The following is a 113,687-nucleotide window of genomic DNA, read 5'->3' on the forward strand; positions in this document are numbered from 1 at the left end:
AGAGCGGTGCCAGCAGCACGATGTAGATCGCGTTGATCGACTGGAACATCGATGCGTTCACGCCCTGCGTGTCGACATGGCGATCGGTGAACAGGTTGAGCGACGAACCGGCCTGCTCGAACAGCGCCCAGAAGACGATCGAGGTCAGGATCAGGAACATCGCGGCGAAGATACGGTCACGTTCGTCGAACGCCTTGACCAGCGACTGCTGGATCAGGACCGCGACGAGGACGGCAAGACCGCCCAGCGCAACCCACACCATCCACTCGGTGCCGAGCGCCGCCAGCACGATGCCGACGATCATGGTCGCGGCCGCCAGAAGGTAGACCATGAACGGTCCCTGCGGAGCGGCCTTCCACGAGCCATAGGCCATCTTGAAGGTCACGATGGCCAGCACATAGGCGACAAGAGCGCCGCCGAATGCGCCGAGGACGGTGCCGACCAGTTCCTGGAACTGGATTGCGGCCCAGCACAGCGCGACCATGGCAAGGCCGGCGCCGTAAATGCCCCATTCCTTGCCGCCCTTGATCTTGGCCGGGTCCTTTGGCTCGCCCTTGCCGAGAAGCAGAGGCTTGCCGATGACGAAGAACACGAGGCCGAGCAGCATGCCGAAGCCGGCGAGGCCGAAGCCGTACTGCCAGCCATAGGTCTGGCCGAGATAGCCGCAGATGATGGACGCGGTTGCCGCGCCGACGTTAATGCCCATGTAGAAGATGGTGTAAGCCGGATCGCGGCGCACGTCGGTGCGCGCATAAAGCTGGCCGACGATGACCGAAATGTTCGCTTTCAGGAAGCCCGAGCCCACGATGATGAGGGCAAGCGCGAGCCAGAACACGTTGATCATAGGATCGCTTTGTCCGCCGGACCCTTCGAACGCCATGAAGAAGTGGCCGAAGGTCAGCAGGACCGCGCCGAACAGCACCGCCTTGCGCTGCCCGATGTATTGGTCGGCAAGATAGCCGCCCACCACCGGAGTGATGTATACGAGCGCGGTATAGGCACCGTAGATGATCGAGGCTTCGCTATCCGAGAACAGCCAATGCTGGACGAGGTAGAAGATCAGGAGGGCGCGCATGCCGTAGTAGGAGAAGCGCTCCCACATTTCGGCCATGAACAGCAGGAACAGCCCCTTGGGGTGCCCGATAACCTCTTCCTGGGGGCGGGTGATAAGCACCACGCCACCGATGAGAAAGGCTGCCAGTGCGACCACTGCAACCCTGAATGTCCACATTTCGAACGCTGAGTCGAATGTGAAGAACATGCCTTCGACCATAAGATCGGTGTCCCTCTTGTTATTTTGGTGGCGTCGCTTTCGCTTGGCCCCTTCCCTAGAAAGCGCGCAACCTAGCGGCCTCGCGCGCAATGTGAAGCATTAGTTACAGGCGCGACCACATTCGCGGGAACCTTGCGCGCCGCGCTGTATTATGGCACTGATGCACTATTCGCTGTCCGGGGACCCGTCATGAGCAACCAGTCCAAGCCCGTCTATCTCAAGCTGCGCGACATGATTGCCGCTGCCATCATCGACGGACGCTACAAGGAAGGCGAAATGCTGCCGTCGGTCCGCGCGCTGGCGGCCGAGCAGGGTGCCAATCCGCTTACCGTGGCCAAGGCCTACCAACAGTTCCAGAACGACGACCTCGTCGAGGTCCAGCGCGGCGTCGGCATGTATGTCGCCAAGGGCGCTGCGGCGGTCTTGCGTAAGCGCGAACGGGAAGCTTTTCTCAAGGAAGAGTGGCCCGAAATTCGCGAGCGGATGGAGCGACTGGACATTACGCCGGCCGAACTGCTCACCGACGCCTAGATGCGACACAACCCTCCGAGGACACATTTTAACATTAGATAACTTGCGGAAACGGCTGAGTTCTGCCATCGGCAAGCTTGCAAGGGGTCGTCACATGGCTGCCCGCAAGGGTCGCATTACCAGTGTTACGATCGTCGCCGGGGGCGGCGGTCCGGAGAGCGCAAGATGATCCGATCCGAACTCCTCACCGCCATTGCGGAAGACAATCCCGAACTGCGCGCCGAAGAGGTGGAGCAGGTGGTCGATATCTTCTTCGAGGAAATTTCCCAGCGCCTGGCCGAAGGCGGCCGCGTGGAATTGCGCGGTTTCGGCGCCTTCTCCACTCGTGAGCGCCAGGCTCGCCAGGGGCGCAATCCGCGCACGGGCGAAATGGTCGACGTGCCGGCCAAGAAGGTGCCCTATTTCAAGCCGGGCAAGGAAATCCGCGAGCGCCTCAACGAGAATTGAGCCGCGCGGCCTCTCGCCCAACTTGGCGCCCAACTTGGCGATTGCAGCCCATCTCCCGATTCTCTACTCAGCCGACCTGCCGGATAGCGGGTGTGGCGGAATGGTAGACGCCGGGGACTTAAAATCCCCTGTCCTTTGGGCGTGTGGGTTCGAGTCCCACCACCCGCACCGGCAGCCCACTGGGACGCGCAAGTAAATTCAAGGGCTTGCTTGCGCGACTGTCGGAATGGCTGACAGGTTAACCATTCGCCTTCCCTGAGTATTAATCCCTAGCTTCCTACTAAATGGCTCGACAGGGGCACTGGTCCAGTAAGGCTGGCGGAAGGCATCCTCCTTCCCCGGCTTTGGGGGTACGCAAGCAATGGAATATTCCGCAGGTTTCCGCGCGGACAGCAAAATCGAAGAGGTCGAGGTCGATCGGCGTTCAAAGCCGCGTTACACCTCCCTGATTCGCGCGGCCAAGCTGGTCTGCGGCCAAGGCGAATTCATCTGCGTCATCCGCGATGTTTCGGCCACCGGCATCTCGCTGCGCACCTTCCACGCCCTGCCGAACGACCGTACCATCGCGCTCGAACTGCAGAACGGCGAGACCTACGAGATCGCCGAGACGCGGCGCGAAGGTTTCGAAGCGAGCTACCAGTTCGACCGCCCGGTCACCGTCGAGCGATTGATCCATGAGACGTGGAATTTCCCCAAGCGCCAGCTGCGGCTCAACATTGCCATCCCGCTGACCCTTTCGTCGCTTTCGGCAAGCGGGGAGGCGGTTACCGTCAATCTGTCGCAGCAGGGCGCTCGTGTGGAATGCGACGCCGCTTTCGCCATCGACCAGGCGCTGCGCGTCACGGGCGACCATTTCCCCGAAACCCGCGCCAAGGTGCGCTGGCGCAAGGACGCCAATTACGGGCTGGTGTTCGACAACACGCTGTCCTTACGCGAATTTGCGCTGATGGCGGCCTCTGTGCAGTGTCCGGTGATGCTCGAGCAGACGCCCGACGCGGCCTGAGCCTCGCCTCGGCCCAATCAGGCGGGCCGGAAATCCATCGCAACGCCGTTGATGCAGTGCCGCTTGCCGGTCGGTCGTGGGCCATCGTTGAAGATATGCCCCAGATGCCCGCCGCAATCGGCGCAGTGCACTTCGGTGCGCGGATAGCCGATCTTGTAGTCGGTGCTCGTGCCCACCGCGCCCGGCAGGCTTTTCCAGAAACTCGGCCAGCCGGTGCCCGAATCGTATTTCGTCTTCGAGCTGTAGAGCGCGTTGCCGCAGCCCGCACAGGCGAAGGTGCCGGCGCGCTTCTCGTCGTTGAGGGGCGAGGAATAGGGCCGCTCGGTACCTGCGTCGCGCAGCACATAATACTCGCTCTTGGTCAGCTTCCTGCGCCATTGCGCTTCGCTCAGCGAGACGGGGTAATCGCGCGCCTGCGCCTCGCGCGAACCGCAGGCGGCCAGCGTCGTTGCAGCGACGCCGGACCCCAGTAGTCCGAGGAAGGATCGGCGGTTCGGTCGGGTGTCGGTCATGGGCATATCTTTAGGCTCCTGCCCCTGAATACGTGCCGAACGCCCGAAAGGTTACCTCAGAACTCGGTAATCTCGACTTCGAGCTTGCGGAAGCCATGCACGAAATTGGCGCGCACGCGCTCGATATCGCCCGCGACATGGACGCGCATGCGGCGCTTGTGCAGCTCTTCGAGGAGGACCCGCAACTGCAGCTCGGCGAGGCGCGCGCCCACGCAGCGGTGGATGCCGTAGCCGAAGGCAATGTGCCGCCGCGCGTTCTCGCGGGTGATGTCGAGCTTGTCGGGGTTCTCGAACACCTGTTCGTCGCGGTTGGCCGAAAGGTACCACAGCACCACCTTGTCGCCCGCCTTGATCTGCTGGCCGAAGACCTCGGTGTCCTCGGTGCAGGTCCGGCGCATATGCGCGAGCGGGGTCTGCATGCGCAGGATTTCCTGCACCGCGTTGGGGATGAGGTCGGGCTGCTGTTCGAACAGCTTGCGCTGGTCGGGGTTCTTGTCGAGCTGGTAGATGATCCCGCTCATGGAATTGCGGGTGGTGTCGTTGCCGCCCACGATGAGGAGGACGAGATTGCCCATGAATTCCTCGGGGCGCATCTGGTTCATCGCGTCCGAGTGGATCATCATAGAAATGAGATCGTCACCCGGCTCCTTGTCGTGGGTGCGTTCGATCCACAGCGACTGGAAATAGGCCGCCATCTCGTGGAGGAAGCCCCAGCGCATCTCATCGAGCGAGCGGACGGTGGCAAGCTCGGTATCGCCCGACCAGTCGGACCAGAAAGTCAGCAGGCGGCGGTCTTCCCAGGGGAAGCCGAAAAGGATGGCGAGCATTCCGGTGGTCAGCTCGATCGAGACCTTGTCGACCCAGTCGAAGACTTCGCCGCGCGGGAGCGAATCGAGCAGTTCGCCGGTGCGTGCGCGGATCTCGCCTTCCATCTCGGCCATGCCCGAGGGCGTAAACTTGGGCGCCACCGTGCGGCGCTGGCCGGTGTGCTGCGGGCGGTCCATGGCAATGAACATCGGCAGTTCGCGCCGGTCGCCGACATTGCTCTCGGCCAATTCCTCCTCGGTCAGGCGGTTGAGGATGGTGATCCCGCCATGCTCCCAGCTGGAGGAGAACACTTCGGGAAGCGCCTCGATATGCTGGATCGCCTTGTGCCCGACGACCGCCCAATAGGGGCCGAAGGGGCTTTCGGGAATGTAGTGAAGCGGCCCGGCCTCGCGCATTTCCCTGAAGATCGGGTGCCAGGTGTTGTCGGCGTAGATGTCGCTGCGGCTGACGTCCCATTTGTGCGGGTGATCCGGCCGCTCCTCCGGATGCTCTTCGAAATGCTTCTTGAGCGCTTCGTAAGCGGTGGGGGACGTGCGGCATTCGGGCCGGGTGACGGCAGCTGTGGCCATGGTTCTCTCCTCTTCGCCCCGCATCCTGCCCTAACTGACAGGCGTGTCAATAGTGCGTTGCAAAAGCGAACCTAATACGGGGCCGCCGAAGAGTCTTGCATGGGGGCGACGATCAGGCGGGATCGCCGGGCGTGGTGCTACCCACCCGGCCCTTCACGCCGCGACCGCCCTTGCCCGATTTCATCACCCGCCTGCGGAACAGCGTTGCCCCCGCTTTCACGAAGATCGCGACGCACAGCGCCTGCCAGGCGAGCGCGAGGAGATGGGGCCACAATTCGGCCGACTGCGCCGCGCGGGCCAGCATGGCGAAGGGCGAGGACAGCGGGAAGATCGCCGCGGTCAGCTCAAGCGGCGAGCCGGGGCTGGTCATCGAATAGGCGGCGAGGAAGAACACCAGCAGCTGCGCCATGGTCACCGGCATGGAGAGCGTCTGCACCTCGCGCACGGTGGTCGCCATGCCGCCGATCGTAAGGAAGAGCGAACCGAGGATGAGATAGCCCATGGCGAAATAGGCGATGCCCAAGAGGATGAAGAGCGGCCAGCCGAGCGCCGGTTCGGGCAGGGTCGGCATGGCCTCGCCCGCCAGCGCGCCGATCCCTGCGCCGAAGAGGCCCCAGACCGCAATGCCGACGAAGCTGACCCCCAGCATGGCGAAGAGCTTGCCGAAGAACACGCTGTCCATCGGGATCGCTGCGGCGAGCACCTCGATGACCTTGTTGGCCTTCTCCTCCACGAGGTTGGAAAGCACCATGCCGGCGAGCAGCATCATCAGCAGGAAAAGCAGCAATTGCCCGGCCTGCGCGGTACGGATGCGGTTGGACTTCGCCGCCGCAGCCGTGGTCTCCAGAATGTTCTCGGTCACCTTGGGATAGCTCGTCGGCGTGGCCCCCGTCGCCATGGCGGAGAGCAGCGAGACCGGCCCGTCCCAGCGGTGGATCTGCAAATGCGTACCAGTCAGCTCGGGCTGCTCCAACGTGCCGGTAACGACGACCGCGTAATTCGATGTGCGCAACAGGGCCTCAGGCGAGAAATCCGCAGCGTTGCGCACCGCCGGTTCGATAACCACCAGCTGTGGCAGCCCGTCGACCGTTTCTCGCGCGGTCTGGCGCGCGGCCAGCAGAGCTTCGTTGTCGGCATCGGCCATGGCCAGCGCGACCGAGTTGACGATCGCATCACGCTGGACCTGCCCGCCGATCCCTCCGGCCAGACCGCCGACAATAATGGGAAAAAGCGGGCCCAAGAGGAAAAAGAAGAAGGCACGGCTGAACAGGATCGCCTTGAAGTCGCGCCGCGCGACCACCCAGGCCGCCTCGAAGAAGGACAGGCGCGAGGCCTGGTTGTCGCCGCTCATGGGGTGGCCTCCGCTTCCAGTTGGCGCGCCGCCGCTGCGCCCGCGATCTCGACAAAGGCGTCATGCAGGCCGGCGCGTTCGATCGAGAGCGACAGGATACCCGCCTCGCCATCGATCAGGCGTTTGAGCAGCGCCTCGATCCCGCTTTCGGGGATCGGGAAATACCAGAAATGCCCGCCGCCTTCCTTGGCGTCGTGGCGGGCGTCGGCGGGCAGGGCGCTGCGCCAGTCGCCCTCTTCGCGCTGCGTTTCGAGGCGGACCTGCGCCGGAATGCGGTCCCGCGCGGCGTCGACCGAGCCGGCATAGGGCACGCGGCCCCCGGCGATGATCGCGACGTCGTTGCACAGGCGCTCGGCGTGGTGGATCACGTGGGTCGAGAAGATCACTGTGGTGCCGTCTTTCGCCAAGTCGCGGATCATGACCTCAAGCTTGCCTTGATTGATCGCGTCGAGACCGCTGAAGGGTTCGTCGAACACCACCAGCTTCGGTCGGTGCACCAGCGTTCCGAGCAGCTGGACCGTCTGTGCCATGCCTTTCGAGAGCTGCCGGATCTGCCGGTCGATGGCGTGACCCATCCCGTGCCCTTCGAGCAATTCGCGCCCGCGCTTGCGCCCTTCGTCCAGCGAAAGACCGCGCAGTGCGCCCATGAAAGCGATGGCCTCGTCGCATTTCATCGCCGGGTAGAGGCCGCGCTCTTCGGGGAGGTAGCCGATCCACTTGGCGATTTCGTGCGGGCGGTCGTGCCCGAAGACCCGGCGCACGCCCTCGTCCGGGTCGATGATGCCCAGCAGCATCCGCAGCGTCGTTGTCTTGCCCGCACCATTGGGGCCGAGAATGCCGTAAATCGCGCCCTTAGGGACGGAGATATCGACCCCGTCGACCGCCAGCGTATCGTCGAACCGCTTGACCAGCCCGCGCGCGTCGATGGCGAGGCTGTTCTTGTGTTGATCGTCGTTTCGCGACATCGCGTGTCCGGCTCCCCTGCTGGGAGCGAGTTAACCGCGCGATGTGAACGGGAGCAACAGCAAGTTTGGTTAAGGCCGCGTCACTGGAGGAATTGCAGGGTGCGCTTAGGGAAATGGCGCGCGAGTTGGGCTTCGTCGCCTGCGGCTTTACGGGGGCGGGCGGCGATCCCCTGCGTAGCGAGCGGTTCGAGGAGTGGCTGGGCGAAGGGCGCCATGGCTCGATGGAATGGATGGAATGCCGCAAGCTCCAGCGCGCCTCGCCGCAAGGCCTGTGGCCCGAAGCGCAGAGCGTGATCGCGCTCGGCATGAGCTACGCGCCCGATGGCGATCCGCTGGCGCTGGAAGGGGATGACGAGAAGGCCCGCATCTCCGTCTATGCGCAGGGGCGCGATTATCACGACGTGGTGAAGAAGGCGCTGAAGGCGCTCGCGCGGTGGCTCATTGAGCGGGAGCCGCAGAGCGAACTCAAGGTTTTCGTCGACACCGCGCCGGTGATGGAAAAGCCGCTGGGGCAGGCGGCGGGGATCGGCTGGCAAGGCAAGCACACCAATCTCGTCAGCCGCGAGCATGGCAGTTGGCTGTTCCTCGGCGCGATCTATTCGACGCTGCCCTTCGCGCCCGACGAGACCCATCGCGACCTGTGCGGCAACTGCCGCGCCTGCCAAGATGCCTGCCCGACCGATGCGTTCCCCACGCCCTACAAGCTCGATGCGCGGCGCTGCATTTCCTACCTCACGATCGAGCACAAGGGCCCGATCCCCGAGGAATTTCGCGAGAGCCTGGGCAACCGCATCTATGGGTGCGACGATTGCCTTGCGGTGTGCCCGTGGAACAAGTTCGCCGATGCCGCGCACCGGCACATCAAGCTGGCCCCGCGCGAAGAGCTAATCGCCCCGCGCCTCGCTGAATTCCTAGAATTCGACGATGCGGGGTTCCGGCAGTTCTTCTCCGGCTCGCCGATCAAGCGCGTCGGGCGCAACCGGTTCGTGCGCAACTGCCTCTATGCGGCGGGAAACAGCGGCAATGCGGAATTGCTCGCCCCGGTCGAGGCACTGCGAGGTGACGAGGACCCTGTCGTGGCAGAAGCCGCCGACTGGGCCGCCAGAAAGCTTGGAGCAAAACCCCAAAGCCGTTCGGGCTGAGCTTGTCGAAGCCCTGCACTTTTCTTCCGGCGCAGGTCCAGAAGTGAAGGACGGCCCTTCGACAGGCTCAGGGCGAACGGAGCTCGGTGTTAGCCCATCTCCTTGAGGGGCACTTCGGTGTCCGCCAGCAGGTCGGGATCGATCTCGGCGCGGTTCATCACCAGCTTGCGCCCTTGCGCATAGTCGCGCGTGTTGTTGACGCAATCGAGCGCGATGACACGGCCCTCCTTCAAATAGATCAGGCTGAATTTGCGCGCCTCGTGGTCGCCGCGCAGCACCGACTGGTCGTAACCGTTCGAAATGCCGACGGTCTGGAGACGGAGGTCGTACTGGTTCGACCAGAACCACGGAACCGCGTCGTAATCCTGCTTGTCGCCCATGATCGCCTTGGCCGCGACGCTCGCCATGTCGTTGGCGTTCTGGACCGATTCGAGCCGGATAACCGCGTTGTCGGCATAGGGGTTGGCGTGGGCGGCGCAGTCGCCGATGGCGTAGATATCGTCGAGTGAGGTGCGGCAGAAGCTGTCCACGTCCACGCCATTGGTGCCCGCGGCGCCCGCAGCAATCAGCGGTCCGACCGAGGGCACGATGCCGATGCCCACGATCACCACTTCGCAGGCCAGAGTCTCGCCGCTCGACAGGGTGACGCCCGTGACTTTCTCGCCGTCGCCTTCGATCCGTTCGACGCCCGCTTCGAGGCGAATGTCCACGCCCTGCTTGCGATGTTCGGCGGCGTAAAAATCGGAAATCTCGGGGCCAGCCACGCGGGCGAGCACCCGATCCTGCATCTCGACCACGGTCACGTCGAGGTCGAGCTTGCGCAGCACCGCCGCCGCTTCCAGTCCGATATAGCCGCCGCCCACCACGACCGCACGGCGCGCGCCGGCGGCGAGTTCGTCCTTCAGGCTGTCGGTATCGCGGCGGCTGCGGATGGTGTGGATGCCGGCCAGTTCCGCGCCCGGGCAGCCGAGCCGCCGCGGATCCCCGCCGCCCGCCCAGATGAGCTTGCGATAGCTGACCGAGCTCTCGTCCGAGAGCGACAGGACGCGGCGCATCCAGTCGACCTCGTTGACATTTGCGCCGAGCCGCAGGGTCACGTTGCGCTCCGCCCAGAACGCTTCAGGACGGATGAGGATTTTCTCGAAGGGTTTGTCGCCTGCGAGATATTCCTTCGACAGCGGCGGGCGTTCGTAGGGCGGGTTGCGATCGCGGCTGACCATGAGGATCGAATCCTCATGGCCGGCCTGGCGCAGGGCTATCGCCGCCTGCGCGCCGCCGTGCCCGGACCCCACGATGACGACGTCATAATGCTCCATGGGCGCGGTGGCTGGCCGCAAACGCGCTTCTGGTCAAGCCTTGCGCGGCCAATCACCGCGCCAGGAGGTTGCGCGCCATGCTGGCGATCTGGGCAAGCATGGCGGGCGCGACCGGGGTCTGGCCCTGCGCGCGTTCGACCATCGACTTGAACTGACGCACGGCGACTTCGTGGTCGGCCAGCCAGTTCTCGACCACCTGCGGCATGTCCTTCTTCGCATCCTTGCGGCGAGAGAGGCGGCGCAGCAATTCGAGCCGCATCTGCTGGAAATCGCGCGCGAGGCCGGAGACGAGCAGGCGCTCCCACACGTCCGAAGGGACCATGGTCGCCGCGACGCTCTGCGCCCAGTCGATGCCGAGCTTGGCACCGATGTCGGTGAAGCCCTCGGTAATCATCCGCGCGCCGATTTCTGTATCGCTCGCCAGCTGGGCGAGGCCAACCGACCCGTCGAGGTCGAACATATGCGTGACCCGCGCGGCCATGGCATCGCTCGCACCGGCGGTCGTGAACTTCTCGTGCAGCTTGGAAGACTGGGCCTTCAACTCGCTGCCGAGCAGCTGGTCGGTGTCCTTGACCAGCATGGTCACGCCCTTGCCGAGTTCGGCGACCATGTCCGCCGGCTTCACGCGGCCAGCGCCGGTGCGCAGCACGTCGGACATGAGGTTGGCCGTGGCTGCCGCAAGCCGGTCGAACATGAGCAGGCGCGCGCCTTCTTCCATCTTCGCCGTATCGAGTTCGGCCCACAGGGTGCGCAGGTCGAAGAGGTGGGCGACCGCGACGAAGCTGGCTGCGACCTGCGAAAGCTCGACGCCTTCCTCTTCCGCCAGTTCGAAGGGGTGGATGATGCCGAGGCGGTTGACCATGGCGTTCGCCAGCTTGGTCGCGATGATTTCGCGGCGCAGGCGATGGTTGTCGATCTGCGCCTTGAACTTCTTGCGCATCGGCTCGGGGAAGCTGCGCAGGAGCAGGTCTTCGAGGATCGGATCGTCGGGCAGGTCGCTCGATTCGATCGCGTCCTGCAGCACCAGCTTGGTCGAGGAGAGCAGCACGGCGAGTTCGGGCCGGGTCAGGCCCATGCCGTCCGCCGCGCGGCGCTGTAGCGTCTGGTTGTCCGCCAGCCCTTCGGTCCGGCGGTCGAGATTGCCGCCCGCCTCGAGCGTTTCGATAAGATGGAGCTGCGAGTTCATCGCGCGGTCGCCGCCGATTTCGGCAATCGAGAGCGCGAGCGCCTGCAGGCGATTGTCTTCCAGCACCAGCGCGCTGACCTCGTCGGTCATCTCTTCGAGCAGCTTCACGCGCTTGGGCTCGGTCAGCTTGCCGTTGCGCTTGGCCGCAGCCAGCGCGATCTTGATGTTGACCTCGTTGTCCGAGCAATCGACGCCGGCCGAATTGTCGATGAAGTCGGTGTTGCAGCGCCCGCCATTGTGCGAGAATTCGATGCGTCCGGCCTGGGTCGCGCCGAGATTGGCGCCTTCGCCGATGACACGGGCGCGGACTTCCTTCGCATCGACGCGCAGCACGTCGTTGGCCGGGTCGCCGACCTGCACGTTGTTCTCGGCCGAAGCCTTGATGTAGGTGCCGATGCCGCCGAACCAGATGAGGTCGACCGGGGCCTTGAGTATGCCCGAAATCAGCGCCTCGGGCTCGATCTCCGACACGTCGAGTGCGAGCACCTTCTGCATTGCCTTGGACAGCTTGATGGTCTTCGCATCGCGCGGATAGATGCCGCCGCCGCGCGAGATGAGGTCGGAATTGTAATCCTCCCAGCTCGAACGCGGCAGGTCGAACATGCGCGCGCGTTCCTTCCAGCTCTTGGCCGGATCGGGATCGGGGTCGAGGAAGATGTGGCGATGGTCGAAGGCCGCGACCAGCTTGATTGCTTTCGAGAGCAGCATGCCGTTGCCGAACACGTCGCCCGACATATCGCCGCAGCCGACGACCTGGATCGGGTCCGACTGAACGTCGATGCCCATTTCGAGGAAGTGGCGCTGGACGCTGACCCACGCGCCCTTGGCGGTGATGCCCATGGCCTTGTGGTCGTAACCCTTCGAGCCGCCGGACGCGAAGGCGTCGTCGAGCCAGAAGTCCTTCGATTCCGCAATAGCGTTGGCCACGTCGGAGAAGCGCGCGGTGCCCTTGTCGGCGGCGACCACGAAATAGGGGTCTTCGCCATCGGTGATGACGACATTTTCGGGGTGCACGACCTTGTCGTCGACGATGTTGTCGGTGACCGACAGCAGAGTGCGGATGAAGACCTCGTAAGCTCCCTGTCCCTCGGCCGCCCAGCCTTCGCGGTCGAGCGCGGGATCGGGCAACTGCTTGGGATAGAAGCCGCCCTTTGCGCCGGTCGGCACGATCACGGCGTTCTTGACGCGCTGCGCCTTCATGAGCCCCAAGATTTCGGTACGGAAGTCGTCGCGCCGGTCGGACCAGCGAAGCCCGCCGCGCGCTACCGGGCCGGAGCGCAAATGGATGCCTTCGACACGGCGCGAATAGACGAAGATTTCGCGCCAGGGCAGCGGCTTGGGCAGGTTGGGGACCTTGGCGCTGTCGATCTTGAACGCCAAGGCCTCGCTCGCCGCCGGGGCGAAGGAATTGGTGCGCAAGATCGCGTCGATCAGCGCGTTGTAGAGGCGCAGCAAGCGGTCGTCGTTGATCGCCTTCACCTTCGAGAGGCCGCGCTTGATCGTGGCGCGCGCGTCCTCGATAGCCTCCTCGCGGCTGCCCTTGAATTCAGGGTCGTGGCGCGCGGTGAAGAGGTCGATCAGCGCCGCGGTGATGTCGGCGTTCTTCGCCAGCGCATCGACCACGGTGTAGATGGTGAAGCCCATGCCGGTCTGGCGCAGGTAGCGATAGAAGGCGCGCAGCCAGTCGGTCTGCGCCGCGCCGAGGCCGGCTTCGGCAACGAGGCGGTTGAAGACATCGTTTTCCGCATGGCCGTTGAGCACGGAAGCGACCGCGTCTTCGATCTCAGCCGCGCGTTCGACGAGATCGTCTGCTTCCACGCCGGTAGCCAGCGTCAGCTTGAAATCGTGGATCGTGCCGAGGTCGGCGTCCTTAAGCACGGTCGGCATTTCCGATTGCACGTGGAAGCCGAAATTCTCCAGCACCGGCACGGCGTCGGACAGCGGCAGGCTGCCTTCGGCCTGGTAGAGCTTGAGGCGCAGGCAGGCCGGATCGTCGCGTTCGCACAGGTAGAGTCGCGCGCCGCGATGGGGCGGGTCGGGATGCTCTTCCTCGTCCGCGTGGATGCCCAGCGCGCGCAGGCGGGCGATGTCCTCGGCCGCCTCGCGCGGGCCGAAGCGGGCGCGGTAGGCGGTGGGGAAATGCTCGGCAAAGCGCATGGTGAGCGCGGCCGCACGGCCCTTGTCGACGAGATTGACCAGCTCGTTCTCGACCGCCTCGCTCCAGCCGCGCAAAAGGGTTTGCAGCTGTTCTTCGAGCACGGCTTCGTCGGGCGCCCGCGCGCCGTCGCGAATATCGAGCACGAAGCGGAGCATGGCGAGATTGCCCCCTTCCACTTCGAGGCTCCAGTCGAGCAGGCGCGCGGCGGCGTTTTCTTCGAGCAGCGACTTGATCTGCAGGCGCACCTGCGTCGCCAGCATGTCGCGCGGCAGCCAGACGAAGGCGAAGAGGTGGCGGGCCAGCGGCGCCTCGACCAGCGCAAGGCGCGGGCGCGGGCGGTCGACCAGCGCCATCATGGTGGTGGCGACGCGCTCGGTGTCTTCTTCGCTGAAGCCGATCAGGAGATCGTGCGGCAGAGCGGTCATCGCGTGGACCAGCGCCTTGCCGGCGTGGCCACCCTCGTCGAAATTCAGCCGCTCGCGGATTCCGTCGAGGCGCTGGCGCAGGATCGGCACGGCGCGCGGCGGTGCGGCGAGCGCGGCGCTCGTCCAGACGCCGGCATGGACCGACAGCGCGACGATTTTCTTGCCCTCGCGGCGCGGCACGATGAAGAGGTCGAGCGGCACGTGGCGATGCACGCGGCTGATGTGGTTGGCCTTGATGATCAGCGGCGTGCGCTGTTCGCCCTTGCCCTCGAACCATTTGAAGGCCCGTTCGTAGCTTGCGTCGACCAGCAGTTCGGGCTCGCCTGCGCGGCAGATGCCGAGGGGGCTTTCGAAGCTGCCGTCGCGCAGGCGCACGACATGGCCCAATTGCGTGAGCATGCCGCTGTCCAGCCATTCGAGCAGGGCGCGGCCTTCCTCGTCTTCCAGACCCGCGGCGTCGGCCTGCATCTGCTCTTGAAGCTTGGGCCAGTCGGCCACGGCAGCGCGGACATCGGCGAGGGTGGCGGCGAGTCTTTCCTCGAGCGCGCGACGCTGCTTGGCGTCGACCCGCGCGGTCTCGAGATAGATCATCGATTCCCAATAGGCATCCTCGGGCTCGCCCTCGCGGATGCGGTCGAGCGTGCAGTCGGCGGTGCGCTCGACCGGGACGACGGGGTGGACGAGCCGGTCGATCGAGATGCCCAGCGCGGCGATCGCGTTGGCGGTCGAATCGACCAGGAACGGCATGTCGTCGTTGATGATCGCGATGCGTGTGTAGCGATGGCCGTCGGTGACCGATTCCACGGCCATGGCAACGTCGCCATATTCGCGGTTCTGTGCCGCTTCGACGACGAATTCCGCCGCCTCCTTCATCCGCGCACCGTCGAACGGCGTGTCGCCCGGCAGCAGCGAATCGCGCATGTGCTGCATGAGCGCCTTGGCCTGAGTTGCGGTGGTGGTGGCGGGCTTGGAACCGGTCTTGGAACCCATGTGGGGCCTCTCGCTTTTCTGGCGCGCGAATATTGCCGCGCCGTGAAATATCCGAGTCGTTGCCCGGATTGGTCAGGGGCGGCGATTAGGCCTGTTGGGAGGCGAGAGCAAGGCGGTGGGCGTGCATTTTTGCAAACCTATGCATGCCTCGTCGCCGTAGCGTCAGGAGAGCGCCTTCATGGCGCGCCCAAGGCTGTCGATCCGCCTCTGGGGATCGAAGGTGGGACCTGCGAAGATGATCTCGTCGGCCTCTGTCCGCGCGACGAACTCGCGCACGGCAACAGCGCATTGGTCGGGCGTTCCGATGGCGCTCGCCTGCCCGATATGCGCCAGCATCGCCTGCGCGGTGGGCGGCAGCTGTTCGCGATAGCCTTCGACCGGCGGCTTCAGCTTGGATGGCTTGCCGGTGCGAAGCGCGACGAAGGCCTGCATCTGCGAGGTGGCGAGCAGTTCGGCATCGGCTTCGGTTTCGGCGCAGAAGAGGTTCATGGCCGCCATGACATGCGGTTTTTCGCACGCCTCGGACGGTTCGAAATTGCGGCGGTAAAGCTCGAGCGCCGCGTCGAGATGGTCGGGCGCGAAATGGCTCGCGAAAGCATAGGGAATGCCGAGCCGTGCAGCGAGGCTCGCGCCAAAGAGGCTCGATCCCAGCATCCAAAATTCCGGTTTCGCGCCAAGGCCGGGGGTTGGCGAAATCTCGCTCGTCCCGTCCATATGCGCCATCAGTTCGACGACGTCCTGCGGGAACATCTCGGCGGCGCGGTGGAGGTCTTTCCTGAGCGCACGCTGGAGTTCGGGCCCTGCACCCGGAGCCCGGCCAAGGCCGAGGTCCACACGGCCGGGAAAGAGCGCGTCGAGCGTGCCGAACTGCTCGGCGATCTGGAATGGTGTGTGGTTGGGCAGCATGATCCCGCCCGAGCCGATGCGGATGGTGCTGGTGGCGTTGCCGACATGGGCCAGCACGACCGAGGTCGCGCCGCCGGCGATCCCTTCCATCGCGTGGTGTTCTGCCACCCAGTAGCGTTTGCAGCCGGCTTCCTCGGCAGCCACGGCAAGCGCACTCGCGGCCTCGAACGCCTCGCCAAGGGTCCCGCCCTCACGAACAGGAACGAGATCGAGGACGCTGTAAGCGGTCATTCGTCTTCCGGTTCCTCGTCCGCCGGGCCAAGCTGGTCGAGATAGGTCTGCGCGCGGCTGGCCAGCGGCGTGCCGGGCGCAACCTCGATCACCGAGGCGAAACTGGCGCGTGCGTCTTCGGCGCGGCCCGACATGGCGGCGATCACGCCCGCTTCGAGGCCGACCTGCGGATCGCGCGGGGTGAGCATGGCGGCGCGCTCGATCTGCGCCTGCGCTTCGCCGAGCCGCTCCATCCGACGCGACAGCGTGGCGGACAGCAACCAGGCCTCGCCGTTGAGCGCGTTGGCTTCGCGCGCTTCGGCGAGGGCCAGCGCGGCGTCGTCGGCCCGGCCGTGGCGAACCATAACCCGGGCAAGGTCGACACGCAGCTCGCTAGCCAGCTCTCCGTCGGGCGCGGCCAGCGCCATGCCGCCTGCCCGGTCGAGCAGCGCGATGGCGCCTTCGAGGTCGCCCGAGGACACGGCCGCATTGCCGGCCATGGCCGCCAGCCTTGCGGCATAGGCGAGATTGTCCGCCGGTGCCTCGCCGCTGGCGAGTTCGAAGGCCTCGCGCGCTTCACCCATGCGTCCGAGCTGGACCAGCGCCAGCCCGAGGCAATGCGCGCTTTGCGCAAAATCGAGATCGGTCTGGGCCACTTCGCGCCAGCTCTGCGCGAAATCGAGCGCCGATTGCGGATCGCTCGACGCCTTGGTCAGGCAGCGTTGCAGATAGTTGGCCTGGGGCTGGGTCACGATGCGCGGCTCTTCACGCGGAGGGCGGTCGCGCAGTTCTTCGGGAATACCCGGCATGCCGCCCGCAGTAGGGTCCGGCCCGACTTGTGTGGCGAGGAGAGCGAAGGTGGCGAGGAGTGCGGTCACGCGGTTTCCCTGTCTTGCAAGAGGCCGTCCACCGTGCGCAGCAGCAGGGCGATATCCTGCGGCCGCGAGAGGCGGTGATCGCCGTCCTTGACGAAACTCACTTGAACCGCGTCCGAACGCAAGGCGTCGGCGAGGCGCTGGCTGATTTCCCACGGCACATCCGCGTCGCGCTGGCCGTGGAGGAGACGCACGGGCGCATCGATCGCTATGTCGGCGCCAAGCAGGCGCTGCGCTTGCCCGTCGACGAAAAAGCCGGCGTGGGTCGGCGTGGGCTCGGGGCCGTAGGGATTGTCCTCGAAAACGGTCTCGCCCGCCTCCATCTGCGCCTTCTGGCCTGCGTCATAGCCCCAGTCGGTGAAATCGGGCGCAGCGGCGATGCCGATCAGGCCCGCCAAGCGCTCGCCCAGAGACAAGCCGACCAGCAGCATGAGCCATCCGCCCATGGATGAGCCGATCACGACGACATCGCCGTCCACCTGAGCCTCGATAAGCGCCAGCACTTCCTCGCGCCATTTCGACAGCGTGCCGTCGGCAAATCCGCCGTCGCTCCGTCCGCAGCCCGAATAATCGAGCAGCAGGCAGGCACGTCCGTGGCGCTTCGCCCAGTCGAACAGCGCGGTGGCCTTGCCGCCGTCCATGTCGGACATATAGCCGGGCAGGAATACGAGCGTCGGGCCCGCGCCCTCATGGTGGCGGAAAGCGATGCGCCGCCCGCCGGGCATTTCGTGAAAACGGATATCGGTCATGCCGCCAGGATGTCGGCCCGAAGCACTGCGATTGCAAGCCTGAGGGAGGCTTCCGCTTAGAAGAAGCCGAAGTCGAACTCCTCGACGTCGGGATCCTCTTCGCACATGGTCTTGATCGCTTGGAATTCGGCTTCGGTCAGGACGGGCGCGAAGGTCTTGCCCTTGGCCGCTGCGCGATAGGCCTTGGCGCGTTCGCGCGGGTCGGGGTGGCTCGAGACCCAGCCGATCACGGCGTTGGCATCGCCGCCTTCTTCCTCTTCCGCATCGCCGCCGATGCGTTCGAAGAAGCTGGCCGCGCCCAGCGGGGAGACGTTGCTTTCTGCCATCCGCTCGCGCGCAAACTCGTCCGCCTCGCGCTCGGCGTCGCGCGAATAGCCCATGGCGGCGAGGCCGAAGAGCGTCTCGCTCATGCCCGAATTGGCGCCCGACAGCAGGATCGACAGGCCGAACTGGCGCAGCAGCGCGGTCATCACATGGCGTTCGCGCACATGGCCGACCTCGTGGCCGAGCACGCCGGCCAGTTCCTCGGGTGTTTCGGCATCCTGCACCAGCCCGTCGAACAGCATGACCTGTCCGCCCGGCAGCGCGACCGCGTTGACCATGCCGATATTGGCGACGCCTGCGCGGACCTTTTCCTCGGCCGGATCGACCGCTGCGAGCAGCTTGGCCATGGCCGCATCGCCTTCGGGCGTGTGGCAGAGGCGGCCGCCCATATCGCCGACCATGGCGTTGCCGAGATTGCGCTCCCAGCTTTCGGGCACGCGCGGGCCGAGCCATTCGGGCGCGGTCAGGAACAGCGCCACGGCGGCGACGCTCACCGTGCCGAAGATCACCGCCGCCTTGCCGAGGCCGAGCCGGTCGATCCAAGCGCCATAAGTGGTTTTGGCGGGTAGCTTCGCAGCAAGGCCTGCGGGCAGGTCGGACGACAGGATCAGCCGGAAATCGGGCAGGCTTTCGCGGCGATAGACATGCTCCCCGCCGCGCTCCTCGCCCCAAGTGAGATCGGCGAAGGGCACGTCCATGTCGCCGTTGAAGCCGCGCAGGTGCAAAGTGTCTCCACCGTCCCAACGCGCCTCGCCTTCGTGGCGGACGGCGGTGCTGCCATCGTACCAGATGGCCGGCTGGTTGAAGCTTTCTTCCATCGCGGGTGTCCTAGAAGGCGCCGATGTCGAAGGCGTCGAGCAGGCCCTCGCCATGGCGCGATGTCGCGGTGGTCGACTGGGTCAGCTCGTCGAGCAGGATGTCGCCGCCCGCTTCCAGATGCGTCACCATGAACTTCCAGTGGCGATAGGACAGGAAAATGAAGCCGAGGCCCAGCGTCAGCACCACGATCAGCGCATCGACGACGATGAGCTTGATCCAGTCCATGGTCGACGCCTCGAAGCCGAAATGGAGGTCCTTCCAATGGGTCGAACCGACCGCTTCGCGGTAGAACTTGGCGTAGTAGGCGACGGCGATGATGCCGAGGCCGATGTAGAAGAACAGCACCAGCGCAACGCCGATGGCCACCGCGCCCCACTGGGCGAATTGCTCCGAACCGAACCCGAATCCCGCCAGCGCACCCGTGACGCCGGCGATGATTGCGCCGATGAAGAACACGAAGGGCGACAGGTAGAAGAGCAGGAAGCGAGCGAAGACATTGCCCGAATCCGCGTCGGCGTCGAAGCGGTGGGGGCCGAAGCTCATCTTGCTCCAGCGCTCGTTCCACAGGCTGGTCATGGACCAGGGAATGGCGAGACCAAGCGGCAGGTAGCCGACAATGGTCTTCCACATATAGGAGACGCCGTAGCCCAGACCCTGATCGTCGCTGCCGCCGCGGATGCCGCGCCAGCGCGTGCGCGACAGGCGATAGCGCAGCGCGCGGAAGCGGGCGACCCCGGTGAGGTAGAAGATCGCAAGAATGGGCAGGATGCCGAGCACGGCTCCGGCCAGTTCGTATCCGCGCAGGATCAGCGCTTGCGACACGAACTGGATGCCGAAGACGGGAATGGCGAAGAGCAGCATGACAAGCAGGAAGCCGACGAACAGCTCCTTGCCGGTGCCGGTCCATTCCAGCCGTTCGTCGACGAAGCGCGTGTGCGACCAGAGATACTGGCGTTCGCGCGTTGTCGCCCAGAAGCGGTAGATGCCGAGCGTGACGATGGTCAGCAGCAGGTTCGGGACCGCAATCCGTGCGAAGTCCTTCCAATTGCCGTCGAAGCCGAAGGCGCTCTCGGCCTGAATATCTTCCTGGTACATAGTAATGGGCGACCCCCCAGTCGAATGTCGTGTAAAAATTCCCGTCCGGGTTCGACAATCGATAGGCGGGCCGCCCAAGTCAAGCGCTGCTGCACTCAGTCGCGCTGGAATATGTCCTCGATGGGCATTTCGAACACATCGGCGATGCGAAAGGCGAGCGGGAGCGAGGGATCGTAGCGCCCGGTCTCGATCGCGTTGACGCTCTGGCGCGAAACCTCGAGCCGGTCGGCCAGCTCCTGCTGGCTCCAATTGCGCTCCGCGCGCAGGACCTTGAGCCGGTTCTTCACAGCGAGCCCCATGTGCCGTGGGTGAGGCGGTTGGAAATCGCGCCGAGGAACTGGCCGCCGAAGAAAGCGACCGCGAACCAGTAGGCCGGGATATGCGGCACGACATCGCCTGTTTCCAGGAAGCCCCAGATGGTGGCGAAGCCGAGCGCAAAGCCGGTTGCGATCAGCGTCTGGCGCACGATGAGCATGCGCAGGAATTCGTCCTTCTCGTCGAGGATCAGGCGTCCGATGGCCCAGAACACGCCGCAGATGGCGAGGCCCGGCAGGACCGAGAGGCCGGCGCGCACGGCGAGCGAACGGTCCTCCCCGTCGAGCAGGCTGACCTGCAGCGCGATCACCACGAGATAGAGCGAGGAAAAGATCGCGACCCGCTTGATATAGAGCCGCTGCGCCTCCCCGCGCCCGCTGCAGGTGCTCTTGCGGCTGGCGGCGCGCATGGTCTGGAAGAACAGCGCGGCCGGCACGATCATGAGGATGAGCGTGGTCGTGGCGTTGATCGCGTCCGACAGGGCGAGCCCCATGACCATGCCGAAACTGGCGAAGGTCAGCCCGGCCCAGAGCGGCACGGATTGGCGGAACGTGCCGCCCTCCTGAGTGCTCATGCCTTGCTCTGCTTCAGTAGATTGCAGGACTTGCGATCACGCAGCCAGGCGCCGGGGAACAGGGCGAGAAGGAGAAAGGGCGAATAGTGCGCCACCTCCTCGGGCACGATTTCGAAAACGGCAAGCAGCGCGATTCCGATCATGGCTGAGGCGAGGAGGAGGGCTTTCGTGGTCTGAGTCATGGCAAGTGTCCTTTTCTTGATGTAAAGGGTATTTGTCATGAGTCGCTGGTTATGGCAAGCACGCTTTCCAAAACGGAGCGTGTCCTTGTCATTCGTCACATTCGTGCTTGTCACGGGACTGCCATCGGGCGCAGGCATGGCAGCCAAGAGGAGACCCGCATCCCATGTCCCAGACCGAACCGCCCGCATCCCCACGCCTGCCTGCCCTCGATCGCCGCAGCCTGCTCAGGGGCGGGCTTCTCGGCGGCGGTCTGTTCGCTGCGCCGCTGGCTGCGCAATTCGATCCGGGAGCGGCAGGCTTCACCCATGGCGTGGCGAGCGGCGAGCCGGGGCACGAGCGGGTGCTACTCTGGACGCGTTACAGGGCCGCGCAGGACGTGACGCTCACCTGGCAGGTGCTCAGCGCCGACGCCAACCGCCGCGTGGTGGCCGAAGGCGAGGTGGTGGCGTCGCCCGTCAACGACTGGTGCTGCAAGCCCTGGGCAGAAGGCCTTGCGCCGGGGCGGTGGTACTACTTCCGCTTCATCGCGCCCGATGGCACGACCTCCGATCTCGGTCGCACGCGCACGCTCCCTCGCGAGAATGTCTCGCGCTGGAAGATGGCGGTCTTCTCCTGTTCGAACCTCGGCTTCGGCTGGTTCAACGCCTATGCCCGCGCCGCTGAAACCAACCAGTTCGACTGTGTGCTGCATCTCGGCGACTATCTCTACGAATACCCGCAAGGCACCTATCCGGGCGAGCGGCAGACAGTCCGCAGCCGCGCCCCGCTCGACCCGCAATCCGAGGTCGTCGCGCTCGCCGATTACCGTGCGCGCTATGCGCAGTACCGCAGCGATCCGGACCTTCGCCGCATCCACCAGCTCTACCCGATGATCGCCGGCTGGGACGATCACGAAAGCAGCAACGACAGCTGGGAAGGCGGCGCGCAAAACCACCAGCCCGAGACCGAAGGTCCGTGGTCCGTCCGCAAGGCCGCGGCGATGAAAGCCTACCGCGAATGGATGCCCGTTTCCGACGAGCCCTGGGCCGAATACCAGGTTGGCGACCTTGCAACATTGTTCCGCTTGGAGACGCGTCTCTCGGATCGGTCGAAACAGTTTGATTACAACACTTTGCTGCGCAGCAATTTGCCTCCCGAAGAAGCCATCGCGCGGCTCGAAGCTTTCCGTGACGGCGATTATATCGACCCCTCGCGCGAGGTCTTGGGGATGCAGCAGCAGGCATGGCTTGCCGATGGGTTCAAGCGCTCGAAGGCAAGCGGCACCAAGTGGCAGGTGCTGGTGCAGCAGGTGCTCATGGGCAAGCTTGCCTCGGCCACTTCGATTACCGACACGCTGCCCGACAACACGCCGGACTACATCCGCGAGCGCGTCGTCGCGGGCGCGCTTGCGAGCCGGGCGGAGCTGCCCCTCAACATGGACGCATGGGACGGCTATCCCGCCGCCCGTGCCCGGCTGTTCGAAGCGGCGCTGGCGGCCGATGCCAACCTCGTCAGCCTTGCCGGAGACACGCACAACGCCTGGGCGTTCGACCTTGCGCACGAAGGCGCGAAGGTCGGGGTCGAATTCGGCGGACACTCGGTCACCTCGCCTGGGCTGGAAGGATATTTGCCCCATATTCCGCCCGAAACGGTCGCGGGTGCGCTCGTCGCACGCAATCCGGAACTGAAATGGATGAACGCTTCCAAGCGCGGCTACATGGCCATCGAGCTGACGCCGGGCGTTGTCCATTGCGACTACCATTTCATGCACGACGTGCGCAGCCGCAATGATGCGGTAAATCCCTCGCACCGCGTAACCGCCGTGCTCGACGCGCGCGAACTCACCGAACCTTGCACTTCGGACTGCGACGTCATATTCTGACCCGCATGACGCACGCGCGCATCACGACCACTACTACCACCACCCCGGTCCTCCGGGGGCGGATGCGCGCGGCCTAAGCGACGCACCGCCACCCGGTTTCGGGTGGCAGGCGTTTCCTCCCGAAATCGCGATTTTCTCCCAAACGCCGCTTCAAGCGCGTGGCTAGCTGTGCCATGGGCCTCGCAACGAAACGGATGAGACGATGACGGAACTTTTGAAGATCAGCCTGCCCGATGGTTCGGTGCGCGAAATGGAACCCGGCAGCACGCCCGCCGATGTCGCCGCCGCGATCGGCCCGGGTCTCGCCAAGGCCGCCATCGCCGCGCGCGTCGATGGTGAATTGCGCGATATCAATCGCCCCTTTGAAGGCGACGCCGAACTTGCTCTTGTCACCTCCCGCGACGAGGAAGACGCGCTCGAACTGGCGCGCCACGATTTCGCGCATGTGCTGGCCGAAGCGGTCCAGTCGCTCTTCCCCGGCACGCAGATCACCTTCGGCCCGGCGACGGACGACGGCTTCTACTACGACGTGAAGGCGCCCGACACGCGCGAGCCGTTCAGCATGGACGACCTCCCCGCGATCGAGGAGGAAATGCGCCGCATCATCAAGGCCGACAAGCCGCTGACGCGCGAGGTCTGGAGCCGCCAGCAGCTGATCGACAAGTGGGAGGCCGAAGGCGAGGTCTTCAAGGCCGAATGGGCCAAGGAACTTCCCGAAGGCGAGGAACTGACCGTCTATCGCAGCGGCGAAGACTGGCTCGACATGTGCCGCGGGCCGCACCTTGCCTCGACCGGCAAGCTCGATCCGCAGGCCTTCAAGCTGATGCGCGTCGCCGGGGCCTACTGGCGCGGCGACCAGAAGAATGCGCAGCTCACGCGCATCTACGGCACAGGCTGGCTCAACAAGAAGCAGCTCAATGCGCACCTGACGCGCCTCGAAGAGGCCGCCAAGCGCGACCATCGCAAGCTGGGCCGCGAGATGGACCTCTTCCACCTGCAGGAAGAGGCGCATGGCAGCGTCTTCTGGCATCCCAACGGCTACCGGATCTGGCGCGAGCTCGAAGCCTATATGCGCCGCAAGATGGACGGTGCGGGCTATCGCGAGATCAAGACGCCGCAACTGATGGACGTGCGCCAGTGGACCGCTTCGGGGCACTGGGGCAAATACGCAGAGAACATGTTCGCCGTCCCCGATATCGTGCCCGATGTGGACGATAGCGGCGCGGCCTCGGCCCATCCTAAGGTGGCGGACGATGCCGACTGGATGGCGATCAAGCCGATGAACTGCCCGGCGCATGTGCTGGTCTTCAAGCAGGGCATTACCTCCTATCGCGACCTCCCCATCCGCCTCGGCGAAATGGGTTGCTGCCACCGCAACGAACCGCATGGCGCGCTTCACGGGCTGATGCGCGTGCGCCAGTTCACGCAGGACGATGCGCATATCTTCTGCACCGAAAGCCAGGTGGTCGAAGAGGTCCGCGCCTTCTGCGAACTCGCCGACAGCATCTACAAGGATTTCGGCTTCACCTATCACGTCAAGCTCGCCCTGCGCCCCGAGAAGCGGTTCGGGAGCGAGGCGGACTGGGACAAAGCCGAACAGGAACTGCGCGACGCCGTGGCCGAAGCCGGCATGGCGAATGCAGACTATGGCTGGGAGGAACTGCCCGGCGAAGGCGCCTTCTACGCGCCCAAGCTCGAATGGCATCTCACCGACGCGATCGGCCGTACGTGGCAGGTCGGCACGATCCAGGGCGACCGCGTGCTGCCCGAACGTCTCGATGCGAGCTATGTCGGCGAAGACGGCGAGAAGCACCGCCCGGTCATGCTGCACCGTGCGATCTTCGGCAGCTACGAACGCTTCATCGGCATCCTGATCGAGCATTACGCCGGCCGTATGCCCGTGTGGCTCGCCCCGACGCAGGCGGTGGTCGCGACCATCGTCTCCGACGCCGACGATTACGCGAAGGAAGCGGTCGCGAAGCTCGAAGCGGCGGGCATTCGCGTGGCAAGCGATCTTCGCAACGAGAAGATCAACTACAAGGTGCGCGAACACAGCCACGCCAAGGTCCCGCACCTGCTGGTGGTCGGCAACCGCGAGGCCGAGGAAGGCACCGTCGCGGTGCGCACTCTGGGCCAGCAGCACCAGAAGGTGATGCCGCTCGAAGAAGCGATTGCGATGCTGAAGGCCGAGGCGACCCCGCCGGATTTGCGCGAAGGCTGAGAGCAGGACGGTGGCCCTGCTTGCGGGCTATTCCGTGGCGGCGATCGTCGCCGCCTTGCTCGCCGCCTTCGGCTCGGCCTTTGTGCGCGGGCTTACGGGGTTCGGGATGGCGATCCTGCTTGTGCCGGTGCTGGCGCTGGCGCTGACACCGGTCGATGCGGTGCTGTTGACGAACTTTCTGTCGGTTTTCATCGGGGTTTCGGAAATCCGGCGGTTGCTGCGCGGGGCGGAGAAATCGGCCTGGGCCATCATCGCGCTGGTGGCGGTGACGACGCCAGTCGGGCTTTACCTGCTCAGTCTTACCTCGCCAGCCATCGCGCGGGTGGTGATTGCGCTCATCGCCCTTTCGGCCTTCCTCGCCATCCTCCTGCCGCGCCTTAAGGCACTCGAGCATCATCCGGCAACGACCGGCGGGGTCGGCGTGCTCTCGGGCCTGATGACCGGCTATGCCGGAATGCCCGGCCCGCCGGTCGTGCCTTATTACGTCGGGCGCGATATCCCGCGCGAGACTGCCAAGGCCTCGATGCTGCTGATCTTCACCTGCGCTTCGACCACAGGCCTTGCCAGCGGGACGATACTCGGCCTGCTCGATTGGAGGCTGGCCTTGCTGGCGCTCCTGCTCTTCCCCGCCGTGCTGCTCGGCAATTGGCTGGGGAACAAGGCCTCGGGAAGCATCGAGGATCGCACCTGGCGGATCTGTGTTGGCGTAGTGCTCGGCGGGGCGGCGCTCGCAGCGCTATGGAAGGCGTTCGGTTAGATGCTGGGGTTGACCTATGAGGCGATCGGGATTGCGCTCCTAACCGCGCTTGCGGCAGGCTTCGTGCGCGGGCTTGCCGGCTTCGGCCTCTCCGTCGTCATCGTCCCCGTACTCGCGCTGACCATCGCGCCGAAGGAAGCGGTGCTGGTGGGCAATATCTCGCTCTTCCTCATCGGCCTGACCGACATCGGCCGCATTCGCCGCGAGGCCGATAGGTCGGCGATCCCGATCCTGCTGCTGGCCATTGCCTGCATGCCGCTCGGCCTGTGGGCGCTGGTGACGCTCAGCGCCGATTGGGCGCGGCTGCTGATCGCTCTGGTCTCGCTCGGTGCCTTTGTGCTGGTGGTTGTGCCGCTGGGCAAGATCGCCATGCCCCGCAAGCCCGCGATGGGGTTGTCGGGCTTCTTCACCGGCTTCTTCGGCGGCTTTGCCGGGATGCCGGGTCCGGGCATGGCGCCCTTCTACCTGCGCGGACGGCTGGAGCCGCGGGTAGCGCGCGCCTCGATGATGGCGATCTTTTTGGTCCTGACCCCGCTCAGCGCGATGCTCTTCGTGGCGCTCGGCGTGGGCGGAATGCGCGAGGTTCTGCTCGCGCTATTGCTCTTCCCCGCCGTGCTGGTGGGCGACCTCTTCGGCCACGCCGCCTTCGGCAAGGTGAGCGCGCGCCAATGGCAGGTCAGCGTGGCGCTGGTGTTGGGCAGTGCGGCGGCCGGAGCTGTGTGGAAGCTCCTGCAAGGGTAGGGTTTTCGCAAGGCAATCCCGCTATACTCCGTCCGGTAACGAGGGGTACGGGGTCGATGGACAGCACCATGGATATCGCGGCGCAGCGCCGGGACGAGGAAGACGCACGGCTGGTAACCGGCGCGGCGGACATCCTTGCCGGGATCGCCAGCCTGCTCGCGCTGATGACGCTGGGCGCCTTGCTCGGGGCGACCGGTCCCTTTGCCGGAGCCTTGATTGCCGCAGCCGCGACCGGTCTCGCTATCCCGCTGGTGAAGCAACGCAATTTCGCCTTCAGCGCGATCGTCCTCGCCGTGAGCGCAGCCTTCGGCGTGCTTATCGCCACGATTTTCCTCGAATTCGGGGCAGGCTTCGTGGTGGCGGGCTTCATGGCGTGGTTCTGGAAGACCTACCGCGTGCCCATCGCAGGCGCGCTTGTCGTGGCCGCGCCGGTGGCGACAATCCTCGGCCTGCGCAACGTGTTCGAAACCGCCTGGGGCGGCGGCGGACCGTGGGAGAGCCTTGTCGCGGGCATCGTGATGTTCGGCTTCGCCATGGCGGCCGACATGTCCGATCCCGAGCGCACCACCCGCCGGTCGGGCATCGGCTTCTGGCTCCACATCTTCGCCGCACCCTGCATCGTCCACGGCATCTTCCTCATCGGCGGTTTCCAGCCCGGTTTCGACCAGCCGGTGCAGGCCTTCCCGGTGCTCACCATTGTCGGCCTGCTGGCGCTGGTCGCGCTGGTGATCGACCGGCGTCCGCTGCTCGCGTCCAGCCTCGGCTATGTCGCCTTTGCGCTGGCCTCGCTGGGCGAGGGGCTGGCGATCGAGACGCGGCTGATCGCGGTGAGCCTGACGCTGGGCTTGGGCATCCTCGCACTGGCCGCGCTGTGGTCGCCTTTGCGGCGTGCTGCGCTGGTGCTGGTACCCGCCTCGCTCAAGGACAAGCTGCCCAGCGCCGGGGCAGTCATACCGCCGCCCAAGCCGGTGGCGAAGGAGACCCCGGCGGAAGAAGAGCCCGTCCGGCTCGTCTCCGGCTTTAACGACATTTTCGTGGTGATGGGCACGCTGCCGCTGTGCTTCGGCGCGTGGATACTTGCCGGTGTGTGGCTCTACAGTTCGGGCATCATTGTGCAGGGCGGGCTGGCCGCCGACTGGCTGCCCAAGTCGCTCGCCGCGCTGCTCATTCCAGGCGCGGTCGTCTGGGCGGTGTCCGAATTTTTCGTGCGTATCCGCCGCATGGCCTTTCCCGCCATCGTGCTGGCCGGACAATTCGCGACCGTCGCCTTCACCGCGGGCGTGCTGCTCGGCTATCTCGCCATCAATCCCGAAGGCCGCGACATGTCGGGCTTTCGCGACGGGATCGACCCCCTGGGCACGATCATCGCCTGCTGCGTCGCGGCGCTTCTCAACGTGCTCTTCGCGTGGCGCCACCGCGTGCCCTATGCGCTGGCGATGGCAGCGGCATCGCTGCTGCCGCTGTTCTTCATCGACTATCTGGCGAACACCGATCCGGCGAGCGCGCTTCCCGGACCGACCGAGACCGGCATCCGCATCCGCCTGCTGCTGGCCGGGGCCTGCGCCGCGGCGGTGGGCGTGTGGCTCGACCTGTCGGACCGCGAGCGGCGCACGCAAAGCTCGGACACGGCCTTCTGGCTCCATATGCTCGGCAGCCTGCTGCTGGTGCCGAACCTCTTCCACTTTGCGGCCAGTGGCGAGTTCGCTCTGGCCGGCGCGCTGGTGATCTTCCTCGGCATCGCGATGTTCGCGCTCGCGGTGGACCGGCGCGCGGGGCTGATCGTCGGCCTGCCCTTCCTTGCCTGGACGCTGGGCGACGTGTTCGACGGTTTCGGAGAGAGTGGCCTTGCGCTGCTGGCCTTCAGCGCGCTCGTGCTCTGGGCGGCGTTGAAGTGGCAGGAACTGCGCGCGAGCGTGTTCGCCTGGGTGAACCAGGACAGCGCGAGCGAAATCTAGAGAAGGGCGTCCTTTAAAAAGGAAGCGCAGGGCCGGCGAGGATCAGCGCGAAGCCGCAGCCCGTCACCACGGCGACGCGCAGCATCTCGCCCAGCGGAAGCGCTGGAGCGTGACTGCGTGCGAGAGCGATAGCCTTTGCCATGCCCCTATTCTCCGCTCCAATCCCTAACGAATCGTTAAATGCGCGCGCGGGCGGCGGGCATCTGCTGGCTGGCACAATGGAATCCGCCGCCCCCGGCAAGCACCGCATCGCCGCGAATCCCGATAGTGGCGCGGTCGGGGAAGAGATCGGCGATGGCCGCTACGCCTTCCTCGTCATAGGGGCTGCCGAAGGTCGGTACGACCACGAGATGGCTGGTGATGGCGAAGTTGGCGTAGCTTGCCGGTTCGATCCGGTCGCCGCTGGTGATGAGGCCGGGCGAGGGGATGCTTTGCACCACCACCCCTGCCTCTTCGGCGCGGGCCTTGGCGTCCTCGTAGATCGCGGCGTTCGGATCATCCGTGCCGGTCGCGCGCGGCAAGGCCAGCGTGTTCGCCCCGACGAAGCGCGCGAGATTGTCGACATGGCCGTCGGTGTGGTCGTTGATAAGGCCGTCGCCCAGCCACAGCACGCGGGTGAAGCCGAGGTTGGATTTCAGCCGCTCCTCAATTTCCTCGCGGGAAAGCTGCGGGTTGCGATTGGGATTGAGCAGGCATTGCTCGGTCGTGGCGACAAGGCCCGTGCCATCGCCGTCGATCGCCCCGCCTTCGAGTATCCAGTCGGCGACCTCCAGCGGAAGGCCGGCATCCTCGGACAGTTCAGCGCCGATGGTCTGGTCGCCCTCCATCAGATACTTGCCGCCCCAGCCGTTGAAGCCGAAGCGGTGCGCCATGCGGTGGCCGGTCGCATCGGTAAGCACCAGTGGACCGGTGTCGCGCAACCATACGTCGCCATATGCGCGCCGCTCAAGCTTCACAGAGCCACTGACGAGATCGCGCGCGCGCTGTTCGTTGGCGGCGTCGCGGACCAGCAGGCGGACCTCCTGCCCGCTCTCGGCCACGGCGTTGGCGAAGGCGGCGATCTGCTCCTGCGCGCGCGGCAGGACTTCGGGCCATTCGTCCGCATCGTGCGGGAAGCCGATCCACAGCCAGTCCTGGGGGGCCCATTCGGGCGGCATGGTCCATCGGGGCGCGTCGTTCATTGGGTGCGGTTAGGCCGGGGAGCGGAGGCTAGGCAACAAAAAAGGGGACACCGAAGTGCCCCCTTTCCGTGTGCGGTTGGCCGTTATCAGGCGTCGGCGCTCTCGCCCCGATCCTTCTCCGCGCCCTTGGACTTGGCACTGGCCGGAAGGGCTTTGGGCTCCTCCGTGGCTTCGGCCTTGTCCTCGACCTCGAACCCGCCGGTCTGCTCGGCCGGGCCCTTCACGAGGCTGTTCAGGCTCGAGCCGTCGAGGCCCAGTTCCTTCATCAGCCCGTCGAGCACCGGAGCCTGCGCACGGTAGGCAAGCGCTGCGCTGACCGCATCGGTCGCGAGATTGCCCGATCCGCCGACACTGGCTGCTCCGCCGGAGCCTCCCTTGCCGCCGCCATTGGTAAGGCCGTCGACCTGGACGATCTTGATGCTCTCGATTGCTTCCATCGGTTTGGCGCTTTCGCGCACCAGGTCCGGAAGCACCTTGAGCAGGGCCATCTTGGTCTGCAGGCTGATCTGGTCCGAGGACAGGATGTTCGCTGCCTCGTTGATCGCCTTCTGACCCGCTGCCTCGACTTCGAAGCGGACGCGTGCCGCTTCGGCCCGCAGCTTCTCGGCCTCGGCCTCACCCTGAGCTTCGAGGCGCAGCGCTTCGGCGCGGTTGGTGGCAGCGTCCTTCTCGGCCTCGGCTTCCACGCGGACGCTGATCGCGTCGCGCTCTGCCTGCTTCGAAGCCTCGATCAGCTCGATGCGCTTCTGACGCTCGGCGATCTCGGTTTCGCGGCTGGTCGAAACCTGCTCCTCGGCGGCGACCGCCTTGGCGCGGGCTTCGTCGGCTTCGGCCTTGGCCTGGCTTTCCTCGCGGCTCTTGTTCTGGACCGCGATCTGCTGCTCCTGCCGAGCGATTTCGAGCGCACGCTGCTGGTCGATCCGCGCCTCTTCGACGAGACGGTCGGCTTCGATCTGCTGTGCATCGACCTGCTTCTTCGCCTCGATCCGGGCCGCGTCGGCCTCGCGGCTGCGCTCTGCCTGTTCGCGGGCGATTTCAGAGGCCTGCGCGGCGCGGCGGATTTCCACCTCGCGCTCCTGCTGGAGGCGGGCGTATTCCTTGTCGCGCCCGATCTCGAAACTCTTGGCGTCCGCCTCGAGGTTCTTCGTCTCCATCTGCACGCGCGTGTCCTGCTCGATGTCGTTGCGCAGTTTCTTGCGCGCCTCGATCTGCTCGGTCAGCTTGGTGAGACCTTCGGCGTCGAAGGCGTTGTTGGCGTTGAAGTGCTCGATGCTCGTCTGGTCGAGTCCGGTCAGCGAGACCGATTCCAGTTCCAGGCCGTTCATGGCGAGGTCGTTCGACGACACCTGCTGCACCTTCTGGACGAAGTCGGCACGCTGTTCGTGCAGCTCGTTCATCGTCATGCCGGCCGCCACGCTGCGCAGCGCATCGACGAACTTGCCTTCGACGAGGTCCTTCAGCATTTCCGGCTGCATCGTGCGCTGGCCCAGCGTCTGCGCGGCCATGGCGATGGCCTCGCTATCGGGCTTAACGCGGACGTAGAATTCCGCCTTCACGTCGATCCGCAAGCGGTCGAGCGTGATGAGCGCTTCGCCATCGCGGCGGATGACCGAAAGCACCAGCGTGTTCATGTTTACCGGCATGGTTTCGTGGAAGATCGGAAACACGAGTGCGCCCCCGTTCATCACGACCTTTTCGCCGCCCACGCCGGTCCGCACGAAGGCGGTTTCCTTCGAGGCCCGTCGGTACATTTTGAGGAAAAACGTGATGATGATGAGCCCGATCAGGACCAGGCCACCGAACATCACGATCGACATATCTAAAAACCCTTCCATTGCTCCTCCTTATTGGTTGACTTGTGTTGGCGACAGGCGGCGCTCGGCCAGCGCGGTCGCGTAGAATTGATTGCCCTCGCGGCGGACGAGAAGGACCTCGTCGCCTTCGTGGAGTTCGGATGCGGCCTCGTGCGGTTCGACCATGACCCGGTGGGTCTGGCCGTGCACGTCCTTCACCCTTGCTCGGGCCGGCGATCCTGTGCGGGCCACCCCGATGCTGATCGTTGCCCGGCGGCCGACGAGGCTTTCGGTGCTGACAGCGGTCGTGTGGTCCTTGGGCAGGACGCGCCCCAGCGGACGGGCGAAGATGCCGGTCACGGGTAGCGCCGCGACCCCGGCGATCAGCGCGGCAAGCCAGCTGTATAGCGGACCTCCCGTCAGGCTCTGAGCAAGCTCCTGGATCGACAGGCCGATGCCCGCGAACAGGAACAGGAACAGCGCCAGCCAGATCGTCAGCGGGATGCGTCCGATGCCGAGCAGCGTGAGCAGCCCGTCGAACATCCCTGCATCGGGCAATCCGTCGCCGTCGGCGTCCAGGTCCACATCAGCGTCACCGAAATCGGCGATACCGATGAGCTGTATGACGGCGAGGACCAGCATTATGACGAGCGCGGCCGCAAACGGCATGTTGTGCGGCTCCAGCAATGTCATGATTTCCCCCTTTCTTGTGCGCAGGAAGACTCACTCCCGACTGTTGCCGAAAGCGGATCGTCCTACTGTTTTACTCATGTGGTTCACCTAGCAGAAATCCACGATGAGCCGTAGGAATATGCGACGAACCGAGTTCGATTTTCCCCGCAATTGCGCGGGTTTGACTTGGATCAGGGGAATTTCGACTTCAGGCGGGTGTGATGCGCAGCGGCAGCGTCTTGAGCCCGCCGACAAAGGTCGATTTGGCGCGCTTCGGCTCGCCCGCAAGTTCGACCGTCTCGATCCGGTCGAGCAGCGCTTCGAACAGGATACGCATCTCCAGCCGCGCGAGATGGAGGCCCAGGCACTGGTGTGCGCCCGCCCCGAAGGCGAGGTGGCGGTTGGGGCTGCGGCTGGCGTCGAAGGTGCGGGGGCTGTCGAATTGCGCGGGGTCGTGGTTGGCCGCGACGTAGTTGATCATCAGCCAGTCGCCCTTCGCGATTTGCTGGCCGCCGACCTCTGTGTCTTCGGCTGCGGTCCGCATGAAGTGCTGCACCGGGCTGGTCCAGCGGATCGCTTCCTCGACGATGCCGGGCAGGAGCGAGCGGTCCTCGCGCACCCGCGCCCATTGCTCGGGATCGCGCGCCAGTGCCAGCATCGCTCCCGCCGTGCTCGCGCTGGTGGTGTCATGCCCCGCAGCGGCGACGATGATGTAATAGCCCATCATGTCGCGATCATTGAGCGGCTCGCCGTCGACGGTGGCGTTGGCGATGGTGCTGGCGACATCGTCGGTCGGGTTCGCGCGCTTTTCTGCCGTGAGCCCCGCAAAATAAGCCTCGAAGTCCTTCACCGCGCCCGCGACCAGCTTGGTGATAGCCTCGGGCGGCAAATCCTTCATGCCCGACTGGTTGAGGTCTTCGTCCTGCCCACCGAACATCTGCTGGGTCAGCATGAGCATCCGCGGCTCGTCCTCCTCGGGCACGCCGAGAATCTGCATCACGACGTGGAGCGGATAGGGCTGCGAGACGAGCTTGCAGAAGTCGGCCGTGTCCCCGGCCTCGATCAGCCGGTCGACCGTCCTGACGGCGAGCGCCCGGATTTCATCCTCGAGCCGCCGCAGGTTCTTGGGCATGAACCATTCTTGCGTCAGCTTGCGATACTTCATGTGGATTGGCGCGTCGAAGGTGACGAGGCTGGCCACCATGTGCGGGCTGCCGCCGGTCAGGTTCTTGGCGAACTCGATCCCCTCGGTGAGGCTGAAGACGACCGTCTGCGGGTTGTTGAGGAAGGTCGCGTTGTCCTTCGAGATGCGCATGACATCGTCATAGCGCGTGACCAGCCAGAATGGCGGGTGACGGCCCTCGGGGTCCTCCACCCACGCGACGGGAGTATCCTCCCGCAGGCGATCGAATGTGTCGAGCAGCGGGTCCCAGCCGGCGTAGCTTTCGGGCGAGATCACTTCGTAAGCGGTCTCCGGATCCAGACGCGGCTTCGCTGCGCTCGCCATCACGCCTGCTCCGTCTCTTCTTCCGCCTTGCGTTGGTATTCGTCGCGCAATTCGCGCTTGTAGAGCTTGCCGTTAGCCTCGCGCGGGAGTGCGGGGCGGAAGTCGAACAGCTTGGGCATTTTCACCTTGGAGAGGTTCGGCGCGAGGAAGTCGCGCAGCTCCGCCTCCAGCGCCTCGCCCGCTTCTCCCATGTCCATCGGCTGGACCACGGCGACGACCTTCTCGCCGAAGTCGGGACAGGGCGCGCCGATTACCGCGGCGTCCATCACCTTGTCGTGGGTGACGAGGAGGTTCTCGATCTCCTGCGGGTAGATGTTGACCCCGCCCGAGATGATCATGTGGCTCTTGCGGTCGGTGAGGTAGAGATAGCCGTCCTCATCGACATGTCCGATGTCGCCCAGCGTCATCCAGCCCTTCTCATGCATGGCGTCGGCGGTTTTTTCGGGATCGTTGTGATAGGTCGGGATGGTCTCGTTCTCGAAGAACAGGAGGCCGTCCTGCCCCGCCTCCAGTTCTTCGCCCTCGGGGCCGCAGACGTGGATCGTGCCGTGGATCGCCTTGCCGACGCTGCCGGGATGCTCCAGCCAGTCCGCCGCCTTGATCAGCGTCATGCCGATGCCCTCGGACCCGGCGTAATATTCGTTGATGATCGGGCCCCACCATTCGATCATTTCGCGCTTGATCGGGACGGGGCAGGGCGCGGCGGCGTGGAGCGCGCGCTGGTGGCTGGAAAGATCGTGGCCTTCGCGCTCTTCGGGTTCGAGCTTGAGCATGCGCACGTAATGGGTCGGCACCCACTGGCTGTCGGTCACGCGGTATTTCTCGATCGTTTCGAGCGCGTGGACGGGGTCGAACTTTTCCATCACGACTACGGTTCCGCCCAGGCGGTGCGCCGTCGTGCACCAGCCCAGCGGCGCGGCGTGATAGAGCGGCGCGGGCGAGAGATAGACCATGCTGCCATCGGCGGGCATGCCGGCGCCCATCACGGCGAGTCCGACGAGCGGGTTCACCGCAAGAATGTCGTCGCTGTCGGGCGGTGCGGGCCGCACGCCCTTGGGCGCGCCGGTCGTGCCGGAAGAGTAGAGCATATACTGGCCCGGCGCCTGGTCGGCGATCGGCTCGGAGGGCTGCGCGTTCAGAGCCGCTTCGTAATCACTCTCGCCGTTGCCGCCGATGACCAGCGTATCGATACCGGCACAGGCGGAACGGATGTCGTCCAGCCGGTCATCGAAATAGGTGCTGGTAATCAGCAGCTTCACCCCGGCATCCTTGAGGATGTAGCAGATCTCCGGCGCGGTGAGGCGGGTGGAGACGGGGACCATCATCGTGCCCGCACGCTGCGAACCCCAGACGATGGGGAGATAGTGGATCGAGTTTTCCAAGAGGACACCGAAATGGTCACCGTGCTTCAGCCCTCGCGCACGCAGCAATTGGGCGAAGCGGTTGGCGTAGGCGTCCATCTCTCCATAGGTCAGCGTCTCGCCGCTGCCGGACATGATAATGGCGGGATGGTCGGGGCGCGCCTCGGCGTGCGTAATCGGATGCATTGCAGCTCCTCTCTCCTCCCGGCGGTCCTCGCTTGTGGGACTCGTCCGGTTGCAGGGAGAAACCTACCTGTCAGGACCGCATGGGCAAGGGAAAAGGAGAAGCGGCCAACCAGCGCGCACGAAAAAAGGCGGCCGGGTCAGACCCGCCGCCTCTTTCTCGATCCCGAAAGGCCAGTGGCCCGTTTTTGCTTATTCCTCGTCGTGACCGCCCTGGCCACCGTCACCCATGGCGAGAGCGAAGGCGCGCTGCGCTTCCGATTCGACCATGTAGGGAACCGGGTTCACGGCCTGGCCGTCGATGCGGACTTCGTAGTGCAGGTGCGGACCGGTCGAACGGCCGGTCGAACCGACGTAACCGATGAGATCGCCCTTTTCGACCCAGGTGCCGTCAGCCACAGCGATGCGCGACATGTGGGCGTAGCGCGTCTGGATGCGGGCGCCATGTTCGATCGAGACGAAGTTGCCGTAGCTGGAGAAGCGTTCGGCCTTCGACACGAAACCGTCGGCGGTGGCGTAGATCGGCGTGCCGGTCGGCGCGGCGAGATCAACGCCCTTGTGGCCGAGGCGACGCTTGAGAACGGGGTGGGTGCGCATACCGTAATCGCTGGTCATGCGGGCGTCTTCGAGCGGCATGCGAGAAGGCACCGAAACCTGCGGGCGGGCCACAGCTGCGGCGGGCTGGCTGGGGTTTTCCCAACGGGCGAACAGTTCGGTGAACTGCGTGTCATCGCCTTCCGCAGCGGGGCTGGCGACCTTCGACATGTCGATTGCGCCCACGGCAGGTACGGCGTTGGTTTCCGCCTGCGCCGGAGCGGCAGCGATGCTCATGCCGGCGATAGCCATGGTGAAGGCAAGCGTTGCGCGCTTGATGATCATGTCGAACCCGTCCATCCGACCCGGTAACCCGGGCCTCTTGTCCCAGACCGAAGAGGCGTCCCGGCCTGCTTCGGTCTTTATTTCGTCTCCGCCGGAACCCCCCGGCATTTCGTGAGTATGGGTTATGACCGAAAAGGTTAATCACGCAATACCAGCGTAGAAGTCCCGCGACAGACCGGCTGCCGAACGCGCCGAGTCGTTGAACGGCGGCTTCAGAGTCCCGGAAAAGTACAGTTTCACCAAATTCTGCCATGATTCCGGCGGGTTCTCGCCGCGGCCGGCGCAAACTGCGCGAAAATGCTTGGCTCCGAAGGCGACATGCCGGATTTCGTCGTCAAGGATTCGTTGCAGGATTCTCGCCCCGTTTTCATCGCCTTGCGAACGAATCCGCTCGAGCGTCGCGGGCGTGACGTCGAGGCCTCTTGCTTCCAGCACCATGGGAACGATCGCAAGCCGCGCGGCGACGTCGTGAGCGGTGTCTTGCGCCGCGCTCCACAGCCCGTCGTGTGCAGGCAACGCTCCGTAGTACGAGCCCAGCGAATCGAGTTTTCGCTCCAGCAAGGCGAAGTGCATCGCTTCGTCTGCGGCGACGGAAAGGAAATCGGAAACAAAGGCTTGGCCCATCGATTCGCCGAATCGCCCGGCCATGTCGAGCGCGAGATCGATGGCGACAAACTCGATATGGGCGAGCGCGTGCCACAGGGCGATACGTCCCTTCTCGCTGCCGCCCTTCCCGCGCCGCGGCATGTCGCGCGGCAGCCGCAGATCGAGGTCCTCGGGCCAGGCGGGACGATCCGGCATGGTGCAGTCGAAGGCGGAATCGAGTTTTCCCATGCGCCAGTCGCGCGCAAGCTTGCGGGTGGCGAAGACCTTGGCGGTCTTGTCACCGGTCAGCAGGCACTCGCGAATGGCGCAGGAGACAGACTTCACGCGCCGCGCGCCGCCTCGAGCACCTCCTCGGCATGGCCCTTCACGCGCACCTTGGGCCAGACGCGCAGGATCGTGCCGTCCTCGCCGAGCAAATAGGTCGAGCGGATCATGCCCATATAGGTGCGCCCGTAGTTCTTTTTTTCGCCCCACACGCCGAGCGTATCCGATAGACCGTTCTCTTCGGCATCGGTGGCAAGTTCGACAGTGAGGTCGTGCTTGGCGATGAAGTTCTGGTGCTTCTTCGCCGAATCCTTGCTTACCCCAATCAGGCGCGTGCCCGCCTTCTCGAACTCCTGCTTTAGCGCGGTGAAGTCCTTCGCCTCGGTGGTGCAACCGGGCGTGTTGTCCTTGGGGTAGAAGAAGATTACCGCCTTGCGGCCCGCGAGGTCGGCCTTGGTCAGCGTACCGCCATCGGGGGTTTCCATGGTGAAATCGGGGAAGGCGTCGCCTTCGGAATAGGTCGTCATCAGTCCAGCTCCAGTGTTTCGCCGAATAGGGCCTGCCAGCGTTGTGCCACCTGCCGCTGCGCATCGGAGAAGCGGCCTAGCAGCGATGCGAAGTCCGCTTCCTCGCACAGCCGCGCAAGGATCGCCTGCGGGGCCTCGCCCGGAATCGCAAGATCGGGGGCAAGGAGGCGCGTACCCACCAGCAGGCGGGTCATCAAGTCGTGCGCTTCGGCAAGGCCTTCGAGGTCGGGAAGTTCCTTCAAAGCTTCTTCGATACGCGGGGCCAGCCCCTTGCGATCGCGCAGCTGCAGGAAGTGCACGAGGAATTCGAGATCGACCAGCCCGCCGCGCAGGAGCTTGGCGTCGAGCGGACCCTTGGCCGGTTTGTGCGCCGCCATTTCGCCGCGCATTTTGAGCAGGGCCGCACGCAGTTCAACCTGATCGCGCGGGCGGCTCAGCACCTTGGCGAGCACCGCGTCGATCGCCCGCCGCGCGTCCTCGCTTCCCGTGAGTGCGCGCGCGCGGGTCAACGCCATGTGCTCCCAGGTCCAGGCGTCTTCCAGCTGATAGCGCTCGAAGCTCTCGAGGCTCACCGCGAGCGGCCCCTGCGCGCCCTGCGGCCTCAACCGCGTGTCGACCTCGTAAAGCGCGCCTTCGGCCGTCGGCACCGAGAGCGCGGCGCTGACCCGCTGGGCAAGGCGATTGAAGTAAAGCGTCGCGCCGAGCGGGCGTTCGCCGTCGCTGGTTGCCTCGTGGCTTCCGGTGAAGAGATAGACGATGTCGAGATCGGAGGCGTAGGTCAGCATCCCTCCACCCAGTCGCCCGAGGCCGAGCACGACCAGCTCGGATCCCGCTATCCGCCCGTGCCGCGACGCGAACTCCTCCTCGGCGGCCGCTTGCGCCGTTTCCAGCGCCGCCTCGGCCACGCGCGACAAGGCAGCGGCGATATCGAGCGGGTCCTGCGCCGCCTCGATCACCTGCACACCCAGCGCGAAACGCGTCTCGCCGGTCACGATACGGATGCGGTCGAGCCGGTCCTCATATGTGTCGCCGCGCTCGCCCCGGCGCATGGCTGCGGCAAGGTCCTGACGACTGCCCGGCAAGTCGAGCGCACTGCGGTCGATCAGCGTGTCGAGCAGGTCGGGTCGCCGGGCGATGGCGTCGGCGAGCGGGGGCGCAAGTGTGAGGCAGTCGGCCACCAATTGCAGCAAGCCGGGCCGCGCCTCGAGCAGGCGGAAGAGATTGATCGCGCTCGTCATACGCTCGAGCAGGCTTTCCCACCGTGCCACCGCGCGAGCCGGTTCGGGCGAAGCGGCGAGCGAGCGCTGCAGCTTGGGGCGGATGGCCTCGAAGGCGGAGAGCGCGGCGGTGCTGCGCAAGGGCGAATAGCGCCCGTCGGTCCACTGGCTCACGCGCTCGGCCAAATCGGGCGCAAGCTGCGCCTTCTTCGACGCGGACGCGAGATGCGGAGTGTCGGCGGGGACGGATATCTTGTCCTCCGCCAGCAGCGCGTCGTAACGTGACGCCACTGGCGCGGTCAGCTTGGTGATGTGATCGAGCCATGCCGCGCCATCGGCAAAACCGTCGAGCCGTGCGGCATTGTCGAGCGCTTCGCCCGAAGGCAGCGTATGCGTCTGCTGGTCGGCGACCATCTGCAAGCGGTGCTCGATCCGCCGCAATCCTTCGTAGCTCGCGCCCAGTACCGCCGCGTCGTCGGCCCCGATGCGCCCCGTCGCGGCCAGCGCGTCGAGCGCGGCACGGGTGCGCTTGTTGCGCAGCGAGGGATCGCGGCCGCCGTGGATCAACTGGTGCGTCTGGGCGAAGAACTCCATCTCGCGAATGCCGCCGCGCCCCAGCTTCACATTGTAACCGGGAGCCGGTTCGCGCGGCCCACTCTGCTTTTCGCGGATCCGGCGGGTGAGGCGGCGGACTTCGTCGATCGCCCCGAAGTCGAGGCTGCGGCGCCATACGAAGGGGCGGATGTGGTCGAGGAAGGCCTCGCCCACCGCGATGTCGCCGGCGCAGGCGCGCGCGCGGATGAAAGCGGCCCGCTCCCAGGCGAGGGCGGAGCTTTCGTAATGGGTGATCGCCGCGTCGAGCGGGATGGCGAGCGGGCTGACCTCGCTGGCCGGACGCAGCCGCAGGTCGACGCGGAAAACGTAGCCCTCGCTGGTGACTTCGGACAGCAGGCGCACGATCTCGCGGGCATAACGCTGCGCGGCTTCCCCCGGCTCATCGCGCTCGCGGCGGGGAAGCGTTTCGGGATTGTAGAGCAGGATCGGGTCGATGTCGGAGGAATAGTTGAGTTCGCCCGCCCCGTGCTTGCCGAGCGCAAGGCCGATCATCCCGTCGGGCGAAGCGCCCTCCACCCGCCGCGAGATGGCCGCCGCTATCGCCAGGTGCAGCGCCCGGTCGGCGAAGAGCGAGAGTTCGCGCATTACCTTGTCGAGCTCGAAGGCTCCGGCAAGATCGCCGATCGCCAGCACGAGACCGAGAGCGCGCTTCTCTCGCCGCAGGGCCAAGCCGGTGTCCTCGATACTCTCGCCCGCCGCCTTGGCGAGCGCCAGAGCGGCCTCGCCATCGCCCGCCTCCAGCAGGGCGGTGATCTCGCCCAGCCGCTCCAGCCCCCGTTTGAGGAAGGGCGCGTGGTCGCGCGCGCGGCTCAGGGCGTGGGTCCAGTCGGCCTCCATAACGGAGGCTGTGCCGAAGGCCGCCAGCCCGCGCAAGCTTGCGTGTTGGCCGTGAGGGGTGCAACAAGCGCCGCCACGGACTTACAGCAAACGAGAGGTTGCCCCCCACATGATCCGCACCACACTGCTTGCCGCGACGGCCCTGATGCTCGCCGGCTGCAACACGCAAGTCGAGGAGACGAGCTCGCAGGCCGGTCTCGACATTCCCGATGTCGCCAGCGGCGATATCTCCGAAGAAACGATGAAGTCGGTCACTGAACGCCTGTCCTCGGACGAGTTCGAAGGCCGCATGCCCGGCACCAAGGGCGAGGAACTGACCGTCGCGCTCCTCACCGAGCGCTTCAAGGCCGCCGGTCTCGAACCGGGCAACAATGGCAGCTGGACCCAGCGCGTCCCCCTGGTCGAAATCACCGGCAAGGACTTCGCCCCGCTGACCATTTCGGGCGGCGATGAGGACATGAGCTTCGATTATGCCAGCGAATGGGTTGGCGTGACCTATCGCGAAGACGCGAAGACCAGCCTCGAAGATAGCGAACTTGTGTTCGTGGGCTACGGCATTAACGCCCCCGAGCGCGGCTGGAACGATTACGAAGGGATCGACATGGCGGGCAAGACCGCTGTCATCCTCGTCAACGATGCCGATTTCGGCACCGAAAGCCTCGAAGGCCCGTTCAACGGCAAGGCCATGACCTATTACGGCCGCTGGACCTACAAATACGAAGAGGCCGCCGCACAGGGCGCTGCCGGCGCGCTGATCATCCACGATACCGAGCCGGCCTCCTATGGCTGGAACGTCGTCGAAAGCAGCTGGTCGGGCCCGCAGGCCTATGCCCAGCGCGGCGAAAACGCGGTGCCTCTGACACAGGTCAACGGCTGGGTGCAGAACGAGGTCGGTCGCCAGATCCTCGAAGCGGCCGGCAAGGATGCGGACAAGCTGATGGCCGATGCCAAGAAGAAGGGCTTCAAGCCGGTGCCGCTCGGCCTCACGGCGTCGACCAGCTTTTCTAACGATATCCGTACATTCGAATCGCAGAACGTGATTGGCGTGCTGCCCGGTAGCGAGGCACCGGAGGAATACGTCCTCCACACAGCCCATTGGGACCATCTCGGGCGCTGCACTCCGGCACCCGACGGCGACGATATCTGCAACGGCGCGGTCGACAACGCGACCGGGACCGCCGCCCTCGTTGCTCTGGCCGAAGCGCATGCCAAGGCCGGGCCGACCCGCCGCAGCCAGGTCTTCCTTGCCGTGACGGCCGAGGAATCGGGCCTGCTGGGCGCAGACTACTACGCCGCCAACCCGGTCTTCCCGCTCGACAAGACGGTCGGTGGCATCAACATGGACGCCTTCCTGATCGCCGGGCCGAGCAAGGACGTGACCGTGGTGGGGCCCGGCAAGTCGCAGCTCGACCAATTCCTCGAAGCCGCGCTCGAGGCCGATGGCCGTGTCTCGACGCCCAACCCCAACCCGGAAGCGGGCTATTACTATCGCAGCGATCACTTCGCCTTCGCCAAGCGCGGCGTGCCGATGCTTTATGTCGACGGCGGCGAAGACCTCGTCGAAGGCGGCACCGAAGCGGGCGCCAAGGTCGCCAAGGACTATCGCGACAACCGCTATCACGGGCCCAAGGACGAATACGATCCGAATTGGGATTGGTCGGGTGTGATGGCCGATCTGCAGTTGTTCTACCGTCTCGGCCGCATGCTCGGCATGAGCACCAGCTGGCCTAACTGGAACGAAGGCGACGAGTTCAAGGCCACGCGCGACGAAACCTGCGCGGGCGAGGGTGCTGCTTGCGGCACCGCTGCTGCGGCTGAATGACTGAGGTTCGCCTGACCCAAATAGAAAGGGCCGGTTCGCCACATGGCGGACCGGCCCTTCTTCATAAGTCTTGGGGTAAATTATGTTCTATCGCGCAAGCAACCTTTCGGCCATCGCGCGAACTTCGTCGCCCATGTCTTCGCGTTCGAGCGCGAGCGCAAGGGTTGCTTCCACGAAACCGGTCTTGCTTCCACAGTCGTAACGGTTTCCGGCAAAGGTCACCGCGTGGAACGGCTGGTTGCCGATCATGCGGGCCATGGCGTCGGTCAGCTGGATCTCGCCGCCCGCGCCCTTGCCCTGGTTTTCCAGCGTCCGCATGACTTCGGGCTGCAGGATATAGCGGCCCGAAATAATCTTGTTCGACGGCGCTTCGGCAACGGGCGGCTTCTCGACGAGGCCAGTGACCTCTGTCAGCGTGTCGCTAACCTGTCCGCCCGGCGCGATCACGCCGTAGCTCGACACCTCTTCCTGCGGCACTTCGAGCACCGAGATGAGGTTGCCGCCGACCTCGTTATAGGCCTCGACCATCTGTTTCATGCAGCCGGTTCCGCCCTTGTTGGCGATCATCAGTTCGTCGGGCAGCAGAATGGCGAAAGGCTCGTCGCCCACGATCGCCCGGGCGCACCAGATCGCGTGGCCGAGACCCATGGGGACCTGCTGGCGCACTGTGATGATATCGCCCGGGGTCGCGCGGGTCGGAGCGAGGACGCTCATGTCCTTGCCACGCTCTTCCATCGTGGTCTCGAGTTCGAAGGCCATGTCGAAATGCTCGACGATTGCCGTTTTGCCGCGACCGGTGACGAAGATGATCTGCTCGATCCCCGCCTCGCGCGCCTCGTCCACCGCGTACTGGATCAACGGACGGTCGACGATCGGGAGCAGTTCCTTAGGGATCGCCTTAGTCGCCGGAAGGAAGCGCGTGCCGAGTCCCGCGACGGGAAAAACGGCTTTCTTGATGGGTTTATGGGTGCTCATGGGCTTGCGGGTTAGGTCTGCGGGGGGAACAGGTCAATTGCTGGCGGGTTGAGGGCAGCAATGGAAGGGGACCATGACAGGCGCATGACGCTTGCCACAGCCCCCGTGACAACTAAAGCAGGGGCCCATGGACAAACTACTCGTACGCGGCGGCAATCGCCTCTCCGGCACCATTCCCATTTCTGGCGCGAAGAATGCGGCCCTGACGCTCATTCCCTGCGCGCTGCTGACCGAAGAGGCGGTGACGCTGCGCAATTTGCCGCGGCTTGCCGATATCGACGGCTTCCAGCACCTGATGACCCAGTTCGGGGTGAGCCACACCATTCCCGGCAAGCGCCCGGAAGAATTCGGCCGCAACGTCACCCTGGAAGCGATGCGCATCACCAGTTCGGTCGCGCCCTACGATCTCGTGCGCAAGATGCGCGCCTCGATCCTCGTTCTCGGCCCGCTGCTGGCCCGTACGGGCGAGGCGACCGTTTCGCTTCCCGGCGGCTGTGCCATCGGCAACCGTCCGATCGACCTGCATTTGAAGGCGCTCGAAGCCTTTGGCGCGACCATCGAACTGGCGCAGGGCTATGTTAAGGCCAGCGCACCCGATGGCGGCCTGCCCGGCGGCGAATTCGACTTCCCGGTCGTTTCCGTCGGCGCGACGGAAAATGCGGTCATGGCGGCGACGCTGTGCAACGGGACCTCGATCCTGCGCAACGCCGCGCGAGAGCCGGAGATCGTCGATTTGTGCAACCTGCTCCTCGCCATGGGCGCGGAGATCGAGGGTGTGGGCACCTCCGAACTCACCATCCACGGCGTGAAGAAGCTCCACGGTGCGACATACCGTGTCATGCCCGACCGCATCGAGGCGGGTTCCTATGCCTGCGCGGCGGCGATCACCGGCGGCGACGTGTTGCTCGGCGGCGCCGATGCCGGCGACATGGGCTCCACGCTCCACGCGCTGCGCAATATCGGCGTGACCGTAGAAACCGAGAAGGAAGGCGTGCGCGTTTCCGCCGACGGCCCGCTCAAGGCCTACAACCTCACCACCGCGCCGTTCCCGGGGCTCGCCACCGATATGCAGGCCCAGCTGATGAGCCTGCTGTGCAAGGCGGAAGGCACCAGCATCCTGAAGGAAACGATCTTCGAGAACCGATTCATGCACGTGCCGGAACTTACCCGCATGGGCGCGGATATCGAGACCACGGGCCGCACGGCCATCGTGAAGGGACCGGTGGAGCTCACCGGTGCCGAGGTCATGGCGACGGACCTGCGCGCTTCGATGAGCCTCGTCATCGCCGGCCTTGCGGCCAAGGGCGAGACCACGGTCCGCCGCCTCTACCACCTCGATCGCGGGTATGAGCGGCTGGAAGAGAAATTGCAGCTTGTCGGCGCAGATATCGAACGGGTGGGCGACGACTAGGGGAGTCTTGCGGACCTTTCGCCGTGGCCGACCGTTGAGGGGTGTAAGTCACTTATTCGAAAGGGAAGCAGACATGATCCTCAAGCTCGCAGCACTCGGTGCCCTCGGCTATCTCGGCTATCGCACCTACGAAAAGAACCGCGTCGACCAGAACGGCGTCGCCTTTGCCGGAGGCGAGCCGGAAGGCAACTTCCGTAACGCCGGTTCCGAATCGACCGCGTCGCACGATGCCATGAGCTCGACCGACGAAGCGCTCGACGAAACCTATCCGGCGAGCGACGCAACCGCCAAATACTAAGGCGCGCGATCAACAGAATTTGAAGGGGCGGCGGAAGCGATTTCGTCGCCCTTTTGGTTGCCCGGCGTCAATTCATGGGTGGCCAGCCATACTCTTATCGCCCCTGCCAAGCCGGGCGGCGTTTCGCTGCGAATCCGCTCGGCATCGATCATGGCGACAAGCGCGCTCACCGCGACACCACGCCGCGCTGCGGCCGCGCGCAGCAGGTCCCAGAACACCGGTTCGAGGCTGATCGATGTGCGATGTCCGTCGATGCGGATCGAGTGCTTTACTGGCGGGTGGTAGGGCGTGGTCATGGAAGCTTCTTGCATGCCGAAGCGGAGAGTGGAACAATCATTCCGCTGCGAGCAGGCCTCGCTGGACTGGATCGTGCGGTGGACATGAGTGCAGAAACAGACCTAGCAAAGGATCCGGATCCCCCGTCCGAAACGGGACCTGCGGGCGATCCGTCGGCGTTGGATCGCGGTGTGATCTACAGCCCGCGCGAGCTAGCGGCGATGGAGAGACGCGAGCGGTTGAGCGGATGGCTCCTTCTGTCGCTTGCCGGAGCTGCGGTGGTGGCCGGGATATTCTTTTTCCGCACCTTTTCGGAAGACATCGCTCTCAATGACGACTTCGTTCCGATCGACCGCGGCGAGCCGGAAGCGGAGCCTGACGAACCCTTCGTCTGGGGTCAGCCGCGTGCAACACCCACGAGCCAAGAAACCGCATCTCCCGTCGCTGCAAGCACACCTGCCACCCGGCGGGCGGGGGAAGCCGAAGAGGTGGCCACTGCGACACCGGAATTCGAGGAGCGAGAGTTCAACTTTCCCGGACCGCCCGAATTGCCCGCCGTCCCGACTTTTGCCGGCCCACCGGCGGGGACAGTCGATCGCGAGACGGCAAGGGCGCTTCGCACGGGCCTGACCCAGCCCTGGAGCGAACGCGGGCAGCGCGGATATGTGCTTGTCAGCAAAGCGGTCGCCTATGGCAGCCGCGAATGCCGTCAGATCAGCTACACGCGCTTCCAAGAGGACGGGCAAGCCAGTTCACCCTCCACCCAATGGTGCCGCATCGGGACAGACGGCAAGTGGCGCAAGGATGCGCGCGGCCCCGAATAGGCGCCTCAATACATATGCTGGCCGCCGTTGATGCTCATGGTGGAGCCGGTCACGAATTCGGCGTGGTCCGAACACAGGAAGCTGACCCCGCGCGCGATTTCGCTGGCTTTGCCGAGGCGGCCGACGGGGATTTTGGCGACGATCTTTTCGAGCACCGGTTCGGGCACGGCGGCCACCATGTCGGTGTCGATATAGCCCGGTGCAATGGCGTTGACGGTAATGCCAAAGCGCGCGCCTTCCTGCGCCAGCGCCTTGGTAAACCCGTGGATGCCGCTTTTCGCCGCCGCATAATTCACCTGGCCGTACTGGCCCGCCTGCCCGTTGATCGAGCCGATGTTGACGATGCGGCCCCAGCCGCGATCCTTCATTCCGGCGAAAGTCGCCTTGGCCATATTGAAACAGCCGCCGAGATTGGTGCGCATGACCGCATCCCAGTCGTCATAGCTCATCTTCAGGAGCGTGCCGTCGCGCGTGATCCCGGCGTTGTTGACCACGATCTCGATCGGGCCATGTTCCTCTTCGACCTGCTTGCAGGCGGCCTGTACCGCTTCGTAATCGCCGACGTCGAACTTGACCGTCGGGATACCGGTTTCCTCGGTGAACTTCCGGGCCGCATCGTCATTGCCAGCATAGTTGGCGACAACGGAGCAACCGCGCTCGTCACGCAGGCGTTCGCAAATGGCGCGTCCGATACCGCGCGTTCCCCCGGTCACGATGGCAATACGTCCCATAAATCATCTCTCCCCGGCTATTCCGTAGCGTCAGCCCTGTCCTAGGCATGGACAGGTGTCAGGGTAAAGACAAACCCGCAGGCGCAAGGGTTCCGCGGTTTCGTATTCTTGTCGGGGGTTGGCCGGTCAGGCCGGGCGATCAGAAGCGGATCTGCGTGCCCACGTAGACAGCCTGGTCGTCTTCCAGCCCGTCAGTCAGGGGGCCGAGACGGTCGCGATCCTGCGACAGGCGAACGCCGGCGGTCACGTCGAGATTGCGGCTGAGGCGATAGGCACCGCCAAGGTCGACCTGCTGCGTCCCGGCGCCGGCGATCGTGCGCGGGCGGCTGCCGGCCAGACCCTTGCTCTCGAGCGCGATGCGCGACTTGAAGCGGCTGGGCTTGCCGTCATCCTCACCCGCTTCGTAGGTACCAAGATCGGGCATGGAGATGTCCTGCAGCCCTTCGGCCACAGCCGCGGCGGAGACGCTGCGAGTCGGCTGGGCGAAGCTCTGGTAGCCGCGCGCGATGCCGAGATTGTAGCGCGTGGGCGCAACGGGCAGGCCGATTTCGACCGCTTCGCCCTGGGCGAGCGGTTCGGTCTGGGCACGGCCCGACAGGCTGCGCGCCATCGCATCGTCGACGCGGACGGCGAAATTCACCGTGCGATCGCGCTGCGGGCCGGGCTTGCTCGCCGGGGTGAAGCGCAGCGCATCGGTGCCGACGAGCTGCGCAACTTTCTGCGCCAGCTCGGGATCGGCCCCGGCCGGCGTGAAAGGAAGATATTCGGAAGGCTGCGCGGCTTGCACGCTTTCCGCAGGGGCGGATGCAGAGACCGCGAGACCGGCACCCGGCACGGCCAGCGCCAGGCAGGCGACAGCCAGCATGGTCGGCGAAAGCCGGCCCTTGCCCTTGCTGTCGATCATCGTGCCCATCGAACGCCTCTATCCCCACAATTTGCGGTGTCCGTGCCATCATAAGGCATGTCCCGCTGAACGGTTCCCGAACGAAGGCGCCTGAGGCGACTCCGGTACGGATAAAGAAAGCTACGCCCTTCGTCGGGGCTTGGCCAGCTTTTCCACAGGGACTGGCCCATCCTCGTACAGACTGTTGCCTCACGCACACAGGTACCCTTGCGATTAAGCGCGCATTCACGCGCCCACAGTGCCTATGGGGATGGCCGGTGACGGCGGGAAGGCAGCGCTTGCCCCTGTCCGCGCAGGCTTTATAGAGCCGCAAGACACGATTTCGTCGCACAAGTTTGCCAAGGACCGTTCATGACCGCATTCCGCACCTTCCGCCGTCCCGCCGCCATCGCCCTGCTCGGCGTGGCCAGCCTCGGCCTTGCGTCCTGCGGCAGCCCCGATCGTCCGCGCGCTGATCTTGCGGCGGCGCAGGTGTCCACCATCGGCGTGAACTCCTACCTCTGGCGCGCCAGCCTTGAAGCGGTCAGCTTTGCACCGCTCCTCCAGGCCGACAGCAATGGCGGCGTGATCGTGACCGACTGGTACGCCAATCCGAGCAATCCGGGCGAGCGTGTGAAGATGACCATTTCGATCCTCGACACCGATCTTCGCGCCGACGCGCTGCGCGTGGCCGCCAGCCGCCAGCTCAACCAGGCCGGCACCTGGGTTGATGCCCCGGTCCAGGCCGCGACGGTCCAGAAGCTGGAAGACATCATCCTGACCAAGGCGCGCGAACTGCGCCGCCAGGCCATCGCCGACTAATCCGGCCGATAACGGGCTCCAAACCGGCATTCGCTGCGCTTCCGGTGCTCACGACCTGAGAGGTCGCTGCGCGCCGGTTCTCGCGCCTACCGCTTTTCGCTCCGTTCTAGGCCGGATACGCTCAGAGCGGGTTCCATTCGCGCCTGAAATCCTTACAGGCAGGCGCATGAGTGACACCCGTTTCAATCCGGCCGAGGCCGACTCGCGCTGGCAAGCCGCCTGGGACCAGGCGCAGACCTTCCGCGCCGACAGCAATTCCGACAAGCCCAAGAGCTACGTGCTCGAGATGTTCCCCTATCCTTCGGGGCGCATCCACATCGGCCATGTGCGCAACTACACGATGGGCGACGTGCTGGCGCGCTACAAGAAGGCGACCGGTCACGAGGTGCTGCACCCTATGGGCTGGGACGCTTTCGGCATGCCGGCGGAAAACGCCGCGATGGAAAAGGGCGTGCACCCGGGCGGCTGGACCCGTGACAATATCGAACACATGAAGGCGCAATTGAAGCGCCTCGGCTTCGCGCTCGACTGGTCACGCGAGCTGGCGACCTGCGAGCCCGACTATTACGGCCACGAGCAGGCGCTCTTCATCGATCTGTACGAGGCAGGCCTCGTTTATCGCAAGGAAAGCGAGGTCAACTGGGATCCGGTCGACATGACCGTGCTCGCCAACGAGCAGGTGATCGACGGCAAGGGCTGGCGCTCGGGCGCGGAAGTCGAGAAGCGCAAGCTGAACCAGTGGTTCCTCAAGATCACCGACTTTGCCGAGGAACTGCTCGAAGGGTTGGGCAGCCTCGAGAACTGGCCCGACAAGGTCCGGCTGATGCAGGAAAACTGGATCGGCAAGTCCAAGGGTCTCGAATTCAGCTTCGACCTTTCGAACGGCGAGAAGCTGCCGGTCTACACGACGCGTCCCGACACGATCTTCGGGGCGAGTTTTGTTGCGGTCGCCGCCGATCACCCGGTCGCGCAGGGAATCGACAGCGACGAGGCACGCGCTTTCATTGCCGAGTGCAAGAAGGGCGGCACCACCGCTGCCGAACTCGAAACCGCGGAAAAACTCGGCTTCGACACCGGCATCACAGCGAAGCACCCCTTCACCGGCGCGGACCTGCCGGTCTACATCGCGAACTTCGTGCTGATAAATTACGGCACCGGCGCCATCATGGCGGTCCCGGGGCATGACAGCCGCGACTTCGAATTCGCAACCAAATACGGCCTTCCGATCCCGCGCGTCGTCGCCCCGAGCGTCGAGGATGCGGGCAAGGGTTTCGAGGGCGAAGCCGAAGCGGGCGACGGCGTGATCGTCAACTCCGACTTCCTCGACGGGATGGAAGTGGAAGACGCCAAGCGCGAAATCATACGCCGCATCGAGGAACAGGGCCGCGGGACGGGCAAGACCGTCTGGCGCCTGCGCGACTGGGGCGTTTCGCGCCAGCGTTACTGGGGGACGCCCATCCCCTTCATCCATTGCGATAGCTGCGGCGTGGTGCCCGCACCCAAGGACAGCCTGCCGATTACGCTGCCCGAGGATGTCGACTTCCAGACCCCGGGCAACCCGCTTCTGCGCCACGAAACGTGGAAGCATGTCGATTGCCCCAAATGCGGCGGCAAGGCCGAGCGTGAAACCGACACGCTCGACACTTTCGTAGACTCAAGCTGGTATTTCCTGCGCTTTGCGAGTCAGCCTGCCGACAAGCCGTTCGATGCGGAAGAAGTCGCCAAGTGGCTCCCGGTCGAACAGTATATCGGCGGTATCGAGCACGCGATCCTGCACCTGCTCTATGCGCGCTTCTGGACTCGCGCGCTCGCCCACATGGGCCAGATCGAGGTGAAGGAACCCTTCGCTTCGCTGTTCACGCAAGGCATGGTCACGCATGAGACCTACAGCCGCAAGGACGGTGGCAAGACCGTCTATTACGCGCCCGACGAGATCAGTCGCGAGGCGGAGCGCGCGCTCCTGAAAGACGATGGCGGCGAGGTCGAAATCGGCCGCGTCATCAAGATGTCGAAGTCGAAAAAGAACGTCGTCGACCCCGACACGATCATCGACACCTACGGCGCCGACGCGGTGCGCTGGTTCATGCTCTCCGACAGCCCGCCCGAGCGCGATCTTCCCTGGTCGGAAGCGGGCATCGAGGGTTGCTCGCGCTTCGTCCACCGCTTGTGGCGCCTGTTCGCGGCCTATGACGCGGGCGCGTCGGGCGAGGACAAGGCCCTGCTGCGCAAGACCCACCAGACCGTCGCCGCGGTGGCCGAGGATATCGAGGCGCTGGGCTTCAACAAGGCCGTCGCGCGCATTTATGAACTCACCGGCGCGGTCGAGAAGGCTGTACCGTCGGCAAGCCGTAGCCAGGCGATCCGCACGCTGGTCCAGCTCGTCGCCCCGATGATGCCGCACCTTGCCGAAGAGGCATGGGCCGGCCTTGGCGAAACCGGCATGGTCGCCGACGCGGCTTGGCCCGAAGTTGATCCGGCCCTGCTGGTCGAGGACGAGGTGACCATCGCCGTCCAGCACAAGGGCAAGCTGCGCGACACGCTGACCGCACCCAAGGGTGCTTCGAAGGAAGATCTTGAGGCGATGGCGCTGGCATCGGAGAAGGTCCAGCGGTCACTCGACGGTGCAGAAGTGCGCAAGGTCATTGTCGTGCCCGACAGATTGGTGAATATCGTTACCTGATGCGCATTCTCGTCCTCATGCTTGCCGCGCTGGCGCTGACCAGCTGTTCGCTCCGTCCCATGTATGCGGGCGGCGGCAGCGGGGCGGTGGCGCAGGGGCTGGCGGCGGTCGACGTGCCGCCGATTCCGGGCAAGGCCGGATGGCTGGTTCGCAACGCGCTCAACGACAAGCTGGGCGCGGCCGGCGTCACCAGCTTTCGCTACCGGCTCGACGTGCGCCTCGACGACAGCCTCGAAGGCCTCGCCGTGCTGGCCGACGACACGGTGAGCCGCGAGCGCCGCACACTGCGCGCGCGCTACCAGCTGGTCGATGCGGGCACAGGCGAAATCCTGCTCGACGCGACCGAAGGGACTGACGCCGGGATCGACGTGGTGTCGAGCGAATACGCCACCATCGCGGCCGAAAACACCGCGCTCGAAAACCTCAGCCGCGAGATCGCGGACCGGATCGTGACGCGCGTCGCCCTGACGCTGCGCGACCGCAATTCGGGCGACCAGTGAAGCTCACCAGCCGCGATTTTGCCGCCAAGTCGCGCGACGTCGCGGCGAACTGCTCGGTTTTCTTCTTTTGCGGCCAGGACGAAGCGGGCGCGAGCGCGGCGGCCAACGACATCGCCGCCATGCTACCCGAACCCGGCGAACGGGTCGAGATACCGGGCGCCGAACTGCGCACCGATCCCGCCAAACTGGGCGACGAGGCGCGTTCCACCTCGCTCTTCGGCGACAAGCGCCACATCTGGTCGCGCGTGGCCGGGGACGAGGCGCACGAAGCGCTCAAGACGCTGCTGGAAACGGGCGACATGGGCGCGGGCGAGGCCTGCCCCGTCATCGTCGTCGCCAGCTCGGCCACCGACAAGTCGCGCACCGCCAAGCTGCTTGAAAAGCGCAAGGATGCGGTGGTTGCGATGTTCTATCCGCCCGATTTGCGTTCGGTGACGCAAAGCGTGCGCGGCATGGGCGATGCGGCGGGGCTGAAGCTGGACGGAGCGGTGGCCGAACGGATCGCGCGCGCGGCCAATCTCGACGTGCGGCTGGCGCAAAGCGAGGTGACCAAGCTCGCCACCTATCTTGACGCAACTCCCCAGTCGCCGCGTCCGGCGACGATGGAGCACCTCGACGCGATTGGTGCCGCGAGCGAGGAGGACGGCTTTGCCAGCCTCGTCAACGCGGTGCTGGCGGGGCAGGGGCCTAAGGTCGCCACCGAGATCGCGCGGATGAAGCAGATCGGGCTCAATCCTGTCGGCACGTTGCTCGCTATCGAACGACGTGCGGCACAGCTGGCGCGGATTTCTGCGGCGCTGGGCAATCGCCGCTACCAGGATCTCGACAAGGGCGAGAAGGCGCGGCTCGGTATCTTCTGGAAGGAAGAGCGCGATATCGCCGAACAGGTGCAGCGGTGGCGTGGCCCCAAGCTTGATCGCCTCACACTGCGCCTGACCGAACTGCACCGCGAATTGCTGACTAACAGCCAGTCCTCGGAACTGCTGCTGGCCCAAGGCCTGACCGGGATTGCGAGGGTGGCTGGCGCGGGTCGCCGCTAGCCTTCCATCCATTTCTGCAGTCGTGCGGTGGCGAGGCCATCGCGCCGCGTCTGGGCGCTGCCAAAACCCTTGGCAAGGCTGACGAAGCGGGTCGCAACCTGCCCGATCCGCGCTCCCAGCCTCGCCGCCCCTTCGGCCCGATCGAGCGGATGCTGGTCGAACCGGCCCCCGATCCGGCCTGCGGCCAGCGAGGCGATCACGCTGACATCCTTGCGGAGGTCGAGATCCTGCACGAGCAGCAATTCCGCCTCGTCGAGAAGCTCCGGCGGGATAGAGTGGGGCGACTGACTTTCGGTCAGGAAACCGGGGCGCCGCCAACGATCCACAAGCGCGAAGACCAGCCCGGCAGGGCGGTCGAAGCCTTCGTGCCGCGCCCGCTCCCAAAAGGCCGGCCAGTCGATTGCCTTGCGTGCGCACCAGAGATCGACATCCACCAGCGCCATCGGCCCGACGTTGAGCAGGTGGGAGCAGGCAGCGTGGACGACCAAATGCGCAAGCATGTCTTCGGCGCAGGGAATGGCGGCGTCCAGTCGCTCGCTATGTCGCGCATGGCCGAGGAAATGCGCATCGTCGCTCACCGGCATGGGTGAGCCGGGCAGGGGTGGCCTGCTCCAGGCATGGGCATGGAGTTCGCACATCACACCTTCGGGCGAATACAGAGGCGGCAGGTGCGTCTCGGATTCGGCGAATTGGGAAAGTTCAGCGGCGTCCAGGTCGGGCGCCTGCCACCCGGCGGCGCGAAGGGCGGTGTAAGCTTCGGCCGCCCTGTCTTCCGCGACCAGCAAATCGATATCGCGCATCTCGCGCTCGACCGGACTGGGCCACACGGTCCAGGCGAGCGCCGCTCCTTTGAGCGCGACGCAGCCGATGCCCTCCGCCGCAAGCGTATCGACGGCTTGCAGCAGGGCGCGGCGCTGGGAGAGCATGGTCACGGCGTTTGCGCGGGTGGCCTCCCGCCAGCGATGCGCGATCGAGTCCGGTATGCCGGCGATCTCGCCGCGCTCATGCCGACCGTGGAGGAACGGCTGCAACCGATGGTCTTCAGCGAGCCCGTCGAGGACCCGCCAATCGGCGTCGGAAAGTCCTAGCGCATTTTCCGCGCGATGCCCGCACAGCGCCAGCAGCGCCCGCCCGATCCGGGCGCGCTCCGGCACGCTGGTCATCAATCGGGAACGGAGAAGGTGCCGGTGACGCGGCCGCCCGAATTGGTGCTGTTGCCGGTCACACCCGAGGACCCGCTCGCCTGCCCGTCGATGCTCGACACGCCGCTGGCCAGGTCGATCACCAGCCGTCCGCCGTTGAGAGTGTCGCCGCCGCGGTTGAGGCGGACATTGCCGGCCATGGTGATGACGCGGCGGTTGAAATCGTAGACCGCCGTGTCGCCCCGCGCGCGCTCGTTGCCGCGCGACACATCGACGCCGCCGGTGGCCATGATGCGCTGGATCTTCAGCGACCCGGCGTCGGTGTAGTTCACGATGGTGCGCGCCGCGTTGAGATTGAGCCCGGCCTGCGTGATCTTCACATTGCCCGAGAGGACGACGCGGTTCTGCCGGTCCTGCAGCTCGATCCGGTCGGCCGCGTAGGAAACGGGCGCGTTGGAATTGTGCGAAGCGATGGACTGCGCGCTGAGCTGGATGCCGCCCAGTGCAGCAGCGGTCAGGGCAAAGCCGCCAAGCGCGCTTTTCGCCATGGTGGGCAGGTGCTTTTTCATCACGGCATCCTCAGCTTTCCGGGTTCCATGCGCAGGCGCGCCGCGCCCGACAGGGTGATAGTGCGTTGGTTGAGATCGGCCTCGAGCCGATTGGCCCTGAAGGTCCCCGCCGGGATCGCGCCTTCCACGCCTCCGGCGCCGACCAGCGTCTTGTCTTGCAGGTCTAGAGCCACGCCGCTGGCGCGCATCGAATAGCCGTCGGCCGCTTCCATGCGCATGGTGCCGTTTACCGCGACGACCTCTTCATCGATATCGTATTGCCCGCCCGGCGCTTCGACGCGGGCCGGGCCGTCATCCATCAGCATGCGGGCGACGAGATCGTCCATCCGCACGATGCCTTCCGCGCTCGATTTCTGGACCGCCTCGCCAGCCGTGAGCGAGAAGGGGCGTCCCTGCTCGTCCTGTCCGCGGTAGAGCGCGTTGTCGACGCGCAGGCGTTCGGTGATCACCGCGACCTCGTTGCGATCGAGCAGGAAGCTGATTTCGCCGCGCGGCGAGAGCGGGGTGATGATCATCAGCGCGGCAATGACGCCGACGGCCATCGGCAGCGCGCGGGCGAGGAAGCGGACGAGCTTGTCATGGCTGCCGCCGGGCGCAGCGAAATGCTGGCGGCGCGAGCGCAATTGCTTCGCCTCCTGCGTTTCGATCCTGCGCTTGCGGAACACCATGTGGCTGCCTTGTCCTTCCTAGGCTGACGCGTGGCTGAAGATGTCGTGGTCGTCCCAGCCGAGAATGTCGAGATGCGCGCGTGCAGGAAGGAAATCGAAACAGGCCTGCGCAAGTTCCGTGCGGCCCTCGCGGGCGAGCCGGCGGTCGAGCTCTTCCTTCATGCGGTGGAGGAAGCGCACATCGCTGGCCGCGTAGTCGCGCTGGGCGTCGTTCAGGACCGGGCCGCCCCAGTCGCTGCTCTGCTGCGCCTTGCTCATGCTTTCGCCGAGCAGTTCCTCGACGAGGTTCTTGAGGCCGTGGCGGTCGGTGAAGGTGCGCACCAGCTTGCTGGCGATCTTGGTGCAGTAGCAGGGCGCAGCCGTGACACCGAGATAGTATTCGATGGCGGCCAGGTCGAAGCGCGCGAAGTGGAAAAGCTTCAGCCGCTCCGGATCGCCCAGCACGGCCTTCAGGTTCGGCGCATCGTAATCGCTGTCGGGGCCGAAGCGCACGAGGTGCTCGTCGCCATTCCCGTCGCTGATCTGCACGACGCAAAGCCGGTCGCGGATCGTGACGAGGCCCATGGTTTCGGTATCGACGGCCACCGGGCCATCGGCGAGGACGCCTTCGGGAAGGTCTTCTTCGTGGAAATGCACTGCCATGGCCAAGGGCCTTAGGCGCATCGGGGATAGGAGGAAAGGGGCCACTGGCCCCGCGCGCGTCACCGGTCCAGAAAGGCGGCCATGAACGAGAGCATTCCCGAAAGCTGGCGACCCGTGCTGGAGCCGGTCCTCGCCGGCGAAGAGGCGCGCGCGCTGGGCGGCTGGCTGCGCGCGGAGGAGGGGGCGGGCAAGACCGTCTATCCGCCGCGCGGGCAGCGGCTGAAGGCGCTCGAACTCACCCCGCTCGACACGGTGAAGGTCGTGATCCTCGGGCAGGACCCTTACCACGGGCCGGGGCAGGCGATGGGCCTTGCGTTCTCCGTGCCGGAGGGCGTGAAGCTGCCGCCGTCCTTGCGCAACATCTACAGGGAGCTGGCGAGCGATCTGGGCGGGGAGACTCCGACCAGCGGCGACCTGTCGCACTGGGCGCGGCAGGGCGTGCTGCTGCTCAACAACACGCTGACGGTGGAAGATGGCAAGGCGGGCAGCCATGCGGGACGCGGCTGGGATGCGGTGACCGATGCCTGTGTGGCGGCGGTGGCGGCGCGCGAGGAGCCAAGCGCGTTCATCCTCTGGGGCAGCCACGCGCAGGCGAAGGCCAAGCGGATCGACGGATTGCGCGATGGCCGGCACCTCGTGATCGAGAGCCCGCATCCCAGCCCACTCTCGGCGCATCGGGGTTTCTTCGGCTCCCGGCCCTTCAGCCGATCCAACAGCTTCCTTGCCGAGCACGGACGTGAACCGATCAACTGGCGCGTTTAGGACGCGTGTTGGACTATCCGGGCCGAGCGCTACAGGATGGAGCGCATGGAGCACGGTCCTGGCGCAAAATCCATCTGACGCGTGGAAAGCCTTCGCGACGGCGCGTTTTGAAGGATTGGCTGGTGCTCGCATGGGGCAAACTTGCCATCGACGTCGCGCTGTAGGAAAACGGTTTCATGATCCCGATCCAGGTCGAATGTCCGCTAACGACCCGGTTGCGGCCATTTGCCTGAATGTGAGATAAGCCAGTGATGCAGACTGTGGTGATCGATTGCGCCGGAGTGCAAAGCGCAGATGAGTTCTGGCAGCGCTATTTGACTGCGGTGCAGCCAGAGGGGGCTGCGATCTTTGGTCGGAACCTAGACGCCTTCTGGGACGCGGTGGAAGTAGGAGGTCCCGGTCAGCCCAACGCCAAGCTGGTCTTTAAGAACACGTCGGGCCTAGAGGCTAATTTTTTGCAAGCGCTGCGTCGCATCGCAATCGACGCAACCCAGACTGAGATCGAACTTCCTTAGGTCCGCTATCCACCCAATAGCGGACGTCCCGACTACCTCGGCAGCTCGCTAACCCCCATCAGCGCCTCGTCCACGGCGCGCGCGCACTGGCGACCCTCGCGAATGGCCCAGACGACGAGGCTTTGGCCGCGCCGCATGTCGCCGCAGGCGAAGACGTGGGGTTCGCTGGTGGCGTAGCGGTTGGTGTCGGCTTTGACGTTGCCGCGCCCGTCCAGCTCCACGCCTGCCCGGTCGAGCAACCCGCGCCGCTTGGGGCCGGTAAAGCCCATGGCGAGGAGGATGAGGTCGGCTTTCAGCGTGAACTCGCTGCCTTCCACTTCGACCATCTTGCCGTCCTTCCATTCGACGCGCACGCATTCGAGCCCGGCGACCTGGCCGCCTTCCTCGACCACGCGCTTGGTCAGCACGGCCCAGTCGCGGTCCACGCCTTCCTCGTGGCTGGAGGAAGTGCGCAGCTTGACCGGCCAATCGGGCCAGGTCAGCGCCTTGTCCTCTTTTTCCGGCGGCTTGGGCATGATTTCGAGCTGGGTCACACTGGCCGCGCCCTGGCGGTTGCTGGTGCCCACGCAATCGCTGCCGGTGTCGCCGCCGCCGATCACGATCACGTGCTTGTCGGTCGCGGTGAGCGAGCCACGCGGAGCGGCGCGCACTTCGTCGTCGCCCGCGTTGCGCTTGTTCTGCTGGGTGAGGAATTCCATCGCCAGCCGCACGCCGGGCAGCTCCGCGCCGGGGATGTCGAGCTTGCGCGCTTCTTCCGCGCCGCCTGCCAGCACGACCGCGTCGAAATTCTCTTTCAGCGCCTCGAAGCTGACTTCCACGCCCACTTCGGAAGAGGTGCGGAACTGCACGCCCTCGGCCTCCATCTGCACCGCGCGGCGATTGATGAGGTGCTTTTCCATCTTGAAGTCGGGAATGCCGTAGCGAAGCAGGCCGCCGATGCGGTCGCTTTTCTCGAATACGGTGACGGCGTGGCCCGCGCGCGCCAGCTGCTGTGCGGCGGCGAGGCCTGCGGGCCCCGAACCGATCACCGCGACAGACTTGCCGGTTTGCTTTTCGGGGACCTGCGGCTTGACCCAGCCTTCCTTGAAGCCGCGGTCGATGATGGCGCATTCGATCGACTTGATCGTCACCGGTGCGTCGACGATGTTGAGCGTGCAGGCCGCCTCGCAGGGGGCGGGGCAGACGCGGCCGGTGAACTCGGGGAAATTGTTGGTCGAGTGCAGGACTTCGAGCGCGTTCTTCCAGTCGTCCTCGTAGACGAGGTGGTTCCAGTCCGGGATGATGTTGTTCACCGGACAGCCGTTGTGACAATAAGGAATGCCGCAATTCATGCAGCGCGCGGCTTGGCGTTGCAGCGCGCCCTTGTCGTGCGGGACGGTGAACTCCTTGTAGTTCTTCAGGCGCTCCGCGGGATCGAGATAGGTGCGATCCTCGCGCTCGTATTCGAGAAAGCCGGTTTCCTTGCCCATTACTCTGCGGCCTCCATTGCTGCGTCCTCGCGCTCGTCCTCGAGCGTCTTGAGTGCGCGCGCATAGTCGCGCGGCATCACCTTGCGGAAGTTCTTCAGTTCGTTGGCCCAGTCGTCGAGCAGTGCCTTGGCGCGGGCCGAGCCGGTGTGGAGGTGGTGGCGTTCGACCAGCACCTTGAGGCGTTCGGCATCGTGGTAAAGCGGATCGCCCATGCCGGGGTTCTCTACCGAAACAGCGCGCTGCTGCGGCTTGCCCCAGCTTTTCTCCGCACCGTCCCCGTCGCCCGGCTTCACGTCGAGGATATCGACCTGCGCGTGGTTGACGAGGCGGTCGAACTCGCCGTCGGGGTCGTAGACATAGGCGATGCCGCCGCTCATGCCGGCCGCCACGTTGCGGCCGGTCTTGCCGAGCACGCAGACGACGCCGCCGGTCATGTATTCCAGAGCGTGGTCTCCCGTGCCCTCGACGACGGCGACCGCGCCCGAATTGCGCACGGCGAACCGCTCGCCCGCAACGCCGGCGAAATAAGCCTCGCCCGCAATCGCGCCATAGAGAACGGTGTTGCCGACGATAATGTTCTCGGTCGGCTCGCGGCTGACGCCCTGCGGCGGTTTCACCACGATGCACCCGCCCGAAAGGCCCTTGCCGACATAGTCATTCGCATCGCCGGTCAGGCTCATGGTCACGCCAAGGGCGAGCCAGGCGCCGAAGCTCTGTCCGGCCACACCGGTCAGGTCGATGCGGATGGTGTCCTGCGGCAAACCGTGATGGCCATAGGCTTCCGCAATCCGGCCCGAAAGCATGGTGCCGACCGTGCGGTTCACGTTGCGTATAGAGCGCGTCAGCTGCACCGCCTGGCCGCTTTCGATGGCCGGCTTGCAGGCCTCGATCAGCTCGACATCCATCGCCGCGGCAAGGCCGTGGTCCTGCGTTTCGGTGTGATGGAGCGGCTGGCCTTCCTTGAGCGGGACGGCGTGGAGAATGCGGCCCAGATCGACGCCATGCGCCTTCCAGTGCCGGCGCACCCGGCGCATATCGAGCTTGTCGACGCGGCCGACCATTTCCTCGACTGTGCGGAAGCCCATCTCGGCCATGATCTGGCGGAGCTCCTCGGCGACGAAGAAGAAGTAGTTGATGACGTGCTCGGGCGTGCCGGTAAAGCGCTTGCGCAGCACCGGGTCCTGCGTGGCAACGCCGACGGGGCAGGTGTTGAGGTGGCACTTCCTCATCATGATGCAGCCCGCTGCGATCAGCGGGGCGGTGGCGAAGCCGAACTCGTCCGCACCCAGAAGCGCGCCGATGGCAACGTCGCGGCCCGTGCGCAGCCCGCCGTCGACCTGCACCGCGATGCGGCTGCGAAGGTCGTTGAGGAGCAGAGTCTGCTGTGTTTCGGCGAGGCCGATTTCCCACGGTGAACCCGCGTGCGTGAGGCTGGTCAGCGGCGATGCGCCCGTGCCGCCTTCATAGCCCGAGATGGTGATGTGGTCGGCCTTGGACTTGGAGACGCCCGCGGCCACCGTGCCCACACCAACCTCGCTCACAAGTTTCACCGAAATACGGCTGTCGGGCTGGACGTTCTTGAGGTCGTGGATCAGCTGCGCCAGATCCTCGATCGAATAGATGTCGTGATGCGGCGGGGGCGAGATCAGGCCGACGCCCGGGGTCGAATGGCGCACCTTGCCGATGCGCTTGTCGACCTTGTGACCGGGCAGCTGGCCGCCTTCGCCGGGCTTTGCGCCCTGCGCCATCTTGATCTGGATGTCGTCCGAATTGACGAGATATTCCGCCGTGACGCCAAAGCGGCCCGAGGCCACCTGCTTGATCCGGCTGCGCATGGAATCGCCGTTGTCGAGCGGCTGGAAGCGCTCCGGTTCCTCGCCGCCTTCGCCGGTGTTCGAGCGGCCGCCGATGCGGTTCATCGCGATGGCGAGCGTCGAATGCGCCTCGTGGCTGATCGAGCCGAAGCTCATCGCGCCGGTGCTGAAACGCTTTACGATCTCGGCAGCCGGTTCGACCTCGTCCAGGTCGAGCGGGCGCTCGGCCTTTTTCAGTTCCATCAGCCCGCGAATGGTGAGCAGCCGCTCGGACTGCTCGTTTACTCTCTTGGCGAATTCCTCGTAATTCTTCGGGTCCGACCCGCGCACCGCGTGCTGGAGGTTGGCGATGTTCTGCGGGGTCCAGGCGTGGTCCTCGCCGCGGATGCGGTACTGGTAGATGCCGCCGACATCGAGCATCCCGTTGTACAAGGGACTGTCACCGAAAGCCTGCGCGTGGCGACGCACGGTTTCCTCGGCCACTTCCTTCAGGCCCACGCCTTCGATGGTGGTCGCGGTCCCGGCGAAATAGGCGTCGACGAACTCGCTCGACAGGCCGACCGCGTCGAAAATCTGCGCGCCGCAATAAGACTGGTAGGTCGAGATGCCCATCTTGGACATGACCTTGAGGATGCCCTTGCCGACCGCCTTGACGAAGTTCTTCTGCACGTCATCCGGATCGAGTTCGGGCAGCTTGCGCACGCGCAAATCTTCCAGCGTCTCGAAGGCGAGATAGGGGTTGATGCCTTCCGCGCCGTAGCCCGCGAGCGCGCAGAAATGGTGCACCTCGCGCGCTTCGCCCGTCTCGATGACGAGGCCGGTCTGCATCCGCAGGCCCTGCCGCACCAGCTGGTGGTGGACTGCCGCCGTCGCCAGCAGCGCGGGCATGGCAATCCGCTCCGGACCCTGTGCGCGGTCCGACAGGATCAGGATGTTCGCATCGCCGAGCACGGCCTCGGTCGCCGCCCAGCACATTTCCTTCAGCGCCATGGCGAGACCGTCCGCGCCTGTGCTGGCATCCCAGGTGATGTCGATGGTCGCAGTGCGGAAGGCGCCGTCGAGCGCTACCTCGACCGAACGGATCTTGGCCAGGTCGTCGTCGGTCAGGATCGGCTGCGACACTTCGAGGCGCTTGTGCGTGCCACCGTCGCGGCCCAGCAGGTTCGGGCGCGGGCCGATCATCGAGAGCAGGCTCATCACCAGCTCCTCGCGGATCGGGTCGATCGGCGGGTTGGTCACCTGCGCGAAGTTCTGCTTGAAATAATCGTAGAGCAGGCGGCTGCGCTCCGACAGGACCGCGATCGGCGTATCGGTGCCCATCGACCCGATCGGGTCCTCGCCATTGGCGGCCATCGGCTCGAGGAAGCGCGACAGGTCTTCCTGCGTATATCCGAAGGCCTGCTGGCGGTTGAGGAGCGGGATTTCGCTCGCGGCGATTTCCGACAGGTCCGGCTCGATATGATCGAGGTCGGCGAGCTTGTACTGCGCCTTTTCGAGCCACGCCTCGTAGGGCTCGGCAGCGGCGAGCTCGGCCTTGAGCTCCTCGTCCTCGACGATGCGGCCTTCGTCCAAATCGATCAGCAGCATCTTGCCCGGCTGGAGGCGCCACTTGCGGGTGATGTCCTCCTCTTCGAACGGCAGCACGCCGCTTTCCGAGGCGAGCACGACGAGATCGTCCTTGGTCGTGCACCAGCGCGCAGGGCGAAGGCCGTTACGGTCGAGGCAGGCGCCGATCTGCTTGCCGTCGGTAAAGCATACGGCGGCCGGGCCATCCCAGGGCTCCATCAGCGCGGCATGATATTCGTAGAATGCGCGGCGCGCAGGATCCATCAGCTCGTTCTTCGCCCAGGCTTCGGGCATAAGCATCATCATCGCATGCGCGAGGCTGTAACCACCCGTCAGCAGCAGTTCGAGCGCATTGTCGAGGCAGGCCGTGTCCGACTGGCCATGCGGGATCAGCGGCCACATCTTGTCGAGGTCGGCGCCCAGAAGGTCGCTTTCCATCGTGCGGCGGCGCGCTTCCATCCAGTTCACATTGCCGCGAACCGTGTTGATCTCCCCATTATGCGCCATGAAGCGATAGGGGTGGGCGAGCCGCCAGCTGGGGAAGGTGTTGGTGCTGAAACGCTGGTGGACGAGGCCGAGCGCGGAAACGCAATCGGGATTGCGCAAATCGTCGTAGAAACTGCCGACCTGGTTCGCCAGCAGCAGCCCCTTGTAGACGACCGTGCGGCTGTTGAAGCTCGGGATATAAGCCTGGCTGAGGCCCGGGATATTATGCTTGGCCTCAAGCGCGGCGAGCGGGTTCAGCGTCTGCTTGCGGATCACCACCAGCTTGCGCTCGAACGCCTCGCGGCTGGCGCAGTTCATGCCCCGGGCGATCACGCATTGGCGGATGACCGGCATGGAAGCGATGACCGCATCGCCAAGCCCGTCGAGCGTGGTTGGCACGTCGCGCCAGCCGACGACACGTTGGCCTTCCTTTTCGGCGAAACGTTCGAGCTGGCTCTCGACGAACTGCCGCGCCTCTTCTTCCTGCGGGAGGAAGCACATAGCGAGCGCGTAATCGCCTTCCGCCGGCAGGTCGTATTCATGCGCCTCGGCCCATTTGCGGATGAGCGGGTCGGGCGTCTGGATGAGGATGCCCGCGCCATCGCCCAGCAGCGGGTCCGCCCCCACCGCGCCGCGATGGTCGAGATTGGCGAGGATGGTGAGTGCCTGCTCGATAATCGCGTGGCTCTTATTGCCCTTGATATGCGCGACCATGCCGACGCCGCAGGCATCGTGTTCGTTGCGCGGATCGTAAAGGCCCTGGGTAAGGGGGCCTTCGCCGGGGTTATGATGAGCCTGAACCTGCATTCGCCGAAGCGTCCTCCTGACCGGCGTTCCTGCGCAAACCCAAGCGGTTTGTGGGGAACGCGGAAATTGTGCAGCGCCGCACGACGGCGCCCGCCAAAATGTCGCGAGGCTTCCTATTGGAGGTAACAAAGCGGTTTTGCAACCGGCGGAAGGTTTAGGAAAATTTCACGCAGGCCAAGAATTGCCGATTCCTGCCGCATTGCAGCATTGGGCAGCATGGCGAATAGGTATCCGCTGCGATGGGCTGTTGCCTAGTCGCGCCGGTTGACCTGACCCAAGCGGTCGAGCGCGCTGCGCAAGGCGGCCTGCGCGTCGGTCTGGGAGGGCGCGGCGCCACCGTCTTCAGCCTCTTCGTCCGAAACCTCTTCATCGTCGTCGGTGCCAAAAGCGGCACCGGGCGGCTGCGGCATCCGGCGACTGGCCTCGCGGCGCAGGAAGGCGATCACGGGATCGTCGTCGGAGGCTTCCGGGAGGCTGGCGTCCTCTTTTTCGACCGCGCCATCGAAGTCCGGATCGTCATCGAGCACGGTTTCGCGAGTCATGGGGATCGGCTGGGGCGCAGGGCGGCGCGCTGCTTCTTCGCTTGTCGCAACCATCGACTTGTGCGCTTCAAGCGCGCCTTCGAGGCGGTCCAGCAGGGCTTCGAGGCTCATGTCGCCCATCGGCGTGACGGCCTCGGTATCGGTATCGGTATCGGTATCGGCCTCTTCATCGACCGGCGCTTGCGCTGCTTCGGTCTCGGGTTCGGCAAACTCCTCGAACGCCGCGTATTCGACGGTCTCCTCGTGGACCTCTTCGAATTCGGCGAACTCATACTCCGTTTGCGTGTCGGTCACTTCGGCGGCATCAGGCTCGATTGTCGCCTCTACTTCGACATTCTGCGGGTCTTCCGAGGGCGCATAATCGCCATCCATCTCGGCATAGACCGCGTCAAAGTCCTGTTCGGGCGTAGCGACGGGTTCGTCGTCGACGGTGAATTCCTGCTCGTACCGCTCCTCGCCATCCCGCGCCTCGCGAGGCGGTGCGCTGATGGCGATGCCTTCCTCGCCGATATCTTCGCGCGCGGAGAAGACGCGGCGGCGGCGCGGCTGCTCGAAGTCCTCGGCCTCCGTCTCGTCACTCCAGGCGCTTTCGTCATGCACTTCGAAGCCGGGCGCAAAGGCGCGCGGGGCGGTGGCGGCGGCAACGCGCGCGGCGACCGCTATGCCGAGGAACAGGCCGAAGAGCGCGACCACGCCGCAGATCACGGCGACACCAGCCGGGCTGACCGGAGGCGCGAACATGGGGTCGAGGCGGGCAAGGCCGGTGCTCTGGGAGATCAGCGCGTGGACATGGGGCGGCATGAGCCACAGCCCGCCGCCCAGCAGCAGCGCGAACCACGCGCCGATGGCCGGTTTGAACCATGCCCGGCCCATGAGGCCGGTGTTGTCGAAGCTGTCGCTCATTCGGTTCCTGTCTGGCGCTGGGCCGTGCCTGTCTTCGCCCTTCGCGCTAGGCTCGCTTGGTTAACTTTGATCTAACGATGCCTGTTCCCGGCAGCTTGTGCAATTGGCGAAACGCTTTGTCCCGCAATGCCGTAACGGCAGATTTCGGGCAGTTGCGCCCCTTTGATCCATGCGCCATGAGGTCCCCGCACACCGCGCAGGCGAGAGTCGCGCGGCAACCTACACGTATGCCAAGGAGAGCGATGAATGAGCCCCCAGGACGTAGCAGCCAAGGTCGGTGAACAGGTCGGCACCAGCGATTGGGTCGAGATGACGCAGGAGCGCATCAACCAGTTCGCCGAAGCCACCGGCGACCACCAGTTCATCCATGTGAACGAGGAAGCGGCCAAGATGACGCCCTTCGGCGGCACCATCGCCCACGGCTTCCTGACGCTTTCGATGATCCCCTACCTCACCGCGAACAGCGACGTCCCGCGGGTCGACGGAATCAAGATGGCCGTGAACTACGGCGGCAACAAGACGCGCTTCATCAACCCGGTCCGTTCGGGCAAGCGCATTCGCGGCCACTGGAAGATGCTCGAAATGACCGAAAAGCGTCCCGGCCAGTGGCAGCAGACCATGGAGATCACCATCGAGATCGAAGGCGAGGACAAGCCCGCGCTGATCTGCGAATGGATGACCATGTATTTCGTGTGATCAAGTTCTCATCTCTACTCGTATCGGACCGACGGTGTCGTCATCGCAATCGAACGGGTTCCGATCGAACTTACACCGTGGGTCTGCGAAGTAGAGCGCACCCAGGTAAATAAGAGCGCAGATCGCAGCCGCCAGAATCAGCAAGTGCAGAATTCTCATTCGGCGCTTATACATAGACCCCTCAGCCAAGGACACCTCATCATGTCACGTGACGCAGTCATCGTTTCCACCGCCCGTACCGGTATGGGCAAGGCCTATAAGGGCGCCTTCAACTCCACCCCCGGCGCGACGCTCGGCTCCTATGCGCTGAAGCCCGCCATCGAGCGTGCCGGTATCGACGCCGGCGAGCTTGACGACGTGCTCTGGGGCGCCGCGCTCCAGCAGGGTGCGCAGGCCGGCAACCTTGCCCGCCAAGTCGCGCTGCGTGCCGGTTGCCCGATCGGCGTGTCGGGCATGACCATCGATCGCCAGTGCTCCTCGGGCCTGATGACGATCGCTACGGCGGCCAAGCAGGTCATCACCGACCGCATGCAGATCGTCGGCGCGGGCGGCCAGGAATCGATCAGCCTCGTGCAGACCAAGGAAATGCGCGTGATGCCCGATCCCGAGCTGATCGCGATGCACGGCGCCATCTACATGCCGATGCTGCAGACTGCAGAGACGGTCGCCCAGCGCTATGGCATCAGCCGCGAAGCGCAGGACGAATACGCGCTCCAGAGCCAGCAGCGCACCGCCGCCGCTCAGGAAGCGGGCATCTTCGACGACGAAATCGTCTCGGTCAGCACCAAGCACAAGGTGCAGAACAAGGAGACGGGCGAGATCACCGACGAGGACGTGACCATCGCCAAGGATGAGGGCAACCGCCCCTCGACCACGCTCGAAGGCCTCGCCTCGCTCCAGCCGGTCATGGGGCCGGGCACATCGATCACGGCAGGTAACGCCAGCCAGCTGTCCGACGGTTCGGCCGCGGTCATCGTGATGGAAGCCAAGGAAGCCGAGAAGCGTGGCCTCAACCCGCTCGGCCGTTACATCGGCATGGCGGTTGCCGGGACGGAGCCCGACGAAATGGGCATCGGCCCGATCTTCGCCATCCCCAAGCTGCTCGAACGCTTCGACATGAAGATCGAGGATATCGACCTGTGGGAACTGAACGAAGCCTTTGCGGTGCAGGTGCTCTACTGCCGCGACAAGCTGGGCATCGACAACGACAAGCTCAACGTCAACGGCGGCTCGATCTCGATCGGCCACCCCTATGGCATGACCGGCGCGCGCTGCGTCGGCCACATCCTGCGTGAAGGCCAGCGCCGCAAGGCGAAGTACGGCGTCGTCACCATGTGCGTCGGCGGCGGCATGGGTGCAGCGGGGCTGTTTGAAATCTTCTAAGCAAACGAGGTGAAACGATGACCGAGCGGTGGCCCAAACTCGACTACGAGGCCGACCGCTCGGTCATCGAAAGCCTTCACGCCTATCTGCAGGTCATTGGCAAGCTGCCCACGCGCGGCATTCGCTGGTGCAACCATAGCTGGCACCTCGCCCTGCGCGTGGTGCCACGCGGCTTTCGCAGCTATCCGGTCGAAATGCCCGGCGGCGAGGCGGAGATCATCTTCGACTGCCTGTCGAGCGAGGTGGCCATCGAGACCTCGACCGGCTTTGCCGATGGTTTCGAGGTCGAGGGCCAGACGGTCGCAAATTTCCACGAGCAGCTGTCCGAACTCCTCTCGCTCGCCGGGGTCGAAACCTCGATCGACGGCGCGCCGAACGAGGTGGAGGAGGCCGTGCCTTTTGCCCGCGACGACCGCGAACGAGAATGGGACGTGGCGACGCTCGCCCGCATCCACCGCGCCTTTTCCGATGTGAACCGTGTCTTCGAAGCGTTCCGTACCAGCTTCGTCGGCAAGTCCTCGCCCAGCCACCTCTTCTGGGGCAGCTTCGACCTTGCCGTGACCCGTTTCTCGGGCCGCGAAGCGCCGCTCCATCCGGGCGGCTTTCCCAACCTGCCGGACGAGGTGACACGCGAAGCCTATAGCCACGAGGTCGCCAGCGCCGGGTTCTGGCTCGGCGGCGGCGGGGTCGATGAGGCAGCGTTCTACGCCTATGGTTACCCTACCCCCGATGGGTTCGCGGATGCGGAAGTGCAGCCGAAGGCGGCGTATTGGCTGGCCGACTTAGGCGAATTCGTCCTGCCTTACGATGCCGTCAGAACCAGCGATGATCCTGAAGCCACGCTGATGGCCTTCCTCGAAAGCGCTTACGCTGCGGTCGCCGACAAGGGCGAATGGCCGCGCGAGACACTAGAGATCCCGCGCGGCCGGTTCGGCGTGCCCTATGACGTGGCCGCCGAAAGGAAATAGGTCTTCAGATCAGTGGCGCGCGATGCGTCCCGATCCGTTGCGGCTCTCGCGCACAATGCGGTCGGCCGAACGGTAGAGGATTTCGCCTGAGCCGCTGAGCACGGCATCGAGCTCTCCGACATTGCCGGCCTTGATCGTGCCAGACCCGTTGATCGTGGCATCGAGCCGCGCGACCGACCCCATGTGGATGGCTCCCGACCCTTCGATATCGGCGTCGACAAAGCTCATGCGCGCCGGTGCCAGGTCGATATCGCCCGACCCGCCGATCAGCGCGCGGACAGTGCGGACCGAACCGCCCAGTTCGATATCGCCCGACCCGCCGATCTCCAGCGCGATGGCCTCGGCGTTCCAGCCATCGAAACGCACGTCGCCGCTGGCGTTGATACGCACCTTTTCGAGGCTCGGCACGGTGAGGAAGGCCGTGATCCCCTTGCGCGTGCGGAAGCTGCCGCTGGTGGAGAAGGTCAGCTCGCCATCGCGGCGCTTCGTTTCGACAAGGCCGATGATGTTGTCCTCGGCGCGGATCGTGAGTGAGGGTGCGCCCTGTCGGACGACGACGTTGACCGCGCCATCGATCGCCAGCGTGTCGAAAGCGCGAATGTCGCGGCGCTCTTCGACGACGACACCCGAACCGGTAATCATGGGCGTGCCGTTGGAATAGGTGGTGGAGCTCCACGTGCGTTCGACAGTGCGTGTCTGGGCATGGGCGGAGACGGCGAGCAGGGCCACGGCGGAGGCGGTGAGGCCGAGGAATTTCATACGGTCAATCATGGGCATCTCCCTTCAATTACATTTGTCATCAATAGCGCCGTGGCGTCCGGCGCGACAAGAACGCTGGTCCGATTACAAATGTCGTTGGTCGAGCTGCTTCCGAGCGTAATATCGAAAATCGATATTGCAACTTGCCGAAAAGCGATGCGGCGAATATTGAAAATCAATAAATTGCGAATCGCAGGAGTTCTTGATGTCGCCTCTCACCCTGTTTCGGAATGCCGGTCTTGCCGTGGCTGCCCTCGCGGCAACCGGCCTTGCCACGCCTGCCGCGGCCAATCCCCAGCTCGCCTATATCGAAGGCGCGCGCGCCAGCATGGAGCGGCTTGAGCCGCGCCAGTTCCAGGCGGATGACATGCCTTACGAGCACACCGTCTCGATCGCCCTGCCGGCAAGCTATCATGCGCAGCCTGAGGCGACCTACCCGGTCGTCTGGGTCATGGACAACGCGCTGATGACACGGTCGGTTGTGGCGATGGTCGACCTGCTGGTTTCGGGCAATGACATGCCGGAAGTCATCGTGATCGGCGTGGGCAGCGACGAGACGGAGGGCCTCGCCGGCGTCCAGCGGCGCTACATGGATTTCTCGCCCCCGGTCGGCGGCAACTTTCTGCCCGACGGACTCAACGGCAAGGTGTGGGACGAGGATGTCGGCGCTCTGCCGGAAATGCCGCAGCTGGCCGACAAATACCTCGCCTTCCTCGTCGACCAGCTGCGCCCGGCGCTGTGCGGGGAACTGCGCTGCGGCGAAAGTCACACGATCCACGGCCACTCGGCGGGCGGTATGTTCGCGGCCTATGCTCTGCTCGAGCGTCCCGGTGCCTTCGACCGCGCGATCCTTGGCAGCCCGTTCATGCGCGCCAATGGCGGAGCCGTGCTCGACCGCGAGGAGGCCTTTGCCGAAAGCGGCCAGTCGCTCCCGACCGATCTCTACATCGGGGTCGGCGGGGCGGAGGCCGACGAGTGGTTTCCTGCTGTCGCCGGGATTGTCCCCGGCACCGCTGAATTCGCCAACCGACTGACCTTGCGCGGGTATGAAGGTCTGACCCTGAAAACCCGCTTCTACGACGGCGAGGACCACTATACCGTCGCGCCGCGCGTCATCATGGACGGGCTGAAATACCTGTTCCGCGAGGAAGCGGCGGCTATCGGTTCCTCCTGGCCGCAACGTCCCGAATAGGAACGGGCCGTCTCCTTGCAGCGTTTGGCGCATGAAGAGGAGAGCGCGTGATGGGCGTGATGGAAATCATCGGTATTGCCGGAAGCGTCAGCTTGCTTGCGGGCTGGCGGCTGTATCTCAGCATCTTCGCGACTGGCCTTGCCATGCGGCTGGACGCGATCCCGCTGCCCGAGCACTTGCAGAGCCTCGACGCGCTGGCCAATCCCTGGGTCATGGGCGTGGCCGCGCTTGCGGCGATTGCCGAATTCTTTGCCGACAAGGTCATGTGGCTCGACAGCGCGTGGGACGCGATCCACACTTTCGTGCGGCCTGTGGGCGGGGCGCTGCTGGCGCTCGCCATCGTCGATCCATCCGACCCGGCGACGCAGGTCGTGGCTTTCCTCCTCGGCGGCGGGGCAGCGCTGACGGCCCATGCCGGAAAGGCGGGTGCGCGCGGGGTGGTCAACGCCAGCCCCGAACCGGTGAGCAATATGGCGGTCTCGACCGTGGAGGACGTGGCCACCGTGGGGCTGCTCTATCTTGCCTATGAATACCCCTACCTTGCGGGCGGGATCGCGCTGGTGCTTCTTGCGCTGGTGGTCTGGCTGATCTGGATGGCGCGAAAGATCGTGCGCAGCCTCTTCCGGCGCAAATCCGCCGATCCGCCGCCGACCTAGCGCCTAGTCGCGGCTGAGCTGGAAGACCGCAAACTCCGCGCGCCAGTTTGTGCCGCGGGTGACCGGCTTGCCGCCCGAAAAGAACCACTCCCGTTCGACCCTGGCGTTCTTCTCTTCCGCAAGCTCGCGAAAGTCTTTCACCGTGACATGGTGGATATTCGGCGTCTCGTACCAGCTCACCGGAATGGCGCGGGTGACCGGCATCCGGCCCCCGAGCATGAGCGCCGAACGGGTGCGCCAATGCGCGAAGTTCGGGAAGGAGACGAAGGCTTGACGCCCGACACGCAGGAGCTGGTCGAGCATCTGGTCGGGCCGCGTGGCGGTCTGCAAGGTCTGGCTCAGCACGGTGTAGTCGAAGCCCTTGTCGGGATAATCGGCAAGGTCGCGATTGGCGTCGCCCTGCACGACCGAAAGGCCCTGGGCGACACAGCGTTCGACGCAGGCGCCGTCGATCTCCATCCCGCGCGCATCGACCTGCTTTTCGTCGCGCAGATGGGCAAGCAGCGCCCCATCGCCGCAGCCGATGTCCAGCACCCGCGAATGCGGCACAATGGCCTCGGCAATCGCCAGGAGGTCGGGCCGCAAGCTCATGTGAGGAAGCCTTCCACCACCCGGTCGAGCGCAGGCACGTCCAAGAGGAAGCTGTCGTGCCCGTGCGGGGCGGACAGTTCGACGAAACTCACCGCCGCCCCAGCCGCGTTGAGCGCGCGGACGACATGGCGGCTTTCGCTGGTCGGGTAGAGCCAGTCGGAATCGAAGCTGACGAGGCAGAATCGCGCGTCCGTGCCCGCAAAGGCATCGGCCAGCTTGCCGCCATGTTCGTCGGCGAGGTCGAAGTAATCCATCGCGCGGGTGATGTAGAGATAGCTGTTCGCATCGAAGCGGCGGGTGAAGCCGCTGCCCTGGTAACGCAGATAGCTTTCCACCTGAAAATCGGCGTCGAAGCCGAAGCTCTTGGCGTCCCGGTCCTGAAGGTTACGCCCGAATTTCTCGGTCAGCGCCTCTTCGGAGAGATAGGTGATGTGCGCCGCCATGCGCGCCACCGCGAGGCCGCTGTCGGGCGCTTCGCCCTCGTAGTAATCGCCGCCATTCCACCGCGGATCGGCCATCACCGCCTGCCGCCCCAACTCGTGAAAGGCGATGTTCTGCGCCGAATGGCGGCTGGTAGAGGCGATCACGAGCACCCGCGCGGCCCGCTCCGGCCAGTTGGCCGCAAGGCTCAGCGCCTGCATGCCGCCCATCGATCCGCCCACCACGGCGTGAAGTTGGCCGATGCCGAGTTCGTCGAGCAACGCGACAAGGCCGCGGACCATGTCGCGAATGGTGATGACCGGAAAGCGCATCGCATAGGGCTTGCCGTCGCTCGCTTCGCTCGCGGGGCCGGTAGAGCCCATGCAGCTGCCGATGACATTGGCGCAGATCACGTGGAAGCGGTCGGTGTCGATCGGCTTGCCCGGGCCGACCATGCGTTCCCACCAGCCGGGCTTGCCCGTAACGGGATGCGGGCTGGCGACATACTGGTCGCCGGTCAGCGCGTGGCACAGGAGGATCACGTTGGACCGGTCCTCATTCAGCGCGCCATAGGTCTCGTATGCGATGGACGCGTCCACCAGCTCTCCGCCGCCGTCGAGCGGCAGCGGATCGTTCAAACGCAGCGATTGGGATGCCCCGGCCATGAGACCGCCTGTAACCGCAGCGAAGCGGCTTGTCGAAGGGCGGATTTTCTTTCATGCGCCGAAGCCGCAATGACAGATAGACCGCAGATGAAACCCTGGATCGAGAAGATCCACGCCTATGTCCCCGGCAAGAGCAAGGGCGCGGACGGGCGCGAGCTGATCAAGCTTTCGGCCAATGAGAACCCGCTGGGATGCAGCGAGAAGGCGCTGGCGGCGCTGGCGGAACCCGCCGGGCCCGCCCGCTATCCCGATCCCGACGCCAACGCCCTGCGCGCCAAGATCGGCGAAGTCCACGGGATCGATCCGGCGCGGATCGTCTGCGGCACCGGTTCGGACGAACTGCTCAATCTGGCCGCGCAGGCGTTCGCGGGGCCGGGCGACGAAGTGCTCTACGCCCGCTTTTCGTTCGTGGTTTATGAGATCGCGGCGCGGCGCTGCGGGGCTACGCCGGTCGAAGCGCCCGATGTCGATTACGCGACCGACGTTGACCAGCTTCTGGGCGCGGTGACTGATGCGACACGCGTTGTCTTCCTTGCCAATCCTAACAATCCAACCGGCACCTTCCTGCCCCGCGCCGAGATCGAACGTTTGCATGCGGGCCTGCCCAAGGACGTGCTGCTGGTGGTCGACCAGGCCTATGGCGAATATCTCGAGGCGGGCGAGGACGATGGCGGGATGGCGCTGGCCGCCGCGCATGACAATGTGCTGGTCACGCGCACCTTCTCCAAGATTTACGGGCTTGCGGGCGAGCGGATCGGCTGGGCGACCGGCGCGCTGCATCTCATCGACGCTCTCAACCGTATCCGTGGGCCCTTCAACGTCACCAATTCGGGCCAGAAGGCGGCTATCGCCGGGCTGGACGACCAGTCCTTCGTTGCCAAATCGCGCGAGGCGAACAATCGCGAACTCGCCCGCTTTTCGGAGACTATTGCCGGAATGGGCAATCATGGCCTTCGAGGGGTGCCGAGCAAGGCGAACTTCCTGCTGGTCCTCTTCGAAGGCAAGCTTACGGCCGAGACCGCGCTCGCTGCGCTGGCCGAAGGCGGATACGCCGTGCGCCATTTGCCGGGTCAAGGCCTGCCGCATGGCCTGCGCATCACTATCGGCACGCCAGCTCAGATGGATGAGATTGCCGCAATCCTGCGAAACGCTGCCGAAGCGGCCTAGGCGTTCAGCGCGTTGATCGCGTCCAGCACGCGCGCTTCGATCTCTTCGCGGGAGAGGCCCGGCGGGATCGGTTCGCCAAAGCGATAGGTGATGGTCCCCGGCTTTTTCAGCCAGCGGTGATAGACCTTGCCGCTGCTGACCGCGACCGGCACGACTTCGAGGCCGAGCATCTTGTAGAGGCCGGCAAAGCCCGCCTGTAGCTGCCGTCGCTCGCCATGGGGAACCCGGGTGCCCTCGGGGAAGATCACCAGGGGGCGACCGTCGGCGACCATTTTCTTCGCGCTGCGGATCATACCCATCAGCATCTTCGCACCCTTGTCGCGGGCGACGGGGATGAGGCCGTAGGCCAGCGCCGCGCGGCCCCAGCCGGGGATCGCGAACAGCTCCTGCTTGGCGAAGACCGAAGGGCATTCGAGCAGATTGGGCGCGTCGATCGCTTCGAAGAAGCTCTCGTGCTTGACGGCGTAGAGCACCGGCTTGTCCGCCGGAGTTCCCTCGATCACCACCTCGGCGCCGATGATGTGCTTGAGGCACCAGCGCTGCCACTGGCCCCAGTTCCTCACCCGCCGCCGGAACGCTGCCAGCGAGAAGGGCGCACTCGCCAGCGAGGCCGCCGTTACGAGGAAGCTGCCGAGGTAAAAGAGAGGGTAGAAAAGGAGGTTACGAAGCAGGAGCATCGCTCGCGTCCGGCTCCCCTTCGCTTGTGTCTTCTTGGGCGGCCTCTTCCCCCGCATCGCCTTCAGGCAGGCCCTGCGAGACTTCGGAAGCGAGCAGCTTGTTGTATTCAAGGAACAGCGTCGCAAGGTCGGGGTGCGAAACCACCGCGTCCTTCACAATGCTGATCCCTGCCGGCAGCGTGCCCGCCACTTCGGAATAGGCGCGCGCCATGTGCCAGTTGGTGGTGACGAGGCGGGCGGAGGTGAATTCCTTCTCCTTCATCCACTGCGCCACTTCGCCAGCGTTGCTGCGCGTGTCGACCGCGAGGTAGCCCAGCGTCACGCAGCAATCCATCAGGCGGGAGGACACTTCGAACTGCTCGGCAAATTCGTTCGGCTTCACTTCGGGATCGACGCCGGAGACGAACATTTCCTTCGCCATGTTCTGCTCGACGACCTCCAGCCCGCGCGCGATCCGGCCCGGACCGCCGGTGAGCACGATCACGGCATCGGTCTCGGTCTTGGCAGCGGGTGCCGGCAAGGTCATCGCAAAGCCGAGGAAGCCAAAGGCGTAGACGAGGAAGATGGCGGCAAGCAGGCGCAGGATCACAGCGTTTTCCGTAAGGATGAAAGCACGGTCATGCGTGCCGTGTAGACGGCAATTGCGATGGCGAAAAGCGGGACGAGGGCAATCGCCATCCAATCCAGCGCGGAGAGTGACCCTCCTGCAACCATTCCCGACTGGAGCGCGGAAAACTGTCGTCCCAGCAGCAGGACGGCGGCCCCGCCGGCGACGAGGCCCAGCGTGCCGCCCGCAATCGCGTCGAGCAGGATGGAGCGCTGGAAGATCCGCGCGATCTGGTCGTCGCTGCCGCCCAGGAGGTGGACGATCTCGATCGTATCGCGATTGCCGCCCAAAGCGTTGCGTGCGGCGAGCCAGACGGCGGCAGCGGCAACGAAGCCGAGCATGGCGATCAGCGCCAGCGCCATCCATTTCAAGGCCGACAAAGCGGAGAGGACCGGGGCGAGCCATTCGGATTGCGCATCGATCCGCGCTTGCGGTGCGACCTCTTTCAACGCGGCCTCGAGACGTTCGTAAACCTGCCGGTCGCTGCGCCCCCGCAATTCGAGGTCGATCAGCGCGGGCAGCGGCACGGCTTCCATCTCTTCGTCCGTGCCCAGCCAGGGCTCGAGCAATTCGGCAATGTCGGCCTCGGGGATGACACGGAAGCCGGCGACGGCGGGGTCCTGCGCCAGCACGGTCTCGATCCGCCTGACCTGCGCCGCGCGGCTTGCCGGATCGGGTTCGATCACCTGCACCGTGGCGCGCCCGGCGACATCGCCGCGCGCGGTCGACACCATGTTCGACAAAGCGAGCGCCCCGCTTGCCGCAACCACCGTAAGCGCAACCATGATCGCGATGACCCAAGGCATCGGTCCGCCAAGGCGCGCTTGCGGCAAGAGGCCCGAAGCCCGCCGCCCACGGAACGGGGTGAGGCCGCTCTCGACCGCCTTGTCGATGGCGGGAGGGCGCTTCACGAAGGCGCTCCGACCGCGTTCTCGCGGCGCGGGGGATAGCGCAGCGCGCCGGTGGGGTCGGACAGCGTGCCCTTGGACAGCCGCATGATCATGCTGTCGGGCACCTTGCGCAACAATTGCACATCGTGGGTGGCCACCACCACGGTCGTGCCGAGGCGGTTGAGCGCTTCGAACAGGCGCAGCAACTTCACCGCCATTTCGGGATCGACATTGCCGGTCGGCTCGTCGGCGATGAGGATTTCGGGACGGCCGATCACCGCGCGGGCGATGGCCACGCGCTGCTGTTCGCCGCCCGACAGCGTGGCGGGGCGCGCCTCGGCGCGGTGGGCCAGGCCGACCCATTCGAGCATGTCGGCAACCGGTTCGCGCAAATCCGCCTCGCGCACGCCGGAGACTCGCAAGGGCAGCGCGACGTTGTCGAAGGCCGAGAGATGGTCGACGAGGCGGAAATCCTGGAACACCACGCCCATACGGCGGCGGAAGGCCGGGAGTTTGTCGCGCGGCAGGGTGATGACATCGCGCCCGAACATCCGAATGCCGCCGCGCGAGGGACGCTGCGCGAGATAGAGCAGCTTCAGGAGCGAAGTCTTGCCCGCGCCGCTCGCCCCGGTGAGGAAATAGAAGCGGCTGGAAAACAGGGTGAAGGAAATATTCGACAGCACCTCGCGCTCGGTGCCGTAGCGCAAACCGACGTTGTCGAACTGCACGATTTCGCTTTCGCGCGCGCTCATCGGAAGAATTCCGGGCCGGTCTGGAGGGGGATTTTTGCCGCCATTGTACAATTCGGAGCCTATAACGGGCCTTCGCTGGGGAAAAAAGTGTTCTGGGGCTTTCGCGCACAGCTACGCGGCTTGTCGCGATTCGCCGCTCCCTATAGAGCCTTCTTCACCATGATTATTGCCTGTCCGGCCTGCAGCACCCGCTATGTCGTGCCCGACAACGCCATCGGCGTCGATGGCCGGACCGTGCGCTGTGCGAAGTGCAAGCACTCGTGGTTCCAGGAAGGCGCCAGCGCCGAGGCCGTGACGGCGAGTGAGGATGCAGCGGCACCTGAAACCGCTCCGCCTCCGCGCCAGGCCCCGCCTCCACCGCCGCCCCCTCCCCCCGCTCCGGAACCCGAGGCGCGCGAGCCTGTCGCAGAGCGCGAGCCGGAACCTGTACCCGAGCCCGAGGCTGAAGCTGCGCCGGTTGAAGACGCGCCGACCCCTCGCCGCCGCCCCTTCCTCCGTTCGTCGGAATCCGAGGCGGAGGCCGAACCGCAGGCGCCGCGCCGCGTACGCGCCGCCGATTTCGACGAGACCCCGCCGCCCTCTTTCGGCGAGGGGCGCCATGAGAATGCCGAACCCGATTTCGACGGGCCGGTGGACGAGGAAGTGCATGAAGACGACCTCGTCTCGCGCTTCGACCACTCGCCGCCTTTCGGCCCGCGCCGCAACACTCTCAAGCTGTGGACCTGGGCCGCGGCGATCTTCGCCCTCCTCGCGGCGGGCGCGATCTTCGCCATGTCGCGCTATGGCACGCCCGACTGGTGGCCGGTCGAAAAGCCGCTCTTCGGCGAGGCGCAGCCCGACCTGACCCTATCTTTCCCGCCCGACGAGCAGCGCTGGCGCGAGCTGGAAAACAAGACCTGGATGTTCACCGCCAAGATCGAGGTCACCAACACCGCGCGCGAACCGCGCCGCCTGCCGCCGGTACTGATCGTCATGCTGAACGAGCGCGAGGACCAGATCTACAGCTGGATCGTCTCGCCCCCGCAGCCCACGCTGGCGCCGGGTGAAACCGTCACCATCGACGAGGCGCGCACCGATGTTCCACGCGGTGCGGTCTATGCCGATGTGGGCTGGGCGCCCCTCTAGTTCGCAATTCGTGAAATAGGTGCTTGCCGCCTCGCAAAGCTGTTGCTAGGGGCGCGCTCCTACCGGCGGGAGCAGGTGGTCTCACCCATGAGATTCGCTTCCGATGCAGACTGTGTGCGGTCGTGGCGGAACTGGTAGACGCGCAACGTTGAGGTCGTTGTGGCCGTAAGGCCGTGGAAGTTCGAGTCTTCTCGACCGCACCAAACAGTCCCCGGGCGAATCCAAGCAGGGTCTTCAAGCTGAGACCGCAGCCAGAATGGCGCTGTTCTGCGGGGTTTTCACAGTGAGATTTTTCGCCTGAGGTCAGAGACTGGGGCGATGAGAGACTGACTAAGCGAAATAACCGCAACATTCTCTGTCGCGGGTTTCATGACCTCACCCGAGATTGAACGGCACGATCTCGATTAGCGCGCGAGCCCGAGAAGGCGTTCCTGCTCTTCCCATCAGAGCGGCATATCCGTGTTCAACAGTCGCGCACGTGTAACATGCCGTGGCTGCTCGCCGCTCAGGATGGCTTCGACGATCCTCGGGCTGAGCCACGATAGTCGCAGAAGTTTCGTCAACTGCTTGCGGCATCGTCCTTCACGTTTGCCGAGTTGGCTGAGGCTCAGTCGCGATGATGCGAGCACCAGGGCTTGCACGTCCATCGCATTGACCAAGACCTGTACGAGTTGCTGGTTTTGCTTGCGACCGCCCCTCTCTTCATCGATCCGCAACTTGGCTTCCCTGAATGGCTTGCGAGAGGGAAGCGGAATGCTCCATTTCAGCACTTCGCTGGCTTTCAAGTCGAGCGCCCTGGCATTGAGCTGCAAGTCCAACGTCTCATCGCCGCATCGGACAGAAGCGATAAGATCGCTTATATCGGCTTCGGCTATATTACACCGCGAGCCGTTGCGTAGACGCTGTGCACCTTCGAGCATCGCTTTGAGTCGCCCAGCATCTGAAAGCCCCGCCAGCCTGCGAAGCGCATGTTCGTCATTCAGCAAAACGGCGAGGTGCTGAATGCTTCTCAAGCTTGGCCTGGGACCACCGTGTCGCAGGAGCATCGCTTGGCTTGGCCAAATTTTTTCGGGTCTCATAGTAAGCATAGCGCCTGCTGCCCTTACTCGCATATGTCGGCACCATCGGGCGACCTTGGCAATCGCTCAGGAGATCACGCAGCATCGCTTTTTGAGGGGCGTTTGTTGAACGCTTGCGCGGAGGCGCCTTTTGCCTAAGCCGATCTTGTACCGCGTCCCATAGCGCCTCGTCGACGATGGCCTCATGCTCGCCATCATAGGCTTTACCCTTGTGTACGATCTTGCCCCGATAGATCGGGTTCTTGAGCAGGTGGGACAGGCTTCCGCGCTTGAACGGAATGCCGCCCCTGTGCGGTCCGCTCGTCCGACCCTGTATCTTGGTTCGAATACCCTCAGCCTCAAGCTGAGCGATCAACTCTTTCGCGGAGCTCGAAGCGATGTTGCGGCGCATGATGTTGCGGACTCGCTCGGCTTCCTCCGGAACCGGAACCAGCTTGCGTTCGACTACCTCATAGCCCAGCGGAACCGGGCCTCCCATCCACAGGCCCTTTTTCTTGGAAGCCGCAATTTTGTCGCGGATGCGCTCGCCGGTTACCTCGCGCTCGAACTGGGCGAACGAGAGCAGGACGTTAAGCGTCAGTCGACTCATGCTGTTGGTGGTGTTGAACGCTTGGATGACCGATACGAAGCTTGCCTCCTTCGCATCAAGCCGCTCGACGATCTTGGCAAAGTCAGCAAGCGACCGGGTGAGGCGATCGACCTTGTAGACCACGATAACATCAACAAGGTCTGCCTCGATATCTTCCATCAATGCCTTAAGGCCCGGTCGCTCCATATTGCCGCCGGAGTACCCGCCGTCGTCATAGTGGCGCTCGACCAACAACCAGCCTTCGTGTCGCTGGCTAAGGATGTATGCTTCGCAGGCCTCGCGCTGGGCGTGGAGGCTGTTGAACTCCTGCTCCAGGCCATCCTCAGTCGACTTGCGGGTGTAGACGGCGCAGCGCAGCGTTTTCATGTCAGCCCGAAGAAGCGCGGGCCGTTCAAATGAGACCCGGTGATGGCCTTGGCGACCGCCGAAAGCGACCGGTAGGTTTTGCCGCTATGCTCGAACCCATTTCCCAGAACCGTCACCGTGTGACCCTCGCCGTGCCAGTCACGAACTAGCTGAGTGCCGGGCGTTAGGTTACGTGGTACAAAGGTGGTGGCTTCCGGTTTTCGCGAACTTGCATTCGCGTTCTGGCGCAGCAACCTCTGCGACTCGCGGCTCAGTCCTCCAAGCCGCTGTTTCTGCAGCTCATAGCCGAGACCAAGGCGCAGCAGGTCAGGCGACAGGTTAGGAGCAGGCGCGCCCATGCGGCGCGCCCACTCTCCCTTGAGTTGTCCCGCTGGAAGCCCAGGTAGATCGGCCAGCTGTAACTGTTTGACGCTGCCCATCAGCCTTGCTTCTCCTCGGCTTCGACGGGCGTCAACTTGTAGATGCTGGTGCCCTTATCGTTCTTGTAGCGAACGACCTCTCGGCCCTTCTTGCGCAATCCGGTCATGAAGGCGCGGCAGCTATGGCTCTGCCATCCTGTCGCCTTGCAAATGGCTTCAAGGTCCGCGCCATCCTCACGCTCGAGCAGTTCCTTGACGGCCGAGGCTTTCGTGGCCTTTGTGGCCATCGGCCTTTTAGCAGCGGTTTTCTTGTTTGCAGTCGTCGTCATGAGTGGTTCTCCATTGCGGAAAGCAGCACCATGCTGCTCCCACCACCCATTGCCCCGATCGCAGCCAGCGTCGGAGCAGCGACGCTCAAACGCCGTGCTTCACTGACAACACCCATGCTTCGTTTGCGGGGGAAGTCGAATGGTTTCTGGTTGACGCGCAAATGTCGGCTTTGCGTCCCCATATCGGTCATTTGCGGATAACAAGTGACACCCCAAAAGCTGTCTTTTGAACCGGATCCTGAGCGGTATCCCACACTCAGTTGATTGAACGCTGATATCGCTGCGAAATACTGCGAACGGCGCGAGAATACGCGGGCCGAAGCTTAGCGCAATCGGCACGCCGACCGCACTACGTCTAGTTTCCCCCGTCTATCAATGAGCCTCAAGCTGACCGCCTTCAAACGAAGGCGGTTTTTAGCTTGAGACGAAATACAGGATCGCTCGCCTTAGCCCTCAATTCTTACTCTCGACACTCAGTTCCAACGCGACCATTGTTCTGGCTTGGAAAATCAGGAAACTGGCTGCATCCGATACGGGCGTCGCGACGTGGAACCCTTGCCTTGCGGCAAAGCCGTCTACAAGCTTCTTGTTTGCCAACCTGTCATCGGTCCCGCGCAGTATAGTGACAGGCGCTTCTACATTCTGGGCTAGCTCGCTCCAGTCGATGGCATAGATCTCGAGCTCCTCTGTCGCAGCCTGAAACCCGTACCGAAAAATTTCGAGCATTGCATCGCGGAGGAATTCGCGGATTTCGGGCCTGGCGGCAAAAACACGATCAGGCGGCGAATCTTGAAAGAATGTGTCGAGATAGTTGGTATCAAGACCTTTTCGGATCTTGGCTACGACCGCGCGCACATAAAGTCGCATTGCGGCAGGCAGTCGGCGCGCCAACTGCAGCGGCAACCGATGGCCGAGCCCAAGTTGGGCAAGGTCTTCGTCGGTTGCGATGGGAACCGCAGGTCCGGCAATTAGGACCCTGCTGCAAACCTCCGGATAGGACTGCGCAAAGGCCAAAGCAAAAGCCGTGCCTCCCGAGGCCGCGAGCACGGCGACTTCTTTTATTCCCAATATGTCGAGCAGTTGCGCGCAGCGACGGGCAAATTCTCGCGCCATTGCCACACCGCTGCCTTCATCGGCAGTACGGCCACAATAGGGGCGCCAAGGCGCGATGATCCGCAAGCCAGCGGAAGAGAACGCCTCCCCGGTCTCCTTCGGCAAGAAAGGTCCGCCGAACAGCGGATGAAAATAAAGGACGGGCCGACCCGCCACCGGGCCGTAAAATTCGACCCGCACATCGATTCCGCCAAGGAGGTAGCCGTCCTGCGAGGATGCGCTATCGGCTTTCGCGAGGCCTTCCGGACGCACCTTGTGCACCTCTCGATAACCACCATAGAGAGCAATCAATTCGCCCTGCGAGCCGAGGGAGAGCTTGGCGAGAAGGCGCTTTAGCTGGTTGCGCACCGTGCCAAGCGAAGTGCCCCGCTCTTCAGCCAGCAAACGCAGGCTCCCACGCTCCAGAACTTCGCGCAAGATCGCTTCCTCGGCGCCTGTCAGTGCAAAATCGTCGGCGAAGCGCGCGGCGCTGTCGCGATCCCACCGCAGGGGTATTGGCCGCAAGGTGGCGGTCCCCGAGAGCCCGGGTGTCGGAAGGACGAGATGCGGGATCGGCCGCTGCTCGTCTCCATCCAGCAAAAGGCTGACAATGCCCTGGTCCTGCAGGCCCGCGCTCACCGCCTTCACGAGTTCGCGGTCCTGAACGGCGCGGTCGGCTGGCCAGATGTTGGTGGGGAGAAATTCGCCCACCCTCACATTTGGCAAGGCGGAACTGGGCACCTGCAGGGCCAGTCGTCCGTCCAGGTGGATATCCTTCGCCGCCGCGTCTTGCTTCGCGTCGGCGCCTGCCGCTCCGCTCTCGGCAAGCAGGCGGTCGGCTTGCTCGAAATGAAATGCGAGGTCCGCGGAAGGATCGTCGAGCACACCCTTGTCGGCGAGCAGCGCCAGCGACGGGCGCAGGAGCAGAAGCCGCGCTGGATCGTGCGCAACCGCATAGATAGCAGCGATCAGGCGGCTTCGTTCGCTTGGCTGATCCATAGTCTTCGCAACCCTGGCTGGCGATCCCTGTCGCGGTGCTTCGCTTGTCAAAAAAATGGGGCCACCCGACACTTCGCGGGTGGCCCCGGCGGGACCCACGATGGCAGGCATCGTGACGGGTCGCAACTTCGTCCCGCCCAATCGGATTACCTGTTGCCGCTTTCTTTTAACGCCGGAAAAATCCGCCCCCATGTCCCAGATGGGATATTCCGGCCATACACTCGCTCCCGCTAGCCTTTCGCGCAGACACTCAGTCCAGCGGATCGCAACGCTCACATGACCGACACAACACACTCGGCGGGTATCGAGGATATCGTCGCGCAAACCTATTCCGCCATTGCGCGGCCTGACAGCGTTATCGATCTGCTCGGTACACTCGGCAGGGCTCCGCGCGAGCCTACGCGCGCGCTCGACACGCATCTCGCCAACGCGGCCGACATTATCGACCAGATGTATCCGCTGAGCGCGGAAGATCTCGCTTCTCTCGACACGCGACCGGGGACGGATTTCGATTGCGATCTGGCCATCGATAGCGCCTTCCGGGTTCTCCATGTCGACTGCGCCCTGCTCGACCAAACCCGCTTTGTGGTCGAAGAATTGCTGCCCGACTGGGCGCTAGACAATGTCGCGCGCGGTTCGTCCGAACGAGACCGCATACCGCGCGATGACCAGCCCGGGCTCGTCCGGCTTCATTGCCGCGAGGATGACGAGGACGGCAGCTGGTTCGTGGTGCGCCGCATCGCGGAGGATGGCAGGCCAGACCAGATCCGATTTTTCGCGCTGCGTATGCAATGGGACAATGCGCACGGCGTCGCGTTCCAGGACGCGCTTGGCCTTTCCGATGTCGAGACCATGATGCTGCGCCATCTCGTGCGCGGCGGGACCTTGCGCAGCTTTGCCGACGGCCGCAAGAGGTCCCTCGGGACGGTTCGCAACCAGATGAAAGTGCTCCAGCGCAAGCTGGCCGTTCGCTCGAAAGAAGAAGTGCTGCTCCTATACGCGGGATTTGTCGGGACGCTGGAAAGCAACGCCGGAGGGACAGCCCAAGCGCAGCACGTGTGTTCGAACGTCATGCCTACGCGCAACGGGTCACTGGCGTGGGAGGAGCTTGGCGATCCGTCCGGAAAGCCTGTCGTGTTTTTCCATCCGCTCGAAGGCGCTCTGCTTCCGAACTCGGCGGAGCGTGCCTTTCGCCAGCAGGGGGTTCGCATCCTTGCTCCATGGCGCCCGTTCCACGGCGAGACCACGGGAAGCGGCTTCGGGCTCGACGGCATGGAGGGTTTCGCGCGCGACATCGCAGAGTGGCTGACCCATCTCGGGATCGATCAGGCCACCTGCTTCGCAACGCAAGCCGGAGCGCCGTATATGGCGGCGGCCCTGCACTACGCTCCGCAGCGCTTCTCCCGCGCCTTCGGCTTCGGTGCCTTCCTGCCGATCGGCAACGAAGCGGAGATGGCGCTCATCCCGATAAGCCATCGCCTGTCGATCAGGGCGGTTCGCGCCTCGCCCGCTTTTGCGCGCATGTACCAGCGCGGCATGCTGGCTTCGGTCGGCAAGGGAAACCTCGCCCGCTTCGTGGAAAATTTCTACGAGGGTCACGATCGCGAACTGGCCGCGGTGCGTCACCCGGAAGTACTCAGCGTCATGCGCCGGTCGGCCAGCTATGCCCTTGCCAATTCCATCGACGGGGCAATCGACACCATGCAATCATGGGCGAGCGACTGGTCGTCGCTGCTGGTATCGAGAGAGGTTCCGCTTACCTTGTTCTATGGAAGTGAGGATGCGAATATGGGGCCGCCTCTCGTCGAGGCGATCGCGCGGCGACTTCGCCTTTCCGAACCGCAATTTCTCGACGACGCCGGCAGCTTCTTCCTGATCGACGCCCCGCAAAAGCTTGCCGAAATCTTAAGCAGGGACTGAGAAAACCGCTTCACTGTCCCATCTGGGATATGCCTGTGTCTGCGATCGGCTGGCAATCGCCCGGGACCTTTTCAACCAGGGGTCTCAACATGAATATTACCAAGCTTACCAAACGTAGCCTCGCCCTCGGGTCGGCCTCCGCAGTTGCCATCGCCATGGCCGGCAGCGCGCAGGCCGCAACCAGCACCACGCCGACAAACCTGGTGTATACCGACGTCGGCGGCCTTTGTCAGATCGAGGCGACGTTCACAATCACTGGCGAGGATTCTGACAATCCAAACAACACCGACGAATTCCAGGTGCGTATCACCGACGGCCTGGTCGATGCGCGATTGGATATCGGAACAACCGATGTCATCTTGGTTGGTAGTTCTGCGGTGCGGTCCTACGCAGCCAACATCCGCGGAGCCACCGCCGCTGATGCCCGTACCGCGCCGATCTATTACTCGGTCATAGACAACGTGACGGCCCTGGGCGGCACGCAGTATATTACCATCGCGCAAACACCTATCGATCCGGCTGCCATGCGCGCAGCAGGCGGAGAATGCGCGACAGCTGCAAATGCCATTCCGGGCCAAATGAACCAAGCACCGATTGCAAATGCCGGCCCCGACGCAGCCGGCCGAGGCGGCCGCCTTGCCGGCCTGAGTGCGGCAAACTCCAGCGACCCGGATGGCGACACGCTGACCTTCTCGTGGACGCAGACCAACGGAACCCCGGTCGTTCTCAACAATCCCGATACGGATTCGCCCACCTTCACCACGCCCCCTGCCCAACGCAGCACGCAGACGCTCACTTTCGAGGTAACCGTCACCGACCCCTCGGGCGCAAGCTCCACCGACCAGGTCAATTATACCGTGCTGTCGAACGCTGCACCGCAGCCCGATGCCGGAGCCGACCAGACCGTCCAGGGCGGAGATACGGTCACGCTGGACGCCTCCAGCTCGAGCGACCCGAACAACGACCAGCTGACCTATAGCTGGTCGCAATCTTCAGGTCCGAACGTGACACTGAGCGACCCGGCCTCGGCAATGCCGACCTTCACCGCACCGGCAGCTACGGGTGCCGAACAGGTCCTCGTGTTCAATCTGACGGTCAGCGATGGCGTGGCTAATCCGCCAAACTCGGTCGTGCAGATCGACCAGGTTACCATCCGCATTGCTGCCGCAACCAATCTTGCCCCGATCGCCGACGCAGGAACTGGCGGCACCATAACCGCCGGGCAGACCGTGACGCTCGATGGTACAGGGTCGAGCGATCCTGAAGGTGATGCAATCAGCTACACCTGGACACAGGTCTCAGGGACCAATGTCACCATCAATTCGCCAAATTCCGCTACAGCGAGCTTCGTGGCTCCGGCACGCACTGCCCAAGACCAGCGCCTGGTGTTCCAGCTTGAAGTGCAAGAATCGCTTACGCGCCTGGCAAATGGCAAACGCGACAAGCAGGCCGCGCTTCCGGTCGTCGGCGTCAGTCCCAGCAACATCGACACGGTTGAATTCATCATTCCTGCCAATGATGTTCCCATTGCCGATGCAGGCGCCAACCAAGGGCCACTCGACAGCGGCACCGCCGTGCAACTCGATGGCAGCGGCTCGAGCGATGCCGATGGCGACCCGCTCACTTACAGCTGGACGCAGGTGTCCGGAACTCCGGTGACGCTTACCGGCTCCAACACCGCCACGCCCAGCTTCACCGCACCGTTGGTGGCCGGTACTGAAGACCTCGTCTTCCGGCTCGTCGTCAACGATGGCTTCGCCGACTCTCCCGCCGACACCGTCCGCATCGCCATACGGGCGCAGGGTACCATCACCATCGTCCAGCGCGTTGTGGGCGACGACACGACGGTGGCCTACACCACCACCGTACCGGGCCTCGCCTCCACCATCACCACGAGCGGCGGACAGGGCAGCGCAAGCGTCTCGCAGGTTACGGCGGGCAGCTACAGCTTCTCGGTCGATGATCTCAGGGCGCAGGGCTACGCTCTCACCGCGCTTGACTGCAACGACACCGACAGCGCTGTCTCGCTCGCCAACTCCAGCATCGGCATCGAGCTTTCGCCGAGCGAAGACCTCGTCTGCACGGTGGAGCTGAGCGATACGCGCAGCGCCGCGACCCAGGCCATCGGCGAGTTCCTCGGCGGGCGTAACGCGCTGCTGATGGGTGCCGAACCTTCGCGCCAGCGCCGTATCGATCGCCTGCGTGGTAGCGCACCGCAAGGAGGCCAGGCGACGGTTGGCGGAATGCCGGTTCCGGGTGGCGACAAGCTGCCGATGCAGGTCGGTATCGACGGCGACAAGGCGGTCGTGCGCGGCAGCCTTGCCATGACCCGCAACACGCTCGGCATGGGCGGCGCGGCTGAAGGCAAGTTCGACATCTGGTTCGAAGGCCAGGTGGCGGACGTTACGCTGGGTCGGAACAAGGGCACCTTCAAGGCGGGCTTCATTGGCGCGGACTATGTCGTCAGCGAGAACCTTCTCGTCGGCGCGCTTTTCCAGATCGACGATTTCGACAATGATGACGACACCCTTGGCGCAGGCGAGGCCCAGGGCAGCGGCTGGATGGCCGGCCCCTACCTGACCGCCCGCTTCGACGAGCAGTTCTACGTCGATGCGCGGGTGGCCTACGGCAAGTCGTCGAACTCGGTCTCGCCCCTTGGTACCTTCGTGAGCGACTTCGATACTACCCGTCTGTTCGCGACGCTTTCGGCCTCTGGTGATGTCGCACTGGGCGAGGGCTTTACCCTGTGGCCCGAAGCCAGCGTGCGTTACCTCCGCGAGGGCGTGAACGGATACACCGATACCCTTGGCGTACGAATCGACGACTTCAACGTCGACCAGGGCGAAGTCGCCTTCAGCCCACGGATCGACTATCTTTCCGAGAGCGCCGACGGCTGGACAACGGCGCCCTATGCGAAGATGGAAGGCGTGCTGACCTTCGGCGCCAACGCGTTCTCGCCGGTCGACAACGGCCTGCGCGGGAAGACCGCGGTCGGCATCGATGTCCGTTCACCCGACGATGTGCGTTTCGGCCTCTCGGGCTTTTACGACGGAATCGGCGAAGACGATTACAAAGCCTTGGGTGCGAGCGTGACTGTCGGCTTCAGCTTCTGAATTCTCTGAAGCACCCATTAGGAAAAGGGGTCGCGAAGGGGCTTAGCCTTCGCGACCCTGTTTTTCACCTGTTACCTCATGAAGTGGAGCAGTCGAAGCGTGGGGGCAGCCTCAAGGATGGCAGTAGTCGAAACGAGACTCGCCAATCCAGTAATTGATTCTCACTCGGACAAGCTTTAACCCTAAAGAAATGTCAGTTTTATGAGGAGTCTCATCAAAAAGCGGACGGTCCGTAATCGGCTCCAAAACTGCCCAATTCAGAAATCGGCTGAGATGCTGGCCTTAATCGTGCGTGGGGTCCCTTGAAGCAGTGCGGCCGAGAAGGCGTCGAACGCGCTGGCCCAGTACTTTTCGTTCGCTATGTTGTCGGCCGAGAGGCGGAGCGTGACCGGCGTGTCGCCCGCCGCGAAAACGTAGCGCGCACCGAGGTCGATACGCGTCCAGCTGTCGAGTTCGAGCGTGTTGGCGGCATCGACCCACTGCGGACCGGTGTGCACGGCACGCGCCGTGAACGTTACGCCCGGCACAAAGCCAAGGTCCCACTCAATGTCTGCATTGGCGGTATATTCGGGAACGCCAGGCACGTCGTTGCCGCTGTCGAGCTCCGCATCGGTAAGAGCTGCGCCGCCGATCAGCCTCAGGCTGGGGGTCAGGTCGCCGTTGACCGTGAACTCGAGGCCCCGGTGGCGCTGATCTCCGAGGTATCCGAAGCTGCCATCGGTCAGCACGCCCTCGCCGGGGCGCTCGAGTCGGTAGCCGCCCAAGCCGACGAAAACGTTGCCGAGTGCAAGCTTGCCGCCAACCTCGTATTGCAGCGACTTGCGCGGCGCGAGCACCTCTCCCGGATTGCTGACGAGCGCCGGATCGAGGGGCGCTGTTGGACCCTGCTGCAGCGCCTCGATCCGGTTGCCGTATAGCGACAGGCCATCGAAGGGTTTCAGCACCACGCCGATCACGGGCGTGACTGCGCTTTCATCGTATTCGGTCGCCAGGTCGCCGCCGAAATAGCTGTAGCTTTTCACATTGATCGATTGCAGGCGCAGGCCCGCGGTGACCTGCAATCGGTCTTCGATCATACCGATCGTATCCGATGCGAATGCACTCCATAGGCGCGTGCGCGAAATCGGGAAGGGATCATCGAGGTCGCCGCCGACGAGGGTCGAGGAGGGCAGTTCGACCTGCGGAGTGTCGTAGAGATTGGTGGCGTAGCCGGCAAAACCCGGCCCGTAGCGAAAATCATAGGCATTGCGATTCACCTGCCAGCTGGCATTGCCGCCGAAATTGAACTCATGGGTCACGATCTCGCCCAGCTTGGCGCGGATGCCAGCTTCTAGCGCTTCGTTGTTGTCGGTCCGCGGGACGAACAGCGCCGTGCCATTGGCAGCACCGCTGGCGGCATCAAGAACGGTGATGCCGCCGTAAATGCCTTCCTCGCGCCCGTCGCGCGCACCGGCCCTGAAGTATGCCAGCGCATTGTCGGAAAGATCGGACTCCACGGCCAGCGTGCCGAAGACATCGCGCATTTCGGTGTAGGTGAAATCCTGCGCATAGTTCGCATCGCCATCCGGAACGGCGGGGATGGTTGCGCTTCCGACGGTGACTTTCGGTCGCAAGGCGTCGATCCGGACATTCTGGAACGCCAGGTCGAGAGATGCCCGAAGCGGGCCACTCTCATAGTCGATCGCACCGCCCACGACCTGCGTGCGGCGGTCTTCACGGTCGATCGAAGTTTCGCCGTCACGATAGGCTGCGTTCAGGCGAACGCCCCATTCGCCGTTCTGGCCAAAGCGGCGAGCGACATCGAAGCTGCCGCCGAAGTGGGAATTCTCGCTGGCTGAAATGGTAACTCGATTGAGATCAGTGTTTCCGGTCCGCTTGAGTTGCAGATTGACGCTTCCGCCGAGTCCCGATCCGCCCGGTGCTGCACCGTTCAGGAAGGCGCTGGCACCATTGAGGACCTGGACGCTTTCAAACAATTCAGGTGCGACCAACTGGCGCGGTGTGATCCCGTATAGGCCGTTGAGACCTACATCATCGCCGAACAGGGTGAAGCCGCGGATCACGAACTGCTCGGAGGCGTTGCCGAAGCCGTAAGTGGTCCGAATGGTCGGGTCATTTTCCAGTACATCGCCCAGCGAGCGAGGTTGCTGATTGAGGATCAGGCTCTGGTCATAAGAACGGATTGCGAAGGGCAGGTCCTCTGCCGGCTTGTCGCCAAGCACACCGGCGCTGCCACCATTAACGACCTCGGTTTCGTTGTTACGCTGGGCGGTCACGACGATCACGTCGTCCGCTTGTTGCTCCTGCGCCTGCGCCGAGGTGGCGAGCGAAATGCCGAGAGCGAAGATGGAAATCCGGGAATAGCGGTTCATTGCGATCGTCTTTCGTGAATAGAGACGCGATTAATTCGGTGAGCGGCGAAGCAGCACTGCGGCTATGGTGAAGGGGGCAAGACCGACCAGCAGCCATGCGAAAAAATCGCCAAGGCCATCGCCCGTCAGACCGAGGAAGAGCCCCAACAGGGAAGATGCGCCAATTGCGGCCGGAACTGCGAAAATGGTGCGCCAGCGTCTGATTTGTCTTCTCATGACGAAGCCCTTGCAGCCGCGCCGGTTCGGATTTCCTCGATCCGGCGCTCGACTTCACCCGGCTTGCGGCGAAGGAAGAGAATGATGCCGGTCCACAAAACCCAGATCGTTGCGAGAGTCAGGGCGGCCCAGATAAGCTTGAGCGGAAGGCCGCCGTAATCACCGAAGTGGAGCGGTTTCGACATCATCAGCGCCTGGTTGATTACCGGCATGGTTCGAGCATCAGTAAGTTCGCTAGTCGCCGCGTCGACGAGTGCCGGTGTCAGGAGGTGCTGCGTTACTGGGCGATCGCCTTGGAAGAATATCGCGTAGTGATGGCCGGACGACCAGGCTCCGCCCGGGAAGCCGATGAACTGGGGACTGCGGCCGGGAAGGGCCTGCTGGGCGGCCGACATCGCTTCGTCGATCGAGCCGTAGTCTGCAGGTGCCAGCGCAGGAGTTCCTGCATAGGCATCCGTCATGCGGGCGATCTGGCCATCGCGCCAGTTCTCGGTAAGCGGATCGGCAAAAGCATTGATTGCGCCCGTAAGGGCAATCACTAGCATCCAGCCCAGTGCGACGATGCCCAGAAAATTGTGCTGGTCCAGCCGGCGCAGACGCTTGCTGCGACGTTTCCTCACGGTACCGAACGGCAGTTTGCGCATGAACGGGGCGTAAAGCACGACGCCGGAGATCAGTGCGACCACCAGCAATATGCCCATCGCTCCCAAGGTCAACATGCCGGGCAGGCCGAGGAACATGTCGGTGTGCAGCTGGAGCAGAAAGTCCATAGATGCATTGCCGGGCGCGGGACCCATTGACGCGCCGGTCGTACGGTCGAGGAAAAGCAGCGTCATGTCCTCGCCCGCAGCGTCGGGCGTCGGGCCTGTAGTCACGGTCAGCAAGGAGCTGTCCTGACTGAAGGCCATGAACAGCGGCACTTGGCCCGGCCTTTCGGCAAGCGCTCGGTCGAGCATGACGTCAAGGGAAAGCCCGCCTTCAGCAGAAGCTGTGCCCGACAATGCAGTTTCGGCGTCTTCGCCCATCACTGCATCGATTTCGTCGTGAAAGATGAGCGGCAAGCCCGTCACGCACAGCATCAGCAGGAACGCCGTCGGAATCAGGCTGCTCCACTTATGGATGAGGTACCAATTTCGAATGGCGTTGCGGGACATGCGAGCCCAGCTACATAGCCACAAGATTCGCGTCAATGAGAATAATTCTCAATAGCAATTAGCCTGTTCTGCCGGGGCCGCGTTGTTGGCCATCGCCATTGTTTGGCTGTCTTGAACGACAGCCATCTCGGCCTGAATTCTGAAAAGCAGACTGTCTGCTAACGGCCCAAACGCCGCCATTTGAAACCAACCTCGCTTCTAATCGCTGACTCCTTCGAAACGGAGACACGCATGGCAGCACGCGCATATTGGCAGGGACAGATCAGGCTAGCGCTCGTCTCGATCCCGGTGGAGATCTACTCGGCGTCCAAAACGGGCGCAAAGATCAGCTTCAACCAGATCCACGAGCCCAGCGGCAAGAGGATCAAGTACGAGAAGGTCGTGCCTGGCATCGGCCCGGTCGATCGCGACGAGATTATCAAGGGATACGAGGTTTCCAGGGGCGAATACGTCCTGCTGGAGGAAGAGGAGATCGAGGCGGTCAAGATAGAGAGCCGCAAAACGTTGGAGTTGGTGCAGTTCGTCGATAGCTGCGAGATCGACCCGCTCTATTTCGAAAAGCCCTATTACGTCGCGCCCAAGGACGAGCTGGCAGAAGAAGCCTTCGTCGTTCTGCGCGAAGCGCTCCGCAAGGCGGGTAAGGTGGCGCTCGGCCAGTTGTCGGTGCGTGGTTCGGAAAAGCTCGTCGCCATCAAGCCATGCGGCAAGGGCCTGCTGCTGGAAACGCTGCGCTACTCCGACGAGGTGCGCAATGGACAAGCCTTCTTCGCGGATATCGACGATTCCAAGCCGAAGAAGGAGCTGCTCGACCTCGCCACCACGCTCATCGAACAGAAAAGCGCCCCCTTCGAGGCAAGCGAATTCGAGGACCGCTATGTCGATGCGCTGAGAAAGCTGATAGACAAGAAAGCGAAATCGAAAAGCAACAAGGCGATTATCGAGGATGCAGGCGATCCCGAGGCATCGGGCGGCAATGTAATAGAACTGATGGCAGCGCTCAAGAAATCCGTAGACGGCAAGGCGAGCAAACCGAAGGCGGCGGCAAAGCGCAAGAAGAGCGCCTGAGGTGGCGCGCTCGAAAAAGGCCACCGGTGCGCCGGCGGACCCGCTCGCGACTTACAACGCTAAGCGCAATTTCGCAAAGACGCCCGAGCCCTCGGGCGGGCCCCAGAGCAGCGAAAGCGGTGACCTTTTCATCGTGCAGAAACACGATGCGACGCGGTTGCATTGGGACCTGCGGCTGGAAGTGGACGGCGTGCTCAAGAGCTGGGCGGTGACAAAGGGCCCCTCTCACGACCCCGATATCAAGCGGCTAGCAGTGCGGACCGAAGACCACCCGATGTCCTACGCCGAGTTCGAGGGGACCATCCCTAGGGGCGAATACGGCGGCGGCACGGTCATGCTATGGGACCGCGGCAGCTGGGCCCCAATCGAAGGCAAGAGCGCCAGCAATCTCGACGAGGGGCACCTGCATTTTACGCTTCAGGGTGAGCGGATGAAGGGCGAATGGCTACTCATCCGGCTGAAGACGAGACCCGGCGAAAAGCGCGAGAACTGGCTGCTACGCAAGCTGCAGGACAGTCATGTCGAACAGGGTGATGCGCTGGTGGAGCGCGAGCTAACTAGCGTGCTCACCGGTCGCTCGATAGCGGAAATCGCGGCTGGTAAGGGCGGCGAGTTCCCCCTGGCGGGCAAGAAGGACGATGTCTTCCTTGCGCAGATGAATAAGGCCGCCGCGCACAATGCTTCGAAGACGAAACCGCGAAAGAGACACAAGGCCGTGCCCTTGCCAAAATTTCGCAAGCCGCAGCTCGCCACGCTCGTCGACGAAGTGCCTGCCGGCAACGGATGGATGCACGAGATCAAGTTCGATGGATACCGCACCATGGTGGCTGCGAAGGGCGAGGAGGTGCGCGTCTATACCCGCAGCGGCAAGGACTGGACCGACAAGTTCGCCGCGCTGGTCGAAGCGATTGCCGCGCTCAACCTGCCAGCTTGCCTGATCGACGGCGAAATCGTCGCTTACGACAGCAAGGGCAATCCCGATTTCTCGACCCTGCAGGCGGTGCTCAAGCGCGGCCATGGTAGCCAGTCGAAGGCGGACAAGCTGGCCTTCCACGCTTTCGATCTGGTCGAACTGGATGGCGAAGACCTCGCGCCGCTAAGCAATATAGAGCGCAAGGAGCGGCTCGAGGCGCTGCTCGCCACCGCCGAGCCGCCTGTCCATGTGGCCGAGCACGTGATCGGGTGGGGGGAGAAGCTCTATGATGCGATGTGCCGGGCGGGGCAGGAAGGCATAATCGCTAAGAAGCTCGACGCGAAATACCGCCACGCGCGCAGCAAGGCCTGGGTCAAGGTGAAGTGCACCAGACGGCAGGAGTTCGTCATCGTCGGCTGGAAAAAATCCGCCGCGAAGGGCCGCCCCTTCGCCTCGTTGCTGCTGGCGCAGAACGAAGGCGGCAAGCTGGTATACAAGGGCAATGTCGGCACCGGCTTCACCACGGACGAGATGGACGACCTCGCGGCGAAAATGCGGCGGCTAGGGCGCAAGACCCCGCCGGTGGAGACCGACTTGGCCAGTGCGAAGGGTGTCACCTGGCTGACCCCGAAGCTGGTGGCGGAGATTGCCTTTGCCGAGTTCACCGCTGACGGCAACGTTCGCCACGGCAGTTATCTTGGCCTCCGATCGGATAAGCCGGCGAAAGCGGTGAGACCGGAAAAGCCCGCCAGTGGTTCCAAATCCAAATCTCAAGTGAAAATCTCCAGCCCCGAGCGGGTCATCTTTCCGGACAGCGGACAGAAGAAAGGCGAACTCGCCGATTACTACCGGACCGTCGCCGGCATCATGTTGCCCTTTGCCGGCCGTCGCCCGGTCAGCCTAGTGCGCTGTCCGCAGGGGCGGGCGAAGAAGTGCTTTTTTCAGAAGCACGATAGCGGCAGTTTCGGTGACGCGGTGCACCATGTCCCGATCCGCGAGAAGGACGGCGGGACTGAGGATTACCTCTACGTGGAGGATGCGCGGGGCATCCTGCAATGCGTCCAGATGGGGACGATCGAATTCCACGGCTGGGCCTCGCGCAGCGACGATGTCGAGGCGCCCGATCGCGTGATTTTCGACCTCGACCCCGACGAAGGTCTCGATTTTAAGGACGTCAAGCAAGCCGCTCGCGACATCCGCGCGCGATTGAGCGACATCGGTCTCGTGAGTTTCGCCATGCTGTCTGGCGGGAAGGGCGTCCACGTGGTGGTGCCGCTTTCACGCGGTCACGGTTGGGAAGCACACAAGGACTTCGCCCGCCGCTTTGCCGAGGCGCTCAGCCTGGCCGAGCCGGAGCGCTTCACCGCCACGATGAGCAAGGCCAAGCGCAAGGGAAGAATTTTCATCGACTGGCTGCGCAACCAGCGTGGCAGCACCGCCGTCCTGCCCTATTCCGCGCGCGCCCGTAGCGGTGCCCCGGTGGCGGCACCGATTGGATGGAACGAGCTCAAAGAGATGCAGGATGCTAAGCCATTCACCATTGACGATGTTGCCGCGCTGATTGATCGGGCCGCGAGCAAAGAGCTATCGGGATGGGGCTTCGCCGAGCAAAGACTTCCAAACGTTTAGGGTGGGTAGCATGCACGCTAACCAACGTCGGAATACGGCGTAATCCAATCGAAAGCGGACTGTCCGCAATCGGCTCCATAAGCTGCCGCATTGGGGTTTGTCGCTGAACGACCGAAATTGGAGCCGATAGCGGTTTGTCCGGTATTGGTGCTTTGGCCCTGCATAGCCGACATTCGGCTAACGACCCGATTGCGGACCTTAGTGGTTTGGCACGCTTTTTCCGTAAGTTGACATTCCCGACAAACCGGGTGTTCCAGCTAAGTGCCTTATTGCGAAGAGCGGCAATTTTTGCGGCAATGCCCATAAGCTGACAATCGCTTTTTTCGTCGATGCTTCGTTGGCTGGCGAATTTTCGCTGAAGTCATCGCGCCCTTCTTCCGGTTTATGAAGCGGGCATCGGCGGCGAAGGACTTTCGAATGAAGATAAATCAGGATTGGCCGGTTCGTGATCTGATCGGCCAAATGCAGCTTCATTGTCCGACACAATTGATACAATTACTGAAATCCTCCTGACAAGCTGAGGTATAAGAGGTGAGCGGTCATCAGCCAATTTCGTCGAGAGCCATTCATATCATGTCAGGCCATGCAAACTGGGAAAAATCTATATTCGATCCAGTGGTATTAGGAGCGCTGAGCGAGGGTCTAATTGTCCTCGACGCACAGAAACGCGTACTCGGTGCAAGCCAGCGCGCGATCGATCTCCTGTGGCAGCCAGCCGGGGTCCCGGACTTTACGGGCGAGGCCATCGACGGCCTTATCGATCGAATGATTGAAAGCGGCTTCATTGTCCTGCCCGATGGAGTGGAGCAGGAAGAGTATCGGCAGCTTATGATTGCCGGTATCGAGAACGATACGAAGAATATCCGTGTCGGTCGGCGGGATGACATCCCGTTGCGGGTATCATGCACGAAACTGCCGGACGATCGCACGGTCATCGGAATTGTCGAGCATGTCACCAAACTGCTTGAACCGGTGGCAACCGGCACGGCCACGTCGAAGTTTTCGGGGAGACTGCCCGTGGTCGTTGCGCGGGAAGGATTCGACGTCCCTCCGCAACTGGCCGAGGCTCTCGAATATCTCGAAGAAGGGTTTGCGCTCTACGATGCGGACGATCGCTTCGTTCTTTGCAATCGCAAATTCTGCGAACTGCTTTTTGTGGATCCAGATGCTCGGCCGCGACCGGGCGAATTGATGGACGATATCGTCCTGCGCGCCGGTCGCACCAATGCGAGCGCGGGAAAGCCGGAAGGCATGACCATCGAAGAGTACGCAGCCGCCTCCACCGCCAGCTTCAAGGCGCTGACCAAGGGCCAGCATTACGAGCTCGATGACGGCAAGATCATGGAAGTGAGCGGCTATCGCACGGCGAACGGAGGCTCGCTGTTTACCACGCTGGATGTGACGCAGCGCGAGGAGGCGGCGTTGGAAGCGGAGCGCCAGCGGCTGATTGCGCATCAGAACGAAAAATTGTCTGCGCTCGGGGAATTGTTGGCCGGAGTAGCTCACGAACTCAACAACCCCCTTTCCATCGTCGTGGGTTTCTCGCAGATGCTTGAAGGGCAGCTGCAAGATCCGCAACAATTGCGGCGCATCGGCAAGATCCGGACTGCGGCCGAACGCAGCGCGCGGATCGTGAAAACCTTCCTGGCCATGGCGCGGCAGAGACCTGCTCGTATCGAGCTGGTCGATCCGCGTGAGATCATCGAGAGCGCGGAAGAAATTGCTGCCTATGGGTTTCGTGCCGACGGGGGCAAGGTCATTTTCGATTTACAGCCGGGACTAAGTGCTGTGTCGGTCGACAAAGACCAGTTGATCCAGGTCGTTGCAAACTTGATTGTCAATGCCGAACAAGCCATGAAGGGTTTGCCCGGCCCTCTCACCATGACCCTTAGTGCGCGCCAAGTCGCAGGGACAATCGAACTGGTCGTGTCCGACAACGGCCCCGGCATGTCGGCAGAAACCCAGCGCCGCATATTCGAACCCTTTTTCACGACCAAGGATGTCGGTGAGGGCACAGGGTTTGGGCTGGCCTTTTGCCACCGCATCGTGACCGCTCACAATGGCTCGATAAAGGTTGTTTCGAAGGCCGGCATCGGCAGCAGTTTCATTTTGGCCTTGCCTAAGGCGAACCATTCAGCCGTCGCCCAACGAGCTTCCTCGGCGAGAAGCAGCCACCCTCCGATGAAGCTGCTGGTCGTGGACGACGAACGCGACGTAGCCGACCTGATCGTGGAAATGCTGTCGGAACGGGGTCATGACGCGCAAGCGGTCTATGGGCCCTTTGATGGCATTCGCATCGCACAAAGCGAAACCTTCGATGCCATTATCTCTGATCTCAAAATGCCCGGAATGACCGGTGATAAGATGATGCAACACATCGTCGATACACGTCCCCAGCTTGCTGGCCGCTTCGGGTTCGTGACTGGCGACAGCCTCTCGGCGCGCGTTCACGAATTTCTCGCAGACGATGCATATCCCTATATTGAGAAGCCTATCGCAGCCGATGAACTCGACGGACTTGTTGCTCGTCTTGGCAGAAAGGCCAGATCGTGACTGATACAACTATCTACGTTTGTGATGACGAGAACGACTTGCGCGAGATGGTATCGGAGTACCTGACCGAGCGAGGCTATGATGCGCAAGGCTTTGCGGACGGCCGGTCCCTCCTGGCAGCGCTTGAACTGCGCCAGCCCGGTCTTTGTATCCTTGATGTGAATATGCCGGGCATGGATGGAATGAGTGTGCTGCGCGAAGTCCGCGCCAAAGGGAATGTACCGGTCATCATGCTGACCGCTGCCGCAGAAACAGTCGACCGTATCGTCGGTCTGGAACTCGGGGCGGACGACTACATCGGCAAACCGGTCGACCTTCGCGAACTGGAAGCCAGGGTAAAGACGGTATTGCGCCGCATGACGCCGCATCGTGATGACAAAATCGATCAAGATACCGAACGAGAAAGCGTCGCCTTTGGTCCCCATAGGCTCGATCTCGACCAAGCGCGTATGTTCGACGCCGAGGGTGAAGAGATCACCATCACGGCGATGGAATATCAGCTGCTCAAGACCTTCCACGCCAATCGCGGTCGCATCCTCAATCGTGACCAGCTGCTTGAGCAGGCGCATGACCGTGGTTGGGAGCCGTTCGACCGTTCGATCGATCTCCGGATTTCGCGCCTAAGGCACAAGATCGAACGCAATCCGCAAAAGCCGGAGATCATCCGCACGGTGCGCGGGCTGGGCTATATTTTCAGTTGAGCGGAGTCGACGGCATGAACATCATGTTTTCACGGACCCTGGCCATGTCTCTCGCGGCCGCGGCATGTGCGCCGCTTCAGGAACAGGAATACGGCTTGGGTCCACCTCCGCTCGCAGCGGAAGTGACGGGGGACATCGAGCATGTCCTTGTCGGCCCGATTCATTCAGTCCCGTATATGTGCTCCGAGCATCCGCTCGGACAAGTGGCTTATGCGGGCGACGCGCTTGGTACGGACTGCCTCGTAACCGGAGGCCTCGACGCCGAGCCCGGGTTTTCCCGCCTGTATCGCGGCGACGGGGGGCATAACGAAGACTGGTACGGATGGCGGGCCGAAGTTCTGGCTCCCGTGTCCGGCACGGTGCTGGGTATTTTCGCCTACCCCTCGGTCAATATGATTGGCGAAATGGGCTGTCCGCCTGCGGGCACGATCCGGATCCGCAGCGAAGACGGCATGATCGTGACACTTTCGCATCTGGGCGAGTTCTTCGTCAGCGGCGGAGACTATGTCGATCGCGGCATGATTATTGGGCTCGTCGGCAATAACGGCGTATCGCGCGCGCCGCATATCCATGTCGGCGCCCACCGCGAGGCCGATGCCACGCCGCTTCAGATCCGCTGGAACTTGCGCGAGATGGCCGATCTGCAAGCCCAGCAGGGTGACAATGAAGCGGTTCTGCCCTGACAGGCCTGACACATTCGATACGATTGCCAAGCGGCCGATACCATTGAGACGATAAGACCGGCGCACGCACCAATTCCCGACAAGTAGTCCTGCCACTCCTCACCCATCGCACGACCAGTCGGTCACCGCGCACAGAGGAGTGAAGACCATGACGACTTTCGATTTTAAACGCCTCGCCATCGCCGGCTCGACCGGTCTTATGGTGACCACCGCCATCGCCGCCTGCCTGATGGCGCCGCCTGCCTACGCCAACGAACCGTGCGAGAGCGGGCCGGATGTCGATACGCTGGAATGCGGCAATGGTGCGCAGACAGATGGCGAAGGCGCAACCGCCATCGGCGACCAGGCGTCGGCAGGCGACGAACAGGCGACTGCCCTGGGTTTCTCCGCGCAGGCGCAAGGTTGGCTTAGTACTGCTCTGGGTTCGCAGAGTTCGGCCGCCAGCACACTTTCCATCGCCATTGGATACGATTCGTCGGCCAGCAACATCAGCAGTCTCGCAATTGGAACGGGAGCTGATAGCGATGGTAATGGCTCCATTGCGATAGGTGGAGGGGCCGATGCTCACCAGCTCAGCGCTATTTCCATTGGCGCAGGAGCCTTGGCCAACGGCCAGTCAACGGTAGCACTTGGATCCAGTAGCGAAGCGACCGGTCTGCAAAGCGTCGCAGTAGGCTCAGTCGCCTCTGCTTCCGGAGAAGCAAGTACGGCGGTAGGCCGGCTCTCCAATGCCGACGGTGTAGAATCCGTCGCCATCGGCACAAGCGCTTATGCAACCAATGATTTCGCTACTGCTGTCGGCGGCCAATCTACTGCCATCATCGGTGGCTCGGCCTTTGGTTATGAAGCGGAAGCTTTGTCTTATGGCGCAACCGCCATCGGTGCTGGAACGGAGGCGTCGGGCGAACTGTCGACCGCGCTTGGCGCGGCCTCGGCGTCCACCGGAACCGGTTCCAACGCGCTCGGCACATATTCGCAAGCCAACGGCGATTATGCGACCGCGGTAGGAACCTATGCTGTCGCCGACGCGGAGCTTGCTACGGCCATCGGCGCCGGCGCCGAAGCCTTGGCCGAGGGTGCCGTCGCGATCGGTTCGGAGTCGATTGCAGATCAGGCCAACACGGTTTCCTTCGGCAATGCCGAGGTTCAGCGTCGCCTCGTAAACGTGGCGGATGGTATTGCCCCTTCCGATGCCGCGACGGTTGGCCAGTTACAATCGCTCGGCAGTCAGATCGCTGCGATCGAGGTGGACTTCGACCAGTTCGACAACCGGATCGGCGCGTTGGAAGGCCAGGTCGCAGGCTTTTTCGATCTCGCGACCACGATGGACAAGGACGCGCAGCAGGGCATCGCAGCGGTTGCCGCCATGGCGCACCCGCACTTCCCCAGCGAAGCAGGGAAGACGAGCTACGCCTCGAACTTGGCCACCTATCGCGGCGAAGTCGGCTTTTCGATGGGCCTCATGCATCGCCTCGATGGCGACCTCGCGCTGACTGCCGGAGCCACCTATGCAGGCGGAAAGAGCCTCACCTTCAAAGCCGGAATTGCCGGGGAATTCTAAACCCCAAGTCTCCCTCCCGACCCCGGCAGGGCCGCATCCACGTCCAGGACGCGGCCCTTTTTTTGCGTCCCGTCACGCCGGATACACAGCGCACACAAAGCGGACGCGAAGGTTACCATAAAGCCCGTCTGCGCACACAAGGGCGATACATGGGCAGGGCAAACCCTCCTCATCGGCACTGATGCCGAATGACGGAGAATTGACATGAAAACCTTGATTGAAACGAATGCCAAGTTCGCCGCACTCGCGGCATCGAGCGCGATTGCGCTTACCCTGATGGCCTCCCCCGCAGCGGCGCAGCAGTGCACCAACGGACCGGATGCAAATTCGACCCAGTGCGGCACCGGTGCCGAAGCGAGCGGCGAAAACACTACCGCGGTTGGCGCCGATGCCAGCGCAGGGCTCGGAAACTCGACTGCTGTCGGAGTCGAGGCCTCGGCGGTCAATAACAGCACTGCTGTGGGCGATAATGCTTCGGCTGCAACCAGCAGCGTGGCCATCGGCAGCGACAGCGAAGCGGTCGACGGCAGTGTCGCCATCGGCAATTCCGCTTCGGCGACTCATGAGAACAGCGTCGCGCTCGGCTTCGGTTCGGTGACCAACGACCCCGATACCGTTTCGGTCGGCGGCAACGGTACCGTGCGCCGCATCACCAATGTTGCGGACGGCATCTTTACCCATGATGCAGTCAACGTCGGCCAGCTGGAGGATGTGACCGACGCAATCGTCACCAATGTTCAGTCGATCAATTCGCTGGGTAACCAGGTCGACAGCATCAACGACCAGGTCGGCATCAATACGATCGCTATCGGCAATCTGCAGACGGTCAATGGCCTGCAAGATGTCGCGATCGCAGAAAACCAGATGGCGATTTCGGGTCTCGTCGAAGTCAACGCTTCGCAGGATGCGGCGATTGCTGAAAACGCGGAAGGCGTAACCAAGCTTTTCGCCGCCGTTGGAAATCAGTCTTTCCTGATTGCCGACAATACCGCGGCAATCGATCTAAACGCTGCGGCGATTGCCGACAATTCGGCTATACTCGACAACCACGATCAGCGGCTCATGGCTCTGGAGGCCGTCACCTTCGACCTGGGCAACACCCTTGCCCGCTTCGATGACGAGATCGACGGTTCGACCGCAGTCGCCATCGCCATGTCGGGCAACGCCTTCCTGCCGAACAAGAAGGTCAATGTGACCAGCAACATGGGCTTCTACAACGGTGCCCTCGCCGGTTCGCTCCAGATTGGTGTGCTGGTCAGCGAAAAAGTCGCTGTGAATGCGGGTATCGCGACCGGCTTCAACAAGGGCGGAAAGACCGGCGGACGCGTGGGCGTATCCTTCGGCTGGTAAACCCGCCGAAAGGTCGAACCTGTGGCTCCGGCCCCTCCCGCTTGGAAGGGACCGGAGCCTCTTCGAAACTCCATCCCTTTCGATTTCAAAAACCTGCGGCGGAGACCTTGTGATGCCCCTCGCAACAGATAGCATACAGATCGATAGCGCTGAGGGTGCGAAGCTTGACAACGTTCACCCCGAGACCCGTGCGCTCGGAGATGAGGAAGATCGCAGTTCGGGACGTGAGGAAGCGAGGTTCGAATTCGGCGCGCCTTGTTGTCGGCTTGATGACCGGCCCTGGTGGTTGCCATGACCGCGTCGCCTTCGCAGAACAACTGAGAGGTCGATGTCATACCCATCGATACACGCGGCGGGCAACGGTTGAAGACCTGACCGCGCGCATAAAGGTTTGCTGCCAACATCGTACGATATTTTGACAGGATGGATCGATGACGCGAAACAAATATGCCATTTTGGCTGGAGTGGTCCTCTGTATCTATCTGGGCTCACGCCTGACGCGGCTTGATCTGGGCAGCTTTGGGGCCGGATTGATGCTGGTAGCCATTGTGTTCGCCTTTTTGGCAATCGTTACGCCGTCCACCAGTAAGCGATCTGGCAGCTAAGCGTACTGTCGCCCGTCGATGTCTGCTTGCAAATCGCTTATAGGCTTAGGTCGATGACTGACACCGAGGCCTCAATTGAACGGCATTTGTTCGGAAACCTGGCCAATAGCGGTTTAACTCCCAAAGGACCCGCCCTTCGTCGCCAGTCAATTGTCCGCAATTTCCGATCTGCGGCCAATAGCAGACGGTCGCAAAACCACCCAGTTTCGGACTTTCTTGAGCCAATTGGTACGGGGAAAGCGGCCCTTCCGCTTTTGGAAGGGCCACCTCACGGTCTGATCTCAGTTCGCTCTGCTAATTGTAGAGCGTCTTCGACATCCACACCGAGATACCGCACGGTGTTCTCGATTTTCGAGTGGCCGAGCCGAATCTGAATGGCTCTAAGATTGCCAGTAGCTTTGTAGATCATCGAGGCCTTGGTTCGTCTGAGTGAGTGCGTTCCAAACTCTTTACGCCGAAGCCCGATCGCAGTGACCCACTCATCTACAAGACGCGCATACTTTCGTGTACTCAAATGGCCATTGCGATCAATGCGACTTGGGAAGGTGTAGTCGTCGATCGTACCTCCCCTTCGCTCGAGCCAAGACCACAGACTGGTTCGAACATCTCCAGTGAGCTCGAACTGTACTGGACGGTGGGTCTTTTGCTGCACGACAGTCGCTCGGCGCCTCATCTCCGAGCCAGCTACCAGGCCGTCGATCTTGATCTTCACCAAGTCACATCCGCGCAATTTGCTGTCGATCGCCAGGTCGAACTGCGCTCGGTCTCTGAGCCTGCTTTCTCTGTCCAGAAAGAAGCGGACCGCCCAAATTTGCTTTTGTGTCAGCGGCCGTTTTGTGCCGACCTTCTTTCCAGCATTCCACGGAACTCGTTCATCCATAGCCGGATCATATTAAGAGTATCCCATGTCGTCTCTCCTCGGCCACAATCGGCCACTGGAGAAACGATTGGAGATTAAATGGGCGCGAGTATCTTGTCCGCTTTTGGGATGAACCTTGAGGCAGCGCTATGGCTGCAATGGGGACGCTAAGCGGTCGCTTTATTTTGGGGAAAGGCTATTCCCCGACATAATCTCCCCACCGCCTGCTTTCAGGCGCACGTTTTCGATCCTCGGCGAACTCCTTCATCGTGTCACCTGCGCGCGAGGCACCAGCGCGGTATGACCGGTTTTCCAGCTTCATCTTGTAGCGCTCGGGCATGGCATCGTTGATGATGTCGAACATGCGCTGCTCCCAGTGCCATTCCTCGAGATACATCTCTCGGCGCTTTTCGCTGCGCGCCCGGCGATACTTCTCGGCGAAGTAGTTTACCTCGTCCTGCGCTGCGAACCGGCGAGCGGCGGCCTTGTCGTAATGCGCCTTCTGTTCCTTGGTTTGGGGCCCAAGGATGCGAACATCGCCGGCGTGTGGATTGACGATGATGTCGTCGGGATGGGGAAGAGGCTCTGGTGCGGGCAGGTTCTGCTTCTCGCAGCGCTCGATCTCTTCGGTCCAGCGCTGCTTGTACTCAAGCGCGCTACCGAACAGCTCGAACCGGGCCTCGGCATCGCGTTGCTCAAGGCCGGTCACCAGCTCGGCCATGGTCTTCTGGGCGAACCGGTTCCCCTTCATGGCAGCCACGCCCATCGCGCGGAACACCGCCTGGATGGCGGGAAGCTCGATAAGCTGTCCGTCCTCGCGCAGCGTGACCGGTCGAAAGGCTTCATGGCGAAGATATTCCTCGGCTGCGCGCATCCCGTGCCCCATGTCGATCTTGGGCTTGTTGCTCGACCCCTTCTTCCGCCCCCTCGGGTTGCCAGACTGGCCCTTCTGGAACCGGTGCTCGACCGGAGGCTTGCCGTAACCGACCCTGTAGGGGACCACATTGTTCGGGTTCTGCTCTGCATCCTCCTCATTTTTTCGTTCTGGGTGGCTCATTCGGCAGCCTCCAGCGCGAGGCCGAGGCGTTCATCCGCCACCTCGTCGAAGTTCGCCAGCGTGGTCTCGAGCTTTGCCTGCTTGCCCGTATAGGCCTGCCAGCGCCGGATGATGGTGTCGCAATAGAGCGGATCGTATTCGACGAGCCGCGCCTTCCGGCCCGTCTTGTGCGTAGCGATCAGCGTGCTGCCCGAGCCGCCGAACCCATCGAGGACGATCTCTCCGCGGCGCGAACAATCGCGCAGCGCATCGGCAATAAGCGCCACTGGCTTGACCGTCGGATGCATGGCCAGATCTTCCGAACGGCTTGCGCCGATCGAGGAGATCCCTGCGTAGTCCCACACGTTCGTGCGATATCGGCCCGTTTCGTGTTGGTGTGGGCGGCCGTCCCCTGCTTGAACACGACCACGAGCTCGTGCTTCGAGCTCCCATGCCGCCATTGGTCTTGTTCCAGACCACCAGGTTCTTCAATTCGGTAAAGCTTGCCTCGCCTGCTTCGAGCAGCTCCCCAATATGCCGCCAGTCCATGCACACATAGGCGATCGCGCCATCGCGCATGACACCTGCCATATTGCCGAGCGTCGCTTTGAGGAAGGTAACGAACTGCGTTCGGCTCATCTCGCCGCTGGCAAACGCAAACTCGCGGTGTTTGACCGAACCGAGGTCGCAGACATTGCCATTGATCGAGACATTGTAAGGCGGGTCGGTGAACACGAGATCGGCCTGCTCACCGCCCATCAGCCGCGCGATGTCGTCACCCGATTGGGTATCGCCGCATAGGAGCCGGTGGTTGCCAAGAGCCCACAGGTCGCCTCTGCGCGTAACAGGTTCATCGGCGATGGTCGGCACGAGGTCCTCGGGCGCTTCACATCCATCGGGATCGGCTTTGCTCGCTTCATCGAGAACGAGATCGACTTCGGCCAGGCTGAACCCGGTCAGTTCGGTGTCGAACTCAAGATCGACGAGAGCCTGTAGTTCGATGGCGAGAATTTCCTTATCCCACCCCGCGTTGAGCGCAAGTCTGTTGTCGGCAAGGACATAGGCGCGGCGCTCGGTCTCGCTCAAATGCGACAGCGCGAGCGTCGGGACCGTCTTCAGCCCAAGCGACTTGGCCGCTTCGACGTGACAGACAGCGTAAAGTCCTCCGGCCATGTGCTTCTGAGCCGTCACAGTCCGTGGCATCGCCGCCGGTTTAAGCCTCGCACACGAGTTAGGACATTTCCTGATCGAAGCGCATCGTCCACGCGAGGGATTGCTGATGGAGTGTGCGCTTGGCGACCTCTTCTTGCTGAGCCCGCGCGACAAGGATCGCCGACGCCGGATCGAAGGCGAGGCCAATCGGTTCGCAGCGCATCTCCTTATGCCGCGAAAGCGCATCCGCGAGTATATTGGCTACAAGGGAACCTCGATTGAAACGATCGTAGCGATGGCTAGCGACATGAATGTCAGCAAGGAGGCTATGGCACGCGCCTTTGTCGACGCACATCACGAGCCTGTGGCTATCGTCGTCGCACGCCATGGAAAGCTCGAGCGGTTCTATCGCAGCGAGGATTTTCCGTTCTTGCCCTTATCGAAAGGCGATCCCTTGCCGAGCGGCACACTATCCAGCGATCCTATCGAGGCCGGACAGTTTACAGAGGCCGAAAAGATCGAGGCCGATGAATGGTTCGACGACCGCCAAGCGAATCGTGGCTTGGCTCTCACCGAGCAGGCTTTGGGCCAGGCGAAAGGCTATTCGCTCACCTTGCTTCAGACCGAGCTCGACGACGAAGAATAGCCTGCTCAGCTTTCGCAGCTCAGACTTTTGCCGTTCGCTGATCGGCCCCTCTTGTTCCCTGCTATTGACGCGCAAATTCCCTGTTCTTCGAGTAGGTAATTTGGCGGGGAGATTGGCGAATATCTGCGCGTTCGAGGCTTCTCGCGAAGGCTGATTTCCGGCCGAGAATTTCCATTTCCCTGAAGATTCCCTGCAAATCAGGGAAATCAGGCAAGAGACCGGTTCGCTTCAGACTGCGTCGCGCACCAACAGTCTCCTCCGACTGACCCGAAAACCGATCAATCGCCAGAAGCGTTCACTCAGCGCAGCGATTTTCGCTGTCGTGCGAGAGGTTTATTGCCTAATACGGCGGTAAGCAAAAAGCTTTTCGGGACGCCCCTTTCGTGGAAACCTACATTCCCGCCCTTCAATGGACGGCGCTCATTGTCGCGACCTTGATCGCGCTTTCCTCGCTAGACGATCTGTTCGTCGACGCGGTTTTTTGGACAATACAGGCAAAGCGTCGATTATTCGGCAGAGGCGGTCCGGGACCGGCGTCGCCAGAAGCGTTGGTCGAAAAGAGCGAAGCGCCCATAGCTATCATGCTCCCGGCATGGAAAGAATTCGATGTCATCGCGAGCATGGTCGAGAGTGCCGTCAACGCGCTCGCCTATAGCAATTACACTATCTTTATCGGCACATACGCCAACGATCCTGACACGATCGCCGAAGTCGAAAAGGTTTCCGCTCGCTACAAGCAGGTTCGTCATGTGCGTGTTCCTCACGAAGGGCCAACCTGCAAGGCGGACTGCCTGAACTACATTGTCGCCGATATTGTTGCCCTCGAGGAAGAGCGCGGCATCGCTTTTGCCGGTTTGGTTTTGCATGACAGCGAGGATGTCCTGCACCCGCTGGAATTGCATCTCTTCAACTATCTGCTGCCGTTCAAGGACATGATCCAATTGCCGGTGGTCAGTCTGGAACAGCGGTACACGGACCTCGTCGCAGGCACTTATATGGACGAATTCGCCGAATGGCATGCGAAGGATCTGGTTGTCAGGCAAAGGCTCGCTAAAACCGTACCGTCTGCAGGGGTAGGAACCTGTTTTTCGCGTGAGGCGATCAATGTCCTGTTGGAAGCCGGCAATCCATTCAATACCGATACTTTGACCGAAGATTACGACATCGGCAACCGTTTGGCGGAACGAGGCATGAATGCCGTGATCGAGCTCTATCCCGTTGAATATCGCACCCGCCGAGGAGCAATTTTCGGTATGGGACCCGACCGTATGGTGACGTTCTCCATGCCCCTTTGTGTCCGCGAACACTTTCCGAACAGGTTCCATACCAGCTATCGCCAGAAGGCCAGATGGATCCTCGGCATCGCGCTTCAGGGTTGGGCGCAGCTTGGCTGGAGCAAATCGGCGATCGCGAACTATTTTCTTTTTCGCGATCGCAAGGCGTTGGTCACACCCACGCTGGCTATACTGGCCTACGCCTTGTTGGCGATCTACTTGGCGCTGAATATATGGTCATGGGTGAATGACAGACCGGCTGTCGCGCTTTTTTCAGGGCATCCAGCTGAACTGATTCTCCTTTGGTTCAATCTCTTCGCCCTCGCCGCGCGCCTCCTTCAGCGGATATTCTTCGTCGAAAGGATTTACGGTTGGGGGCATGCCTTCATGTCGATCCCCCGCGCATTCGTGCTGAGTTTCATAAATTTTGCGGCATCGATACGCGCGGCGCGCATATTTATCCTCAGCAAGATCAATGGAAAGTCGATCGCGTGGGATAAAACCATGCATCGCTTCCCCTCGGACGAATGGCTGGGCGAAGAGAAGCGTCGACTGGGCGACATACTTCTTTCGTGGGAAGCGGTATCGCCTCCTGCGCTCGAAAAGGCCTTGATTGATCAGCAACTCAACGGGGGTTTACTGGGCGATCTTTTGATATGCCACGGCGCAATCAACGAAGACACGCTTTGCGAAGCCATTGCAACGCAGAACCATATGCCGCGGGCGGATGTGAATATCGACATGGTCCGAGAACATCTGGATCTGTTCGACCAAGAAATTATGCAGCGCTTGCACATATTGCCGTTTGGAATTTCGCTTGAAGGCGAAGTGATGCTCGCCGTATCGAGGCCAATGGCCCATTCAGAAGAAGAGTTGATGCGATCACGGATGGGCAAGCCGTTCCGTCAACATATCGTTCCGGACAGTAAGATTGATGCAATTTTAGGGTTGTTGATGTTGCAACCCACGTGGGATGTCCCGGTACCGAGTGTTCCGCGCATTCACGAGCTACTCATCGAACACCGGCACTTGAAGAAAAGAGATCTCCGCAAGGTTCTGCAGGATTACGACGTCGCTCGCCACGGGACGATTGGGCAATTTCTCGTGGCCAAAAACGCCATTTCGCAATCCACACTGGACGAGATGCTCGCCTTGCGACGATCAATGATCGAAAAACGCCGACAAAATTTAATCAAGGTGCCGGTTAATGCATAACTCCGTGGTCGTCCGCCGTATTTTGCTGGCGCTGGCGCTCGCGCTACCTGTCGTCGTGCAGGCGCAGGAGGCGGGCGATCCCGCCCAGCAGCCTTTTCGCGATTACGAAGCGGGGCGCTATTTCGATGCTGCGCAGGGTGCGGAAGCCGCGCTGGCGCAGGATCCCGACAATCCGGTTTGGTGGGCGCTGCTTGCCGAAGCGCGTGCGCAGATGGGCCAGCACCAGTCGGCCGCCGGGGCATTTTCGCGCGCGGCCGAGGAAGAACCCGATCCGGCCCAGCGCAGCTATTTCCGCCGCGCGCAGGCGCTGCAACTCGCTTATGCCGAGCGCTACGGCGAGGCGCGCGAGGTCGTTCGCGCCGCGATGGACGATCCGGCACTCCAGACCCGCCAATCGCTCGACTGGGCGATGGTGGCGATTGCCGCGCGCGATGATGCATCGGCGCAGGATATCCTCGACAACGAGGCGCTCTACGCCGGCTTCACCCGCCAAAGCGCGCTCGACGCAGGCTATAGCGCCAAGCGCCGCGGGCTCGATAAGCGCGCGGTGCGGTTTTTCGAGACCGGCCTCAAGCTCGATGCCGAGGAGCAAGAGAAGCTCTCTCCCGCACAGCGCGAAGCCTTCCGGCGCGAGAACCGCGAACTGACGCGCGACTGGTCCTTCATCGCGCAGGGCAGCTTTTCAAGCGCAGGCCGGCCCATCGGCCCCGCCAACACCCCGCTCGGCGACGAGCGCGCGCCGCAATTCGGCGCCGAGGTTTCGCGCCGGATCGGCGGCTGGCGCAACGGGCGACCCTTCAGCGTCTTCGCGCGGGTCTATCATTCGGAGTTCCTGTCCGACGACGCGGTGACCGGCAACGCCACCCAAGGCTGGGTCGGCGTGCGCTACAAGCCGCTGTCGCAGGTGAATCTCAACCTGGAGGCGAGCCGCCTGATCGGGCTCGATGCCGACGGGCTCGACGACTGGTCTTTGCGCAGCGCCATTTCGGGCGGGCAGGGGCTCGAACCCGAGGTCGGTGAGCGCAACTGGCCCTATGCGCGCTATTACGGGGATCTGTCTTACCTGACCGAGGCGGATGTCGTCTTCGGCCTCGCAGAGGGGCGGGTCGGCTATTCCTTCCTGCTCGACGAGCGTGCCACGGTCCTGACGCCCTATGCGGTTGCGCGGCTGGGTCTCGACACCGGGCGTCTCGAGGAGGAGGCGCTGGGCGCCGGCATCGGCCTGTCGCTGCGCCACTGGTTCGACGAAACCGAGACGATCGCCTACCGCGGCTTTATCGATTTCGACGTGCAGGCGCGCCAGCGCATCGCGGGCGACCGCCGCGCGACCGGGGTGCTCGCAACGGTGACTATCGGACGTTAGGCGCGCGCCTCAAAGCTTGCGCATTTCCCACCAGGGGCCTCCCTCGCGCTGCGCCTTGTGGCGGCCGAGGTCGCGCAGGCAGGCCATGAAGGCGGGCTTGAACATCTCGTCTTCCTTGCTGCAATCCGCCTCCTCGCACTGGCAATCGAAATTGTCCCAGCCATCCGCCGTGGTCACCCAGATGTCGCCATGCGGGTTGAGCAGCCGCAGGTTCGCAATTGCGCCGACCTCGCTTTCGTTGACGAGCAGGTCGTAGCCGCGCTTGCCGTTGTGCAGCGGGTTGTCGCTGGCGTCCAGATGCGGGGCGGAAGTCCGTACGGTCGGCCCGTTGCGCACGACGAAGAAATCGGGGGTGACCATGGCCTGTTCGTGACCGGGCGGGTCGGCGTCATCCGGATGGCCGGCACGCTTCTTGATCTCCTCGTGCATCTCCTCGACGGCGCGTTCGAAGAAGACCGAGCGGCGCACCCCGCCGTCGTAGAGAGAGCGGTCACCATGCTCGAGGCCGGTGACGCGCAGCTGCTGGTGGAAGACGGGCATGGCTGAGGAGGCCATGGCGGCCGCGGTCAGGGCTTCGACGGCGGCTTCGTTATCGGGTGCGGTGCGGACCAGTTCGCGCACATCGGCGTAATGGAACAGGCCGCAATTCGCCTCGACGAAGCCGATATAGCCCTCGATCGAACTGTCGCGGATCGCCTCCAGCATGGTGGCGTCCTCGTTCTCGTAGATCGCGTCGCGGATGCGCTTGCGCAAAGGGCCGGTCCCTGCTTGCGCGCCGCGCAGCAGCATCTGGATCATGCCGCGATTGTCGACCACCTCGCTCTCGTGCTTGGGCGAATAGCCCCATTCGAGCCGCTCGATAGCGTATTGCCGCAGTTCGGGCCGGGCGTTGCCGTCGAGCGCGACCATCAGCAGCAGCGTCTGAAGCGAGCCGGTGGAAATGCCGGTGATGACCTTCACATTGCGCATGGCGAGCTGGTCGGGGCTGGCGTCGTGCATGGCCTTGAACAGGCCCGCACCGTAAGCCCCCCATTGCCCGCCGCCCGAGAGCATGAGGATTTTCTCGTGATGCGTGTGCGGGGCCTCGTGCGCTTCCACCTTGCGATGGGGCGGCGTGCCGGGATCGGCCTTGCGGGCGACCATCTTGCGCAGCTCCCAGGACATCGGATCCTTGCGCGGCCCATGGTGATCGAGCCGTGCGTCGCGCTGGATATCGGCGATGAACTTGCTCGCGCGCGGCTTGTGGATGTGGTCCGCGAAATGCGGCGAATGGATCGCCTGCGGCCCCCAGTTGAGCTTCTTGCGCAGCCACCAGACCAGCAGTCCGGCTGCGAGCAGGATCGCAAGCGCGATCAGGATTCCCTTGAGCATCGATCCTCCCCCCGAAAAATCGCCCGTGACGGTTCTGGCCTATAACATTGCCGATGGACAGCGATATTGTCGAGCGTGCGGCAGGGGTGGCCATCGATTGGGGGGAAGGCATGACGACGATCGAGCGCGAATTCGGCGGGATGTGGCGCAACGAGCACCGCTCGCTGATGAAGTTTTATCGGCGCGAGGCGGCGATCGTGGAGGAGGGCGGAGCGGATGTTGTTGCGGTTATGCGCCGCCGCCGCACGGTGCTGGGTGCGCTCATCGCGGACGAAGCGGCAAAGGATCGCGAGCTGTGCGTGACAGGCTCGGGCTGGTCGCAGAGCGATCTTTATCACAACCTTTCCACCCACCTGAAAACGGACCGGGACGAAGGCATATGGGAGCTGCCGGAGGAGGCGTTCCTGCCGGGTGTCGAGGGTCGGCACCGTTACCTCTTGGTGACCGGCGGGACCAAGATCCACCGGTTGATGGAGCATCTCCACGAGGCGGGCCGCGACCTTTCGCTGCGCACGGCGGGTTCGCACAAGGGGCAGTCCCTCGCAGGGCTTGTTGGCACCGGATCGCATGGCTCGACCATGGCAGAAAGCGGGGCGGAAACGCATGTTCGGGGGATGGTCCTTTCGACCGGGCGCGAGGAAGCGGTCTGGCTCGCCGATCCGGAAAAGCCGGTTCTGCGCGAGGAATGGGTGGCCCAGTTCGCCAGCGCGGGCGACCCTGCCTATTTTGCCTCGGCGCGCGTGCATCTTGGAGGAATGGGCTTCGTCTCGGCCTATCTCATCGAGGCGGTCGACGAGTTCTATTGCGGCCTCGTCAAGCGTGTGCGCGTCCTGCCATCGGACTGGTACGACCGTATAGCGACCGGCGATTTCGCCGGGGCAATGGGCGATGTCGCATCCGGGCGCACCCCGCATTATTACGAGCTGACCTTCGATCCCTTCGGCGGCGAGGCGCAGGAAGTGTGCGAGACCATCTGGCTCGATATCGACAGCGCGGGCAAGCGGCACGACCTTGGGCGCCAAGTCGAGCACCACACGCTCGACGCCATCGCGAAGGTCGGGGCGAAGGGCCTGCACGAGGTGCCGCAATCGGAGCTGGTGACCGACAACCCGCTGCCTGCGGAGGATTTCGAAGGTCGCATTCGCGATCTCATCGATGTGCCCGAGCGTATCCTGGAGGACTTTCGCGAAAACGCGGTGTGCGACGATGCCGATGTGCCGCGCACGCTTTCGCAGTTGACCGCCGTGTGGAAGCCGCATGTGCTGATGGGGTTCCGGGTCGACGTTTACAACGCCGCCTTCGCCGTACCACGCGAGCGGCTGGCCGAGGTCATGCGGATCGCACGGACGATGGCCTGCGGCGAGAACAGCATCCGCCAGTTCTCCAAGGATTTCGTCTACACCGTGCGCTTTGCGAAGAAGAGCGAGGCGGGGATGGGATTCCTGCGTTTTGAGGACAACGCCATCATCAATATTGACGGGCTACCTGCCAACTTCCTGCTCGGCAGCGACGCACCGGCGGCCGCCGTGCATTTGCAGCATCTGCTCGAGAAGGCGGGCGTTCCTTTCGCGATGCACTGGGGCAAGGACGCGCAGATGAACGCCGCTGCGATCCGCCGGCAATATGGCGATGCGGCAGTCGAGGCCTATCGCGGTGCGCGCAAGGCGATCCTTGGCGCGAGCGCGAAAGCCTTCGTCTCGCCCGCGCTCGAACATTGGGGCCTGCAGAGCGACTAGCGTCCCGCGCGCCGTCAGCCGTGCGCGCCGAACATGTTGGCGATGGCCGTGGAGATGCGCAGGTTGAGGCCGTGCGCTTCCTCGATCGGGTCGATGTAATCGCGCCGGATCGCGTCATAGCCTTCGCCGCCTTCGCGCGGGTACTGGCTGGTTTCCGCCATCGCGAAATCGTCCGTCACCGGATAGCTCGCCGGGAAGGCGCGGCGCATCTGGGCGAGCGCTTCTTCCACGCGCAGGGTGAAGACCATCTCCAGCACGTCGCGGCGGCTGATGTCGTTGGCGCGGCTGAAGGCCGGGACCGAGACTGCCTTGAGGAACATATGCTGCAACAGCGCGAGGCGGAGCGACTGGAGCACGCCGATCGTGCGGCGCGCCTCCTCGCGCTGCGGGTGCGGCGCTTCGTCGGGCACGAGGTCGAAAAGCCGGTGGAGCTTCAGCGCATCGACCCGCAGGCGCGAGGCCAGGCGGCGGAAGACGCCGTTGCGATCGTCCGTGATGAGATATTCGGCGAGGTCCTCGCAGGCGCGCGCCAGATGCTCCTCGGTGCCGCGATAGGGACGGCTCGCCCAATAGGCGGAGTTGAACAGCTCGCCATAGGCGGCGACCGTCTTGATGCTGGCGAGCGCGTTGGAGGCGCGCACCAGCCGCATGATCTGCCGACCACGCGGGCTTTCGCGCAGCAGCTCGGCGATATCCTCGTAATTGCCCTCCGCCGCGCTGCCGACGCCCGCGATGATGTTCACCGGATAGCCCAGCTGCTGGAGGATGGCGTTGTGCGGGATGGCGCGGATCTGACGCAGGCTCATCTCGCGCTCGGCCGATAGGTCCGACTGGCGGCGCGAAACCCGGCTGCCGGTGGAATTGAGGAGGCCGAGCCCGAAAGCGGTCACCGCGCGGCTGTAGGTACGGCTTTCGAGGTGGTCCTGCTGCTCGTCCTTGATCGCGCGGTAGAAATCGAGGCTGAGGTCCGTCCGGCGGTAAAAGGGATCGGTCGGCGCATCGGGATCGGTCTCGGCGGGTGCCAGTTCGGCGATGGTCGAGAGCGTGGCGCGCGCCAGATCGGGCGTGGCGAAGAAGAGGTAGCCGTCGCCGCCCTGGAAGCTGGCCTCGGGTTCGAGCCGGATACCGGCGCGCGCGAACCGGCGGCGGGCCCAGGGGCTCATCGGCCATTCGAGGCGGTCCTTGAAACCGCCCGGATGCGCGCCGCGGCCCATGCCTTCGCCATGCGTGTTGAACACCAGCGCGGCGACATCGGTGAGGCCATTGGCGCTCATGGCGTTTGCAAGCCGCCCCTGCAGGCGTTCGATCGCGAGGCTGGCGGGTATCTGGCCGACGAACCGCCCGGCATCGGAAAATCCGGTCTGGATCGCGATGCGGCCGCGCTTCTGTGCGTAGCTCTGGAACGCCTCTTCCTTCAGCAGCGCGTCGAGGAAGCGCCCCCCGTGTTCGAGCGCGGTCTCGGTCTCGAACAGCGGCGAGACATCGACCTTGTCCTCGATCCCGAAGAGCTTGGCGAAATAGAGTGCGGCGAGCACGGTTGCGGGCTGCTCGCATTCGGCGACCAGCATTCGGATCGGCGCATCGGCGTCCACGTGCTTGAGGATCTGCGCCATGGCGAGGAACTGGCGCACGGCGGTGCTGCTCTCGACCGCAAGCGAGGCGAAATTGGCGGTCAGCGGCTCGGCGCCCTTTACGAGGTCGCGCAGCGCGTTGAGCGCGCCCTGGCTGCCGAGGTCGAGATCGGCCCCGCCCGGGATGCGGCTGCGGAT

At 63.8% G+C, this 113,687-nt stretch carries 97 protein-coding genes, 2 tRNA genes and 1 pseudogene (2 of these 100 running past the window's edge); 42 read left to right on the plus strand and 58 right to left on the minus strand.

The window, feature by feature from the left end; genetic code table 11:
* A protein-coding gene (locus tag K3148_RS05835) for a peptide MFS transporter (RefSeq protein WP_221426361.1) crosses the window boundary here: on the minus strand, nucleotides 1-1,273 show its 5' portion. The gene continues 569 nt to the left of window position 1, outside the view; the window shows 1,273 of its 1,842 coding nt (coding positions 1-1,273); the start codon lies at nucleotides 1,271-1,273; its stop codon lies off the left edge, out of view.
* A 189-nt stretch (nucleotides 1,274-1,462) separates the two neighbouring features.
* Here K3148_RS05835 and K3148_RS05840 point away from each other — a divergent pair, with 189 nt between their 5' ends.
* From K3148_RS05840 to K3148_RS05855, 4 genes are all read left to right on the plus strand, one after another.
* Nucleotides 1,463-1,804 carry a GntR family transcriptional regulator gene (locus K3148_RS05840; protein ID WP_221426362.1) on the plus strand — a complete coding sequence of 114 codons (342 nt, stop codon included), beginning with the start codon at nucleotides 1,463-1,465 and terminating at the stop codon, nucleotides 1,802-1,804.
* A gap of 165 nt (nucleotides 1,805-1,969) precedes the next feature.
* The gene (locus K3148_RS05845) at nucleotides 1,970-2,251 is read left to right on the plus strand and encodes an integration host factor subunit beta (RefSeq protein WP_221426363.1); all 282 of its coding nucleotides are present in this window, start codon (nucleotides 1,970-1,972) and stop codon (nucleotides 2,249-2,251) included.
* A gap of 86 nt (nucleotides 2,252-2,337) precedes the next feature.
* Nucleotides 2,338-2,419 (plus strand) — tRNA-Leu (locus K3148_RS05850).
* 193 nt (nucleotides 2,420-2,612) lie between these two features.
* Nucleotides 2,613-3,254, plus strand: a complete 642-nt coding sequence (locus K3148_RS05855) for a PilZ domain-containing protein (protein WP_221426364.1) — start codon at nucleotides 2,613-2,615, stop codon at nucleotides 3,252-3,254.
* Nucleotides 3,255-3,271: 17 nt separating this feature from the next.
* Here K3148_RS05855 and msrB read toward each other — a convergent pair whose 3' ends face one another.
* The 4 genes from msrB to K3148_RS05875 form a co-directional block, all read right to left on the minus strand.
* Nucleotides 3,272-3,772: a peptide-methionine (R)-S-oxide reductase MsrB gene (gene msrB / locus K3148_RS05860; RefSeq protein WP_221426365.1), complete on the minus strand. Its 501-nt coding sequence runs from the start codon at nucleotides 3,770-3,772 to the stop codon at nucleotides 3,272-3,274.
* A 50-nt stretch (nucleotides 3,773-3,822) separates the two neighbouring features.
* Nucleotides 3,823-5,163, minus strand: a complete 1,341-nt coding sequence (locus tag K3148_RS05865; protein ID WP_221426366.1) for a cytochrome P450 — start codon at nucleotides 5,161-5,163, stop codon at nucleotides 3,823-3,825.
* Nucleotides 5,164-5,275: 112 nt separating this feature from the next.
* Nucleotides 5,276-6,514 carry an ABC transporter permease gene (locus tag K3148_RS05870; protein WP_221426367.1) on the minus strand — a complete coding sequence of 413 codons (1,239 nt, stop codon included), beginning with the start codon at nucleotides 6,512-6,514 and terminating at the stop codon, nucleotides 5,276-5,278.
* On the minus strand, nucleotides 6,511-7,479 hold the full coding sequence (locus K3148_RS05875) for an ABC transporter ATP-binding protein (RefSeq protein WP_221426368.1): 969 nt from the start codon (nucleotides 7,477-7,479) through the stop codon (nucleotides 6,511-6,513). Before K3148_RS05875 ends, K3148_RS05870 begins: the two co-directional genes overlap by 4 nt.
* A 113-nt stretch (nucleotides 7,480-7,592) precedes the next feature.
* Between K3148_RS05875 and queG the strand changes: the two genes are divergently transcribed.
* A complete protein-coding gene (queG, locus tag K3148_RS05880) occupies nucleotides 7,593-8,621 on the plus strand; it encodes a tRNA epoxyqueuosine(34) reductase QueG (RefSeq protein ID WP_221426369.1) in 1,029 nt (342 codons plus the stop codon).
* 89 nt (nucleotides 8,622-8,710) lie between these two features.
* Here the strand turns inward: queG and K3148_RS05885 are convergent, their stop codons facing one another.
* The 10 genes from K3148_RS05885 to K3148_RS05930 all read right to left on the minus strand — a co-directional run bounded on the left by K3148_RS05885 (nucleotide 8,711) and on the right by K3148_RS05930 (nucleotide 20,745).
* Entirely contained in the window at nucleotides 8,711-9,937 is a 1,227-nt protein-coding gene (locus K3148_RS05885; protein WP_221426370.1) for an NAD(P)/FAD-dependent oxidoreductase, read from the minus strand.
* A gap of 52 nt (nucleotides 9,938-9,989) precedes the next feature.
* On the minus strand, nucleotides 9,990-14,696 hold the full coding sequence (locus tag K3148_RS05890) for an NAD-glutamate dehydrogenase (RefSeq protein WP_221426371.1): 4,707 nt from the start codon (nucleotides 14,694-14,696) through the stop codon (nucleotides 9,990-9,992).
* Between the two features lie 162 nt (nucleotides 14,697-14,858).
* A complete protein-coding gene (locus K3148_RS05895) occupies nucleotides 14,859-15,833 on the minus strand; it encodes an LLM class flavin-dependent oxidoreductase (protein ID WP_221426372.1) in 975 nt (324 codons plus the stop codon).
* On the minus strand, nucleotides 15,830-16,690 hold the full coding sequence (locus K3148_RS05900) for a tetratricopeptide repeat protein (protein WP_221426373.1): 861 nt from the start codon (nucleotides 16,688-16,690) through the stop codon (nucleotides 15,830-15,832). Before K3148_RS05900 ends, K3148_RS05895 begins: the two co-directional genes overlap by 4 nt.
* Nucleotides 16,687-17,436, minus strand: a complete 750-nt coding sequence (locus tag K3148_RS05905) for an alpha/beta fold hydrolase (protein ID WP_221426374.1) — start codon at nucleotides 17,434-17,436, stop codon at nucleotides 16,687-16,689. The genes K3148_RS05900 and K3148_RS05905 overlap by 4 nt, the downstream gene beginning before the upstream one ends.
* A gap of 56 nt (nucleotides 17,437-17,492) precedes the next feature.
* Nucleotides 17,493-18,578 (minus strand): M48 family metallopeptidase, encoded by a 1,086-nt coding sequence (locus K3148_RS05910; protein ID WP_221426375.1) that lies wholly within the window; start codon nucleotides 18,576-18,578, stop codon nucleotides 17,493-17,495.
* A 10-nt stretch (nucleotides 18,579-18,588) separates the two neighbouring features.
* Nucleotides 18,589-19,674 carry a YjgN family protein gene (locus K3148_RS05915; protein WP_221426376.1) on the minus strand — a complete coding sequence of 362 codons (1,086 nt, stop codon included), beginning with the start codon at nucleotides 19,672-19,674 and terminating at the stop codon, nucleotides 18,589-18,591.
* Nucleotides 19,675-19,769: 95 nt separating this feature from the next.
* Nucleotides 19,770-19,961 (minus strand): helix-turn-helix transcriptional regulator, encoded by a 192-nt coding sequence (locus tag K3148_RS05920; RefSeq protein WP_247711658.1) that lies wholly within the window; start codon nucleotides 19,959-19,961, stop codon nucleotides 19,770-19,772.
* Nucleotides 19,958-20,563: a hypothetical protein gene (locus K3148_RS05925; protein WP_221426378.1), complete on the minus strand. Its 606-nt coding sequence runs from the start codon at nucleotides 20,561-20,563 to the stop codon at nucleotides 19,958-19,960. The genes K3148_RS05920 and K3148_RS05925 overlap by 4 nt, the downstream gene beginning before the upstream one ends.
* A complete protein-coding gene (locus tag K3148_RS05930; protein ID WP_221426379.1) occupies nucleotides 20,560-20,745 on the minus strand; it encodes a hypothetical protein in 186 nt (61 codons plus the stop codon). The genes K3148_RS05925 and K3148_RS05930 overlap by 4 nt, the downstream gene beginning before the upstream one ends.
* Before the next feature lie 164 nt (nucleotides 20,746-20,909).
* Between K3148_RS05930 and K3148_RS05935 the strand changes: the two genes are divergently transcribed.
* From K3148_RS05935 to K3148_RS05955, 5 genes are all read left to right on the plus strand, one after another.
* Nucleotides 20,910-22,607, plus strand: a complete 1,698-nt coding sequence (locus K3148_RS05935; protein ID WP_221426380.1) for an alkaline phosphatase D family protein — start codon at nucleotides 20,910-20,912, stop codon at nucleotides 22,605-22,607.
* A gap of 202 nt (nucleotides 22,608-22,809) precedes the next feature.
* Nucleotides 22,810-24,828 (plus strand): threonine--tRNA ligase, encoded by a 2,019-nt coding sequence (gene thrS, locus K3148_RS05940; RefSeq protein WP_221426381.1) that lies wholly within the window; start codon nucleotides 22,810-22,812, stop codon nucleotides 24,826-24,828.
* A gap of 10 nt (nucleotides 24,829-24,838) precedes the next feature.
* The gene (locus K3148_RS05945; RefSeq protein WP_221426382.1) at nucleotides 24,839-25,585 is read left to right on the plus strand and encodes a sulfite exporter TauE/SafE family protein; all 747 of its coding nucleotides are present in this window, start codon (nucleotides 24,839-24,841) and stop codon (nucleotides 25,583-25,585) included.
* Nucleotides 25,586-26,326 (plus strand): sulfite exporter TauE/SafE family protein, encoded by a 741-nt coding sequence (locus K3148_RS05950; protein WP_221426383.1) that lies wholly within the window; start codon nucleotides 25,586-25,588, stop codon nucleotides 26,324-26,326.
* A gap of 56 nt (nucleotides 26,327-26,382) precedes the next feature.
* Complete coding sequence (locus tag K3148_RS05955) at nucleotides 26,383-28,281, plus strand: hypothetical protein (RefSeq protein WP_221426384.1); 1,899 nt, start codon at nucleotides 26,383-26,385, stop codon at nucleotides 28,279-28,281.
* Between the two features lie 13 nt (nucleotides 28,282-28,294).
* Here the strand turns inward: K3148_RS05955 and K3148_RS13955 are convergent, their stop codons facing one another.
* The 10 genes from K3148_RS13955 to glnE all read right to left on the minus strand — a co-directional run bounded on the left by K3148_RS13955 (nucleotide 28,295) and on the right by glnE (nucleotide 39,923).
* Nucleotides 28,295-28,423 (minus strand): hypothetical protein, encoded by a 129-nt coding sequence (locus tag K3148_RS13955; protein ID WP_282099613.1) that lies wholly within the window; start codon nucleotides 28,421-28,423, stop codon nucleotides 28,295-28,297.
* Nucleotides 28,424-28,457: 34 nt separating this feature from the next.
* A complete protein-coding gene (locus K3148_RS05960) occupies nucleotides 28,458-29,462 on the minus strand; it encodes an agmatine deiminase family protein (protein WP_221426385.1) in 1,005 nt (334 codons plus the stop codon).
* Nucleotides 29,463-29,548: 86 nt separating this feature from the next.
* Nucleotides 29,549-31,267, minus strand: coding sequence for a flotillin family protein (locus K3148_RS05965; RefSeq protein WP_425594657.1), 1,719 nt, complete (start codon nucleotides 31,265-31,267; stop codon nucleotides 29,549-29,551).
* A 39-nt stretch (nucleotides 31,268-31,306) separates the two neighbouring features.
* The gene (locus K3148_RS05970; protein WP_221426387.1) at nucleotides 31,307-31,948 is read right to left on the minus strand and encodes a YqiJ family protein; all 642 of its coding nucleotides are present in this window, start codon (nucleotides 31,946-31,948) and stop codon (nucleotides 31,307-31,309) included.
* 187 nt (nucleotides 31,949-32,135) lie between these two features.
* Nucleotides 32,136-33,434: a cytochrome P450 gene (locus tag K3148_RS05975; RefSeq protein WP_221426388.1), complete on the minus strand. Its 1,299-nt coding sequence runs from the start codon at nucleotides 33,432-33,434 to the stop codon at nucleotides 32,136-32,138.
* Nucleotides 33,434-34,981, minus strand: a complete 1,548-nt coding sequence (locus K3148_RS05980; protein ID WP_221426389.1) for an acyl-CoA synthetase — start codon at nucleotides 34,979-34,981, stop codon at nucleotides 33,434-33,436. Before K3148_RS05980 ends, K3148_RS05975 begins: the two co-directional genes overlap by 1 nt.
* 189 nt (nucleotides 34,982-35,170) lie before the next feature.
* Complete coding sequence (locus K3148_RS05985; protein WP_247711659.1) at nucleotides 35,171-35,857, minus strand: M23 family metallopeptidase; 687 nt, start codon at nucleotides 35,855-35,857, stop codon at nucleotides 35,171-35,173.
* A 141-nt stretch (nucleotides 35,858-35,998) separates the two neighbouring features.
* Entirely contained in the window at nucleotides 35,999-36,787 is a 789-nt protein-coding gene (locus K3148_RS05990; RefSeq protein WP_221426391.1) for a ferritin-like domain-containing protein, read from the minus strand.
* Nucleotides 36,784-37,254, minus strand: coding sequence for a peroxiredoxin (locus K3148_RS05995; protein ID WP_221426392.1), 471 nt, complete (start codon nucleotides 37,252-37,254; stop codon nucleotides 36,784-36,786). Before K3148_RS05995 ends, K3148_RS05990 begins: the two co-directional genes overlap by 4 nt.
* Nucleotides 37,254-39,923, minus strand: a complete 2,670-nt coding sequence (gene glnE, locus K3148_RS06000; RefSeq protein WP_221426393.1) for a bifunctional [glutamate--ammonia ligase]-adenylyl-L-tyrosine phosphorylase/[glutamate--ammonia-ligase] adenylyltransferase — start codon at nucleotides 39,921-39,923, stop codon at nucleotides 37,254-37,256. Before glnE ends, K3148_RS05995 begins: the two co-directional genes overlap by 1 nt.
* A 109-nt stretch (nucleotides 39,924-40,032) precedes the next feature.
* Here glnE and K3148_RS06005 point away from each other — a divergent pair, with 109 nt between their 5' ends.
* Nucleotides 40,033-41,745: a M28 family metallopeptidase gene (locus K3148_RS06005; RefSeq protein ID WP_221426394.1), complete on the plus strand. Its 1,713-nt coding sequence runs from the start codon at nucleotides 40,033-40,035 to the stop codon at nucleotides 41,743-41,745.
* A gap of 87 nt (nucleotides 41,746-41,832) precedes the next feature.
* On the opposite strand, the gene galU is transcribed toward K3148_RS06005, so the two are convergent.
* A complete protein-coding gene (gene galU, locus K3148_RS06010) occupies nucleotides 41,833-42,720 on the minus strand; it encodes a UTP--glucose-1-phosphate uridylyltransferase GalU (RefSeq protein ID WP_221426395.1) in 888 nt (295 codons plus the stop codon).
* 127 nt (nucleotides 42,721-42,847) lie between these two features.
* Here galU and murA point away from each other — a divergent pair, with 127 nt between their 5' ends.
* Nucleotides 42,848-44,131 (plus strand): UDP-N-acetylglucosamine 1-carboxyvinyltransferase, encoded by a 1,284-nt coding sequence (murA, locus tag K3148_RS06015; protein WP_221426396.1) that lies wholly within the window; start codon nucleotides 42,848-42,850, stop codon nucleotides 44,129-44,131.
* A 73-nt stretch (nucleotides 44,132-44,204) separates the two neighbouring features.
* Nucleotides 44,205-44,429 carry a hypothetical protein gene (locus K3148_RS06020; protein WP_221426397.1) on the plus strand — a complete coding sequence of 75 codons (225 nt, stop codon included), beginning with the start codon at nucleotides 44,205-44,207 and terminating at the stop codon, nucleotides 44,427-44,429.
* Here K3148_RS06020 and K3148_RS06025 read toward each other — a convergent pair.
* Nucleotides 44,426-44,725, minus strand: a complete 300-nt coding sequence (locus K3148_RS06025) for a ribbon-helix-helix domain-containing protein (protein WP_221426636.1) — start codon at nucleotides 44,723-44,725, stop codon at nucleotides 44,426-44,428. The genes K3148_RS06020 and K3148_RS06025 overlap by 4 nt on opposite strands.
* Nucleotides 44,726-44,809: 84 nt before the next feature.
* Between K3148_RS06025 and K3148_RS06030 the strand changes: the two genes are divergently transcribed.
* On the plus strand, nucleotides 44,810-45,529 hold the full coding sequence (locus K3148_RS06030; RefSeq protein ID WP_221426398.1) for a hypothetical protein: 720 nt from the start codon (nucleotides 44,810-44,812) through the stop codon (nucleotides 45,527-45,529).
* A gap of 5 nt (nucleotides 45,530-45,534) precedes the next feature.
* On the opposite strand, the gene phbB is transcribed toward K3148_RS06030, so the two are convergent.
* Together phbB and K3148_RS06040 are read right to left on the minus strand one after the other, a co-directional pair.
* Nucleotides 45,535-46,260, minus strand: a complete 726-nt coding sequence (gene phbB / locus K3148_RS06035) for an acetoacetyl-CoA reductase (RefSeq protein WP_221426399.1) — start codon at nucleotides 46,258-46,260, stop codon at nucleotides 45,535-45,537.
* A 139-nt stretch (nucleotides 46,261-46,399) separates the two neighbouring features.
* Nucleotides 46,400-47,173, minus strand: a complete 774-nt coding sequence (locus tag K3148_RS06040; protein WP_221426400.1) for a hypothetical protein — start codon at nucleotides 47,171-47,173, stop codon at nucleotides 46,400-46,402.
* Between the two features lie 342 nt (nucleotides 47,174-47,515).
* Between K3148_RS06040 and K3148_RS06045 the strand changes: the two genes are divergently transcribed.
* The 4 genes from K3148_RS06045 (at nucleotide 47,516) to holA (ending at nucleotide 52,185) form a co-directional block, all read left to right on the plus strand.
* Nucleotides 47,516-47,965, plus strand: a complete 450-nt coding sequence (locus K3148_RS06045; RefSeq protein ID WP_221426401.1) for a DUF3576 domain-containing protein — start codon at nucleotides 47,516-47,518, stop codon at nucleotides 47,963-47,965.
* Nucleotides 47,966-48,131: 166 nt separating this feature from the next.
* Entirely contained in the window at nucleotides 48,132-50,645 is a 2,514-nt protein-coding gene (leuS, locus tag K3148_RS06050; protein ID WP_221426402.1) for a leucine--tRNA ligase, read from the plus strand.
* The gene (lptE, locus tag K3148_RS06055) at nucleotides 50,645-51,145 is read left to right on the plus strand and encodes an LPS assembly lipoprotein LptE (protein ID WP_221426403.1); all 501 of its coding nucleotides are present in this window, start codon (nucleotides 50,645-50,647) and stop codon (nucleotides 51,143-51,145) included. The genes leuS and lptE overlap by 1 nt, the downstream gene beginning before the upstream one ends.
* Entirely contained in the window at nucleotides 51,142-52,185 is a 1,044-nt protein-coding gene (holA, locus tag K3148_RS06060) for a DNA polymerase III subunit delta (RefSeq protein WP_221426404.1), read from the plus strand. The genes lptE and holA overlap by 4 nt, the downstream gene beginning before the upstream one ends.
* Here the strand turns inward: holA and K3148_RS06065 are convergent.
* The 4 genes from K3148_RS06065 to K3148_RS06080 are packed head-to-tail and all read right to left on the minus strand — an operon-like array spanning nucleotide 52,182 to nucleotide 55,206.
* Nucleotides 52,182-53,348 carry a nucleotidyltransferase domain-containing protein gene (locus K3148_RS06065; protein WP_221426405.1) on the minus strand — a complete coding sequence of 389 codons (1,167 nt, stop codon included), beginning with the start codon at nucleotides 53,346-53,348 and terminating at the stop codon, nucleotides 52,182-52,184. The two genes, holA and K3148_RS06065, sit on opposite strands and share 4 nt — an antisense overlap.
* The gene (locus K3148_RS06070) at nucleotides 53,348-53,896 is read right to left on the minus strand and encodes an LptA/OstA family protein (RefSeq protein ID WP_221426406.1); all 549 of its coding nucleotides are present in this window, start codon (nucleotides 53,894-53,896) and stop codon (nucleotides 53,348-53,350) included. The genes K3148_RS06065 and K3148_RS06070 overlap by 1 nt, the downstream gene beginning before the upstream one ends.
* A complete protein-coding gene (gene lptC, locus K3148_RS06075) occupies nucleotides 53,896-54,564 on the minus strand; it encodes an LPS export ABC transporter periplasmic protein LptC (protein WP_221426407.1) in 669 nt (222 codons plus the stop codon). The genes K3148_RS06070 and lptC overlap by 1 nt, the downstream gene beginning before the upstream one ends.
* Before the next feature lie 18 nt (nucleotides 54,565-54,582).
* Nucleotides 54,583-55,206 carry a ribonuclease D gene (locus tag K3148_RS06080; RefSeq protein ID WP_221426408.1) on the minus strand — a complete coding sequence of 208 codons (624 nt, stop codon included), beginning with the start codon at nucleotides 55,204-55,206 and terminating at the stop codon, nucleotides 54,583-54,585.
* Between the two features lie 81 nt (nucleotides 55,207-55,287).
* Between K3148_RS06080 and K3148_RS06085 the strand changes: the two genes are divergently transcribed.
* On the plus strand, nucleotides 55,288-55,968 hold the full coding sequence (locus tag K3148_RS06085; protein ID WP_221426409.1) for a uracil-DNA glycosylase: 681 nt from the start codon (nucleotides 55,288-55,290) through the stop codon (nucleotides 55,966-55,968).
* A 251-nt stretch (nucleotides 55,969-56,219) separates the two neighbouring features.
* Complete coding sequence (locus K3148_RS06090) at nucleotides 56,220-56,483, plus strand: barstar family protein (protein ID WP_247711674.1); 264 nt, start codon at nucleotides 56,220-56,222, stop codon at nucleotides 56,481-56,483.
* Between the two features lie 32 nt (nucleotides 56,484-56,515).
* On the opposite strand, the gene K3148_RS06095 is transcribed toward K3148_RS06090, so the two are convergent.
* From K3148_RS06095 to K3148_RS06105, 3 genes are all read right to left on the minus strand, one after another.
* Nucleotides 56,516-57,952, minus strand: a complete 1,437-nt coding sequence (locus K3148_RS06095; protein ID WP_221426411.1) for a glutamate synthase subunit beta — start codon at nucleotides 57,950-57,952, stop codon at nucleotides 56,516-56,518.
* A complete protein-coding gene (gltB, locus tag K3148_RS06100) occupies nucleotides 57,952-62,625 on the minus strand; it encodes a glutamate synthase large subunit (protein ID WP_221426412.1) in 4,674 nt (1,557 codons plus the stop codon). Before gltB ends, K3148_RS06095 begins: the two co-directional genes overlap by 1 nt.
* Before the next feature lie 251 nt (nucleotides 62,626-62,876).
* On the minus strand, nucleotides 62,877-64,070 hold the full coding sequence (locus K3148_RS06105) for a hypothetical protein (protein ID WP_221426413.1): 1,194 nt from the start codon (nucleotides 64,068-64,070) through the stop codon (nucleotides 62,877-62,879).
* A gap of 246 nt (nucleotides 64,071-64,316) precedes the next feature.
* On the opposite strand from K3148_RS06105, the gene K3148_RS06110 reads away from it, so the two are divergent.
* From K3148_RS06110 to K3148_RS06120, 3 genes are all read left to right on the plus strand, one after another.
* Nucleotides 64,317-64,766 carry a MaoC family dehydratase gene (locus tag K3148_RS06110; protein WP_221426414.1) on the plus strand — a complete coding sequence of 150 codons (450 nt, stop codon included), beginning with the start codon at nucleotides 64,317-64,319 and terminating at the stop codon, nucleotides 64,764-64,766.
* Between the two features lie 201 nt (nucleotides 64,767-64,967).
* On the plus strand, nucleotides 64,968-66,149 hold the full coding sequence (locus K3148_RS06115) for an acetyl-CoA C-acyltransferase (protein WP_221426415.1): 1,182 nt from the start codon (nucleotides 64,968-64,970) through the stop codon (nucleotides 66,147-66,149).
* Nucleotides 66,150-66,166: 17 nt separating this feature from the next.
* On the plus strand, nucleotides 66,167-67,117 hold the full coding sequence (locus K3148_RS06120) for a DUF5996 family protein (RefSeq protein ID WP_221426416.1): 951 nt from the start codon (nucleotides 66,167-66,169) through the stop codon (nucleotides 67,115-67,117).
* A 9-nt stretch (nucleotides 67,118-67,126) separates the two neighbouring features.
* On the opposite strand, the gene K3148_RS06125 is transcribed toward K3148_RS06120, so the two are convergent.
* Nucleotides 67,127-67,888: a GIN domain-containing protein gene (locus K3148_RS06125; RefSeq protein WP_221426417.1), complete on the minus strand. Its 762-nt coding sequence runs from the start codon at nucleotides 67,886-67,888 to the stop codon at nucleotides 67,127-67,129.
* Between the two features lie 193 nt (nucleotides 67,889-68,081).
* Between K3148_RS06125 and K3148_RS06130 the strand changes: the two genes are divergently transcribed.
* Nucleotides 68,082-69,068, plus strand: coding sequence for an alpha/beta hydrolase (locus tag K3148_RS06130; protein WP_221426418.1), 987 nt, complete (start codon nucleotides 68,082-68,084; stop codon nucleotides 69,066-69,068).
* Between the two features lie 50 nt (nucleotides 69,069-69,118).
* The gene (locus K3148_RS06135) at nucleotides 69,119-69,724 is read left to right on the plus strand and encodes a DUF4126 domain-containing protein (protein ID WP_221426419.1); all 606 of its coding nucleotides are present in this window, start codon (nucleotides 69,119-69,121) and stop codon (nucleotides 69,722-69,724) included.
* Between the two features lie 3 nt (nucleotides 69,725-69,727).
* Here the strand turns inward: K3148_RS06135 and metW are convergent, their stop codons facing one another.
* Nucleotides 69,728-70,315, minus strand: coding sequence for a methionine biosynthesis protein MetW (gene metW, locus K3148_RS06140; RefSeq protein ID WP_221426420.1), 588 nt, complete (start codon nucleotides 70,313-70,315; stop codon nucleotides 69,728-69,730).
* On the minus strand, nucleotides 70,312-71,400 hold the full coding sequence (gene metX, locus K3148_RS06145) for a homoserine O-acetyltransferase MetX (RefSeq protein WP_221426421.1): 1,089 nt from the start codon (nucleotides 71,398-71,400) through the stop codon (nucleotides 70,312-70,314). The genes metW and metX overlap by 4 nt, the downstream gene beginning before the upstream one ends.
* A gap of 69 nt (nucleotides 71,401-71,469) precedes the next feature.
* Here metX and hisC point away from each other — a divergent pair, with 69 nt between their 5' ends.
* Nucleotides 71,470-72,567, plus strand: a complete 1,098-nt coding sequence (hisC, locus tag K3148_RS06150) for a histidinol-phosphate transaminase (protein ID WP_221426422.1) — start codon at nucleotides 71,470-71,472, stop codon at nucleotides 72,565-72,567.
* Here the strand turns inward: hisC and K3148_RS06155 are convergent.
* From K3148_RS06155 to ftsE, 4 genes are read right to left on the minus strand one after another with little or no spacing between them, the layout of a single operon-like run.
* Nucleotides 72,564-73,244 (minus strand): lysophospholipid acyltransferase family protein, encoded by a 681-nt coding sequence (locus tag K3148_RS06155; protein ID WP_221426423.1) that lies wholly within the window; start codon nucleotides 73,242-73,244, stop codon nucleotides 72,564-72,566. The genes hisC and K3148_RS06155 overlap by 4 nt on opposite strands.
* Nucleotides 73,228-73,833 (minus strand): YdcF family protein, encoded by a 606-nt coding sequence (locus K3148_RS06160; RefSeq protein ID WP_221426424.1) that lies wholly within the window; start codon nucleotides 73,831-73,833, stop codon nucleotides 73,228-73,230. Before K3148_RS06160 ends, K3148_RS06155 begins: the two co-directional genes overlap by 17 nt.
* A complete protein-coding gene (locus tag K3148_RS06165; RefSeq protein ID WP_221426425.1) occupies nucleotides 73,830-74,762 on the minus strand; it encodes a cell division protein FtsX in 933 nt (310 codons plus the stop codon). The genes K3148_RS06160 and K3148_RS06165 overlap by 4 nt, the downstream gene beginning before the upstream one ends.
* Nucleotides 74,759-75,493, minus strand: coding sequence for a cell division ATP-binding protein FtsE (gene ftsE, locus K3148_RS06170; protein ID WP_221426426.1), 735 nt, complete (start codon nucleotides 75,491-75,493; stop codon nucleotides 74,759-74,761). The genes K3148_RS06165 and ftsE overlap by 4 nt, the downstream gene beginning before the upstream one ends.
* A gap of 159 nt (nucleotides 75,494-75,652) precedes the next feature.
* Here ftsE and K3148_RS06175 point away from each other — a divergent pair, with 159 nt between their 5' ends.
* On the plus strand, nucleotides 75,653-76,618 hold the full coding sequence (locus K3148_RS06175; RefSeq protein WP_221426427.1) for a zinc-ribbon domain-containing protein: 966 nt from the start codon (nucleotides 75,653-75,655) through the stop codon (nucleotides 76,616-76,618).
* A 116-nt stretch (nucleotides 76,619-76,734) separates the two neighbouring features.
* A tRNA-Leu gene (locus K3148_RS06180) sits at nucleotides 76,735-76,821 on the plus strand.
* A 240-nt stretch (nucleotides 76,822-77,061) separates the two neighbouring features.
* Here the strand turns inward: K3148_RS06180 and K3148_RS06185 are convergent.
* The 5 genes from K3148_RS06185 to K3148_RS06205 all read right to left on the minus strand — a co-directional run bounded on the left by K3148_RS06185 (nucleotide 77,062) and on the right by K3148_RS06205 (nucleotide 81,431).
* On the minus strand, nucleotides 77,062-77,604 hold the full coding sequence (locus K3148_RS06185) for a hypothetical protein (protein WP_221426428.1): 543 nt from the start codon (nucleotides 77,602-77,604) through the stop codon (nucleotides 77,062-77,064).
* Nucleotides 77,594-78,652 carry a recombinase family protein gene (locus tag K3148_RS06190; protein WP_221426429.1) on the minus strand — a complete coding sequence of 353 codons (1,059 nt, stop codon included), beginning with the start codon at nucleotides 78,650-78,652 and terminating at the stop codon, nucleotides 77,594-77,596. The genes K3148_RS06185 and K3148_RS06190 overlap by 11 nt, the downstream gene beginning before the upstream one ends.
* Nucleotides 78,649-79,071, minus strand: a complete 423-nt coding sequence (locus K3148_RS06195; RefSeq protein ID WP_221426430.1) for a DUF2924 domain-containing protein — start codon at nucleotides 79,069-79,071, stop codon at nucleotides 78,649-78,651. The genes K3148_RS06190 and K3148_RS06195 overlap by 4 nt, the downstream gene beginning before the upstream one ends.
* A complete protein-coding gene (locus tag K3148_RS06200) occupies nucleotides 79,071-79,340 on the minus strand; it encodes a DUF3489 domain-containing protein (protein WP_221426431.1) in 270 nt (89 codons plus the stop codon). The genes K3148_RS06195 and K3148_RS06200 overlap by 1 nt, the downstream gene beginning before the upstream one ends.
* A 453-nt stretch (nucleotides 79,341-79,793) precedes the next feature.
* Nucleotides 79,794-81,431, minus strand: a complete 1,638-nt coding sequence (locus tag K3148_RS06205; RefSeq protein WP_221426432.1) for a bifunctional helix-turn-helix transcriptional regulator/alpha/beta hydrolase — start codon at nucleotides 81,429-81,431, stop codon at nucleotides 79,794-79,796.
* 276 nt (nucleotides 81,432-81,707) lie between these two features.
* On the opposite strand from K3148_RS06205, the gene K3148_RS06210 reads away from it, so the two are divergent.
* Together K3148_RS06210 and K3148_RS06215 are read left to right on the plus strand one after the other, a co-directional pair.
* A complete protein-coding gene (locus K3148_RS06210) occupies nucleotides 81,708-83,351 on the plus strand; it encodes a bifunctional helix-turn-helix transcriptional regulator/alpha/beta hydrolase (protein ID WP_221426433.1) in 1,644 nt (547 codons plus the stop codon).
* 89 nt (nucleotides 83,352-83,440) lie between these two features.
* Nucleotides 83,441-86,464 carry an autotransporter outer membrane beta-barrel domain-containing protein gene (locus tag K3148_RS06215; RefSeq protein WP_221426434.1) on the plus strand — a complete coding sequence of 1,008 codons (3,024 nt, stop codon included), beginning with the start codon at nucleotides 83,441-83,443 and terminating at the stop codon, nucleotides 86,462-86,464.
* Nucleotides 86,465-86,721: 257 nt separating this feature from the next.
* On the opposite strand, the gene K3148_RS06220 is transcribed toward K3148_RS06215, so the two are convergent.
* From K3148_RS06220 to K3148_RS06230, 3 genes are read right to left on the minus strand one after another with little or no spacing between them, the layout of a single operon-like run.
* Nucleotides 86,722-88,836, minus strand: a complete 2,115-nt coding sequence (locus K3148_RS06220; protein ID WP_221426435.1) for a TonB-dependent receptor — start codon at nucleotides 88,834-88,836, stop codon at nucleotides 86,722-86,724.
* A 30-nt stretch (nucleotides 88,837-88,866) separates the two neighbouring features.
* A complete protein-coding gene (locus K3148_RS06225) occupies nucleotides 88,867-89,052 on the minus strand; it encodes a hypothetical protein (RefSeq protein ID WP_221426436.1) in 186 nt (61 codons plus the stop codon).
* The gene (locus tag K3148_RS06230) at nucleotides 89,049-90,206 is read right to left on the minus strand and encodes a PepSY-associated TM helix domain-containing protein (protein ID WP_221426437.1); all 1,158 of its coding nucleotides are present in this window, start codon (nucleotides 90,204-90,206) and stop codon (nucleotides 89,049-89,051) included. Before K3148_RS06230 ends, K3148_RS06225 begins: the two co-directional genes overlap by 4 nt.
* A 231-nt stretch (nucleotides 90,207-90,437) precedes the next feature.
* Here K3148_RS06230 and ku point away from each other — a divergent pair, with 231 nt between their 5' ends.
* Complete coding sequence (ku, locus tag K3148_RS06235; protein WP_221426438.1) at nucleotides 90,438-91,271, plus strand: non-homologous end joining protein Ku; 834 nt, start codon at nucleotides 90,438-90,440, stop codon at nucleotides 91,269-91,271.
* A gap of 1 nt (nucleotide 91,272) precedes the next feature.
* Nucleotides 91,273-93,813 (plus strand): DNA ligase D, encoded by a 2,541-nt coding sequence (gene ligD, locus K3148_RS06240; RefSeq protein ID WP_221426439.1) that lies wholly within the window; start codon nucleotides 91,273-91,275, stop codon nucleotides 93,811-93,813.
* Nucleotides 93,814-94,011: 198 nt separating this feature from the next.
* Here the strand turns inward: ligD and K3148_RS06245 are convergent, their stop codons facing one another.
* A complete protein-coding gene (locus tag K3148_RS06245) occupies nucleotides 94,012-94,287 on the minus strand; it encodes a hypothetical protein (RefSeq protein WP_221426440.1) in 276 nt (91 codons plus the stop codon).
* Nucleotides 94,288-94,386: 99 nt separating this feature from the next.
* Between K3148_RS06245 and K3148_RS06250 the strand changes: the two genes are divergently transcribed.
* The 5 genes from K3148_RS06250 to K3148_RS06270 all read left to right on the plus strand — a co-directional run bounded on the left by K3148_RS06250 (nucleotide 94,387) and on the right by K3148_RS06270 (nucleotide 100,661).
* Nucleotides 94,387-96,366, plus strand: coding sequence for a hybrid sensor histidine kinase/response regulator (locus tag K3148_RS06250; RefSeq protein WP_221426441.1), 1,980 nt, complete (start codon nucleotides 94,387-94,389; stop codon nucleotides 96,364-96,366).
* Entirely contained in the window at nucleotides 96,363-97,067 is a 705-nt protein-coding gene (locus tag K3148_RS06255) for a response regulator (RefSeq protein WP_221426442.1), read from the plus strand. Before K3148_RS06250 ends, K3148_RS06255 begins: the two co-directional genes overlap by 4 nt.
* A gap of 14 nt (nucleotides 97,068-97,081) precedes the next feature.
* A complete protein-coding gene (locus K3148_RS06260) occupies nucleotides 97,082-97,750 on the plus strand; it encodes a M23 family metallopeptidase (RefSeq protein ID WP_221426443.1) in 669 nt (222 codons plus the stop codon).
* A 148-nt stretch (nucleotides 97,751-97,898) separates the two neighbouring features.
* Nucleotides 97,899-99,311 carry a YadA-like family protein gene (locus K3148_RS06265; protein ID WP_221426444.1) on the plus strand — a complete coding sequence of 471 codons (1,413 nt, stop codon included), beginning with the start codon at nucleotides 97,899-97,901 and terminating at the stop codon, nucleotides 99,309-99,311.
* 204 nt (nucleotides 99,312-99,515) lie between these two features.
* A complete protein-coding gene (locus K3148_RS06270) occupies nucleotides 99,516-100,661 on the plus strand; it encodes a YadA-like family protein (protein ID WP_221426445.1) in 1,146 nt (381 codons plus the stop codon).
* Between the two features lie 873 nt (nucleotides 100,662-101,534).
* Here K3148_RS06270 and K3148_RS06275 read toward each other — a convergent pair.
* The 4 genes and pseudogenes from K3148_RS06275 to K3148_RS13965 all read right to left on the minus strand — a co-directional run.
* Nucleotides 101,535-102,146 (minus strand): tyrosine-type recombinase/integrase, encoded by a 612-nt coding sequence (locus K3148_RS06275; protein ID WP_221426446.1) that lies wholly within the window; start codon nucleotides 102,144-102,146, stop codon nucleotides 101,535-101,537.
* A gap of 175 nt (nucleotides 102,147-102,321) precedes the next feature.
* A complete protein-coding gene (locus K3148_RS06280; protein ID WP_221426447.1) occupies nucleotides 102,322-103,182 on the minus strand; it encodes a DUF5681 domain-containing protein in 861 nt (286 codons plus the stop codon).
* Complete coding sequence (locus K3148_RS13960; protein WP_282099616.1) at nucleotides 103,179-103,526, minus strand: DNA methyltransferase; 348 nt, start codon at nucleotides 103,524-103,526, stop codon at nucleotides 103,179-103,181. The genes K3148_RS06280 and K3148_RS13960 overlap by 4 nt, the downstream gene beginning before the upstream one ends.
* A gap of 133 nt (nucleotides 103,527-103,659) precedes the next feature.
* Nucleotides 103,660-103,920: pseudogene (locus K3148_RS13965) on the minus strand (DNA methylase N-4); the annotation flags it as partial.
* Nucleotides 103,921-103,968: 48 nt separating this feature from the next.
* Between K3148_RS13965 and K3148_RS13885 the strand changes: the two are divergent.
* The 4 genes from K3148_RS13885 (at nucleotide 103,969) to K3148_RS06300 (ending at nucleotide 108,811) form a co-directional block, all read left to right on the plus strand.
* Nucleotides 103,969-104,157, plus strand: a complete 189-nt coding sequence (locus tag K3148_RS13885) for a hypothetical protein (RefSeq protein WP_247711699.1) — start codon at nucleotides 103,969-103,971, stop codon at nucleotides 104,155-104,157.
* A gap of 205 nt (nucleotides 104,158-104,362) precedes the next feature.
* A complete protein-coding gene (locus tag K3148_RS06290; protein WP_221426637.1) occupies nucleotides 104,363-104,959 on the plus strand; it encodes an ImmA/IrrE family metallo-endopeptidase in 597 nt (198 codons plus the stop codon).
* A 383-nt stretch (nucleotides 104,960-105,342) separates the two neighbouring features.
* The gene (locus K3148_RS06295) at nucleotides 105,343-107,448 is read left to right on the plus strand and encodes a glycosyl transferase family protein (RefSeq protein WP_221426448.1); all 2,106 of its coding nucleotides are present in this window, start codon (nucleotides 105,343-105,345) and stop codon (nucleotides 107,446-107,448) included.
* On the plus strand, nucleotides 107,441-108,811 hold the full coding sequence (locus K3148_RS06300; protein WP_221426449.1) for an NfrA family protein: 1,371 nt from the start codon (nucleotides 107,441-107,443) through the stop codon (nucleotides 108,809-108,811). Before K3148_RS06295 ends, K3148_RS06300 begins: the two co-directional genes overlap by 8 nt.
* Before the next feature lie 9 nt (nucleotides 108,812-108,820).
* Here the strand turns inward: K3148_RS06300 and K3148_RS06305 are convergent, their stop codons facing one another.
* Nucleotides 108,821-110,182 (minus strand): patatin-like phospholipase family protein, encoded by a 1,362-nt coding sequence (locus K3148_RS06305; protein ID WP_221426450.1) that lies wholly within the window; start codon nucleotides 110,180-110,182, stop codon nucleotides 108,821-108,823.
* A gap of 53 nt (nucleotides 110,183-110,235) precedes the next feature.
* Here K3148_RS06305 and K3148_RS06310 point away from each other — a divergent pair, with 53 nt between their 5' ends.
* Entirely contained in the window at nucleotides 110,236-111,918 is a 1,683-nt protein-coding gene (locus K3148_RS06310) for an FAD-binding oxidoreductase (protein ID WP_221426451.1), read from the plus strand.
* A gap of 14 nt (nucleotides 111,919-111,932) precedes the next feature.
* Here K3148_RS06310 and K3148_RS06315 read toward each other — a convergent pair whose 3' ends face one another.
* Nucleotides 111,933-113,687, minus strand: the 3' portion of a protein-coding gene (locus tag K3148_RS06315; protein ID WP_221426452.1) for a phosphoenolpyruvate carboxylase. The gene runs 1,020 nt beyond the window's last position; only the last 1,755 of its 2,775 coding nucleotides appear in the window; its start codon lies beyond the right edge, outside the window; its stop codon occupies nucleotides 111,933-111,935.

The sequence above is a fragment of the Qipengyuania aurantiaca genome, assembly GCF_019711375.1.
GTDB lineage: Bacteria > Pseudomonadota > Alphaproteobacteria > Sphingomonadales > Sphingomonadaceae > Qipengyuania > Qipengyuania aurantiaca.

What these genes read in the sequence shown, in the direction of transcription:
- K3148_RS05840 (WP_221426362.1), top strand. Translation starts at nt 1,463, where the DNA reads ATGAGCAACCAGTCCAAGCCCGTCTATCTCAAGCTGCGCGACATGATT.
- K3148_RS05845 (WP_221426363.1), top strand. Translation starts at nt 1,970, where the DNA reads ATGATCCGATCCGAACTCCTCACCGCCATTGCGGAAGACAATCCCGAA.
- K3148_RS05855 (WP_221426364.1), top strand. Translation starts at nt 2,613, where the DNA reads ATGGAATATTCCGCAGGTTTCCGCGCGGACAGCAAAATCGAAGAGGTC.
- msrB (WP_221426365.1), bottom strand. Translation starts at nt 3,772, where the DNA reads ATGCCCATGACCGACACCCGACCGAACCGCCGATCCTTCCTCGGACTA.
- K3148_RS05865 (WP_221426366.1), bottom strand. Translation starts at nt 5,163, where the DNA reads ATGGCCACAGCTGCCGTCACCCGGCCCGAATGCCGCACGTCCCCCACC.
- K3148_RS05870 (WP_221426367.1), bottom strand. Translation starts at nt 6,514, where the DNA reads ATGAGCGGCGACAACCAGGCCTCGCGCCTGTCCTTCTTCGAGGCGGCC.
- K3148_RS05875 (WP_221426368.1), bottom strand. Translation starts at nt 7,479, where the DNA reads ATGTCGCGAAACGACGATCAACACAAGAACAGCCTCGCCATCGACGCG.
- queG (WP_221426369.1), top strand. Translation starts at nt 7,593, where the DNA reads ATGGCGCGCGAGTTGGGCTTCGTCGCCTGCGGCTTTACGGGGGCGGGC.
- K3148_RS05885 (WP_221426370.1), bottom strand. Translation starts at nt 9,937, where the DNA reads ATGGAGCATTATGACGTCGTCATCGTGGGGTCCGGGCACGGCGGCGCG.
- K3148_RS05890 (WP_221426371.1), bottom strand. Translation starts at nt 14,696, where the DNA reads ATGGGTTCCAAGACCGGTTCCAAGCCCGCCACCACCACCGCAACTCAG.
- K3148_RS05895 (WP_221426372.1), bottom strand. Translation starts at nt 15,833, where the DNA reads ATGACCGCTTACAGCGTCCTCGATCTCGTTCCTGTTCGTGAGGGCGGG.
- K3148_RS05905 (WP_221426374.1), bottom strand. Translation starts at nt 17,436, where the DNA reads ATGACCGATATCCGTTTTCACGAAATGCCCGGCGGGCGGCGCATCGCT.
- K3148_RS05910 (WP_221426375.1), bottom strand. Translation starts at nt 18,578, where the DNA reads ATGGAAGAAAGCTTCAACCAGCCGGCCATCTGGTACGATGGCAGCACC.
- K3148_RS05915 (WP_221426376.1), bottom strand. Translation starts at nt 19,674, where the DNA reads ATGTACCAGGAAGATATTCAGGCCGAGAGCGCCTTCGGCTTCGACGGC.
- K3148_RS05925 (WP_221426378.1), bottom strand. Translation starts at nt 20,563, where the DNA reads ATGAGCACTCAGGAGGGCGGCACGTTCCGCCAATCCGTGCCGCTCTGG.
- K3148_RS05930 (WP_221426379.1), bottom strand. Translation starts at nt 20,745, where the DNA reads ATGACTCAGACCACGAAAGCCCTCCTCCTCGCCTCAGCCATGATCGGA.
- K3148_RS05935 (WP_221426380.1), top strand. Translation starts at nt 20,910, where the DNA reads ATGTCCCAGACCGAACCGCCCGCATCCCCACGCCTGCCTGCCCTCGAT.
- thrS (WP_221426381.1), top strand. Translation starts at nt 22,810, where the DNA reads ATGACGGAACTTTTGAAGATCAGCCTGCCCGATGGTTCGGTGCGCGAA.
- K3148_RS05950 (WP_221426383.1), top strand. Translation starts at nt 25,586, where the DNA reads ATGCTGGGGTTGACCTATGAGGCGATCGGGATTGCGCTCCTAACCGCG.
- K3148_RS05955 (WP_221426384.1), top strand. Translation starts at nt 26,383, where the DNA reads ATGGACAGCACCATGGATATCGCGGCGCAGCGCCGGGACGAGGAAGAC.
- K3148_RS13955 (WP_282099613.1), bottom strand. Translation starts at nt 28,423, where the DNA reads ATGGCAAAGGCTATCGCTCTCGCACGCAGTCACGCTCCAGCGCTTCCG.
- K3148_RS05960 (WP_221426385.1), bottom strand. Translation starts at nt 29,462, where the DNA reads ATGAACGACGCGCCCCGATGGACCATGCCGCCCGAATGGGCCCCCCAG.
- K3148_RS05965 (WP_425594657.1), bottom strand. Translation starts at nt 31,267, where the DNA reads ATGTTCGGTGGCCTGGTCCTGATCGGGCTCATCATCATCACGTTTTTC.
- K3148_RS05970 (WP_221426387.1), bottom strand. Translation starts at nt 31,948, where the DNA reads ATGACATTGCTGGAGCCGCACAACATGCCGTTTGCGGCCGCGCTCGTC.
- K3148_RS05975 (WP_221426388.1), bottom strand. Translation starts at nt 33,434, where the DNA reads ATGGCGAGCGCAGCGAAGCCGCGTCTGGATCCGGAGACCGCTTACGAA.
- K3148_RS05980 (WP_221426389.1), bottom strand. Translation starts at nt 34,981, where the DNA reads ATGCATCCGATTACGCACGCCGAGGCGCGCCCCGACCATCCCGCCATT.
- K3148_RS05985 (WP_247711659.1), bottom strand. Translation starts at nt 35,857, where the DNA reads ATGATCATCAAGCGCGCAACGCTTGCCTTCACCATGGCTATCGCCGGC.
- K3148_RS05995 (WP_221426392.1), bottom strand. Translation starts at nt 37,254, where the DNA reads ATGACGACCTATTCCGAAGGCGACGCCTTCCCCGATTTCACCATGGAA.
- glnE (WP_221426393.1), bottom strand. Translation starts at nt 39,923, where the DNA reads ATGGAGGCCGACTGGACCCACGCCCTGAGCCGCGCGCGCGACCACGCG.
- K3148_RS06005 (WP_221426394.1), top strand. Translation starts at nt 40,033, where the DNA reads ATGATCCGCACCACACTGCTTGCCGCGACGGCCCTGATGCTCGCCGGC.
- galU (WP_221426395.1), bottom strand. Translation starts at nt 42,720, where the DNA reads ATGAGCACCCATAAACCCATCAAGAAAGCCGTTTTTCCCGTCGCGGGA.
- murA (WP_221426396.1), top strand. Translation starts at nt 42,848, where the DNA reads ATGGACAAACTACTCGTACGCGGCGGCAATCGCCTCTCCGGCACCATT.
- K3148_RS06020 (WP_221426397.1), top strand. Translation starts at nt 44,205, where the DNA reads ATGATCCTCAAGCTCGCAGCACTCGGTGCCCTCGGCTATCTCGGCTAT.
- K3148_RS06025 (WP_221426636.1), bottom strand. Translation starts at nt 44,725, where the DNA reads ATGACCACGCCCTACCACCCGCCAGTAAAGCACTCGATCCGCATCGAC.
- K3148_RS06030 (WP_221426398.1), top strand. Translation starts at nt 44,810, where the DNA reads ATGAGTGCAGAAACAGACCTAGCAAAGGATCCGGATCCCCCGTCCGAA.
- phbB (WP_221426399.1), bottom strand. Translation starts at nt 46,260, where the DNA reads ATGGGACGTATTGCCATCGTGACCGGGGGAACGCGCGGTATCGGACGC.
- K3148_RS06040 (WP_221426400.1), bottom strand. Translation starts at nt 47,173, where the DNA reads ATGGGCACGATGATCGACAGCAAGGGCAAGGGCCGGCTTTCGCCGACC.
- K3148_RS06045 (WP_221426401.1), top strand. Translation starts at nt 47,516, where the DNA reads ATGACCGCATTCCGCACCTTCCGCCGTCCCGCCGCCATCGCCCTGCTC.
- leuS (WP_221426402.1), top strand. Translation starts at nt 48,132, where the DNA reads ATGAGTGACACCCGTTTCAATCCGGCCGAGGCCGACTCGCGCTGGCAA.
- lptE (WP_221426403.1), top strand. Translation starts at nt 50,645, where the DNA reads ATGCGCATTCTCGTCCTCATGCTTGCCGCGCTGGCGCTGACCAGCTGT.
- K3148_RS06065 (WP_221426405.1), bottom strand. Translation starts at nt 53,348, where the DNA reads ATGACCAGCGTGCCGGAGCGCGCCCGGATCGGGCGGGCGCTGCTGGCG.
- K3148_RS06070 (WP_221426406.1), bottom strand. Translation starts at nt 53,896, where the DNA reads ATGAAAAAGCACCTGCCCACCATGGCGAAAAGCGCGCTTGGCGGCTTT.
- lptC (WP_221426407.1), bottom strand. Translation starts at nt 54,564, where the DNA reads ATGGTGTTCCGCAAGCGCAGGATCGAAACGCAGGAGGCGAAGCAATTG.
- K3148_RS06080 (WP_221426408.1), bottom strand. Translation starts at nt 55,206, where the DNA reads ATGGCAGTGCATTTCCACGAAGAAGACCTTCCCGAAGGCGTCCTCGCC.
- K3148_RS06085 (WP_221426409.1), top strand. Translation starts at nt 55,288, where the DNA reads ATGAACGAGAGCATTCCCGAAAGCTGGCGACCCGTGCTGGAGCCGGTC.
- K3148_RS06090 (WP_247711674.1), top strand. Translation starts at nt 56,220, where the DNA reads ATGCAGACTGTGGTGATCGATTGCGCCGGAGTGCAAAGCGCAGATGAG.
- K3148_RS06095 (WP_221426411.1), bottom strand. Translation starts at nt 57,952, where the DNA reads ATGGGCAAGGAAACCGGCTTTCTCGAATACGAGCGCGAGGATCGCACC.
- gltB (WP_221426412.1), bottom strand. Translation starts at nt 62,625, where the DNA reads ATGCAGGTTCAGGCTCATCATAACCCCGGCGAAGGCCCCCTTACCCAG.
- K3148_RS06105 (WP_221426413.1), bottom strand. Translation starts at nt 64,070, where the DNA reads ATGAGCGACAGCTTCGACAACACCGGCCTCATGGGCCGGGCATGGTTC.
- K3148_RS06110 (WP_221426414.1), top strand. Translation starts at nt 64,317, where the DNA reads ATGAGCCCCCAGGACGTAGCAGCCAAGGTCGGTGAACAGGTCGGCACC.
- K3148_RS06115 (WP_221426415.1), top strand. Translation starts at nt 64,968, where the DNA reads ATGTCACGTGACGCAGTCATCGTTTCCACCGCCCGTACCGGTATGGGC.
- K3148_RS06120 (WP_221426416.1), top strand. Translation starts at nt 66,167, where the DNA reads ATGACCGAGCGGTGGCCCAAACTCGACTACGAGGCCGACCGCTCGGTC.
- K3148_RS06125 (WP_221426417.1), bottom strand. Translation starts at nt 67,888, where the DNA reads ATGATTGACCGTATGAAATTCCTCGGCCTCACCGCCTCCGCCGTGGCC.
- K3148_RS06130 (WP_221426418.1), top strand. Translation starts at nt 68,082, where the DNA reads ATGTCGCCTCTCACCCTGTTTCGGAATGCCGGTCTTGCCGTGGCTGCC.
- K3148_RS06135 (WP_221426419.1), top strand. Translation starts at nt 69,119, where the DNA reads ATGGGCGTGATGGAAATCATCGGTATTGCCGGAAGCGTCAGCTTGCTT.
- metW (WP_221426420.1), bottom strand. Translation starts at nt 70,315, where the DNA reads ATGAGCTTGCGGCCCGACCTCCTGGCGATTGCCGAGGCCATTGTGCCG.
- metX (WP_221426421.1), bottom strand. Translation starts at nt 71,400, where the DNA reads ATGGCCGGGGCATCCCAATCGCTGCGTTTGAACGATCCGCTGCCGCTC.
- hisC (WP_221426422.1), top strand. Translation starts at nt 71,470, where the DNA reads ATGACAGATAGACCGCAGATGAAACCCTGGATCGAGAAGATCCACGCC.
- K3148_RS06155 (WP_221426423.1), bottom strand. Translation starts at nt 73,244, where the DNA reads ATGCTCCTGCTTCGTAACCTCCTTTTCTACCCTCTCTTTTACCTCGGC.
- ftsE (WP_221426426.1), bottom strand. Translation starts at nt 75,493, where the DNA reads ATGAGCGCGCGCGAAAGCGAAATCGTGCAGTTCGACAACGTCGGTTTG.
- K3148_RS06175 (WP_221426427.1), top strand. Translation starts at nt 75,653, where the DNA reads ATGATTATTGCCTGTCCGGCCTGCAGCACCCGCTATGTCGTGCCCGAC.
- K3148_RS06190 (WP_221426429.1), bottom strand. Translation starts at nt 78,652, where the DNA reads ATGAAAACGCTGCGCTGCGCCGTCTACACCCGCAAGTCGACTGAGGAT.
- K3148_RS06195 (WP_221426430.1), bottom strand. Translation starts at nt 79,071, where the DNA reads ATGGGCAGCGTCAAACAGTTACAGCTGGCCGATCTACCTGGGCTTCCA.
- K3148_RS06200 (WP_221426431.1), bottom strand. Translation starts at nt 79,340, where the DNA reads ATGACGACGACTGCAAACAAGAAAACCGCTGCTAAAAGGCCGATGGCC.
- K3148_RS06205 (WP_221426432.1), bottom strand. Translation starts at nt 81,431, where the DNA reads ATGGATCAGCCAAGCGAACGAAGCCGCCTGATCGCTGCTATCTATGCG.
- K3148_RS06210 (WP_221426433.1), top strand. Translation starts at nt 81,708, where the DNA reads ATGACCGACACAACACACTCGGCGGGTATCGAGGATATCGTCGCGCAA.
- K3148_RS06215 (WP_221426434.1), top strand. Translation starts at nt 83,441, where the DNA reads ATGAATATTACCAAGCTTACCAAACGTAGCCTCGCCCTCGGGTCGGCC.
- K3148_RS06220 (WP_221426435.1), bottom strand. Translation starts at nt 88,836, where the DNA reads ATGAACCGCTATTCCCGGATTTCCATCTTCGCTCTCGGCATTTCGCTC.
- K3148_RS06225 (WP_221426436.1), bottom strand. Translation starts at nt 89,052, where the DNA reads ATGAGAAGACAAATCAGACGCTGGCGCACCATTTTCGCAGTTCCGGCC.
- K3148_RS06230 (WP_221426437.1), bottom strand. Translation starts at nt 90,206, where the DNA reads ATGTCCCGCAACGCCATTCGAAATTGGTACCTCATCCATAAGTGGAGC.
- ku (WP_221426438.1), top strand. Translation starts at nt 90,438, where the DNA reads ATGGCAGCACGCGCATATTGGCAGGGACAGATCAGGCTAGCGCTCGTC.
- K3148_RS06245 (WP_221426440.1), bottom strand. Translation starts at nt 94,287, where the DNA reads ATGAAGCTGCATTTGGCCGATCAGATCACGAACCGGCCAATCCTGATT.
- K3148_RS06250 (WP_221426441.1), top strand. Translation starts at nt 94,387, where the DNA reads ATGTCAGGCCATGCAAACTGGGAAAAATCTATATTCGATCCAGTGGTA.
- K3148_RS06260 (WP_221426443.1), top strand. Translation starts at nt 97,082, where the DNA reads ATGAACATCATGTTTTCACGGACCCTGGCCATGTCTCTCGCGGCCGCG.
- K3148_RS06265 (WP_221426444.1), top strand. Translation starts at nt 97,899, where the DNA reads ATGACGACTTTCGATTTTAAACGCCTCGCCATCGCCGGCTCGACCGGT.
- K3148_RS06270 (WP_221426445.1), top strand. Translation starts at nt 99,516, where the DNA reads ATGAAAACCTTGATTGAAACGAATGCCAAGTTCGCCGCACTCGCGGCA.
- K3148_RS06275 (WP_221426446.1), bottom strand. Translation starts at nt 102,146, where the DNA reads ATGGATGAACGAGTTCCGTGGAATGCTGGAAAGAAGGTCGGCACAAAA.
- K3148_RS06280 (WP_221426447.1), bottom strand. Translation starts at nt 103,182, where the DNA reads ATGAGCCACCCAGAACGAAAAAATGAGGAGGATGCAGAGCAGAACCCG.
- K3148_RS06300 (WP_221426449.1), top strand. Translation starts at nt 107,441, where the DNA reads ATGCATAACTCCGTGGTCGTCCGCCGTATTTTGCTGGCGCTGGCGCTC.
- K3148_RS06305 (WP_221426450.1), bottom strand. Translation starts at nt 110,182, where the DNA reads ATGCTCAAGGGAATCCTGATCGCGCTTGCGATCCTGCTCGCAGCCGGA.
- K3148_RS06310 (WP_221426451.1), top strand. Translation starts at nt 110,236, where the DNA reads ATGGACAGCGATATTGTCGAGCGTGCGGCAGGGGTGGCCATCGATTGG.